At 71.7% G+C, this 88,394-nt stretch carries 75 protein-coding genes and 4 pseudogenes; 45 read left to right on the top strand and 34 right to left on the bottom strand.

What is annotated here, in order from left to right; all coding sequences use genetic code 11:
- Positions 1-891: phosphoribosyltransferase domain-containing protein (locus AB0I06_RS31820; protein ID WP_363122313.1), on the bottom strand; the 891-nt coding region annotated here is incomplete at its 3' end.
- Between the two features lie 31 nt (positions 892-922).
- Positions 923-2,089, bottom strand: coding sequence for an HpcH/HpaI aldolase/citrate lyase family protein (locus AB0I06_RS31815; RefSeq protein WP_363122312.1), 1,167 nt, complete (start codon positions 2,087-2,089; stop codon positions 923-925).
- A gap of 228 nt (positions 2,090-2,317) precedes the next feature.
- Here AB0I06_RS31815 and AB0I06_RS31810 point away from each other — a divergent pair, with 228 nt between their 5' ends.
- Positions 2,318-3,235, top strand: a complete 918-nt coding sequence (locus tag AB0I06_RS31810) for a TerD family protein (protein WP_363122311.1) — start codon at positions 2,318-2,320, stop codon at positions 3,233-3,235.
- Positions 3,236-3,272: 37 nt separating this feature from the next.
- Here the strand turns inward: AB0I06_RS31810 and AB0I06_RS31805 are convergent, their stop codons facing one another.
- The 6 genes from AB0I06_RS31805 to AB0I06_RS31780 form a co-directional block, all read right to left on the bottom strand.
- Positions 3,273-4,007, bottom strand: a complete 735-nt coding sequence (locus tag AB0I06_RS31805; RefSeq protein WP_363122310.1) for a Tellurium resistance — start codon at positions 4,005-4,007, stop codon at positions 3,273-3,275.
- Between the two features lie 132 nt (positions 4,008-4,139).
- Positions 4,140-5,285, bottom strand: a complete 1,146-nt coding sequence (locus AB0I06_RS31800; protein WP_363122309.1) for a DUF475 domain-containing protein — start codon at positions 5,283-5,285, stop codon at positions 4,140-4,142.
- Positions 5,286-5,410: 125 nt separating this feature from the next.
- Positions 5,411-5,986, bottom strand: a complete 576-nt coding sequence (locus AB0I06_RS31795; RefSeq protein ID WP_363122308.1) for a TerD family protein — start codon at positions 5,984-5,986, stop codon at positions 5,411-5,413.
- Between the two features lie 134 nt (positions 5,987-6,120).
- A complete protein-coding gene (locus AB0I06_RS31790; RefSeq protein WP_363122307.1) occupies positions 6,121-6,696 on the bottom strand; it encodes a calcium homeostasis/redox stress adaptation protein in 576 nt (191 codons plus the stop codon).
- A gap of 147 nt (positions 6,697-6,843) precedes the next feature.
- Positions 6,844-7,302: a peroxiredoxin gene (locus AB0I06_RS31785; protein WP_363122306.1), complete on the bottom strand. Its 459-nt coding sequence runs from the start codon at positions 7,300-7,302 to the stop codon at positions 6,844-6,846.
- A 103-nt stretch (positions 7,303-7,405) separates the two neighbouring features.
- Positions 7,406-7,843 carry a DUF3052 domain-containing protein gene (locus AB0I06_RS31780; protein ID WP_363122305.1) on the bottom strand — a complete coding sequence of 146 codons (438 nt, stop codon included), beginning with the start codon at positions 7,841-7,843 and terminating at the stop codon, positions 7,406-7,408.
- A gap of 429 nt (positions 7,844-8,272) precedes the next feature.
- Here AB0I06_RS31780 and aceE point away from each other — a divergent pair, with 429 nt between their 5' ends.
- Positions 8,273-11,020: a pyruvate dehydrogenase (acetyl-transferring), homodimeric type gene (aceE, locus tag AB0I06_RS31775; protein ID WP_363122304.1), complete on the top strand. Its 2,748-nt coding sequence runs from the start codon at positions 8,273-8,275 to the stop codon at positions 11,018-11,020.
- An 83-nt stretch (positions 11,021-11,103) separates the two neighbouring features.
- Positions 11,104-11,838, top strand: a complete 735-nt coding sequence (locus AB0I06_RS31770) for a potassium channel family protein (RefSeq protein WP_363122303.1) — start codon at positions 11,104-11,106, stop codon at positions 11,836-11,838.
- A gap of 54 nt (positions 11,839-11,892) precedes the next feature.
- Here the strand turns inward: AB0I06_RS31770 and AB0I06_RS31765 are convergent, their stop codons facing one another.
- Both AB0I06_RS31765 and AB0I06_RS31760 read right to left on the bottom strand, forming a co-directional pair.
- Positions 11,893-12,207 (bottom strand): small hydrophobic protein, encoded by a 315-nt coding sequence (locus AB0I06_RS31765; protein ID WP_363122302.1) that lies wholly within the window; start codon positions 12,205-12,207, stop codon positions 11,893-11,895.
- A 236-nt stretch (positions 12,208-12,443) separates the two neighbouring features.
- Positions 12,444-14,069 (bottom strand): MFS transporter, encoded by a 1,626-nt coding sequence (locus tag AB0I06_RS31760; protein ID WP_363122300.1) that lies wholly within the window; start codon positions 14,067-14,069, stop codon positions 12,444-12,446.
- A 108-nt stretch (positions 14,070-14,177) separates the two neighbouring features.
- Between AB0I06_RS31760 and AB0I06_RS31755 the strand changes: the two genes are divergently transcribed.
- From AB0I06_RS31755 to AB0I06_RS31745, 3 genes are all read left to right on the top strand, one after another.
- Positions 14,178-14,822, top strand: coding sequence for a TetR family transcriptional regulator (locus AB0I06_RS31755; RefSeq protein ID WP_363122299.1), 645 nt, complete (start codon positions 14,178-14,180; stop codon positions 14,820-14,822).
- 73 nt (positions 14,823-14,895) lie between these two features.
- Positions 14,896-16,104, top strand: coding sequence for an alpha/beta hydrolase (locus tag AB0I06_RS31750; protein WP_363122298.1), 1,209 nt, complete (start codon positions 14,896-14,898; stop codon positions 16,102-16,104).
- Positions 16,105-16,170: 66 nt separating this feature from the next.
- Positions 16,171-17,022 (top strand): DUF4429 domain-containing protein, encoded by an 852-nt coding sequence (locus tag AB0I06_RS31745; protein WP_363122319.1) that lies wholly within the window; start codon positions 16,171-16,173, stop codon positions 17,020-17,022.
- 78 nt (positions 17,023-17,100) lie between these two features.
- On the opposite strand, the gene AB0I06_RS31740 is transcribed toward AB0I06_RS31745, so the two are convergent.
- Positions 17,101-18,117, bottom strand: coding sequence for an aldo/keto reductase (locus tag AB0I06_RS31740; protein WP_363122297.1), 1,017 nt, complete (start codon positions 18,115-18,117; stop codon positions 17,101-17,103).
- On the bottom strand, positions 18,114-18,581 hold the full coding sequence (locus AB0I06_RS31735; RefSeq protein WP_363122296.1) for a MerR family transcriptional regulator: 468 nt from the start codon (positions 18,579-18,581) through the stop codon (positions 18,114-18,116). The genes AB0I06_RS31740 and AB0I06_RS31735 overlap by 4 nt, the downstream gene beginning before the upstream one ends.
- Before the next feature lie 155 nt (positions 18,582-18,736).
- Between AB0I06_RS31735 and AB0I06_RS31730 the strand changes: the two are divergent.
- Positions 18,737-18,841, top strand: a pseudogene (locus AB0I06_RS31730) (GNAT family N-acetyltransferase); the annotation flags it as partial.
- An 18-nt stretch (positions 18,842-18,859) separates the two neighbouring features.
- Complete coding sequence (locus tag AB0I06_RS31725) at positions 18,860-19,675, top strand: serine hydrolase domain-containing protein (protein WP_363122295.1); 816 nt, start codon at positions 18,860-18,862, stop codon at positions 19,673-19,675.
- Here the strand turns inward: AB0I06_RS31725 and AB0I06_RS31720 are convergent.
- Positions 19,672-20,328 carry a pirin family protein gene (locus AB0I06_RS31720; RefSeq protein ID WP_363122318.1) on the bottom strand — a complete coding sequence of 219 codons (657 nt, stop codon included), beginning with the start codon at positions 20,326-20,328 and terminating at the stop codon, positions 19,672-19,674. The two genes, AB0I06_RS31725 and AB0I06_RS31720, sit on opposite strands and share 4 nt — an antisense overlap.
- A 62-nt stretch (positions 20,329-20,390) precedes the next feature.
- Here AB0I06_RS31720 and fasR point away from each other — a divergent pair, with 62 nt between their 5' ends.
- The 5 genes from fasR (at position 20,391) to fabF (ending at position 25,302) form a co-directional block, all read left to right on the top strand.
- Positions 20,391-21,596 carry a fatty acid biosynthesis transcriptional regulator FasR gene (gene fasR, locus AB0I06_RS31715; protein WP_363122294.1) on the top strand — a complete coding sequence of 402 codons (1,206 nt, stop codon included), beginning with the start codon at positions 20,391-20,393 and terminating at the stop codon, positions 21,594-21,596.
- 89 nt (positions 21,597-21,685) lie between these two features.
- On the top strand, positions 21,686-22,597 hold the full coding sequence (locus AB0I06_RS31710) for an ACP S-malonyltransferase (protein ID WP_363122293.1): 912 nt from the start codon (positions 21,686-21,688) through the stop codon (positions 22,595-22,597).
- A 15-nt stretch (positions 22,598-22,612) separates the two neighbouring features.
- Positions 22,613-23,614 (top strand): ketoacyl-ACP synthase III, encoded by a 1,002-nt coding sequence (locus AB0I06_RS31705; protein WP_363122292.1) that lies wholly within the window; start codon positions 22,613-22,615, stop codon positions 23,612-23,614.
- 81 nt (positions 23,615-23,695) lie between these two features.
- On the top strand, positions 23,696-23,944 hold the full coding sequence (locus AB0I06_RS31700) for an acyl carrier protein (protein ID WP_003989952.1): 249 nt from the start codon (positions 23,696-23,698) through the stop codon (positions 23,942-23,944).
- Positions 23,945-24,030: 86 nt separating this feature from the next.
- A complete protein-coding gene (fabF, locus tag AB0I06_RS31695; RefSeq protein ID WP_363122291.1) occupies positions 24,031-25,302 on the top strand; it encodes a beta-ketoacyl-ACP synthase II in 1,272 nt (423 codons plus the stop codon).
- A gap of 140 nt (positions 25,303-25,442) precedes the next feature.
- Here fabF and AB0I06_RS31690 read toward each other — a convergent pair whose 3' ends face one another.
- The gene (locus tag AB0I06_RS31690) at positions 25,443-25,937 is read right to left on the bottom strand and encodes a DUF3145 domain-containing protein (RefSeq protein ID WP_363122290.1); all 495 of its coding nucleotides are present in this window, start codon (positions 25,935-25,937) and stop codon (positions 25,443-25,445) included.
- Between the two features lie 258 nt (positions 25,938-26,195).
- Here AB0I06_RS31690 and AB0I06_RS31685 point away from each other — a divergent pair, with 258 nt between their 5' ends.
- A complete protein-coding gene (locus AB0I06_RS31685) occupies positions 26,196-27,083 on the top strand; it encodes an SGNH/GDSL hydrolase family protein (RefSeq protein ID WP_363122289.1) in 888 nt (295 codons plus the stop codon).
- 27 nt (positions 27,084-27,110) lie between these two features.
- Positions 27,111-28,082, top strand: coding sequence for an aldose epimerase family protein (locus AB0I06_RS31680; RefSeq protein WP_363122288.1), 972 nt, complete (start codon positions 27,111-27,113; stop codon positions 28,080-28,082).
- An 81-nt stretch (positions 28,083-28,163) separates the two neighbouring features.
- Here the strand turns inward: AB0I06_RS31680 and AB0I06_RS31675 are convergent, their stop codons facing one another.
- The gene (locus AB0I06_RS31675) at positions 28,164-30,596 is read right to left on the bottom strand and encodes a glycoside hydrolase family 3 C-terminal domain-containing protein (RefSeq protein WP_363122317.1); all 2,433 of its coding nucleotides are present in this window, start codon (positions 30,594-30,596) and stop codon (positions 28,164-28,166) included.
- Between the two features lie 270 nt (positions 30,597-30,866).
- Here AB0I06_RS31675 and AB0I06_RS31670 point away from each other — a divergent pair, with 270 nt between their 5' ends.
- The gene (locus tag AB0I06_RS31670) at positions 30,867-32,099 is read left to right on the top strand and encodes a pyroglutamyl peptidase (protein WP_363122287.1); all 1,233 of its coding nucleotides are present in this window, start codon (positions 30,867-30,869) and stop codon (positions 32,097-32,099) included.
- On the opposite strand, the gene AB0I06_RS31665 is transcribed toward AB0I06_RS31670, so the two are convergent.
- Positions 32,050-32,877, bottom strand: coding sequence for an EI24 domain-containing protein (locus tag AB0I06_RS31665; protein ID WP_363122286.1), 828 nt, complete (start codon positions 32,875-32,877; stop codon positions 32,050-32,052). The two genes, AB0I06_RS31670 and AB0I06_RS31665, sit on opposite strands and share 50 nt — an antisense overlap.
- Positions 32,878-33,074: 197 nt before the next feature.
- Between AB0I06_RS31665 and AB0I06_RS31660 the strand changes: the two genes are divergently transcribed.
- Both AB0I06_RS31660 and AB0I06_RS31655 read left to right on the top strand, forming a co-directional pair.
- Complete coding sequence (locus tag AB0I06_RS31660) at positions 33,075-35,648, top strand: M14 family zinc carboxypeptidase (protein WP_363122285.1); 2,574 nt, start codon at positions 33,075-33,077, stop codon at positions 35,646-35,648.
- Positions 35,645-36,790 carry a serine hydrolase domain-containing protein gene (locus tag AB0I06_RS31655; protein WP_363122284.1) on the top strand — a complete coding sequence of 382 codons (1,146 nt, stop codon included), beginning with the start codon at positions 35,645-35,647 and terminating at the stop codon, positions 36,788-36,790. The genes AB0I06_RS31660 and AB0I06_RS31655 overlap by 4 nt, the downstream gene beginning before the upstream one ends.
- A 68-nt stretch (positions 36,791-36,858) precedes the next feature.
- On the opposite strand, the gene AB0I06_RS31650 is transcribed toward AB0I06_RS31655, so the two are convergent.
- Positions 36,859-37,278 (bottom strand): organic hydroperoxide resistance protein, encoded by a 420-nt coding sequence (locus AB0I06_RS31650; protein ID WP_363122283.1) that lies wholly within the window; start codon positions 37,276-37,278, stop codon positions 36,859-36,861.
- 95 nt (positions 37,279-37,373) lie between these two features.
- Positions 37,374-38,396 carry an NADP-dependent oxidoreductase gene (locus AB0I06_RS31645; protein WP_363122282.1) on the bottom strand — a complete coding sequence of 341 codons (1,023 nt, stop codon included), beginning with the start codon at positions 38,394-38,396 and terminating at the stop codon, positions 37,374-37,376.
- A 100-nt stretch (positions 38,397-38,496) separates the two neighbouring features.
- Here AB0I06_RS31645 and AB0I06_RS31640 point away from each other — a divergent pair, with 100 nt between their 5' ends.
- A complete protein-coding gene (locus AB0I06_RS31640) occupies positions 38,497-38,946 on the top strand; it encodes a MarR family transcriptional regulator (RefSeq protein WP_363122281.1) in 450 nt (149 codons plus the stop codon).
- A 715-nt stretch (positions 38,947-39,661) separates the two neighbouring features.
- On the opposite strand, the gene AB0I06_RS31635 is transcribed toward AB0I06_RS31640, so the two are convergent.
- Complete coding sequence (locus tag AB0I06_RS31635) at positions 39,662-40,564, bottom strand: hypothetical protein (protein ID WP_363122280.1); 903 nt, start codon at positions 40,562-40,564, stop codon at positions 39,662-39,664.
- Between the two features lie 269 nt (positions 40,565-40,833).
- Here AB0I06_RS31635 and AB0I06_RS31630 point away from each other — a divergent pair, with 269 nt between their 5' ends.
- The 8 genes from AB0I06_RS31630 (at position 40,834) to AB0I06_RS31595 (ending at position 51,371) form a co-directional block, all read left to right on the top strand.
- The gene (locus tag AB0I06_RS31630) at positions 40,834-41,997 is read left to right on the top strand and encodes a mandelate racemase/muconate lactonizing enzyme family protein (RefSeq protein WP_190049340.1); all 1,164 of its coding nucleotides are present in this window, start codon (positions 40,834-40,836) and stop codon (positions 41,995-41,997) included.
- Positions 41,994-42,998 carry an alcohol dehydrogenase catalytic domain-containing protein gene (locus AB0I06_RS31625; RefSeq protein ID WP_363122279.1) on the top strand — a complete coding sequence of 335 codons (1,005 nt, stop codon included), beginning with the start codon at positions 41,994-41,996 and terminating at the stop codon, positions 42,996-42,998. The genes AB0I06_RS31630 and AB0I06_RS31625 overlap by 4 nt, the downstream gene beginning before the upstream one ends.
- 127 nt (positions 42,999-43,125) lie before the next feature.
- On the top strand, positions 43,126-44,094 hold the full coding sequence (locus tag AB0I06_RS31620) for a hypothetical protein (RefSeq protein WP_363122278.1): 969 nt from the start codon (positions 43,126-43,128) through the stop codon (positions 44,092-44,094).
- Between the two features lie 141 nt (positions 44,095-44,235).
- Positions 44,236-45,348: a multiple monosaccharide ABC transporter substrate-binding protein gene (gene chvE / locus AB0I06_RS31615; protein WP_363122277.1), complete on the top strand. Its 1,113-nt coding sequence runs from the start codon at positions 44,236-44,238 to the stop codon at positions 45,346-45,348.
- A gap of 43 nt (positions 45,349-45,391) precedes the next feature.
- A complete protein-coding gene (gene mmsA / locus AB0I06_RS31610) occupies positions 45,392-46,942 on the top strand; it encodes a multiple monosaccharide ABC transporter ATP-binding protein (protein ID WP_363122276.1) in 1,551 nt (516 codons plus the stop codon).
- On the top strand, positions 46,939-48,183 hold the full coding sequence (mmsB, locus tag AB0I06_RS31605) for a multiple monosaccharide ABC transporter permease (protein ID WP_363122275.1): 1,245 nt from the start codon (positions 46,939-46,941) through the stop codon (positions 48,181-48,183). Before mmsA ends, mmsB begins: the two co-directional genes overlap by 4 nt.
- 56 nt (positions 48,184-48,239) lie before the next feature.
- Complete coding sequence (locus AB0I06_RS31600; protein WP_363122274.1) at positions 48,240-49,388, top strand: aldose epimerase family protein; 1,149 nt, start codon at positions 48,240-48,242, stop codon at positions 49,386-49,388.
- A gap of 171 nt (positions 49,389-49,559) precedes the next feature.
- On the top strand, positions 49,560-51,371 hold the full coding sequence (locus AB0I06_RS31595; protein WP_363122273.1) for a histidinol-phosphate transaminase: 1,812 nt from the start codon (positions 49,560-49,562) through the stop codon (positions 51,369-51,371).
- A 22-nt stretch (positions 51,372-51,393) separates the two neighbouring features.
- On the opposite strand, the pseudogene AB0I06_RS31590 reads toward AB0I06_RS31595, so the two are convergent.
- From AB0I06_RS31590 to AB0I06_RS31575, 4 genes and pseudogenes are all read right to left on the bottom strand, one after another.
- Positions 51,394-52,363: pseudogene (locus AB0I06_RS31590) on the bottom strand (RICIN domain-containing protein); the annotation flags it as partial.
- A gap of 52 nt (positions 52,364-52,415) precedes the next feature.
- Entirely contained in the window at positions 52,416-53,402 is a 987-nt protein-coding gene (locus AB0I06_RS31585; protein WP_363122272.1) for an arabinan endo-1,5-alpha-L-arabinosidase, read from the bottom strand.
- A 145-nt stretch (positions 53,403-53,547) separates the two neighbouring features.
- A pseudogene (locus tag AB0I06_RS31580) lies at positions 53,548-53,616 on the bottom strand (PPOX class F420-dependent oxidoreductase); the annotation flags it as partial.
- Between the two features lie 20 nt (positions 53,617-53,636).
- On the bottom strand, positions 53,637-54,188 hold the full coding sequence (locus tag AB0I06_RS31575; RefSeq protein WP_363122316.1) for a YciI family protein: 552 nt from the start codon (positions 54,186-54,188) through the stop codon (positions 53,637-53,639).
- Positions 54,189-54,253: 65 nt separating this feature from the next.
- On the opposite strand from AB0I06_RS31575, the gene AB0I06_RS31570 reads away from it, so the two are divergent.
- Both AB0I06_RS31570 and AB0I06_RS31565 read left to right on the top strand, forming a co-directional pair.
- A complete protein-coding gene (locus AB0I06_RS31570) occupies positions 54,254-55,030 on the top strand; it encodes an alpha/beta hydrolase (protein ID WP_363122315.1) in 777 nt (258 codons plus the stop codon).
- A gap of 34 nt (positions 55,031-55,064) precedes the next feature.
- Complete coding sequence (locus AB0I06_RS31565; RefSeq protein ID WP_363122271.1) at positions 55,065-55,496, top strand: hypothetical protein; 432 nt, start codon at positions 55,065-55,067, stop codon at positions 55,494-55,496.
- A 21-nt stretch (positions 55,497-55,517) separates the two neighbouring features.
- Here the strand turns inward: AB0I06_RS31565 and AB0I06_RS31560 are convergent, their stop codons facing one another.
- Together AB0I06_RS31560 and AB0I06_RS31555 are read right to left on the bottom strand one after the other, a co-directional pair.
- On the bottom strand, positions 55,518-56,171 hold the full coding sequence (locus tag AB0I06_RS31560; protein ID WP_363122270.1) for a DUF4360 domain-containing protein: 654 nt from the start codon (positions 56,169-56,171) through the stop codon (positions 55,518-55,520).
- Between the two features lie 304 nt (positions 56,172-56,475).
- Positions 56,476-56,934, bottom strand: coding sequence for an Rrf2 family transcriptional regulator (locus tag AB0I06_RS31555; RefSeq protein ID WP_363122269.1), 459 nt, complete (start codon positions 56,932-56,934; stop codon positions 56,476-56,478).
- Positions 56,935-57,029: 95 nt separating this feature from the next.
- On the opposite strand from AB0I06_RS31555, the gene AB0I06_RS31550 reads away from it, so the two are divergent.
- A complete protein-coding gene (locus AB0I06_RS31550) occupies positions 57,030-60,002 on the top strand; it encodes a beta-galactosidase (protein WP_363122267.1) in 2,973 nt (990 codons plus the stop codon).
- 90 nt (positions 60,003-60,092) lie between these two features.
- Positions 60,093-61,193: a hypothetical protein gene (locus AB0I06_RS31545; protein ID WP_363122266.1), complete on the top strand. Its 1,101-nt coding sequence runs from the start codon at positions 60,093-60,095 to the stop codon at positions 61,191-61,193.
- A gap of 11 nt (positions 61,194-61,204) precedes the next feature.
- Here AB0I06_RS31545 and AB0I06_RS31540 read toward each other — a convergent pair whose 3' ends face one another.
- The 4 genes and pseudogenes from AB0I06_RS31540 to AB0I06_RS31525 form a co-directional block, all read right to left on the bottom strand.
- Positions 61,205-62,719, bottom strand: a complete 1,515-nt coding sequence (locus AB0I06_RS31540) for an alpha-N-arabinofuranosidase (protein WP_363122265.1) — start codon at positions 62,717-62,719, stop codon at positions 61,205-61,207.
- A gap of 80 nt (positions 62,720-62,799) precedes the next feature.
- Positions 62,800-63,632, bottom strand: a pseudogene (locus AB0I06_RS31535) (carbohydrate ABC transporter permease).
- Positions 63,629-64,567: a sugar ABC transporter permease gene (locus AB0I06_RS31530; protein ID WP_363122264.1), complete on the bottom strand. Its 939-nt coding sequence runs from the start codon at positions 64,565-64,567 to the stop codon at positions 63,629-63,631. The pseudogene AB0I06_RS31535 and the gene AB0I06_RS31530 overlap by 4 nt, the downstream one beginning before the upstream one ends.
- The gene (locus AB0I06_RS31525) at positions 64,564-65,922 is read right to left on the bottom strand and encodes an extracellular solute-binding protein (protein WP_363122263.1); all 1,359 of its coding nucleotides are present in this window, start codon (positions 65,920-65,922) and stop codon (positions 64,564-64,566) included. Before AB0I06_RS31525 ends, AB0I06_RS31530 begins: the two co-directional genes overlap by 4 nt.
- Positions 65,923-66,173: 251 nt before the next feature.
- On the opposite strand from AB0I06_RS31525, the gene AB0I06_RS31520 reads away from it, so the two are divergent.
- The 3 genes from AB0I06_RS31520 (at position 66,174) to AB0I06_RS31510 (ending at position 69,669) form a co-directional block, all read left to right on the top strand.
- Positions 66,174-66,785, top strand: a complete 612-nt coding sequence (locus tag AB0I06_RS31520) for a toxin-antitoxin system, toxin component family protein (protein ID WP_363122262.1) — start codon at positions 66,174-66,176, stop codon at positions 66,783-66,785.
- Positions 66,782-68,011, top strand: a complete 1,230-nt coding sequence (locus tag AB0I06_RS31515) for an MAB_1171c family putative transporter (RefSeq protein ID WP_363122261.1) — start codon at positions 66,782-66,784, stop codon at positions 68,009-68,011. Before AB0I06_RS31520 ends, AB0I06_RS31515 begins: the two co-directional genes overlap by 4 nt.
- Before the next feature lie 257 nt (positions 68,012-68,268).
- Positions 68,269-69,669, top strand: a complete 1,401-nt coding sequence (locus AB0I06_RS31510; RefSeq protein WP_363122260.1) for an FAD-dependent monooxygenase — start codon at positions 68,269-68,271, stop codon at positions 69,667-69,669.
- Positions 69,670-69,788: 119 nt separating this feature from the next.
- Here AB0I06_RS31510 and AB0I06_RS31505 read toward each other — a convergent pair whose 3' ends face one another.
- Together AB0I06_RS31505 and AB0I06_RS31500 are read right to left on the bottom strand one after the other, a co-directional pair.
- Positions 69,789-70,637, bottom strand: coding sequence for an SMP-30/gluconolactonase/LRE family protein (locus AB0I06_RS31505; protein WP_363122259.1), 849 nt, complete (start codon positions 70,635-70,637; stop codon positions 69,789-69,791).
- The gene (locus AB0I06_RS31500; protein WP_363122258.1) at positions 70,634-71,407 is read right to left on the bottom strand and encodes an IclR family transcriptional regulator; all 774 of its coding nucleotides are present in this window, start codon (positions 71,405-71,407) and stop codon (positions 70,634-70,636) included. The genes AB0I06_RS31505 and AB0I06_RS31500 overlap by 4 nt, the downstream gene beginning before the upstream one ends.
- A gap of 225 nt (positions 71,408-71,632) precedes the next feature.
- Between AB0I06_RS31500 and AB0I06_RS31495 the strand changes: the two genes are divergently transcribed.
- On the top strand, positions 71,633-73,669 hold the full coding sequence (locus AB0I06_RS31495) for a TerD family protein (protein WP_363122314.1): 2,037 nt from the start codon (positions 71,633-71,635) through the stop codon (positions 73,667-73,669).
- Between the two features lie 40 nt (positions 73,670-73,709).
- Here the strand turns inward: AB0I06_RS31495 and AB0I06_RS31490 are convergent, their stop codons facing one another.
- Positions 73,710-74,954: a helix-turn-helix domain-containing protein gene (locus AB0I06_RS31490; protein ID WP_363122257.1), complete on the bottom strand. Its 1,245-nt coding sequence runs from the start codon at positions 74,952-74,954 to the stop codon at positions 73,710-73,712.
- A 2-nt stretch (positions 74,955-74,956) separates the two neighbouring features.
- Positions 74,957-75,109 (bottom strand): hypothetical protein, encoded by a 153-nt coding sequence (locus AB0I06_RS31485; protein ID WP_363122256.1) that lies wholly within the window; start codon positions 75,107-75,109, stop codon positions 74,957-74,959.
- Positions 75,110-75,323: 214 nt separating this feature from the next.
- Here AB0I06_RS31485 and AB0I06_RS31480 point away from each other — a divergent pair, with 214 nt between their 5' ends.
- The 10 genes from AB0I06_RS31480 to AB0I06_RS31435 all read left to right on the top strand — a co-directional run bounded on the left by AB0I06_RS31480 (position 75,324) and on the right by AB0I06_RS31435 (position 87,243).
- Positions 75,324-76,319 carry a DUF3068 domain-containing protein gene (locus AB0I06_RS31480; protein WP_363122255.1) on the top strand — a complete coding sequence of 332 codons (996 nt, stop codon included), beginning with the start codon at positions 75,324-75,326 and terminating at the stop codon, positions 76,317-76,319.
- 219 nt (positions 76,320-76,538) lie between these two features.
- Positions 76,539-77,726: a glycosyltransferase family 4 protein gene (locus tag AB0I06_RS31475; RefSeq protein ID WP_363122254.1), complete on the top strand. Its 1,188-nt coding sequence runs from the start codon at positions 76,539-76,541 to the stop codon at positions 77,724-77,726.
- On the top strand, positions 77,723-78,502 hold the full coding sequence (locus tag AB0I06_RS31470) for a class I SAM-dependent methyltransferase (RefSeq protein ID WP_363122253.1): 780 nt from the start codon (positions 77,723-77,725) through the stop codon (positions 78,500-78,502). Before AB0I06_RS31475 ends, AB0I06_RS31470 begins: the two co-directional genes overlap by 4 nt.
- The gene (locus tag AB0I06_RS31465; RefSeq protein WP_363122252.1) at positions 78,499-82,671 is read left to right on the top strand and encodes a DUF3367 domain-containing protein; all 4,173 of its coding nucleotides are present in this window, start codon (positions 78,499-78,501) and stop codon (positions 82,669-82,671) included. Before AB0I06_RS31470 ends, AB0I06_RS31465 begins: the two co-directional genes overlap by 4 nt.
- Positions 82,668-83,915 (top strand): condensation protein, encoded by a 1,248-nt coding sequence (locus AB0I06_RS31460; protein WP_363122251.1) that lies wholly within the window; start codon positions 82,668-82,670, stop codon positions 83,913-83,915. Before AB0I06_RS31465 ends, AB0I06_RS31460 begins: the two co-directional genes overlap by 4 nt.
- On the top strand, positions 83,912-84,658 hold the full coding sequence (locus tag AB0I06_RS31455; protein ID WP_363122250.1) for a methyltransferase domain-containing protein: 747 nt from the start codon (positions 83,912-83,914) through the stop codon (positions 84,656-84,658). Before AB0I06_RS31460 ends, AB0I06_RS31455 begins: the two co-directional genes overlap by 4 nt.
- Before the next feature lie 3 nt (positions 84,659-84,661).
- Positions 84,662-85,579 carry a hypothetical protein gene (locus tag AB0I06_RS31450; RefSeq protein WP_363122249.1) on the top strand — a complete coding sequence of 306 codons (918 nt, stop codon included), beginning with the start codon at positions 84,662-84,664 and terminating at the stop codon, positions 85,577-85,579.
- Positions 85,576-85,797, top strand: coding sequence for a Trm112 family protein (locus AB0I06_RS31445; RefSeq protein WP_363122248.1), 222 nt, complete (start codon positions 85,576-85,578; stop codon positions 85,795-85,797). The genes AB0I06_RS31450 and AB0I06_RS31445 overlap by 4 nt, the downstream gene beginning before the upstream one ends.
- The gene (locus AB0I06_RS31440) at positions 85,794-86,621 is read left to right on the top strand and encodes an FkbM family methyltransferase (protein ID WP_363122247.1); all 828 of its coding nucleotides are present in this window, start codon (positions 85,794-85,796) and stop codon (positions 86,619-86,621) included. Before AB0I06_RS31445 ends, AB0I06_RS31440 begins: the two co-directional genes overlap by 4 nt.
- A complete protein-coding gene (locus tag AB0I06_RS31435) occupies positions 86,587-87,243 on the top strand; it encodes a hypothetical protein (protein WP_363122246.1) in 657 nt (218 codons plus the stop codon). Before AB0I06_RS31440 ends, AB0I06_RS31435 begins: the two co-directional genes overlap by 35 nt.
- A 38-nt stretch (positions 87,244-87,281) precedes the next feature.
- On the opposite strand, the gene AB0I06_RS31430 is transcribed toward AB0I06_RS31435, so the two are convergent.
- Complete coding sequence (locus AB0I06_RS31430; protein ID WP_363122245.1) at positions 87,282-88,160, bottom strand: hypothetical protein; 879 nt, start codon at positions 88,158-88,160, stop codon at positions 87,282-87,284.
- Positions 88,161-88,394 lie beyond the last annotated feature (234 nt).

Here is an 88,394-nt window from a genome sequence, read left to right as displayed (position 1 = left end):
CGGGACAGCGCCGAACGCCGACCGCACGTGGGACAGCGCGTGGTCGACCGCTGCGTTCGGACGGGCAGGGGGAGGCGAGCGCAGCGCTGAAAGGGGCGCGGGGAACTGCGCGAGCGACCACGACGGCGCCGCACTCTCCGACTCGTACCGCCCCACCAGCTCCTGCCCCTTCTCCAGCACCCCCTCCGGCAGCCGCACACGCCCCGAAGCCGCCGCCACGAGATCCACCCGCGCACCGATCTCCCGCGCGAACGCCTCCAGCCGCCCCGCGTCCGCGGGTGAGCGCATGTCGACCAGCGCCACCACGACGTACCTCCGCCGCGGATACCGCCCATGAAGATCGCGCACGGTGTTCAGCACCGTGTTCCCCGTGGAGAACTCGTCGTCGACCAGGACCAGCGGCCCGTCGCCGGCCAGCAGCGCGGGGTCCTCCGGCAGCAGCAGGTGGGAGGTCGCGTGGGAGTGGGACTCCTCGAAACCGCCGGCCGGGGTGAGACCGGCGACCGGTCGGCGGGTGGAGTGCAGGCAGGGGGCGAGGCCCAGCCCGTCGGCGACACAGTGGCCGAGGCCCGTCGCGGTCTCCGCGTAGCCGAGGACGACGGCCCTGCGGGCCTCGTCGTCGCCCAGCAGCTGCCGCACCCGGCGGCCGAGCTCCCAGCCGTGGCCGTACACGACGGACGGCGACTGCGGCACGTGCTTGCCCAGGACGTTCGACACGAGCAGGTGGGCCCGCTTGGGGTTGCGGCGCAGCGCCAGCCCCAGCAGGCCGGTCAGCCGGTCGTCGCCGACGAGCTCGACACCGAGCCGCTCGGCGACCCAGTCGCCGGACCAGACGCCGTCGCCCGCGTCGCGCACCTCGGGGTGCGTCCCCTCGTTCACTGCCTTCTCCATGAACCCTTCGAATCCTCGGAAGCCGTACGGTTCAGCCTGGCAGACCGGCGGCCAGCAGTTCGACGAAGCCGATGTCCTGGTTCGCCACGCCGAAGACCTCGGCGCGCAGCAGGGTCCGCTCGGCCCAGGCCCGGTGCGGTTTCACCTCGTTCATCTTGTTCGTGTAGGCCGACCTCAGCACGCCCCCGCCGCCGCGCTCGGGGCGCAGGATGTCCTCGGCGTCCGAGAACTCCTCGTGGCTGACGACCGACAGGGCGTGCACCGGCAGGACGTGCGAGGGATGGATGCAGGTCTTGCCCAGCAGGCCGTTGGCCTGGTCCAGGGTGATCTCCCGCAGCAGGCCGTCCATGGCGTGCTCGATCAGCTTCTCGCGCAGCTCCGCGGCCTGCACCTCCAGGAAGGGGCTCTGCCGCAGCAGGGGCTTGAACATGCGCGCCTGGACCCGGAAGTACTCCCACACCGGCCCGGTCACGGTGAAGCCGGTCCCGTCGGCACGGCCCAGCATGTTCACCACGTCGGCGATGACGGAGGCGACGATCTGCACGTCGTAGGCCGTCATGTCGGGGCCCCTGCGCAGTCCGTAGGAGGAGCAGAAGTCCGTGACGCCCAGGCGCAGGGCGAGGACGCGGTCGCGGTACTTGTCGACCGCCCGGAAGATGCCCTCCAGGGTCTCCACGCGCGACTCCCGGTAGAGCAGCTCCGGGGACTCCAGCACGGGCATGGCGAAAAGACGACGGCCGCTTTCGGCCTCGGCGGTGGCCACGGCCTCGAGGAAGGGGATGCCGCGTTCCTCGGTGAACTTGGGCAGGACGAATCCGGACAGCAGCCGGACGGCGGGGCCGAGGCGGCGAACGAGGTCGGGTATCTGCTCGGGGGTGCGGACCCGGATGAAGAGCAGCGGCGGATCGGCGTCCGGGAGGCCGTGCAGGGCCGTGAACTGCCGGACGAGGTTCTCCTCGCCCGGGCCGACGTCCGCGTCGTCGATGGAGTCCTCCAGGCACAGCACCATCGAGACCACGCCCCGCCCGGCCTGCTTGAGGACGTCGTCGGCCAGGCGCGGCCGGGTGGCCGGGCTGTAGAGCGTGGCGCCCAGGGCCGCGGAGAGCAGGCGGGCCGGCGAATCGGGGGTGAACGTGCACGGCTCGCGGTAGAAGAGACGCTTCCGCACCTCAGGGGCGATATGCCCGAAATGACGCATGGAGCTCCCCCGTGGTGGTGGTACGGCCTGCGAATCGATGAAAGCTGGCCGGTAATAGTACGTAGAAGTCCATGTCGGAGGTTCCCGTCAGGCATGAATATCAGGTAACGCGGGCAAGCACAGCCAGGCCCGGCCATGACGACGGTAGTCCTCGACGGCCGTCGGCGCCGCTCGTGACCGTGGCCCCCCGCGTTGTCGTGAGCAGGACCGAGCAGGCAGGATGACCGCATGACGCACGCGATGCTGAAGGGGTCGAACGTCCCGCTGGAAGCCACCACGGTGCGCGCCGTGCTGCGCTGGACACCCGGCCAGGGGGTTCCGGACGTCGACGCCTCCGCGCTGCTCCTGGGCCCCGGCGGCCGTGTGCGCTCCGACGAGGACTTCGTCTTCTACAACCAGCCCCGGCACCCGGCCGGGAAGGTGTGGCGGCTCGGCAAGAAGCGGGACGCCGAGGGCCTGACCGACACGATCCAGACCGACCTCACCGGTGTCGAGCCGGAAGTCAGCCGAATTCTGCTGGTCGCATCGGCGGACGGCGTGACGTTCGACCGCGTACAGGCGCTGCGCATCGCGCTGTACGACGCGGCGGGCAGTGACAGCGAGGCGCTGGCGTATTTCGACGTGAAGCCGGAGACGGGCCAGGAGACGGCCCTGATCTGCGGGGAGCTGTACCGGCGCGGGGAGGGCTGGAAGTTCCGGGCGCTGGGCGAGGGCTACTCGAACGGATTGAAGGGGCTCGCGACCGACTTCGGCATCTCGGTGGACGAGTCGGAGGCGGCCGAGGAGGGCGAGGAGGCGGCGACCATGACGGTGCCCGCGCCCGCCACCACCAACACGCCCGCGCAGCAGACGACCGCCGGTCCCGGGCAGCAGCCCCCCGAGGTCTCGGGGCCGCTGCCCCCGGAGCAGCCGGCCGGGGTGCCCTCGCAGCCCGCCTACGGGTATCCGCAGCAGCCGCCGGCGACGCCGCCCGCCTATGGCTATCCACAGCCCACGGGCCGGCCCGTCGCCGGTTATCCGCAGGCACCGGCCACCGCGGGTGCCGCCGGGGCGCAGCTGGGCTACGGCTACCCGCCGCCGGTCACGACGGCCCAGGACCCGGACTTCCAGCTCCCTCCGCAGGGCCCGCAGTTCGCCGGACGGTAGACGGACGGCGGCCCCGGCCCGCGCCGGGGCTCCGGGGTCAGCGGTCGACCTTGGTCTTGTAGCCCCGCCCCCACTGAAGTCCCCATCCGTAGAGCCGGTCGAGTTCGGCCTGGAAGCCGTAGACGAACTTCGCCTCGCGGCGGACGACGATCTCGTTCTTCACCTTCTCGATCATGACGACGGCGCAGGAGCGGGCCTGCGGCTGGCGTTCGTCGAGGTGGATCTCGACGCGGGGGCCGTTGCTCGGGTAGAGCGTGACGATGGCGTGGGCGCGGTCGAAGGCCGGTGTCTGGTCGTAGATGTAGACGAAGACCAGCAGCCGCTTGATGCTGTCGCGGTGGTCGAGGTTGATGTACATCGTCTCGCCGGACGCGGAGCCGAAGCGGTCGTCGCCGCTGAGCTTGACGTACGGCGGGGCGTTGACGTCGCCGAAGTAGCCGCCGAGGGGCTGGACGACGCCCTTGCTGCCGTCCTGGAGCTCATAGAGGCAGCCGAGGTCGAGGTCGACGTTGACCATGCTCTGGCTGTGCCCGACGACCTCGGGGGGCTTGAGCGCCCGCAAGGGGTGGCGCAGCAGGCTCTCGCGCTGGGAGCCGCCGAAGTCGGAGGTGCGCATCCGCCAGCTGAGGTTGACGCGCAGATGGCCGGTGGCCGCGCCCTGCTTGGTGAGTGATATCTGTGACCGCCGCTTGGTCAGTTCGATCGCGTTGGTCGACGCGTCGCCCGAGTCGAACTGCGCGTCACCGCGCCGGAGTCCGTCGAACAGGCCCATTCCGCCCCCCACGTTCCCTTGGGGGCCGCGGGTCGATCGCCGTACCCGCGGCCCTTGACGACCGACGGGGCGGCCACCGAGGAGTCGCCTCGGTGGCCGCCCCGTCGAGAGCGTTCCTCACCCGGAGGGGTGTCACACCCCGGACGAGACCTCAGTCTTCTCGTCCGAGCCGGCTTTTCCCTCGGCCGCCGCGAGCGCCTTGTTGCGGCGGACGGAGGACCAGAAGGAGGCGGCGATGAGGACGACGCCGATGAGGCCGGTGACGATCTCGTTGATCTGGTACTGGATGGTGACCAGCAGGATCATGGCGAGCGCGCCGATGGCGTAGTGCGCGCCGTGCTCCAGGTAGACGTAGTCGTCGAGGGTGCCCTGGCGGACCAGGTAGACCGTCAGCGACCGGACGTACATGGCGCCGATGCCGAGACCGAGCGCCATCAGGACGATGTCGTTGGTGATGGCGAAGGCGCCGATCACGCCGTCGAAGGAGAACGACGCGTCCAGGACCTCGAGGTAGAGGAACATGAAGAAGGCGGCCTTGCCGGCCAGCTGGACCGCCGAGCGGGGCTTGCCGCTGCGCTCGGCCTCTTCCTCCGCCTCGTGCTCGCGCTCCTCCTCCTCTTCGAGCTTGTCCTCGAAGTAGCCGGAGAGTCCGCCGACGATCATGTAGGTGATCAGACCGGCGATGCCGGCGAGCAGGACCGTCTCCGCCTTGTCGACGTGGGCGCCGCCGTGCTGGTGGGCGTGGGTGGCGACGGTCATCGCCGAGATCAGCAGGACGATCAGCGCGATGCAGACCGACAGCATGTCGACCTTGCCGAGCTTGGCCAGCGGGCGCTCCAGCCAGCCGAGCCACTTGATGTCCCGGTCCTCGAAGATGAAGTCCAGGAAGATCATCAGCAGGAACATGCCACCGAAGGCGGCGATCGACGGGTGGGCGTCGGTCACCAGCTGCTGGTAGCGGTCCTTGTCGTTCAGGGCGAGTTCGACGGCCTTGATCGGACCCAGCTGGGCGCTGATCGCGACGATCACGACGGGGAAGACCAGCCGCATGCCGAAGACGGCGATCAGAATGCCGACCGTGAGGAAGATCTTCTGCCAGAAGGCATTCATCTTCTTCAGGATTCCGGCGTTGACCACCGCGTTGTCGAAGGACAGCGAGATCTCGAGGACGGAGAGGATCGCGACGATGCCGAGCGCGGTCCACCCGCCGAACAAGACCGCCGCGACCAGGCCGAGCGCGGTGACCGCGAACGACCACCCGAAGGTTTTCAGAACCACTGGCTACCCAATCGTGTGTGTACGGGGCTCCCCCGCGCCGTACCCGGCTTTACGAACTTTTGAAGCCGAAGTCTAGTCGGGCCCCCTGCGCACCCCACTGGCCCCTGGATTTTGCTCATAACGCGTTATGAGACGTTGACCCCGAAGTCCAGCGCGATGCCCCGCAGCCCCGACGCGTACCCCTGTCCCACGGCTCTGAACTTCCACTCGCCCTGATAGCGGTAGAGCTCCCCGAAGATCATCGCGGTCTCGGTGGAGGCGTCCTCGCTCAGGTCGTAGCGGGCGAGTTCCTGGCCGTCGGCCTGGTTCACCACCCGAATGAAGGCGTTGCTGACCTGGCCGAACGTCTGGCCGCGCTCGTCGGCCATGTGGATGGAGACGGGGAACACGATCTTGTCGCACTGCGGCGGGACCTTGGCGAGGTCGATCAGGAGCGACTCGTCGTCGCCGTCGCCCTCACCGGTGAGGTTGTCGCCGGTGTGCTCGACCGAGCCGTCCGGGCTCTTGAGCTGGTTGTAGAAGACGAACCACTCGTCCCCGAGCACGCGGCCACCGCCGCACATCAGGGCGCTGGCGTCGAGGTCGAAGGGCGCTCCGGTGGTGGAGCGCGCGTCCCAGCCGAGCCCGACCATCACCTGAGTGAGGTTGGGTGCGGCCTTGGACAGGGAGACGTTGCCCCCCTTGGCGAGCGTGACGCCCATGATGCTGTCCCTCCCCTTGGGCCACAGGCCCGGTGGTGTCACTGAGGTGGTCCTGCGCGTCCGGCGCCGCACGTAAACCGTGCGGCGCCGGACGAAAAGTCCTCGGGGTCCTGTCGTCAGGGCCCGTCGGACGGTCAGACGTTCACGCCGAAGTCCTGCGCGATGCCGCGCAGGCCCGAGGCGTAGCCCTGCCCGATGGCACGGAACTTCCACTCCGCGCCGTGCCGGTAGAGCTCGCCGAAGACCATGGCGGTCTCGGTGGAGGCGTCCTCGCTCAGGTCGTAGCGGGCGATCTCGGCCTCGCCGGCCTGGTTCACGACGCGGATGAACGCGTTGCGCACCTGGCCGAAGGACTGCTGGCGGGTCTCGGCGTCGTAGATGGAGACCGGGAAGACGATCTTCTCGACGTCGGCCGGGACGGCGGCGAGGTTGACCTTGATCTGCTCGTCGTCGCCCTCGCCCTCACCGGTGATGTTGTCACCGGTGTGCTCGACGGAGCCCTCGGGGCTCTTGAGGTTGTTGAAGAAGATGAAGTGCTGGTCGCTGGCGACCTTGCCGGAGCTGTTCAGCAGCAGCGCGCTGGCGTCCAGGTCGAAGTCCGTGCCGGTCGTGGTGCGGACGTCCCACCCCAGACCGACGATGACCGCGGTCAGGCCCGGCGCCTCCTTGCTCAGCGATACGTTGCCGCCCTTGCTGAGGCTGACTCCCACGAGTCCTCCATTGGTGTCCAGGGGCGGGATGCCCCGTTGTGCTCGGATGTCGGATCAACGAGTCGATCCTAGTGACGGGTTCCCACCCCTCGCAGGCCCTGAAGCCGACAATTCAGCGGGTGTCGAGCACAGGCCGCCCGACCGGCGTCACAGGGAGTCGAGCGCCTTCACGTAGTCGTTCAGGTCGCGCGCGTCCGGCAGGCCGTTGACGACGGTCCATCGCACGACGCCCTCCTTGTCGATGACGAAGGTGCCGCGCACGGCGCAGCCCTTGTCCTCGTCGAAGACGCCGTAGGCCCGCGAGACGTTGCCGTGCGGCCAGAAGTCCGACAGCAGCGGGTACTCCAGGCCCTCCTGCTCGCCGAAGACGCGCAGGGTGTGGATGGAGTCGTTGGAGACGGCGAGCAGCTCGGTGTCGCGGTCGGAGAACTGCGGCAGGTTGTCGCGCAGCGCGCACAGCTCACCGGTGCACACGCCGGTGAAGGCGAAGGGGTAGAAGAGCAGCACGACGTTCTTGCGGCCCCGGAAGTCGGACAGCCGCACGGCCCGGCCGTGGTTGTCCTTGAGCTCGAAGTCGGGGGCCTTCTCGCCGACCTGGATCGCCATCGCGTGGGTGTCCCTTCTCGGTCTTCTCGGGTGGGGCCACCCTACGCAGGCACCGGGGCAGGCCGAAGGGCGGGCCGGCGACGCCGGCCCGCCCGCCGTACGGCTACCGCTTGGACTTGGCGGCCTTGGGTGTGGCCAGCCGGCTGCCGCTCCAGTCCTTGCCGACGCTGACGCTCTTGGAGGCCGTCAGTCCGGCGGTCGTGGCGGCTTCCGAGATGTCACTCGGCTCCACGTAGCCCGAACGGCCGGTCTTGGGGGTGAGGAGCAGGATGGCACCGCCCTCTTCGATGTACGTGGTGGCATCGACCAGCGCATCCGTCAGGTCGCCGTCGTCGTCACGGAACCACAGCACAACGGCGTCGGCCACGTCGTCGTAGTCCTCGTCCACCAGGTCGCTCTCGACGATGCCCTCGATGGCCTTGCGGAGCTCCTGGTCCACGTCGTCGTCGTAGCCGATCTCCTGGACCACCTGCCCGGGCTGGAACCCCAGCCTGGCGGCAGGGTTCGTCCGCTCCTCCGCGTGGTCCGCGGTCGCGCTCACGGGTTGCCTCCTGATCTTGTTTTGGGAATAACTCAGCCACGCGCGTGCGCGAAGCATTGGCCGTAGTCCACACGGGCGGGACGGATCGCGCAAGTACCCGGCCGTTCGGACCGCCGAAACGGTGACGATCCTGGCTGTGTCACCGCAACTTCAGGCACACCATCATGGCCCGAGGTGACGCACACCACACCTTTCTGCCCCGTTTGGGCGTTTGGGAATCGTCTGTGGGTACGAGACTCGAAGGTATTCGCCCCATACGTCACGGACTCGGGACAGAGTCGATCTTACGCTCGGGTTACCGCTCGGTAGAGATGACGATTCACGGCCCCGAGGTGGACCATGGGGAACGGCGCAGCCCCCAGCGACGACGCCCAGCGACGACAGCGAAACAGCGGCCTTCGCACGGCCCTCTGACAGGTAAGGAACAGCGTGGCTTCCGCATCCGATCGCAACCCGATCATCATTGGCGGCCTTCCGAGTCAGGTTCCTGACTTCGATCCCGAAGAGACACAGGAGTGGCTCGACTCCCTCGACGCCGCCGTCGACGAGCGCGGCCGGGAGCGCGCCCGTTACCTGATGCTGCGGCTGATCGAGCGGGCCCGCGAGAAGCGCGTGGCCGTGCCGGAGATGCGCAGCACGGACTACGTCAACACCATCCCCACCAAGAGCGAGCCGTTCTTCCCGGGCAACGAGGAGATCGAGCGCAGGATCCTCAACGCCACGCGCTGGAACGCGGCCGTGATGGTCTCCCGGGCCCAGCGCCCGGGCATCGGCGTCGGCGGCCACATCGCCACGTTCGCCTCCTCCGCCTCCCTCTACGACGTCGGCTTCAACCACTTCTTCCGCGGCAAGGACGAGGGCGACGGCGGCGACCAGGTCTTCTTCCAGGGCCACGCCTCCCCCGGTATCTACGCCCGCGCCTTCCTGCTGGACCGGCTCAGCGAGCAGCACCTGGACGGCTTCCGCCAGGAGAAGTCCAAGGCGCCCTACGCGCTGTCGTCGTACCCGCACCCGCGGTCCATGCCGGACTTCTGGGAGTTCCCGACGGTCTCGATGGGCCTCGGCCCGATCGGCGCGATCTACCAGGCGCGCATGAACCGCTACATGGAGGCGCGCGGGATCGCCGACACCTCCAAGTCGCAGGTCTGGGCCTTCCTCGGCGACGGCGAGATGGACGAGCCGGAGTCGCTGGGCCAGCTGTCCATCGCCGCCCGTGAGGGCCTGGACAACCTCACCTTCGTCGTCAACTGCAACCTCCAGCGCCTCGACGGCCCGGTGCGCGGCAACGGCAAGATCATCCAGGAGCTGGAGTCGATCTTCCGCGGTGCCGGCTGGAACGTGATCAAGCTGGTCTGGGACCGCAGCTGGGACCCGCTGCTCGCCCAGGACCGCGACGGCGTGCTGGTCAACCGGATGAACACCACGCCCGACGGGCAGTTCCAGACGTACGCCACGGAGACCGGCGCGTACATCCGCGACCACTTCTTCGGTGACGACCACCGGCTGCGCGCGATGGTCGAGGGCATGACCGACGACCAGATCCTGCACCTGGGGCGCGGCGGTCACGACCACCGCAAGATCTTCGCGGCGTACAAGGCGGCCGTGGAGCACAAGGGCCAGCCGACGGTGATCCTCGCCAAGACGATCAAGGGCTGGACGCTGGGCCCCAACTTCGAGGGCCGCAACGCCACGCACCAGATGAAGAAGCTGACGGTCGACGACCTCAAGCGCTTCCGCGACCGTCTGCACCTGCCGATCCCGGACAAGGAGCTGGAGTCCGGCGTGCCGCCGTACTACCACCCGGGCCGGGACTCGGAGGAGATCCAGTACATGCACGACCGCCGCAAGTCGCTCGGCGGTTACGTGCCCACGCGCGTGGTCCGCTCCAAGCCGCTGCCGCTGCCCGAGGACAAGACGTACGCGACGGTGAAGAAGGGCTCGGGCCAGCAGTCCATCGCGACCACGATGGCGTTTGTCCGGCTGCTCAAGGACCTCATGCGGGACAAGGAGATCGGCAAGCGGTTCGTGCTGATCGCGCCGGACGAGTACCGCACCTTCGGCATGGACTCGTTCTTCCCGAGTGCGAAGATCTACAACCCGCTCGGCCAGCAGTACGAGTCGGTCGACCGTGAGCTGCTGCTCGCCTACAAGGAGGCGCCCAACGGCCAGATGCTGCACGACGGCATCTCGGAGGCCGGCTGCACGGCGTCGCTGATCGCCGCGGGCTCGGCCTACGCGACGCACGGCGAGCCGCTCGTCCCGGTCTACGTCTTCTACTCGATGTTCGGTTTCCAGCGCACCGGCGACCAGTTCTGGCAGATGGCCGACCAGCTGGCGCGCGGTTTCGTCCTGGGTGCGACCGCCGGCCGTACGACCCTGACCGGTGAGGGTCTCCAGCACGCGGACGGCCACTCGCAGCTGCTGGCCTCGACGAACCCGGGCTGCGTCGCCTACGACCCGGCGTTCGGCTTCGAGATCGCGCACATCGTGCAGGACGGCCTGCGCCGGATGTACGGCTCCTCCGAGGAGCACCCGCACGGCGAGGACGTCTTCTACTACCTGACCGTCTACAACGAGCCGATCCAGCACCCGGCCGAGCCCGCGAGCGTGGACGTGGACGGCATCCTCAAGGGCCTGTACCGGTTCAGCGAGGGCACCTCCGGCTCGATCCCGGCGCAGATCCTGGCCTCCGGTGTGGCGGTGCCCTGGGCGGTCGAGGCGCAGAGGCTCCTGGCCGAGGAGTGGAACGTCAAGGCCGACGTCTGGTCGGCGACCTCCTGGAACGAGCTGCGACGCGACGCCGTGGACTGCGAGGAGCACAACCTGCTGCACCCCGAGGAGGAGCAGCGGGTGCCCTACGTGACGCGCAAGCTGGCGGACGCGCAGGGCCCGGTCGTGGCGGTGTCGGACTGGATGCGCTCGGTCCCGGACCAGATCGCGCGGTGGGTGCCGCAGACGTACCAGTCGCTCGGCGCGGACGGGTTCGGCTTCGCCGACACCCGGGGCGCGGCCCGCCGCTTTTTCCACATCGACGCCCAGTCGATCGTGGTGGCGGTGCTGACCGAGCTGGCCCGTGAGGGCAAGGTGGACCGCTCGGTGCTCAAGCAGGCCATCGACCGGTACCAGCTGCTCGACGTGTCGGCGGCGGACCCGGGGGCCGCGGGCGGCGACGCGTAACACGTCAAGCCCTGTCAAGGGGTGGTGCGCCTCACGGACACACCGTGGGCACACCACCCCTTCACGTTTCCTACGATGCGCCCATGCAGCAGCAGCCGGCCCAGCTCCGCTGGGAACATCGCACCCAGCGGCCCCTCTTCGGCCTGGCCGTCGCCTTCGCCGTCGCCTACGCCGTGCCGATCGTCCGGCCGGACGCGGGCCCGGACATCGTCCGGGTGTGCACGGCCGTCGAGTGGGTGGTGTGGGGGGCCTTCGCCCTCGACTACGGCGTACGGCTGGCGCTCGCGCCGCACCGGGGGGCCTTCGTGCGGACGCACTGGCTCGACCTGGGCGCGGTGCTGCTGCCGATGCTCCAGCCGATGCGGCTGCTGCGGCTGGTGTCCACGCTGTTGCTCGTCGGGCAGCGGGCGCGGATGGCCTCGCAGATACGGCTGACGACGTATGTCGTGGGTGCCGTGGTCGGGTTGCTGATGTTCGGGTCGCTGGCCGTGCTGTCGGTCGAACGGGACTCCCCCGACGGGAACATCAGGACGCTGGGCGACGCGGTGTGGTGGTCCTTCACGACGATGACGACCGTGGGGTACGGGGACCACGCGCCGACCACCGGACTGGGACGGATGCTGGCGGTCGGGCTGATGCTGTCCGGGATCGCGCTGCTCGGTGTGGTGACGGCGAACATCGCCGCCTGGTTCATCGCGCGGTTCGAGAAGGACGACGTCGAGGAGCGGCGCCAGACCGAGGCGATACGGGAGCTGACGGAGGAAGTGCGGGCCTTGCGCGGGGAGTTGGCGCAGCTCAAGGGAGACCTGGTGGAGTGACGAGAGGGCCCCCGGCCGAGCGGCCGGGGGCCCTTCTCACACTTCTCATCCGGGTCAGAACAGACCCGTACCCATACCCGGTGTGGCCGCTCCGGACAGCCAGATGACGGCCAGGAGCGTGTCGATGGCGCCCAGGACCAGGGCGATCACGGCCGCGGTGGGGCGGGAGCCCGACCACGCGCGGCCCATGGCGAGCCAGCCGCAGACCATCGCGACGGGACCGAGGACGATCCCCAGCACGAAGAAGCCTGCAACGGCGCAGATGACTCCGATGAGTCCGAGCGTCGCGCGATCCGTCCCGGTCCGTGACCACGTCCGGCCACGTGAGCGGGGGTGCCTGCGCGTACCGTGTCCGAAGCTCGCCATCATCAACTCCCGTAAACCCTCGGTCGGTTGGGGTTCGGTTCGGGTATGACATGGCGAGTACCCCGTCAGTGGGGTTCAATCCCCGCTGCCTGCGCGCTGCCCCCCTCCGGCAGCGCGCCGCAGCGTCCGCCCTCCATGCCCTGCGGAGGACTTGACCCACTGTGACCTGCGGCGGGTGCCGGAGGGGAGGGTTCGACGGTGTTGTTCACCCTGATAGGCGAACGGGCCGTCAGGGAGCGTCAGATGTGCGCCGCGCCTGCGCCGGCCTCCGCGTTCTCACCGCGCTTGGTGAGGAACGCGACCAGTACGGCCACCACCGCGACCCCGGCCGCGACGAGCGAGGCCGCGCTCATGCCCGAGATGAACGTGTCGTGCGCGACGCCCGTGATCTTGGCGGCGATCGCGTCCGGCGTGCCCGGCGCCACCGGCGGGACGCCGACCTGGACCGCCTCGGAGGCCTGGTGCTCCTGCTCCGGGGTGAGCGGCGGCAGGCCCGCCTTCGCCCAGTTGCCGGCCAGGTCGCTGTTGACCTTGGAGGCCATGACGGCACCCAGCACGGCCGTGCCGAGGCTGCCGCCGATCTGCATGGCGGCCTGCTGGAGACCGCCCGCGACGCCCGACAGCTCCATCGGCGCGTTGCCGACGATGACCTCGGTCGCACCGACCATGACCGGCGCCAGACCGAGGCCCAGCAGGGCGAACCAGAGCGACATGATGGCGCTGCCGGTGTCCGTCTCCAGCGTGGACATCCCGTACATGGCGATCGCGGTGAGCGCCATGCCGCCCGCGAGCGGGACACGGGGGCCGAGCTTGGTGATCAGTACGCCGGCCAGCGGCGAGCCGACGATCATCATGCCGGTGAGCGGCAGCAGGTGCAGACCCGCGTCGATCGGGCTCATGCCGTGCACGTTCTGGAGGTAGAACGTCACGAAGAACAGGCCGCCCATGAACGCGATGGCCATCAGGACCATCAGCACGACACCGGCGGACAGCGCCACGGAGCGGAACAGCGCGAGCGGGATCAGCGGCTCCCTCACCTTCGTCTCCCAGAAGGCGAAGAGCGCGAAGCACAGCACCGAGGCGCCGAGGAAGCCGAGCGTCTTCGGGTCGCCCCAGCCCCACTCGGACGGCGGGGCCTTGATGAGCGCCCACACCAGGCAGAACACGGCCGTCGACAACAGGGCGATGCCCAGGAGGTCGAAGGAGCGCGGGGCGTTCTCCGCCCGGTGGTCGAGCAGGATCAGCACGCCGAGGACGACGGCGAGGACACCGACCGGCACGTTGATGAAGAACACCGACTGCCAGTTGACGTGCTCGACGAGCACACCGCCGAGGATCGGGCCGCCCGCGGTGGACGCGCCGATGACCATGCCCCATATGCCGATGGCCATGTTCAGCTTCTCGGCCGGGAAGGTGGCGCGCAGCAGGCCGAGCGCGGCCGGCATCAGCAGCGCGCCGAACAGGCCCTGAAGGACGCGGAAGACGACGACGAACGCGATGCTGTCGGACAGGCCGATCGCGCCCGAGGCGGCGGCGAAGCCGACGACGCCGATGAGGAAGGTCTGCCGGTGACCGAAGCGGTCGCCGAGCTTGCCCGCGGTGATCAGGGAGACCGCGAGGGCGAGGAAGTAACCGTTGGTGATCCACTGGACCTCGGCGAACGTGGCGCCGAGGTCCTTCTGTATGGCCGGGTTGGCAATGGCCACGATGGTGCCGTCGAGGGCCACCATCATGACCCCCACAGCGACGGTGATGAGGGTGAGCCAGGGGTGCCCGCGCAGCCCCTTGGCCGGCGCCGCCCCCGACGGCGACGCCGGTTCCTTGCCCCCCGACCCCGTCGTGTCGATGGTGGTCTGACTAGTCATGCCGCGAGGCTAATGACAGCCACTGACAATTGACAAACCAATTCACTAGTCGGTCACTGACACGCCATCCCCGTATAGCCTGAACTGGGCAAACACTTCAGACGAGACGTGAGGCACCTCTTGAACCTGCGCGAACGCAAGAAGCGGCGCACCCGGGACGCCCTGCTGCGGGCCGCGCTGGAACTCTTCGCCACGCGCGGGTACGAGGAGACGACCGTCGACGACATCGCCGCCGCCGTGGACGTCTCGCAGCGCACCTTCTTCCGCTACTTCGCCGGGAAGGAGGAGACGGCGTTCTTCGTGCCGCGCCTCGCGGAGACGCTGGTCGTCGAGGCGCTGCGCAGGCGCCCGCCGGCCGAGGCGCCGCTGGAGGCGCTGCGCCGGGCCGTGCTGGAGAGCTGGGACGCGATCAACGAGGCCGTCGAGGAGCTCGTCCCGATCGACCTCCACATGCGGGTCTACCGGGTGATCGAGTCGACGCCCGCGCTGCTCGCCGCCCATCTGCGGCGCTCGGCGGAACTGGAGGAGCAGCTCGCGGGCATCATCGCCGAGCGCGAGGGGCTCGACGTGGACGCGGACCCCCGGCCCAGGATCGTGGTGGCGCTCTTCGGCGGGGTGATTCGTGTCACCGAGCGCCTGTGGTCCGCGGGGGACGACCTCAGCCTCGACGGCATGCGCGAACTCACCACGACGTACCTGGATCAGGTGGGTCCCGCACTGGCGGGGAACTGGCGTGCGGAGCCGTCCCCCTGACCTTGTCACCGAAACGTGATCCCGGTCACTTGGTTAACGCGAGACCCTCTCGTTCTCCTAGTGTGTCCTTTCAGTGACTTCCTTCGACACCTCCCCGCAACTGAACGTCTGGCGCGCACTGCTCGCTCTGGCCGTCGTGTTCGTGATGCTGGCGACCACCGGCTGGACGGCCCTGCGCAACCAGCGGGGCGCCACGCCGCTCCAAGCCTCGCTCTCCGCCTGGGAGCACGGCCGGATCGGCGGGCACCGGCTGCCGGACCCGCAGTCCGGGCCGGCCGCGATGACCCGCTTCTTCACCTCGCTGACCGAGCAGGACCGTTCGGCCCTGATCCGCAAGTACTCGCTCGCGGTGGGCAACATGAACGGCGCGCCGGTCGAGCTGCGCTACCGCGCCAACCACCTCGCGCTCGCGAAGGCGCTCAAGGTCGAGCGCGCCCGCATGCACGACAAGCGCCTCACCCCGGCCGGGCAGCACGAGGCGGGCCGCCGGATGCACCGCTTCGAGGACCTCATGGAGAAGGGCCGCCACATCCTGGCCTTCGACCCGGAGGGCTCGGGCCGGGTGGCGGAGGTCTTCGGCGACTTGCGCCGGGCGGAGCGGGTCTCGGTCGTCGTCCCCGGCGTCGACACCGACCTGCTCACCTTCCAGCGCACCCAGCGGAAGTACTCGGCGCCCGTCGGCATGGCCAGGTCCCTGTACGCGGCCGAGCGGACGGTCAGCCCCTCGACGCGTACGGCCGTCATCGCCTGGGCCGACTACACCGCGCCCAGCGGGATCGGCATCGACTCGGCCACCGCGATGCGCGCCGAGGAGGGCGCCGTGCGGCTGAACGCGCTCGTACGGGCGCTGCCGGGCCGCGCGCGGGTCTCGTTGTTCTGCCACAGCTACGGCTCCGTGGTGTGCGGGGTCGCGGCGCACGCGCTGCCGGACCGGGTGTCCGACATCGCGGTGGCCGGCAGCCCGGGCATGCGCGTCGAGAAGGCCGCCCAACTGGACACCACCGCCCGGGTGTGGGCGATGCGGGACGCCGACGACTGGATCCAGGACGTGCCCTACCTGGAGGTCGGCGGTCTGGGCCACGGGGCCGACCCGGTGTCCTCCGGGTTCGGGGCGCGGGTGCTGTCCGCCGCGGGCGCGAAGGGTCACGCGGGCTACTTCGTGCCGGGCACGGCAAGCCTGTTCAATTTCGCAGAGATCGGCGTCGGCGCATACCGCTCGGTGCACTGCGCGCACGAAGAGGGCGTCTGCCGTACCGGTTTGTCCGGTGCGGCTGCGGCCTGACGCGCGTAGAGGCGCAGGAATTGCGGTCTGCTCGGGAGGGGGACGGAGGAGCGCGTGCCGCATACGATGAGCCGCATGGGTGACGTACTGGCCGGATTTCATGCCGCCTGGGAGTTCGAGTCCGACTCCGTGCTCATCCGCTACGAACGGGGGATTCGAACACCCAAGCTCTTCCAGGCCCTCGGGGAACGCCGCGTGCCCCTGGAGGCGATCGCCGCAGTGACGCTGACGCGCGGGAAACGCGGCACGGCCGTGCTGCGCCTCGAGCCGCGCCCCGGGGCCGACCCGTTGATGGAGGCGGCCGCCGGGCAGCTGAAGGAGAGCGGCGACCCCTACCGGCTGGTGCTGCCCGCCGACCGGGAGGTCCTCGCGGAGTACTACGCCGACGAGCTGCGGAGCCTGCTGACGCGGTCCGGGCCGTCCGAGCGGTTCCTCGTGCCGCCCCCCGAGGGGCCGTTGTCGTTCAAGGCGTACGACGGCAAGGCGTCCTTCGACGGGCGGACCGTGAACTTCCGGTGGTTCTGGACCGGGGCGTCGTCGGCGAAGTGGAAGTCCGGCGACCAGAGCTTCTCCGTCGGGGAGCTGAACGGGGTGGAGTGGCGGTCACCGGAGGTGTTCGAAGGGCATCTGCGGCTCTTGCGGCGGGACGCGGAGGCGCCCGGGGTGCAGGCCGACCAGGACCCCGCGGCGGTGGTGTTCGGGCTGGGGTACGGGCCGGTGCACGAGTCGCTGCCGTTCGCCGCGGCGGTGCTGGCCGCGGTGCGGACATCCGGTCCGGTGGCCGCCGTTCCCGCGCCGCGGCGTGATCCCGCGGACATCGCCGAGCGGATCCGGCATCTCGGGGAGCTGCACCAGGCCGGGCTGGTGACGGACGAGGAGTTCTCGGTCAAGAAGGCCGAGTTGCTGGCGGAGCTCTAGCGTCGGCGGGGTGCTGCGCGCCGGCGAGTGCGGGTCGAGTGTGGCCGGTCGCGCAGTTCCCCGCGCCCCTACAGGCCTCTACTCACGGCCCGCCGACGTGAACGCCATGTCCGCGTAGCGGGTGCCCGCCACCTGGGCCGCGATGCCGTCCAGCAGGTCCAGCTGCTCGTCGGTCAGGACGATCCTGGTCGCCGCCGTGTTCTCCTCCACCCTGGCCGGCTTGCGGGTGCCGGGGATCGGGATGACCGGGAGGCCGTGGATCGTCGCCTGCTGCTGCACCCAGGCCAGGGCGATCTGACCGACGGTCGCGTCATGGGCCTCGGCGACCGAGCGGATCAGCTCCAGCAGGGTCGCGTTCGCCATCGCGTTGTCGCCCGTGAAGCGGGGCTGCTGGCGGCGGAAGTCGCCCTCGCTCAGGTCCTGGTGGGCGTCGGTGAAGGAGCCGGTGAGGAAGCCCCGGCCCAGGGGCGAGTACGCGACGAGTGCCACGCCCAGCTCACGGGTCGCGGGGACGACGTGCGTCTCGATGTCGCGGCTGAACAGCGACCACTCCGACTGCACGGCGGCGATGGGGTGGACGGCGTGGGCGGCGCGCAGTTCACCGGCCGTCACCTCGCTCAGACCGAGGTGCTTGACCTTGCCCTCGCGGACCAGCTCGGCCATGGTGCCGACGCTCTCCTCGATCGGCACGTTCACATCGCGCCGGTGCATGTAGTAGAGGTCGATGGCGTCGACGTCCAGGCGCTTCAGGCTCGCCTCGACGGCCTGGCGGATGTAGGGCGGGTCGTTGCGCACGATCCGGCGCGTGGGGTCGTCCGGGGGGATCGAGAGGGCGAACTTGGTCGCGATGACGACCTCGTCGCGGTGGGCCTTGAAGAACGGCGACAGGAACCGCTCGTTCTCACCGGCGCCGTACGCGTCGGCCGTGTCGTAGAGGGTGACGCCGAGTTCGAGCGCCCGCTCCAGGGTGGCGCGGGACGCGTCCGCGTCCGCCGGGCCGTAGCCGAAGCTCATGCCCATGCAGCCCAGGCCCTGGACACCCACCTCCGGCCCCAGGTCGCCGAGCTTCGCCGTCGTGATCCTGCCGTCCGTCATCGGGACCTCTCCGACGCCAGGGCACGCCCGGCGTCCGCGTAGAAACTGATCTTCCGGTCGAGCACGGCGAGTGTGCCCCGGAGTTCGTCGATCCTGGCCAGGACGTCCTCGCGGGTCGTCTTCAGCAGTTCGAAGCGCTCGACATAGGTGTGGTCGCCCTCGCGCACCAGTTCCGCGTACCGGACCATGTCCGCGACCGGCATGCCCGTCAGGCGGAGCTTGCCGACGAGGTCGAGCCAGTCGAGGTCGCGGTTGGTGTACCGGCGCTGGCCGGTGTGGGACCGGTCGATGTGCGGCATCAGACCGATGCGCTCGTACCAGCGCAGGGTGTGTGCCGTCAGGCCCGTGAAGGCGACGACCTCGCTGATCGTGTAGTGGTCGTCGCCGTCCGGGCGCCGGTTCTGGTGTTGCGTCGGGCCGGCGCAGGTGTCGGTCCTGGTCGCCGTGGTCTCCATCACCGTCATGGCTCCCACGCTAGAACCTTGGAGTGCACTCCAAGCAAGCGCCGACGGTAAGAAATCGGCAGGACGACAGGGCGAACCGGGCGATGCCGAAGGGGACTCGTGGCGTTCGTCGTCGACCGCCCCGAGCGGGAGGGGCCCCTGGCGTCCCTGGCCGGTTCCGCGAGCGCGGCGCCCGGCGCGTGCAGCCGACCGCCTCGCCCCTGTACGTCTCCCTGGGGTTCCGGCCCGAGCCCGACCCCTTGCTGGAGTTCACGCTCTGAGCGCATAGGCTCGACGGCATGTCGCTGAAGAGCCTCGCGCTGATCGAGAACTGGCCGGTTCCCACCGCTGCGGCGGGAGTCGTACGAGCGGACGGCACGGCCTTGGGCACCCACGGCCCGGCCGGGCAGCGCTTCCCGCTCGCGTCGGTGACCAAGCCGCTCGCGGCCTACGCGGTGCTCGTCGCGTACGAGGAGGGGGCCGTCGAGTTCGACGAGCCCGCGGGTCCCCCCGGTTCGACCGTCCGGCACCTGCTCGCGCACACCTCGGGCCTCGCCTTCGACGAGCACAGGGTCACGGCGCCGCCCGGGGAGCGCCGGCTGTACTCCAACGCCGGCTTCGAGCAGCTGGGCGACCATGTCGAGAAGGTCACCGACATCCCGTTCGGGGAGTACCTGCGGCAGGCCGTGCTGGAGCCGCTCGGCATGACCTCGACGACGCTGGAGGGCTCTCCGGCCAAGGACGGGGTGTCGACGGTGGAGGACCTGCTGCGGTTCGCCGCCGAGGTGCAGGCGCCGCGGCTGCTGGACCCGCGTACGGTCGCCGAGGCCATGAGCGTGCACTTCCCGGGCACCAAGGGCGTCCTGCCGGGGTACGGCCACCAGAACCCCAACGACTGGGGGCTCGGGTTCGAGATCCGCGACTCCAAGTCGCCGCACTGGACGGGCTCCTCGTCCTCGCCCCGCACGTTCGGGCACTTCGGGCAGTCCGGTACGTTCCTGTGGATCGACCCGGACGCGGGCGCGGCCTGTGTCGCGCTGACGGACCGGGCGTTCGGGCCGTGGGCGAGCGAGGTGTGGCCGGCCTTCACGGACGCGGTACTGGCCGAGATCTAGGCCGCGTTCATCTCCCAGACCAGCAGCTCCGCCTCCGTCACACCCTCGGCCTCCAGGCCCTTGGCGCCGGTGATCCGGGCCGCGTCGCCCGGGTGCAGTTCCGCGCCGTCGAGGCGGACGTCGCCGCGGACGACGTGCACGTACGTGGACGCCCCGTCCGGCACCGCCGTCCGCTCCCCGGGCCCCAGACGCCGCACGTGCAGCATCGCGCCGGCCTCCGGGAGCGCGTAGGGCGTGGAGTCGGCGATGCCGCGGACGACCTCGTAGAACGGGTCGCCGCCGGGCTCGAGCGGGGCCAGCCACATCTGGACGAAGGTCAGAGGCCCGGGGCCGTCGTTGCGCTCCACATGACGCACCCCGGCCGCCGAGCTGAGCCGCTGCACGTCGCCGTGCCGGACGACCGACTCGCGCCCGGTGGAGTCCCGGTGGGTCAGCTCGCCCTCCACCACCCACGTCACGATCTCGGTGTGGCTGTGCGGGTGTTCGTCGAACCCGGCGCCGGGCGCGAGCCGCTCCTCGTTGCACGCGAGCACCGCGCCGAAGCGGAGGTTGTCCGGGTCGTAGTGCGGCCCGAAGGAGAAGGCGTGCCACGACTCGATTCCGGCCGAGGGGTCGCCGCCCCGGTAGCGCTCACCCGCGCGCCGAATGTCCATCACGCGGTCCACCGTAGACCCGGCAGCCCACCTTCCCGTCCGGATAAGGCAGTCTTGTCCACGTGCCCGAACCCGAAACCGCCAAGAACGACGCCGCAGCCCACCCCGTCCATCCGCACTCCGCGACGCTGAAGCGGCTGGAGAAGTCGTCCGGATCGCTCGCCGCGCAGGCCATCGCGCGGATGGACGAGACGCTGCCCTGGTACCGGGCCATGCCCCCGGAGAACCGTTCCTGGATCGGTCTGGTCGCACAGGCGGGCATCGCCGCGTTCACCGAGTGGTTCCGGCGTCCGGACGCCCCGCAGGCCATCTCCACCGACGTGTTCGGCACCGCGCCGCGCGAACTGACCCGGGCGATCACCCTGCGCCAGACCGTGGAGATGGTGCGCACCACCATCGAGGTCATGGAGAGCGCGATCGACGAGGTCGCGGCCCCCGGTGACGAGCGGGTGCTGCGCGAGGCGCTGCTCGTCTACGCCCGGGAGATCGCCTTCGCCACGGCCCAGGTGTACGCGCAGGCCGCCGAGGCGCGCGGCGCGTGGGACGCCCGGCTGGAGTCCCTGGTCGTGAACGCCGTGCTCAGCGGCGAGGCCGACGAGGGCGCCGTGTCCCGGGCCGCCGCCCTGGGGTGGAACTCCCCCGAGCACGTGTGCGTGGTGCTCGGCACCGCGCCCGACGGCGACTCCGAACTGACCGTGGAGGCGATCCGGCGGGCCGCCCGGCACGCCAAGCTCCAGGTGCTCACCGGGGTGCTCGGCGACCGGCTGGTCGTCATCGCGGGCGGCAGCGACAACCCGCTGGCCGTCGCCAAGTCGCTGATCGGCCCGTTCGCCGCCGGGCCGGTCGTGGCCGGCCCGGTGGTGCCGGACCTGCTGGCCGCGACCCGGTCCGCGCAGGCCGCGGCGGCCGGGCTGAAGGCGTGTTCCGCCTGGCAGGACGCCCCGCGCCCGGTCCTGGCGGACGATCTGCTGCCCGAGCGGGCGATGGCCGGGGACCGCTCGGCCCGTGAGCAACTGGTGGAGGAGATCTACAGACCGCTGGAGGAGGCCGGGGCCGCGCTCCTGGAGACCCTCAGCGTCTATCTCGAACAGGCGAGCAGTCTGGAGGGCGCCGCCCGGATGCTGTTCGTCCATCCCAACACCGTCCGCTACCGGCTTCGACGTGTGACTGACGTCACCGGTTGGTCACCCTCCGATGTACGCTCTGCGTTCACGCTGCGAATCGCGCTGATCCTGGGGCGTCTGGTCGATGGAGATCTCCAGCCCTAAGGTTTTGTCGAGGCTCGACAAAACCCCCTCGTGTTCTTCGTCCCTGTCCCCACGGGCGGCCGTGCCCGTACCCAAGAGAGAGTGTGAGAGTGCTCGTACTCGTCGCTCCCGGCCAGGGCGCTCAGGCGCCCGGCTTCCTGACCCCCTGGCTCGAACTGCCCGGTGCCGCCGACCGCCTCGGTGCCTGGTCGGACGCCATCGGCCTGGACCTCGCCCACTACGGGACGCAGGCCGACGCCGACGCCATCCGGGACACCGCCGTGGCGCAGCCGCTGCTCGTCGCGGCCGGCCTGCTGTCCGCGGCGGCACTCGGTGACGTCACGCCCGGCGCGGTCGCCGGCCACAGTGTCGGTGAGATCACCGCGGCCGCCTACGCGGGCGTCCTCGACGACACCGCCGCGCTGACCCTCGTGCGCAAGCGCGGCCTGGCCATGGCCGAGGCCGCCGCGATCACCGAGACCGGCATGTCGGCGCTGCTCGGCGGAGACCCCGAGGTGAGCGTCGCGCACCTGGAGAAGCTCGGCCTGACCCCGGCCAACGTGAACGGCGCCGGGCAGATCGTGGCCGCGGGCACCATGGAACAGCTCGCCGCGCTGAACGAGGACATGCCCGAGGGCGTGCGCAAGGTCGTCGCCCTGAAGGTCGCGGGCGCGTTCCACACGCACCACATGGCTCCGGCCGTCGACAAGCTGGCCGAGGCCGCCAAGGAGCTCGTCCCGGCCGACCCCGAGGTCGCCTACGTCTCCAACAAGGACGGCGCGACGGTGACCACCGGCGCCGAGGTGCTGGAGCGGCTCGTCGGGCAGGTCGCCAACCCGGTCCGCTGGGACCTGTGCATGGAGACCTTCAAGGAACTCGGCGTCACGGCCCTGATCGAGGCCTGCCCCGGCGGCACGCTGACCGGTCTGGCCAAGCGCGCCCTGCCGGGTGTGAAGACCCTGGCGCTCAAGACCCCCGCCGACCTGGACGCTGCTCGCGAGCTCATCGCCGAGCACGCCTGACAAGGAGCCCGGAGCATGGCGAAGCTGAAGCCCAGCAAGGGCGCCCCGTACGCGCGCATCCTCGGCGTGGGCGGGTACCGGCCGACCCGGGTCGTGCCGAACGAGGTGATCCTGGAGACGATCGACTCCTCCGACGAGTGGATCCGCTCGCGCTCCGGTATCGAGACGCGGCACTGGGCCTCCGACGAGGAGACCGTCGCCCAGATGTCGATCGAGGCGTCGGGCAAGGCCATCGCGGACGCCGGGATCTCCGTCGAGCAGATCGGCGGCGTGATCGTCTCGACGGTCTCGCACTTCAAGCAGACCCCGGCCGTCGCCACCGAGATCGCCGACAAGCTCGGCACGAACAAGGCCGCCGCCTTCGACATCTCGGCGGGCTGCGCGGGCTTCGGCTACGGCCTGACCCTCGCCAAGGGCATGATCGTCGAGGGCTCGGCGCAGTACGTCCTGGTGATCGGCGTCGAGCGGCTGAGCGACCTGACGGACCTGGAGGACCGCGCGACGGCCTTCCTGTTCGGTGACGGCGCCGGCGCGGTCGTGGTCGGTCCGTCGCAGGAGCCCGCGATCGGCCCCACCGTGTGGGGTTCCGAGGGCGACAAGTCCGAGACCATCAAGCAGACCGTGCCGTGGACGGACTACCGCGACGGGACGGTCGCGAAGTTCCCCGCGATCACCCAGGAAGGCCAGGCGGTGTTCCGCTGGGCCGTGTTCGAGATGGCGAAGGTCGCCCAGCAGGCGCTGGACGCGGCCGGGATCACCGTGGACGACCTGGACGTCTTCATCCCGCACCAGGCCAACGTGCGGATCATCGACTCGATGGTGAAGACCCTGAAACTGCCGGAGCACGTCACGGTCGCGCGTGACATCCGCACCACCGGCAACACCTCGGCCGCCTCGATCCCGCTCGCGATGGAGCGGCTCCTGGCGACCGGCGAGGCGAAGAGCGGCGACACCGCGCTCGTCATCGGCTTCGGGGCGGGTCTCGTCTACGCCGCGACTGTCGTTACCCTCCCCTAGGCACTCCGTGCCGGATCATGCGGTCCGGGACGGTGCGTACCACCCGCCACACCCTCTGGATATCTACGAAGGAGCGCCAACATGGCCGCCACTCAGGAAGAGATCGTCGCCGGTCTCGCCGAGATCGTGAACGAGATCGCCGGCATCCCGGTTGAGGACGTCCAGCTGGACAAGTCCTTCACCGACGACCTGGACGTCGACTCCCTGTCCATGGTCGAGGTCGTCGTCGCCGCCGAAGAGCGCTTCGACGTCAAGATCCCCGACGAGGACGTCAAGAACCTCAAGACCGTCGGCGACGCGACCGACTACATCCTCAAGCACCAGGGCTGATCGACCGATCACGCCCCTGGGCTGACTGCCCCGCCACCCGGCGGTGGCGCCGCTTAATCCTCGGATCCGTTGGAGAAAGAATTCCCGTGAGCTCGACCAATCGCACCGTGGTCGTCACCGGTATCGGCGCAACCACACCGCTGGGTGGCGACGCAGCCTCTACCTGGGAGGGCCTGGTCGCCGGCAAGTCCGGCGTCAAGCCCCTGGAGCAGGAGTGGGCGGCCGAACAGGCCGTCAAGATCGCGGCCCCGGTGGCCGTGGAACCGACCGAGGTCATCCCCCGGCCGCAGGCCCGCCGGCTGGACCGCTCGGCGCAGTTCGCGCTGGTCGCGGCCCAGGAGGCCTGGAAGGACGCCGGTTTCGAGGCGAAGGCCGGCGAAGACCCGAACATCGACCCCGACCGGCTCGGCGCGGTCATCGCCTCCGGCATCGGCGGCGTGACGACCCTGCTCGACCAGTACGACGTGCTGAAGGAGAAGGGCGTTCGCCGCGTCTCCCCGCACACCGTGCCCATGCTGATGCCCAACGGCCCGTCGGCCAACGTGGGCCTGGCCGTGGGCGCCCGGGCGGGCGTGCACACGCCGGTCTCCGCCTGCGCCTCGGGCGCCGAGGCCATCGGCTACGCCATCGAGATGATCCGCACCGGCCGTGCCGACGTCGTCGTCGCGGGCGGCACGGAGGCGGCGATCCACCCGCTGCCCATCGCCGCGTTCGGCAACATGATGGCGATGTCCAAGAACAACGACGACCCGCAGGGCGCGTCGCGTCCCTACGACACCGCCCGTGACGGTTTCGTCCTCGGTGAGGGCGCCGGTGTCATCGTCCTGGAATCCGCCGAGCACGCCGCCAGGCGCGGCGCCCGGGTGTACGCCGAGGCGGTCGGGCAGGGCATCTCCGCCGACGCGCACGACATCGTGCAGCCGGAGCCGGAGGGACGGGGCATCTCGCACGCCCTGCAGAACCTGCTGGACCGCACCGACCTGGACCCGGCGGAGATCGTGCACGTCAACGCGCACGCCACGTCCACGCCGGCCGGTGACATCGCCGAGCTGAAGGCGCTGCGGAAGGTGTTCGGCGACCACGCCGACCACTTCGCGGTGTCCGCGACGAAGTCGATGACCGGACATCTGCTGGGCGGTGCCGGTGGTGTGGAGACGGTGGCGACCGTGCTCGCGCTGTACCACCGGGTGGCTCCGCCGACGATCAACGTGGAGAACCTCGACCCCGAGGCCGAGGCGAACGCCGATGTCGTCCGGGGCGAGGCCAGGAAGCTGCCGGTCGAGGGCCGCATCGCCGCGCTGAACGACTCGTTCGGGTTCGGTGGGCACAACGTGGTGCTGGCGTTCCGGACGGTTTGATCCTGAGCGTCGAGTGGCCCGAACTCCTTGGGTGGAGTTCGGGCCATTCGCCGTTTTCCGTGACGTCGGATGCCGTGCGCGGGCTCGTGGGGTTGTTCGCGCAGTTCCCCGCGCCCCTGGAGGCGCGTCCCTGAGGGCGTCTACACCACCTGGTGGAGCCAGCGGACCGGGGCGCCCTCGCCTGCGTAGCGGAAGGGTTCCAGTTCGTCGTCCCAGGGCTTGCCCAGGAGTTTGCTGAGCTCGGCCTCCAGGTCGGTCTCACCGCGCTGCGAGCGCTGGAGGGCCGCTCTGAGGCGGTCCTCGGGGATGAGGATGTCGCCGTGGATGCCGGTGACGGCGTGGTAGATGCCGAGGTCGGGGGTGCAGCTGTACCGCTCGCCCTCGGCGGAGGGGCAGGGTTCGGCGGTGACCTCGAAGCGGAGCAGGTGCCAGCCGCGCAGTGCGGAGGCGAGTTTGGACGCCGTGCCGGCCTGGCCCTGCCAGGAGAACTCCGAGCGCCAGGTGCCCGGTGCGGCGGGCTGGCGGATCCAGTCCAGGCTGACGCGTGTGCCGAGCACCCCGGCGACGGCCCACTCGACGTGCGGGCACAGCGCGCGCGGCGCGGAGTGCACGTACAGAACTCCACGTGTCGTCACCGGAACCTCCGGGCAGAGCGGGACATGGTGCAAACGGGCGGAACGGCTGTGACCGGGGGGTCACGTTGATGGCGAGGCTACCGTGCGGGGGCGCAAGGAGTGTGACGTACGGTCGGTCCAGGTGCCGGGAAACGCCCGCCATTCACCCAGGGGGACGCTTGTGCGGGTGTGAGCCGTTGCACCTGATCGGCCGGGAACCCTCGTGCGTTGTCATGGGGTGGGGAGACGGACACGGCGTGGCGAGGGGATGGACCAGGGATGCGGAAGCGAAGCCGTACCGCGCGGGGCGTTCTGGCCGTGGTCGCGGCGGCCGTGCTGGGTATCACCGGGTGTGATGCCGTGGGGGGTGATTCCGCCGCCCCGTCCGCATCCGCGAAGCCGTCGCCCACGCCCACGCCCCTGTGGGACCGCAGCCCTCGTTCGGTGGCCGCCGTCGGTGACTCCATCACCCGGGCGTTCGACGCCTGTGACGTGCTGTCGGACTGCCCTGAGGCGTCCTGGGCGACCGGGTCGAGCCGCGAGGTCGACTCGCTCGCCGTACGGCTGCTGGGCAGGACGGGGGCCGCTCAGCGCAGTTGGAACTACGCCGTGACCGGGGCGCGCATGGCGGATCTGCCCGGGCAGATGGCGCGGGCGGTGCGGCGGAAACCGCAGTTGGTGGCGGTGATGGTCGGGGCGAACGACGCCTGCCGGTCCACGCCCGCGGCGATGACCCCGGTCTCCGCCTTCCGGGCCGACTTCGAGGATGCGCTGCGCGGTCTGCGCAAGGCCCTGCCCAGGACGCAGGTGTTCGTGGCGAGTGTGCCGAACCTGAAGCGCCTGTGGTCCGAGGGCCGGGGCAGCCCGATGGGCAAGCAGGTGTGGAAGCTGGGCATCTGCCCGTCGATGCTGGGCGACCCGGATGCCCTGGACCCGGCGGCGGCCCTGCGGCGGGACACGGTGCACAAGAGGGTGGAGGACTACAACAAGGTCCTGGAGGAGGTCTGCGCCGAGGACGAGCGGTGCCGCTACGACGGGGGCGCGGTGTACGACTACCGCTTCGGCACGGCCCAGTTGAGCCGCTGGGACTACTTCCACCCCAGCGTGGACGGACAGGCCCGGCTGGCGGAGATCGCGTACCGCACGGTCACCGCGAGGAGGCCATGACCCGGGCTCTGTCCTAGAGTTCCGCACATGAACGAACTCTTCGGGACACTTTCCGACGGCACCCCGGTGCACCGCTGGACCCTGGAGCGGTCGGGCGTGCGGGTACGGGTCCTGTCGTACGGCGGGATCGTGCAGTCCGTGGAGGTGCCGGACCGGGAGGGCCGGGCCGGGGACGTGGTGCTGGGGTTCCCGGACCTCGGCGGGTATCTCGCCCACCCGGAGCCCTATCTCGGTGCCCTGGTCGGGCGGTACGCCAACCGGATCGCCGGTGGCCGCTTCACCCTGGACGGGCGGACGTACGCCCTGGAGCCGAACAACGGGCCGAACGCGCTGCACGGCGGGGTGCGGGGCTTCGACAAGCGGGGCTGGCAGGCGGAGCCGGTCGCGCACGGGGTGCGGCTGACGCGGGTCAGCCCGCACGGCGAGGAGGGGTTCCCCGGCCGGCTGGAGGTCTCGGCGACGTACACGCTCGACGCGAGCGGGGCGCTGCGGATCGCCTACGAGGCGGTGACGGACGCGCCGACCGTGGTGAATCTGACCAACCACAGCTACTTCAACCTGGCCGGCTCCGGCGACGCGGGCGGCCATGAGCTGCGCCTGGCCGCCTCCCGGTACACGCCGGTCGACGCGGACTTCATCCCGGCCGGTGACCCGCAGGACGTGACCGGCACGCGCTTCGACTTCCGCGAGGCCCGCAAGACCGGCTCCGGCTACGACCACAACTTCGTGCTGGACAAGGGGGTGACGGACGCTCCGGTGGAGGTCGCCGAACTGCACGACCCGGCGTCGGGGCGGGTGCTGACGGTGGCGACCACCGAGCCCGGCCTCCAGCTGTACACCGCCGACCACCTGAGCGGCCCCTTCGCGCCCGGCGAGGGCATCGCGCTGGAGACCCAGCACTTCCCCGACTCGCCGAACCGGCCGGACTTCCCGACGACCGTGCTGCGGCCGGGCGCGGTGTACCGCTCGGAGACGGTGTACGGCTTCGGCGCCCGCTGAGGGGGCCCGTGACAGACCACGAGCCCCGGTCCGGAGGTCAGGTCCCGGACCGGGGCTGCCTGGCGGGGAACGTGTCCCGGATCAGACGTTAACCGTCGCGGTGATCCTGCGGTCCGTGATCGAGCGTCCGACCTGGATCTCGTACGAACCCTTCACAAACGACCACGAGGCGGTCGTCTCGTCCCAGATCTCGAAGGCGCGGCGCGGCAGTTCGACGACGGTCTCGGCGCTGTCGCCCGGTGCGGCTTCGACGGTCGCGAAGCCGGCCAGCCAGCGGGCCGGGCGCGTGGGGTCGGCGTCGCCCGGGGCCAGGTAGAGCTGGACGACCTCGCGGCCGGGGCGGTCGCCGGTGTTGCGCAGGCGGACCGTCGCGGTGGTCGTCCCGGCGCTTTCCTCCACCTCGACGGAGTCGTAGGTCCAGTCGGTGTAGCCGAGGCCGTGGCCGAAGGGGTAGGCGGGGCTGCGGCCGTGCTTCTCCCAGGCGCGGTAGCCGATGAAGACGCCCTCGTCGTAGGGGAGTTCGCCGTTCTCCGGGACGACCCGGGTGACCGGGGCGTCGGCGAGGGCGCCCCAGGTGGTGGGCAGCCGCCCGCCGGGTTCATGGGCTCCGGTGAGGACGTCCGCGAGGGCCGCGCCGCCTTCCTGGCCGGGGAACCAGGACAGGAGCACGGCGGCGACCTCGTCGCGCCACGGCAGCTCCACCGGGGAGCCGGAGTTGACGACCACGACGGTGCGGGGGTTGGCGGCGGCGACGGCACGGACCAGGTCGTCCTGGCGGCCGGGCAGCCGCAGGTCGGTTCGGTCGAAGCCCTCGGACTCGACGCGGTCGGTGGTGGCGACCACGACGACGGCGGTGTCGGCGGCCCGGGCGGCCTCGGCGGCCTCGGCGATCAGCTCGTCGGCGTCGCGCTGCGGGTCCTGGTGGGCGAGGGTGAAGCCGATGCCCCGCAAGGGGTTGCCGTCCGGCGGCGGGACCGTATGGGTGAGGGAGACCTCGACCGGTTCGCCCGCGGTCAGTTCGGGCCGGGCGTGGGGCACCGGAGCGCCGGCGAAGGCCGCGAAGGGGTCGCCGTCCCCGGAGGGGCGCTGGACGCCGTCGAAGTACGTGGTGCCGCCGACGGTGAGCTTGAAGGGGCCGAGCCCCTTGAAGCCGATGGTGTGCGTGCCGCTCTCGCGCGGGGTGAAGGTGCCGGTCAGTTCGACGGTGTGCAGGGCGTCGTCGGTGACGCCGTCGGGGAGGTCGGCGCCCGTCCACTGGATGTGGCCGCTGGGGGCGGAGCGGGTGCCGATGACCTGCCCGGTGGCGTCCCGGCACACGGCGCGCAGCTCGAATCCCCGGTCGGCGACGGGGAGTTCGGTGTTGGGGTCGGCGCCGAGGGCGTAGCTGAGGGTGCCCTCGGGGAGGGCGGCGGTGAGGCCTTCGAGCGGGGAGACGACCCGGGCGGGGAAGACGGTGGCGGAGCCGCCGCCGAGGACGCGGGCGTCGCGGGCGGCGGCGCCGATCAGCGCGACCCGGCCGGGCCTCAGCGGCAGCACGCCGTCGTCGTTGCGGACCAGGACGAAGGAGCGGCGGGCGATCTCGCGGGCGAGTGCCTCGCCGTCCACGGGGGCGGGCGGGTCGGTGACGGCCGGTTCGGCGCCCTCCAGTACGCCGACCCGGGCGGCGAGGCGCAGCACGCGGCGGACGGCGTCGTCGACCAGTGCCTCGTCGGCCTCGCCGGCGCGGACGGCCCGGGCGAGGGCCTCGCCGTAGACGGTGCCGGGGCCTGGCATGGCGATGTCGAGGCCGCCGGTGAGGGCGCCGGTGGTGGAGCGGGCGGCGGTCCAGTCGGAGACGTTGACGCCGTCGAAGCCCCACTCGCCGCGCAGGACCTCGTTGACCAGGTGGTGGTGCTCGGTCATGGTCGGGCCGTTGACGGAGTTGTAGGCGGTCATGATGCCCCAGGGGCGGGCGTTCTCGACGATCGCCTCGAAGGGGGCCAGGTACAGCTCGCGCAGCGCGCGCCGACCGACGAGGTTGTTCACGGTGAGGCGGTCGGTCTCGGCGTCGTTGGCGACGAAGTGCTTGACGGTGGTGCCGACGCCGCCGGACTGGACGCCGCGGACGTACTCGGTGCCGATCCGCCCGGTGAGGTAGGGGTCCTCGCTGTAGGCCTCGAAGTGACGGCCGCCGAGCGGGGAGCGGTGCAGGTTGACCGTGGGGGCGAGCAGCAGGTGGACGCCCTTGCGGCGGGCCTCCTGGGCCAGCAGCACCCCGGCCCGGTGGGCGAGCGCGGGGTCCCAGGTGGCGGCCAGCGCCGTCGGGGAGGGCAGGGCGACGGACGGGTCGTCGGCGCTCCAGCGCACTCCCCGGACGCCGACCGGGCCGTCCGACATGACCAGTGAGGCCAGGCCGGCCTCCTCGATCGCGGGCAGGCTCCACACGTCCTGCCCGGCCAGGAGCCGGGTCTTGGCGTCCAGGTCGAGTGCGCCCAGGGCGGCCTCGACGGCGACCTCACGGGCCGCGTCCTGCATCGCCTGTATCGTCTCCGCCACGTCGGCCTCCTCGTCGAAGTCGATGTCTGTGTCGTCATCCTGCCTCGGCGGCATGCGAAGAACTCGTGACCGCGACCAGTAATGGAGATCGCCTCGGCGTTCCGGGACTTCCCGACGCTGTTCGGCGAGGGCGACGGCTGACCCGGGGACCGTCACCCGCCTGTCACCCATGGCGTGGACCCCACCCGTCACGCGATACTGCGCCCGTCCGGCACCGACCCCCCACCGCGACGGAAGGCCTGAACACCCTTGAACCGCATACGCGTTCGCCTCGGCGTCCTCGGGCTCGCCCTGCTGACCGGTCTCACCACCCCCACGACCGCGAGCGCCTCCCGGGCGGCGCCCGCCCCGACCGTGGAGGAGCAGCGGCTCGACCGGGCCGCCCCGCAGGAGATCCTGCGCCGCTCCGGATTCGACACCGCGGCCCCGCGGTTGGCCCGGGCCCTCGACTCGGCCCGCTCCTACCGGGAGGCCCGCCGGGTGGTGGCCCGGGAGGGCTCGTCGCTGTGGCGGCACGCAGTCGACCGGGCGCAGGGGCGCGGTCCGTCCGGCGGGGACCTTGGCCGGGACGACGACCGTCCGCTGTACTGGGCGCGGCTCGGCATGACGCGTGAAGTGCGCACCTGGGAGCCCGCCTTCGGTCTGACGGACGGGCAGCGGGCCGGGCTGCTGGACGCACTGGAGCGCGGCTCGCGCGGCCAGGACGCCATCCGGTATCCGCACGGCAAGGGCCTGAAGCGGATCCTGCTCACCGGTTTCGACCCGTTCACCCTGGACCGGGACATCCGTATCTCCAACCCGTCAGGCGCCACCGCGCTGGCCCTGGACGGCACGGTGATCGAGACGGCGGACGGACCGGCCCGGATCGAGACGGCCGTGTTCCCGGTGCGCTGGCGGGACTTCACCGACGGGACTGTGGAGCGGACCCTGCGGCCGCACCTGCCGAAGGCCGACCTGTTCACCACGGTGAGCCAGGGCCGGGTGGGGCGGTTCGACATCGAGCGGACCAACGGGGCCTGGCGGGGCGGCTTCGGGGACAACGAGAACGTCGGCCGCACCGAGACGGTGCCGGTGAGCGACCCGGCCTCACAGCCGCAGTGGACGGCGACCACGCTGCCGTACGCGGCGATCACCGCAGCGCCGACCGGCCGTTTCCCGGTGTACGACAACACGGGTGTCACCGAGATCCCGGCCGGCGGCACCGAGCCCGTCGTACGCCCGGACGGGCCGACGCCCGGTTCGACCGCCCGTGCGGGCGGGGGCGGCGACTACCTGTCCAACGAGATCGCCTACCGGGCGACGCTGCTGCGGGACCGGCTGGGGCTGCACGGCACGCTGCCGGGCGGGCATGTGCACACACCGGTGCTCCAGTTCGGCGCGGGGAACACCACCGAGGTCACCGACCCGGAGTTCGTGCGGAACCGGCTGGACATCATCGCCCAGGTGAGGGCGATCCTGAGGGTGGCCGCGGAAGCGTCGTAGCGGCCCGGTCGCCCTTCTCGCCGCCCTCCTGGATGTCCTCGCCGAGCAGATCGCGCGCCATGAGTGTGGCGCCCGCGACCGCGCCCGGCATCAGGAACACCGCGACGACCGGCACCAGGAAGGCCACGGCGAGCGGGGTGCCGAAGCCCCAGACGAGGGTCTTGCGGGAGCGCAACAGGGTGAGGCGGGTGCGCAGTTCGACGCCGCGGCGCTGGAGTGCGACGGCGGTCAGTTCCTCCGTGAGGAAGAACCCGGTGACGAAGAACCCGAGCACCGGGACGACCGTCTGCCCGACCACCGGGATGAAGCCGCACCCGAACAGCAGCACACCCCACAGGGCGGCCCGCACCACGATGCGGAGGCTGTCGCGGGCGGAGATCCACAACTCGCGCCAGAGCGGCAGCTCCGACTCGGGGGCGTGCCCGTCCGGGGACACGTCCCGGTCGACTCGTTCGGAGAGGTTCTCGTAGAAGGGCTGCCCGATCAGCAGGGTCACCGCGGTGAACGTCACGACGGCCAGGAGCAGGGCGAGGGCGAACAGCACGACGGTCAGGAAGCCGCGGAAGAGCCCGGGCCACGGGCCGGACCAGTCGTCCGCGAAGGGCGTCGCCCAGCGCACGGCGTCCTCGCCCCACAGGGACAGCGCGACCAGCGCCGCCGCGTACAGCACGAGGGTGATCAGGCCCGGGAGCAGCCCGAAGCCGTAGCTCCTGCCGTGCCGGGCCACCCATCGCTGGCCCTTGAGGAGGTACCGGAAACCCGTCCCTAGATCGCGCATGGGGAAACCCTATCCGGGCCCCTGTCGCGCTCATGACGCGCTCCGGTCACACCGCTGTCACGGGTCCCCGGGCCGGGCGAGACGCGTCCGTCGGAGCCGTCCGGGTCACCGGTGACACCAACGCACCCTTGTTGCCGTTGAGTCGAACCGGTACACCTCGCCGTACCGATCTCAGCAAGCCCCAGGAGGAGGTACGCGTGCGCACCACGAGAACCGTTCCTGCGAGACCCGCGCTGATCGTCACCCTCGCCCTCGCCGCGGCGACGGCACCGCTGCTCGCCCCCGGCACCGCCGGCGCGGACCCGAAGCCCGTCACCCGCGAGGGCGGCGGCGCGCAGGACCGGGCGGCACGCGCTCCCGAGAGCGCGGCCCGGCGGGCCCTGGCCGCGCCGCAGGAGACCCCCGGCGCGACGGCCGACCGTGGTTACCCCCGCCGCCGGACCCTCTCCCCCGACCCGGTGGACCCCTCCGACACGTCCCTGAAGCTGGGCCTCACGCCGTACCACGCGATCGCGCCGAGGCTGAACGCCCTCCAGCGCCTCGGCGACCGGGTGAGCGTGGAGGTGACCGGCCGCTCGGCCGGCGGCCACCGCCTCTACCTCGTCACCGTCACCGCCCCGGAGACCACCCGGCAGGCCCGGGCCCAGGAGCGGATGCGCGAGCTGATCGCAAACGCGCCCGCCGCGGCGGCGAAGTCCCCCGGGATCAAGCGCGATTACAAGACTCCCGTCTTCGTCAACAGCAACATCCACGGCAACGAGTGGGAGGGCACGGACGCCTCCCTGAAGGTCATCGAGCAGCTCGCGACGGCCACGGACGCCAAGACCCGGGACCTCCTCGCGCACAGCCGCCTGTACTTCAACATCACGGCCAACCCGGACGGCCGGATCGCCGGAACCCGCGCCAACGCGGGCGGCTTCGACCTGAACCGGGACTTCGTCACCGCCTCCCAGCCCGAGACCCGCGCGATGCGGCGGATCCAGCTCGGCAAGCAGCCGGCCGTCCTGCTCGACCTGCACGGCTACGTCAACGGCACCCTGATCGAGCCGACCACTCCCCCGCACGGCGAGAACTACGAGTACGACCTCTTCCTGAAGAACACCTACGCCAACGCCCTCGGCATGGAGTCCGCGGTGAACGCCCTCGGCTACACGCCCGCGAAGGACGGCGTGGAACCGGCGCAGATCCCCTTCCGCGACCAGCAGGAGGGCTGGGACGACTGGCCGCCGATCTTCACCCCGCAGTACGCGGCCTTCCACGGCACCGTGGCGGCCCACACGGTGGAGATCCCGCTGGCGGTGAACAACGAGGAGTACGACGACCTGCCCGTGCCGGAGCTGCGGCGCCGTTCGGCGGTCAACACGGCCGTGGCCCGCGCGGCGATCCGCGCGACCCTGGACCACGTCCGCGCGCACCGCGGCACCCTGATCGCCGACCAGATCGAGGTCTTCCGCCGTGGCGCGGCGGGCGCCCCGCAGGTGCCGGTGTCGCCGAAGACGGTCCCCGGCGTCCCGGGGATCGGCCCCGAGGACGTCTACACGACCACGTTCCCGCGCGCCTACGTCATCCCGCCGGGCGACGCCCGCACCCAGCGCTCGGCTCCGGCCGCCGCGCGCCTGGTCGACCACCTCCTGGCCAACGGCGTGCGGGTCACCCGTGCCACGCGCCCCTTCCGGCTCGCCGGACGGTCCCACCCCGAGGGCTCGTACGTCGTCGACATGCACCAGCCCAGGCGCGGCATGGCCAACGCGCTGCTGGCCGACAGCCGGGACATCAGCGGCAAGGTGTCGGTGATGTACGACATCTCCGGATGGAGCCTGGGCCGTCTGTGGGGCGCCACGGTCGAGCGGGTGCCGTCGGGCAGCCTGCGGGGGGCTCCCCTGCGCGCGATCGGCGAGGCCGCACCCGTCGCCCACGTGCCGGCGCGCGGAAACCTCCGGCTGCGGCTGACCGATCCGCGCGAGGTCGCCGCCCTCAACTCCCTGCTCCGGCAGGGAGTTCCGGTCCGGCGGGCGGGAGACGGCAGCGTGATCGTCGCGGCGTCGGCCCGCCGCGAGGCGCTCGGCGCCGCCCGCGCCCACGACGTGTCCTTCACGGCGACACGGCACACCGGGACGGCACCGCTGCACCGCCTGCGTGTCGCCGCGGCCGTCACGCCGGGTGAGCTGTTCGCGCTGCGGGAGATGGGCTTCGAGGTCACCGCGGTCTCGACGGCCGTCCTGAACGCGGGCTTCGACTGGTCGGGCACGGACGTGCTGTTCGTGTCCGCCGGGCTGGACCGCTCCGCCCTGACGGCCCCCGCCCGCCAGGCCCTGGACGCCTTCCTCGACGGACACGGCCTGGTCGGCCGGGGCGCGACCGGAGCGGCCCTGAACGCGGCGGCGGGCCGGCTGGACGTCAAGGCGGTGGAGGGCAACGGGGACGCGAACGGCGTGGTGCGGGTGACGAACTCGGGGCCGCTCACGCGTGGTGCGCCCGCGCACGGTTTCGTCTACGCCCCGCTCTGGTTCACCGGTCCCGGCCCCGGCGTCCGCGTCGAGCAGTCGTACGCGACCGGGAATCCCCTGGTCTCCGGGCACTGGCGGCCGCTGCGCGACGGCACCGGCGGTCCGGCCGGAGCGGCCGGGCAGGCTTCGGTCGTCAGCGGAGGTCAGACGGTCCTGTTCGGCACCGAACCACTCTTCCGGGACCACCCCAAGGGAGAATTCCCGCACGTGGCGAGGGCATTGTTCACAGTGGCACACAGCGGTTCAGTTGAGGAGAGCGGATGACGCAGGAGATCCACGGCACCGTGGCGGACGGCTTCGAAGCGGTGCGCGAGGAGTTCGCCGCCTTCGTCGCCGCTGAACGAGCCGACTACGAGGGGCAGCTGTGCGCCTACGTCCACGGCAGGAAGGTCGTCGACCTGTGGGCGGGGACCGGCGCGGACGCCCTGTACGGCGTGTTCTCGTCCACCAAGGGCGCCGCCTATCTGGTCGTGGCCCTGCTCGTCCAGGACGGCACGCTCGAACTGGACCGCAAAGTGACGTACTACTGGCCGGAGTTCGCGGCCGAGGGCAAGGGCGCCCTGACGGTGCGGGACCTGCTGGCGCACCGGGCGGGCGTGGTCGGCACGGACAGCGGCTTCGCCCTCGCGGAGCTGGCCGACGACCGCCAGCTCGCCGAACGCCTGGCCGACCAGCGGCCGTTCTGGCGTCCGGGCACCGCCTTCGGCTATCACGCGCTGGTCGCCGGGGCCCTGGCCGGTGAGGTCGTCCGCCGCGCGACCGGGCGCACGCTCCAGGAGGTCTACCAGGAGCGCATCAGGAGCCCGTACGGGCTGGACTTCCACCTGGGCCTGCCCGCTCCCGAGGAACCGCGCTTCCGCGGCACCCAGCCGATGGCCCCGACCCCGAAGCAGCAGGCCCTCCTCGACGCCACGTCGTCGGGCCCCCACTCGCTCGCCTCGATCGCGTTCAACGGCAACGCGGCGGAGCCGACGGACCTCGTCGGGCTGCCGAACATGCCGCTGATCCGGGCGAAGGGCCCGGCGTCGGTGGGCGGGGTGGCGTCCGCGCGCGGGCTGGCGGGGATGTACGCGGCGGCGATCAGCGGGGTGGGCGAGCAGGCGCCGCTGCTGAAGCCGGACACGGTGGCGGAGTTCGGCCAGTTCCACTCCGCCGGGTACGACCTGGTGGCCCGCACCCACAAGTCGTTCGGGCTGGGCTTCCAGATGACCGCTGACACGTGGCACCCGTTCCTCGGGGCCGGGACGATCGGGCACAGCGGCGCGGGCGGCTCGCAGGCCTTCGCGGATCCGTGGAGCGGCCTCGCCTACGGCTACACGCGCCGCCGGTTCGCCTTCCCCGGCGGGGCGGCCCCGGAGAACGACCGTCTGGCGCGGGCGGTCCACACGGCGGCGCTGGCGCGCTGAGCCCGGGCACGGACGGAGGCCGCACCCCACGTCCAAGGGTGCGGCCTCCGCGTGTGCAACGACTGTCCTCAGACCAGCGTCACGGTGATGTCGCCGCGGGTCGCCTTCGAGTACGGGCACACCTCGTGCGCCTTCTCGATCAGCGAGCGGGCGGTGCCCCGGTCCACCTTCGGGATGTCGGCCGCTATCTCGACGATGATCCCGAAGCCGTCCCCGTTCTTGCCGAGACCGACCTTCGCGGTCACGGTCGAACCGGTGAGGTCGGCACCCTCCTGACGGGCGACGACGCCGAGCGCCCCTTGGAAGCAGGCGCTGTAACCGGCGGCGAACAACTGCTCCGGGTTGGTGCCGGCGCCGCTCCCGCCCAGTTCCTTCGGCGGGTTGACGACGACGTCGAGCGTGCCGTCGTCGGTGGCGACCCGGCCGTCGCGCCCGTTCTCGGCGGTGGCGACGGCGGTGTACAGGACGTCGGACTGCTGGATCGGCATGCGGTTGTGTCCTCAGGTCGTCCGCCGCGGCTCGCGCCCGGGCCGGGACGGATTCGGAAACAAGTTACCGCATGTCGGAATCCTGAGGGAAGGCGTCAGAGCTTGACGATCATCTTCCCGGTGTTGTCGCCGCGCAGCACGCCCAGGAATGCCTCGAGGTTGTTCTCGATGCCCTCGACGACGGTCTCCCGGTACTTCAGCTCGCCGGAGGCGACCCAGGGGGCGACCTCCTGCACGAACTGCGGCTGGAGGTCGTAGTGGTCCCCGACCAGGAAGCCCTCGATGCGGCCGCGGGTGGCGATCAGCCGGGCGAGGTTCTTCGGGCCCGGGGCGGGCTCGGTGTTGTTGTACACGGAGATCATGCCGCAGACGGCGATCCGGCCACCCTCGTTGAGGGAGCCGATGGCCGCCTCCAGGTGGTCACCGCCGACGTTGTCGAAGTAGACGTCGATCCCGTCCGGGGCGGCGTCGCGCAGCTGCCGGGCGACGGGCCCGTCCTTGTAGTTGAAGGCGGCGTCGAAGCCGTACTCCTCCACGAGGAGCTTCACCTTCTCGTCCGAACCGGCGGAGCCGATGACACGCGAGGCGCCCTTCATCTTGGCGATCTGGCCGACCTGGCCGCCCACGGCGCCGGCGGCACCGGAGACGAAGACGGTGTCGCCCTCCTTGAAGGCGGCGGTCCGCAGCAGGCCCGCGTAGGCGGTGAGGCCGGTCATGCCCAGCACACCGAGGTACGCCGACAGCGGCGCGGCCTGCGCGTCCACCTTCACGGCGTTCTTCGCGTCGACGACCGCGTACTCGCGCCACCCGAAGAAGTGCAGGACATGGTCCCCGACGGACAGGCCCTCGGCGTTCGAGGCCACGACCTCGCCGACGGCGCCGCCCTGCATGACCTTGCCGATCTCGAACGGGGCGACGTAGGACTTCGCGTCGCTCATACGGCCGCGCATGTAGGGGTCCACGGAGAGGTACTTGTTCCGGACGAGGACCTGGCCCTCACCCGGCTGCGGGACCTCCACCTCGACGAAGGCGAAGTCCTCCGGCTTCGGCCATCCGACGGGACGGCTCGCCAGGTGCCACTCGCGGCTGACGGCGGGAAGGGTGGGGGTGTCGGTCATGGCGCCTTACCTCACTGACTCGATGCGAATGTTTCAGTACCTGAAACAACCATGCTCCTGAAACTTTCAGGTTGTCAAATAACCGAGTACCCTGGAGGGCATGGCCTCCACGGTTCCGACGCCCCAAGACGTGACGAAGCGCCCTGATCCGCTGACCCTCGAGGTGGTCGAGCTGATCGGGGAGGTGGTGGCGCGGTTCCACGAGGACTACGAGTCGGCGGCCGCGGAACACGCCCTGACCGGCGCACAGGCACGGCTGCTCAGCCTGCTGTGCCTGGAACCGCTGCCCATGCGCAGGCTGGCCCAGCAGCTGAAGTGCGAGCCGTCCAATGTGACGGGCATCGTGGACCGGCTGGAGGCGCGGGGACTGGTCGAGCGGCGGCCGGCTCCCGCGGACCGCAGGGTGAAGGTGGCGGCGGCCACGGAGGAGGGCCGGCGGGTGGCCCGCAGCCTGCGCGAGTCCCTGCGGTTCGCCCGGGAGCCCCTGGCCGGGCTCTCCGAGGGGGAGCGGGTGGCACTGCGCGATGCGCTGCGGCGGATGCTGGGCTGAGCCCTGCGCCGGCCCTTGACGTCCTCGCCCCCGGTCCGGGTGAACGCCGACGGTCGCCGGCAGACCGGGACCGGCCCGGATCTGCCACGGTCAGCGCGACACGGACGGCTTCGGAGCCCACCCGTCGCCCCCTCCGATGAAGCACGGCCCGGGGCCGGACGCCGGGCCCGGCCGGGACGTGCTCAGGGCTGCGGTGGTCCGCCCGACGCGTACGGGCTTTCGAGCCGACCTGTCGCCTCCTCCGGCGAATCACGGCCCGGCGCCGGAGGCCGGACGGCCCAGACCTGCTGCCGTCAGCGACTGGACGGATTTCGAGCCGCCCGTCGCCCCATTCGGTGAAGCACGGCCCGGGACCGTGCGGTCAGGACGCACGGCTCGGGCCCTACGCCGGGCCCGGCCGGGGACCGGCTCAGATCTGCGCGGCCAGCGCCACACGGACGGGTCTCGCACGGCCCGTCGCCCCAGTCGATGAAGCACGGCCCGGGGCCGGCTCAGGTCTGCCGAGGTCAGCGCGACCCGGGCGGGTTTCGAGCCGCCCGTCGCCCCCTCCGACGCAGCACGGCTCGGGGCCGGACGCCCGGGTCCGGTGCGTGCTCCGGGCGCGGTGGACGGCGTGCCGGTGCGGTGACAGCGCGGTCGGGTCGGCCGCACGAGTCCCTGCGCCTGCCGTCCGGTCGAGCCCCGTGAGGAAGTCAGGGCTCGGCGACGGGAGGGCTTACGTGCACCACCACAGGAACCGGTCGCACGTCTGGGACGGGGTCGGTTCCGGGTCGGGTGCGGGGGTCGTCGGGTCCGAGGTCGGTGTCGGGTCCGAGGCCGGTGGGGCTGCGGTGGGGGCGGTGGTCGGGGGGCCGGTGGGATCGCCCGCCGCGGCCGACCGGGGGTCCTCGCTCGGCCCGTCGCCCTTCGGGGACTCCGATGCCCCGTCCTTGGGGGACGCCGAGGTCGAGGGCGAGTCGGAAGCCTCCGGGGAGGGAGAGTCCGACGCCCTGCCAGCTCCCCTCCCGCCGCCCGGAGAACGGCCCGGCTCCCCCGCTTCGACCGACGCCTCCCCGTCCGCGGACTCGCCTCCGGCCGCGGCCGGCCTGGGCGTCGACCGGGGGGCGTCCATCCCGAGTTCCGCGAGGCTCAGACCGCCCGCGGCCAGCACGAAACCGGCCGCCACGAACAGGGTCCTGCGGCGTCGGCGGCGGTGCGCCGCGGCCTTGCGGTCCCGTCGGCTCGATCCGCCCGGGCCCTCGGCGGCCGGGCCGGGCCCGCGTCCACGCCGCCGGGCGCCGCGCCCCGTGGGCTCGCCGTCGTCGTCATCGCCGCGCGGTTCGTCGTCTCCGTCGCCGGGGATGTCGCCATGGACGTCGTCGTACGCGTCGCCGTATCCGTCATCGTCGTCGCCGTAGCCGCCGTCGTATCCGTCGCCGGAGGCGTTCGGCGCGTCCGGGGCTCTTGGCCCGTCGGAAGCCGAGGTCCGCTCCGGCGCGGTGCTCGCGTACCCGGACACCGGGGCGCCGTAGCCGCCGTATCCCGGCTCGTGCCGGCGCAGTTCTTCGGCCGGTGTGCCGCACCCCGGGCAGGCGAGGGCGCCGTTGAGGTGCCGTCGGCACGGGTCGCAGTAGTCCATGACGCGGGAAGATTAAGTTCCGCGCGGGTCCCGTTCCTAGATCCACCTGTGAAGGTTCTGTAGGGACACGGCTCCCGAGCGGTTTCGAAACTGTCGAAACCGTTATGCGCGCGACCCATTGACACCCCTGCCGCCCGATCCTTACTGTCACGCCAGCATTTCGAACGCGTGACGAAATCTCGAACAGACCGAGGCGCCGGAACACGAGCGGGATGCTGACACAAGACACTGACGCAAAAGAGCCGACGAAGCTGCGAGGGACAACCGCCGTGCGCATCACCGGAATCAGCACACACGTGGTCGGGACGCCGTGGCGCAACCTGACGTACGTCCAGGTGCACACCGACGAGGGCATCACCGGAGTCGGCGAGACCCGGATGCTGGGACACACCGACGCCCTTCTCGGTTACCTGAAGGAGGCCCAGGCCAATCACATCCTCGGCTCGGACCCCTTCGCCGTCGAGGACCTCGTCAAGCGCATGAAGTACGGCGACTACGGCCGTGCGGGCGAGATCGTGATGTCCGGCATCGCCGTGATCGAGATGGCGTGCTGGGACATCAAGGGCAAGGCCCTGGGCGTCCCCGTCTGGCAGCTGCTGGGCGGCAAGGTCACCGACAAGGTCAAGGCGTACGCCAACGGCTGGTACACCACCGAGCGGACCCCGGAGGCGTACCACAAGGCCGCCCAGGGGGTCATGGAGCGCGGCTACCGGGCGCTGAAGATCGACCCCTTCGGCACCGGGCACTTCGAGCTGGACCACAAGGAGACGCTGTACGCCGTCTCCCTGATCGAGGCCGTCCGCGACGCCATCGGCCCTGAGGCCGAGCTGATGCTGGAGATGCACGGCCGCTTCTCCCCCGCCACGGCCGTGCGCCTGGCCAAGGAGCTGGCGCCGTTCAAGCCGGCGTGGCTGGAGGAGCCGGTCCCGCCGGAGAACCTCAAGGCGCTGGAGAAGGTCGCCGCCAAGGTCGACATGCCGGTCGCCACCGGTGAGCGCATCCACGACCGGATCGAGTTCCGCGAGCTGTTCGACAGCCAGGCCGTCGACATCATCCAGCCGGACGTCGGCCACATCGGCGGCATCTGGGAGACCCGCAAGCTCGCGGCGACCGCCGAGACGCACTACATGCTGGTGGCTCCGCACAACGTGGGCGGCTCGGTCCTGACCGCCGCATCCCTCCAGGTCGGCTTCACCTCCCCGAACTTCAAGATCCTCGAGCACTTCAACGACTTCGCCGACGCGGAGATCAAGAAGGTCGTCAAGGGCGCCCCGCAGGTCAACCCGGAGGACGGCTGCTTCCACCTCTCCGACGCCCCGGGCCTCGGAGTGGAGCTGGACGTCGACGCCGCTGCCGAGTTCCCGCAGCAGCAGGCCCGGTTCGACCTCTGGGCGGAGGGCTGGGAACAGCGCAAGCCGAAGGGCTCGCAGTGAGCACCGCGGTCGTCGTCGACGCCCCGGGCGAGCACCGGCTCGTCCCGCACGAGCCCCGGCCGCCCGAGCCGGGCGAGGCCCTCGTGCGGGTCCACGCCTCGGGCATCTGCGGCAGCGACCGCGAGGTCTACCAGGGCAACCGCCCCGAGGGCTATGTGCGCTATCCGCTGACCCCGGGCCACGAGTGGTCCGGGACCGTGGAGGCCGTGGGCGCCGGTGTCCCGGCCTCGCTCGTGGGCCGCAAGGTCGTCGGTGAGGGCTTTCGAAACTGTCAGGTCTGCGACCGCTGCCACGCGGGCGACACGACCCTGTGCACGGCCGGGTACGAGGAGACCGGGTTCACCCAGCCGGGCGCGATGGCGGCCACGCTGACCCTCCCGGCCCGGCTCCTGCACGTCCTCCCGGACGACTGCGACCTCACGGCCGCGGCCCTGCTGGAGCCGGCCGCGTGCATCGCGGCCGCCGCGCTGAAGGGCAACGCACAGCCCGGCGAGCGCGTCGCCGTGGTCGGCACCGGAACCCTCGGCATGTTCGCCGTGCAGTTCCTGAAGGCGAACTCGCCGGCCGAGCTGCTGGTCGTCGGCACCCGCCGGGACCGGGAGGCGCTGTCGCGCCAGTACGGGGCGACGGACTTCCGGACCAAGGACGAGGAACTGCCGGACGACATCGACGTGGTGATCGAGACGGCCGGTTCGGCGGACGCCGCCCGGATCTCCGCCGGTCTGCTCAGGCGCGGCGGGCGGCTGGTCCTGACCGGCATCCCCGCACCGGGCGCCGAGGGCCTCGACCCGACCGACCTCGTCGTGAAGCAACTGGAGGTGCACACCGTCTTCGGTGCGCCGCCGGACGCCTGGGCGCACACGGTGCGGGTGTTCGCCGCCGGTCTGCTCGACCCGTTGCCGCTGGTGACGCACGAGCTGCCGCTCACCGAGTTCTCGCAGGCCATCGAGCTGGTCGGGGCCGGCGACCCGAAGGTGGGCAAGGTCCTGCTCCGCCCCTAGACGTACGCCGGTACGGGGGCAACCTGACGGCTCCCGTACCGGCGTACACCCAGCTTTGCCGTACCCCTTGCCCTGGCGCCCCAGAGCCGCGAACATCGTCCGACATATCGAACCGAAGGACATTCCTGTGACCGACGCTTCCGCCCCGGCAGCCCGCAGGCCCGGTGAGCAGGCGCTCACCGCCCTGGGTCTGAGCGCGCCCGCCCCCGACCCCGCCGACGCCTCCCCGCACTCCTTCCCCGGCGGCGGCCGCTGGCGCACCGAGATCCCCTCCTGCGAGGGTCCCGAGGCGCTCGCGGTGGTGCTGAAGGAGGCCTCGCGGCTGGACGTGCCGATCCACCGGATCAGCCAGGGCAGCGGCGTGTGGATGCTGACCGACGCCGAGATCACCGAGATGGTCGAGTCCACCGGTGAACGCGACATCGAGCTCTGCCTGTTCACCGGCCCGCGCGGCACCTGGGACATCGGCGGGTCCACGCGCACCGACTCGCGGGGGGCCGGACTGCGCGCCCGCGGCCACGACGCCGTCGCCGGCTGCGTGGAAGACGCCGTCCGCGCAACGGAGTTGGGCGTCAAGTGCCTGCTCGTCGCCGACGAGGGCGTGCTGTGGACGCTGCACCGGGCCCGGGCCGCCGGGATCATCCCGGCCGACACGACGCTGAAGGTCTCCGCGCTCATCGGCCCCGTCAACCCGGCCGCGTACGCGGTGTACGAGCGCCTCGGCGCCGACTCGGTCAACGTGCCCAGCGACCTGACGCTGGATCATCTCACCGAGATACGGCGGGTTTCGGCTGCTCCGATGGACATGTACATCGAGGCGCCCGACGACCTCGGCGGCTATGTCCGGATGTACGAGGTGGCCGAACTCATCAGACGCGGGGCCCCGTTGTACCTGAAGTTCGGCCTGTCCAAGGCCCCCGGGATCTACCCGTACGGGCACCACATGCGGGAGTTGACGCTGGCCACCGCCAAGGAGCGGGTGCGCCGCGGCCGGCTCGCCCTGGACCTGCTGGCCCGCCACGGCGCGGACGGCGACATGGCGCCGCTCGGGTCCCGGATGCCCGGCGATCTGCAACGGTTCGAAATCTCGGCATAACGTTCCGGAAACTCGGCTTCACAAAAGAAGACACAGCCGACCACAATCCGACACATCTCTTCTCGGTCTTTCCGGCACGACCACCCGGAGCGACTTCGCGCCTCCCAGACCGAGCCCTGCCACAGATCAAGGATGACGATCATGCGTAACCGCAGAGCCGCCCTCACCGCCATAGCCGGAGCCGCGTCCCTCGCCCTCACCCTGTCCGCCTGCGGTCAGAGCAGCGAGGGTGGCGGCAAGGAGGCCGAAGGGGACACCAAGGGCGCCACCATCGGCATCGCGATGCCGACCAAGTCCTCCGAGCGCTGGATCGCCGACGGCAAGAACGTCGTCGCGGACCTGGAGTCCAAGGGCTACAAGACCAAGCTGGTCTACGGCGAGGACGACCCGGACCAGCAGGTCTCGCAGGTCGAGAACCTGATCACGCAGGGTGTCAAGGCGCTGATCATCGCCGCGATCGACAACAAGTCGATGAACAACGTGCTCCAGCAGGCCAAGGACGCGAACATCCCGGTCATCTCCTACGACCGCCTGATCCTCGGCACGCAGAACGTCGACTACTACGCCTCGTTCGACAACGAGAAGGTCGGCGAGCTCCAGGGCAACTACATCGTCGAGAAGCTCGGCCTGAAGGACGGCAGCAAGAAGGGCCCGTTCAACATCGAGCTCTTCGCCGGCTCGAACGACGACAACAACACGCGCTACTTCTTCGGCGGCGCGATGAAGGTCCTCCAGCCGTACATCGACAAGAAGCAGCTCGTCGTCCGCTCCGGCCAGACCAAGCTCAACCAGGTCACCACCCTGCGCTGGGACGGCGGCACCGCCCAGAAGCGCATGGACGACATCCTGACCTCGGCCTACAAGAGCGAGCGGGTCGACGCGGTCCTGTCGCCCTACGACGGCATCTCCATCGGCATCCTCTCGGCGCTGAAGTCCGACGACTACGGCTCCAAGAGCAAGCCGCTGCCGGTCGTCACGGGCCAGGACGCCGAGGTCGCCTCGGTGAAGTCGATCATCGCCGGCCAGCAGTCGATGACCGTCTACAAGGACACCCGCGAGCTCGCCAAGGTGTCCTCGAACATGGTCGACGCGCTGCTGAACAAGAAGAAGCCCGAGGTCAACGACACCAAGACCTACGACAACGGCGCGAAGGTCGTCCCGGCCTACCTGCTGGAGCCGGTCGCGGTGGACAAGTCGAACTACCAGAAGGAGGTCGTCGACTCCGGCTACATCAAGGAGAGCGACCTCAAGTAGTCCCCCGCCACCGACCGACGACCACTGATTGGAAGGCACGACCATGGCGGGACCCGTCCTGGAAATGCGCTCGATCGTCAAGACCTTTCCCGGCGTCAAGGCGCTGTCGAACGTCACGCTGACCGTTCGTCAGGGCGAGGTCCACGCCATCTGCGGGGAGAACGGCGCCGGCAAGTCGACCTTGATGAAGGTCCTCTCCGGCGTCCACCCGCACGGCACGTACGAGGGCGACATCCTCTTCGAGGGAGAGGTCTGCCAGTTCAAGGACATCCGGGCCAGCGAAGAGCGCGGCATCGTGATCATCCACCAGGAGCTGGCCCTGGTGCCCTACCTCTCCCTCGCGGAGAACATCTTCCTCGGCAACGAGCACGCCACCCGGGGGATCATCAGCTGGACCGAGACGCTGCGGCACGCCACCGAACTGCTGCGCCGGGTCGGTCTGGCCGATCACCCCGACACCCGCGTCGCCGACATCGGCGTGGGCAAGCAGCAGCTCGTGGAGATCGCCAAGGCCCTGTCCAAGAAGGTGAAGCTGCTCATCCTGGATGAGCCGACCGCCGCGCTGAACGACGAGGACAGCGGCAAACTCCTGGACCTGATCCTGGAGTTGAAGAAGCAGGGCATCACCTCGATCATCATCTCCCACAAGCTCAACGAGATCCGCAAGGTCGCCGACTCGGTGACGATCCTGCGCGACGGCCAGACCATCGAGACCCTCGATGTGAAGGCCCCGGAGACGACCGAGGACCGGATCATCAGCGGCATGGTGGGCCGCGACCTGGAGAACCGCTTCCCGGAGCGGTCGCCGCACGAGCCCGAGGAGGGCGCGGCGCCGGCCCTGGAGATCCGGGGCTGGACCGTGCACCACCCGATCGACCAGCAGCGCAAGGTGTGCGACGACGTGTCGCTGCACGTGCGGCGCGGGGAGATCGTCGGGATCGCCGGTCTGATGGGCGCCGGGCGCACCGAACTCGCGATGAGCGTGTTCGGCCGCACCTACGGCCGGTACGCGGCCGGCACGGTCCTCAAGGACGGCGAGGAGATCCGTACCAAGACCGTCCCCGAGGCGGTCAAGCACGGCATCGCCTACGTCACCGAGGACCGCAAGCACTACGGCCTCAACCTCATCGACACCATCAACCGGAACATCTCGCTGAGCGCCCTGGGCAAGGTCTCCAAGCGCGGTGTGGTCGACGAGCACGAGGAGCGGCAGGTCGCCGAGGGCTTCCGCAAGTCCATGAACATCAAGGCGCCGACGGTGTTCGAGCCGGTGGGCAAGCTGTCCGGCGGCAACCAGCAGAAGGTCGTCCTCAGCAAGTGGATCTTCTCGGGTCCGGACGTGCTGATCCTGGACGAGCCGACGCGCGGCATCGACGTCGGTGCCAAGTACGAGATCTACACGGTCATCGACCAGTTGGCGGCCCAGGGCAAGGCGGTCGTCTTCATCTCCTCCGAGCTGCCCGAGCTGCTCGGCATGTGCGACCGCATCTACACGATGGCCGCGGGGCGGCTGACGGGTGAGTTCTCGCGGGCCGAGGCCTCCCAGGAATCGCTGATGCGTCAGATGACGAAGGACAAAGAGGTAACCCGATGAGCACGGACGTGACCGCCAAGAGCCCGGCCCCCGCGCCGCCGGGCAAGAGCGGAGGGGCCGCGGCCGACGGCCTGTTGCAGCTGGTGATGGACGGCATGCGCCGCAACATGCGCCAGTACGGCATGCTGATCGCGCTGGGCCTGATCGTGGTCCTGTTCGCCGTCTGGACCGACGGCGACCTGCTGCTGCCGCGCAACGTCTCCAACCTGGTGCTGCAGAACAGCTACATCCTGATCCTCGCGATCGGCATGATGCTGGTCATCATCGCCGGCCACATCGACCTGTCGGTCGGCTCACTGACCGCCTTCGTCGGCTCGATGGCCGCCGTGTTCATGGTCAAACAGGACCTTCCGTGGCCGCTCGCGGTGGTGCTGTGCCTGGCCGTGGGCGCGGTCGCCGGCGCCGTCCAGGGGTTCTTCATCGCGTACGGCGGCATACCGTCGTTCATCGTGACCCTGGCGGGCATGCTGATCTTCCGCGGTCTGACGGAGATCTTCCTGGAGGGCCAGACCCTCGGCCCGTTCCCGGACGGACTGCAGAAGGTCGCCAACGGCTTCCTGCCCGAGGTCGGCCCGAACACGAACTACCACAACCTCACCCTGCTGCTGGGCTTCGCGATGATCGCCTTCGTGATCTTCCAGGAGCTCCGTGACCGCAAGCGGCAGCAGGAGTTCAACCTGGAGGTCCCGCCCACCAAGCTGTTCCTGCTGAAGCTGGTCGCGATCGGCGCCGCGGTGCTGACCCTGACCATGCTGCTGGCCAGCTACAAGGGCGCCCCGATCGTCCTGCTGATCCTCGGTGTGCTGCTCGTCGGCTTCGGCTACGTCATGCGCAACGCGATCATCGGCCGCCACATCTACGCCATCGGCGGCAACCTCCCGGCGGCCAAGCTGTCGGGTGTGAAGGACAAGAAGGTCACCTTCCTTGTCTTCCTGAACATGGGCATGCTCGCGGCCCTGGCGGGTCTGGTCTTCGCCGCCCGCTTCAACGCGGCCTCTCCCAAGGCCGGCCTCAACTTCGAGCTGGAGGCGATCGCGGCCTCGTTCATCGGCGGTGCGTCGATGAGCGGCGGTGTCGGCACCGTCCTCGGCGCGATCATCGGTGGCCTGGTCCTGGGTGTGCTGAACAACGGTATGAACCTCGTCGGCATCGGCACCGACTGGCAGCAGGTCATCAAGGGCCTGGTGCTGCTCGCGGCGGTCGGGTTCGACGTGTGGAACAAGCGCAAGGTCGGTTCATAAGTCAGATCGGGGCCCCGCCGGCAGGCGGGGCCCTCTCCTTATCGGGAGCCGCACACATGGAACTGAACAGACGCACGGTCATCGCCGGAGCAGCGGCGGCGGGCATAGCCGCCACCACGCTCGGCGGCACGGCGCACGCCACGGGAGGCAGGAAGCCGGTGAAGACGCTCTTCGGCAAGCTGGCCGACGGCACCAAGGTCTACAGCTGGTCGCTGGAGAACGGCGGCACCCGCCTGAAGGTCCTGTCCTGGGGCGGTGTCGTCCAGTCCCTTGAGATCCCCGACCGTCGCGGCCGGTACGCCAACGTCTCCGCGGGCTTCGACAACCTCGAGGACTACGTCGCCAAGACCCCGTACTTCGGCGCCCTGATCGGCCGGTACGGCAACCGCATCGGCAAGGGCAAGTTCACCCTCGACGGCAAGAACTACCAGCTGTCCGTGAACGACGGCGAGCAGAGCCTGCACGGCGGCGCGCAGGGCTTCGACAAGCGCGTATGGGACGTCGAGCCGTTCGTGAAGGGCTCCGACGTCGGCCTGCACCTGTACTACACGAGCGTCGACGGCGAGATGGGCTACCCGGGCACGCTCAAGACGAAGGTGACGTACACGCTCACCCGGCACGGTGACTGGCGCATCGACTACGAGGCCACCACGGACAAGGCCACCGTCGTCAACCTCACCAGCCACGTCTACTGGAACCTGGCCGGCGAGGGCAGCGGCACGATCGAGGACCACGAGCTGCACATCGCGGCCTCCCGCTACACGCCCACCGACGCGGGTCTGATCCCCACCGGCGAGCTGGCCAAGGTCGCGGGCACGCCCTTCGACTTCCGCAAGGCCAAGCCGATCGGCCGGGACATCCGCACCTCGCACCCGCAGCTGGTGACCGCCAAGGGCTTCGACCACAACTGGGTCCTCGACAAGGGCATCACCGCCCGGCCCGAGCACGTGGCGACCCTGCGCGACCCGGCCTCCGGCCGCAGCCTGAAGATCGCCACGAACGAGCCGGGCCTGCAGTTCTACTCCGGCAACTTCCTCGACGGCACGCTGACCGGCCCGTCCGGCCGCACCTACCGGCAGGGCGACGCGTTGTGCCTGGAGACGCAGCACTTCCCGGACTCGCCGAACAAGCCGAAGTTCCCGTCGACGGTGCTGCGGCCCGGGCAGACGTACCGGACGACGACGATCCACACCTTCGGCTGCTGAGACCACTGACAGGTCTTCACACAACGGGCACGAGATCCGACCGTTTTCCCGACGGTTGAACAGTGCCCGTGTGGCCTCCGTATGAAAGGGCGGCCCGCGCTCCCCCGCGCGGGCCGCCCTTGAACGTCGGGTCCGGCCGTCCCCAACGGGCCCGCCTCACACGGAGGTTCCATGGCCGACAACGTCACGTCGCTGTTCCGCAGTACCGCGGCACACAGCCCGTCGATGGCGGCCCTGACACGTGAGGGCGGCGAGGGCGCCGGCCCCGTGGACTTCTGCATCCCCTGCAACCCGTACTTCCCGACCCCGGCCATGTTCGAGGACATGGCGGGCCGGCTGCGCGACATCATCACCTACTACCCGAGCAGCGCCGACACGATCACGGCCGAGCTGTGCAGCCTGCTCCAGCTGCCCCCGCAGTGCGTGGCCATGGGCAACGGTTCGACCGAGCTCATCACCTGGATCGACCACCTGCTGGTGCGCGAGTCCCTCGCCGTCCCCGTCCCCACCTTCGGCCGCTGGACCGACCAGCCCATGGAGACCGGCAAGCGGGTCGACATGTTCCCACTCCAGGAGTCCAGCGGCTTCGCCCTCGACCTCGCCCAGTACGCCGAGTTCATCCGGGCCCGCGGCACCCGGGTCGCGGTGATCTGCAACCCGAACAACCCTGACGGCGGCTTCCTGCACAAGCACTCCGTCGTGCAGTTCATGGACGCCCTGGCCGACCTCGACCTGATCGTCATCGACGAGTCGTTCCTGGAGTTCGCGGACGCCGAGGCCGAGCCGTCCGTCGTCCAGGAGGCGATGCTGCGGCCCAACGTCGTCGTGCTGCGCAGCCTCGGCAAGAACTTCGGCCTGCACGGGATCCGCTTCGGTTACCTCGTGGCCAACCCGGCGCTCGCGGGCCGGGTCCGCTCGATGCTCCCCAAGTGGAACCTCAACTCCTTCGCCGAACACGTGGTGTTCATGCTCAAGGAGCACGGCGCCGAGTACGCGCAGAGCCTTCAGCAGGTGCGCCGCGACCGCCTCGACATGGCCGGCCAGCTCTCGTCCCTGCCCGGGCTGACGGTCTACCCGTCGCAGGGCAACTTCCTCTTCGTGCGCCTCCCCGTGGGCGCCGAGGGCACCGTGGTCCGGGACCGGATGCTCACCGAGCACCGGATCCTGGTCCGCGAGTGCGGCAACAAGATCGGTTCGTCCAGCCGCTTCCTGCGTCTCGTGGTGCGCCCCCAGGTGGACGTGCGTCGCCTGGTGTCCGGCCTGGAACAGGTGCTCTACGGGACGTCCAGGAGGGGAGCCGCCGTACCCGAGCTGGGCAACGGGACCAGCTACAGCTCGGGTACGGCGGCCGTGGACCGTCTGGTGAGCGAGACCAACGGGGCGGGTGTGCGGGGGCTCGCGGCGCAGGCCGTGGGGATGGCCGCGGCTGCGGCCGCCGCCGGGGGGCCGGGGCTCGCCGCGGCTCCGGCTGCCGCGAGCACCGGGGCGGGCGGGCCGGGGCTCGCTCCCGCCCCGAGCACCGGCATCGGCATGCCGCTCCCCGCCGCCGCGTCCGCCGTGCCGGCGGGTGCGGTCGGCGGGATGCCGATGCCGGCCGCGGCGCGGATGCCGCAGCCCCAGATGCCCCAGCCCCAGATGCCCCAGCCCCAGATGCCGCAGTCCCAGCCTCAGCCGCAGATGCCTCAGCCCGCCCCGCAGCCGATGGCCGCCCCGGCACCGCCCCTGGCGCCCGCCGCCCAAGCCCCGGCGCCGGTCCCTGCTCCGGCGCCGGTCCCCACCCCGGCGCCGGTCCCGCCCGCCGTGCCCGCGCCGGCACCGATGGCCGCCCCGTTCACCGGGCCCACGCCGCCCGGTGTCCCGGCCCGCGGTGGCCTGACGGCCGCGCAGGTGCGGGGGACGAACGGACTGACGCCGGCGCCGGCCACGGGGTGGCCCGCCGCGCAGAACTGGCCCAACGCGGCGGGGATGGGGCAGGCCGGATAGCGCCTTCTCGCCGTGGCGTGGGCTACACCGCCGTCAGTTTCCACTGCTGGCAGGTGTTGGCGAGCCATGTCCACTGGCGTACGTCGGCGCTGTCCGCCGTGGAGCAGCCGGCCACGTCGGCCACCTTGCCCGTGGCCTGGTTGGTGATGCGGACGAAACCACCGTCCGTGGCCACGAACCGGAAGCGCTGGCAGGTGTTGCTCAGCCAGGACCACTGGCGCAGGTCGGCACCGTCGGCCGTCGAACAGTCGGCGGTGTCCAGAACCTTGCCGGTGGCGACGTTCACCAGGCGGTGGGTGTCGTCGCCGAGGTCCTCCAGGCGCCAGCGCTGGTTGGTGCCTCCGTTGCAGCCGTACTGCTGGACATTGGCGCCGTCGGCCGCGGAACTCCCCGCCACCTCCAGGCACTTGCCGCTGTTGCGGTTGGTGACGGTGTAGGTCGTCGAGGCGGTGGCCGGTTCACCGGAGGGCCCGGGGAGGGAGGCCCCCAGCCGCACCGGTGTGCCGAGGTTCGGCGTGCCGTCGGAGTTCCAGGTGAACTTCTGCGCCCGGGTCGTCCGGCCGTTGTCGCAGCCGTCGGAGGCGCTGTCGTTGGCGTGGTAGACGATCCAGTTCTCGCGGCCGTCGGGCGAGGTGAAGAAGCCGTTGTGGCCTGGCCCGTACACCCCGTTCGCGTCACTGCGCTGGAAGACGGGTGTGGCCTTCTTGGTCCAGGAGGCGGCGGACAGCGGGTCGGAGCCGGTCAGCTCCAGTTGCCCGAGCTTGTAGGGACACGTTCTGCCCGGCGACGTAGTACAGGTACCAGCGGCCGTTCAGGAAGTGCAGCTCCGGCGCCCAGATGTTGCAGCAGCGGGAGGCGGCGTCGCCCTTCCGCACCTGGACGCCGGGGGCGGTGGAGAGCCCGGCGAGGGTGGTGGACTTGCGGATGGTGATGACGTCGGTCCAACTGGTCGTCACCAGGTAGTAGTTGCCGTCATGGTATGAGATCCAGGGGTGCTGGCGGCCCTGCTGCTCGCGCTGAGCGTCGGCCAGCCCTCCGCGAGGGTCAGTAGGCGACGGGCCATCCGCTGCTCCAGTTCAAGAGGTTGAGGCCGAGCTTGGGTGTGCCGTTCGCGGCGCCGTCGTAGTAGTGGTAGACGATCAGGTCGCCGTCGCCGTCCTTCAGGATCGACTGCCCGCCCGGGCCGATGACGCTGCCGTGCGACTCCAGGACGGGCGTGCCGCCGTTCTTCATGAGGTCGACGCCGTTCTTGTCGCGGTAGGGCCCGGTGACGCTGGAGGCGCGGCCGACCTTGACCTTGTACGTGGAGCCCGTGCCGTTGCAGCAGGTGTCGTACGAGGCGAACAGGTAGTAGTAGTTGCCCCGCTTGACGATGAAGGGCGCCTCGACGGCCTTGGTCCCGGTGGGGCGGGAGGCGAGCGAGTACCGCGTGCTGTTTCCGGGCAGCTGCTTCCCGGTGGACGGGTTGATCCGGATCATTTTGATGCCGGTCCACCAACTGCCGAAGGACAGCCACCATGTGCCGTCGTCGTCCACGAAGAGGTTCGGGTCGATGGCGTTGAAGTCGCTGGCGGAGTTCGAGGTGTAGACCGTGCCCTGGTCGGTCCAGCTGCCCGGCTGGCCGGTGCTGGAGGTGGCCAGGCCGATGGCGGACGTGTTCGAGCCGAACTTCGAGACGGAGTAGTACATCAGGTACTTGCCGCCGTGGTACGAGATGTCCGGCGCCCAGGCCTCCGGGACGGAGGAGTAGTTCCGCCACCAGCTCGGCCTGCTGCCGAAGGCGTCGCCGCCGTTGCGGAAGGCGGTGCGGTCGCCGGAGGTCTTGCTCGCGATGCCGCCGCCGGTGGCGTACAGCAGGTACTGCCCGGACGAGGTGCGGATCATCGAGGGGTCGTGGGTGACGACGTCACCGGTGACGCGGCCCGGGTTGGGGTACGCCGACGCCGTGCTCGGGATCAGGGCGAGCAGCGCTGCGGCGGGGAGGGCGAGCAGGGTGGTGCGCCTGCGGAGCGTACGGGGACTGCGGCTCATGCGGGTCCTTCCCTTGCGGTGGGGGGCAAAGCGGCTCGAAATATCGAACAGCGATCGCAAGTTCGGACGGACCGTAGAATCGAACCCCTTGCGCGTCAATGGTCCGCGCAGCAACAGCTACGCGGACCATGTCGTGCCGGCAGCCCTACCCCTCGATGTCGAGCGCGGTCCCGTACAGCCGGTCCACCTTCAGCCGGATGACGACGCGCCGCTCGTCGCTCCTCGGCGCGCTCCTCACCGTCGCCCGCCGAACTCCCAGTCATGCACCTCGACCGCCGCGTACCGCCCCGAGGTGAGCACGGCCCGCGCCGCCTGCGCATCCGCAGCCCGCACCAGCGCGGCCGTACCCAGCCACACGGCACCGTCGTCCGACAGCAGCGGTCCGTACGCGATCAGTTCGTCCCGCGAGGCACCCGGCAGATCGAGGTCCACACCGTCCCCCGAGCCGAATCCGAGCACGAGGTACCGCCTCCCGTCCGTCCGCCCACCGGGAAACTCCCACATGGTCCGCCCCAGCAGATTCCGCCACCGCCGCAGCAGCACGTCCCGGTACACCCCGGCCTGGTAGTTGGGCTCGTCGAAGGCGAACGCGCGGGCGGCGGCCTGGTCCGGCAGGTCGACGATGTGAACGCTGCCGGACGGTGTCTCCCCGTCCGCGGCGAAGGTCGGGCCGCGGGCGATCAGCTCCGTCTCGTAGCGGTCCATATAGCGCCAGTGCGCTTCGCCCAGCTCCTCACGCAGCGGCAGGGAGCCGGGCCGGTCGCGGTGATAGCAGAAAAACTCCACCGGCTCATCCAACACCGGTGGTTACTCTCGTGTCTCCCATCGCCGTGACCGCAGGAGAGCAGACCGTGCGCAGCGCCGCCGTAACACCCGAGGGCGATCGAATCCGCTGGGTCGAACTGCCGGGGCAGGAGCCGCCGCGCGTGTACGTGCACGGCCTCGGTGCCACCTCCCCCGCCTACTTCACGGAAGTCGCCGTCGATCCGCGCCTGGCCGGACGCCGTTCCCTGCTGATCGACCTGCTGGGCCACGGACTCAGCGACCGCCCGGCGCACTTCGACTACACGCTGGAATCGCACGCCGACGCACTCGCCGACGCCCTGACGGCCGCGGGCGTCTCGGCCGCCGAAGTGATCGCCCACAGCATGGGCGGGTCGGTGGCCGTCGTCCTGGCGTCCCGCCACCCCCACCTGGTCTCCGGCCTGGTCCTGATCGACGCCAACCTCGACCCGGTCCCGCGTACGCCCGGCTCCTCGGGCAGCAGCGGCATAGCCGCCTGCTCCGAGGCGGAGTTCGTGACGGGCGGCGGCTGGGAGGAGGTCCGCGACCGGGTCGGCCCGCACTGGTGGTCCACGATGCGCCTGGCCGGCCGGGAGGCCCTGTACCGCAGCGCGTTCCACCTCACCCGCGGCACGACCCCCACCCTGCGCGAACTGCTGCTGGACCTGAAGATCCCCCGCACCTTCCTGTTCCCCGAGTCCGACGGCCCGCTCCCGGGCGCCGACGCCCTCACCGAGGCAGGGGTGTCCGTCGTCGCGCTCCCCGACTGCGGCCACAACATCATGCTGGACAACCCGGAGGCCTTCACGGCGGCCACGGCCGCGGCTCTCGCGCCCCACGACTGACCGGCCCTCACCGAGGAACGAGGACACCTCCGCCATGCGGTACGCACGCTTCGCCAAAGGCGCCGTCACGGTCGCCGTCGCCACCGCGGCCTGCCACTCCCTCATGTACGCCGGCTTCGCCGGGGCACGCGACAGCGCGGCCGCGAGCGGGGACGACACGTGGGCCGGCGCCTTCGAGTTCCTGCTGACCACGGCCGCTTCCTGGGCGCTCATGCCGCTGCTGCTGTGGGCCGGCATGCTGGTGACGCGGGAGAGCGGCAACACCGCGCTCGTGCTCGTCGGCGGGTCGGTCTGGGTGCTGCTCTCCGGATACTTCACCGACGACATCGACCGCGCCGGCGGGCACATACCGCTACCGGCCCTCGCCGCATACGTCCTTCTCGGTACGGCGGTGGCCGGCGCCGGCCCCCGGCCGGACGACGCGCAGGATCCCGAAGGGCGGTCCCCCGGACCACAAGGCCGGTGAGGCCGCCCCCCGTTCACACCGTCACGACTTCTTCGGGCACTCCTTCCACGCCAGGTGGTACACCGTGCTGATGTCCCCGTCCGTGGAGTCCATCGTCATGAAGCTGACCTTGTCGGCCGACTGGGTGCCGGCGTTGACCCGGAGTTCGGTGTTGATGTTGAAGTTGCGCTGCACTCCGCAGGGCGCGTAGACCAGCTGGGCCCAGTCCGTCTCGTCGGTGGCCTGCCAGTTGTCGTTGAGGGGGCCGCTGAAGGGGTGGTTCTTGTACACCGTGCTGGGCGAGCCCTGGAAGTAGTACGAGGCCCGCTGCGAGGCGCTCGCGCCGCGCTGGAGGGAGGCGAAGCCGCGGTAGTCCGCGCTCGCGATGGCGTAGGTGAAGCCGCCGGGGACGTGGACGACGAGGCTGAGCTGGCAGTTCCGGCGGAACGCGGTCGGGTCGGAGTTCCCGCCGGCCTGGGCGAGGTAGTCGCTGTAGGTCACCGTGAACGCCGTGTTGTCCTCGGAGACGGCGACCGCCGCCGTGCCCTGCGGGCAGCCGGAGCCGTTCACCGTGGCGACCTTGATGACGATCTTGTCCGGGGGCGGGTCGTCGAACCCGGAGGACGGGGATGTTGCGGGAAGTGCGCTGGTGAGCAGCGCGGCGATCGCGCCGCTCAGGAGCAGGCCACCGGCCATGGTTCTCCCATCCGTTCGTGGGGGGTGGATCAATGCGTGATCTACGGACATGGACATGTCAAAGTGACGGTCCATACGCGCCCGGCCTGTGACCATTCCATGAAGGAGATGTGAAGGGCGGGAGCGGTCGCATCGTACGCAGGGCGGCAGGGGTCGGCCAGGTCGCTCTCCGGCCATTCACACTGGCGGGAATTCACTGGGGTACCGGCAGGCACATAAGGTGCGTTGCACCAGCGCGTCAGACCGAGAACACCCCGGGGACGGAATGAGGATCACGCACAGCGCCGCCCACGGCCGCCGCCCCTCAGGGGTTCTCCCAGGCCGCCGGTTCCGCCGCCAGCCGCTCCACCGGCTCCGGCAGCGCCCCGGCCGCGAGATCGGCGACCGTCACGCCCTCCAGGATCCTGCGCACGTTGGCCCGCAGGGCGATCCACAGCGGCAGCAGCGGCTCGGCCGTGCCGGTGTAGGCGAGGCCGGTGGGCCGCTCGCCGCGCACCGAGACGATCGGTCCGTCCACGGCCCGGATCACGTCCGCGACCGTGATCTCGGTGGCCTCGCGGGCCAGCCGGTAGCCGCCGCCCCCGCCGCGCCGGCTGTCCACCACACCGCCCCGCCGCAGATCGCCGAGGATCCCCTCCAGGAACTTGTGGGGGATGTCCTGCGCGAGGGCGACGGCCTCCGCCTTGACCGGTCCCTCCCCCTGCCGGACGGCCAGCTCCACGACCGCTCGTACCGCGTAGTCCGCACGTGCCGAGATCCTCATAGGACCATTGTCGCCGTGACCCTGTAGACATTGAGCACACGCACCACCCGCAGCACCCGCATCACGCATCGCAAGGCACAACAGGAGGCGCTCCCTTGGAGCTCAGCAGGCGTACCTTCCACGCTCTGGCCGGCACGGCGGCGCTCGGCTTCGCGCTGACCGGCAGCGGGTCGCCGACCTCCGCCAACCCGTCGCGCACCGCGCCCACCGGCCCACCGCCCCCGGTGCCGAGCGCGGACGGCCGAGCGCACGAGATCGGCTTCGACCACTACTCGCTGCTGGTCGACGGCCGCCGCCTGGTGCTGTGGTCGGGCGAGATGCACCCCTTCCGGCTGCCCAGCCCGTCGCTGTGGCGGGACGTGCTGGAGAAGATGCGCGCCCACGGCTACAACGCCGTCAGCGCCTACGTCGCCTGGAATTACCACTCCCCCGCGCCCGGCCGCTACGACTTCACCGGGGTGCGCGACCTCGACCTGTTCCTGCGCACGGCCGCGGAGACGGGGCTGTACGTGATCCTGCGGCCCGGGCCGTACATCAACGCGGAGGTCGACGCCGGAGGCTTCCCCGGCTGGCTCACCGCGACCGAGGGACGGGCCCGGACCTCCGACCCGACGTACCTGCGCCATGTCGACGAGTGGCTGACCGCCGTCAACGCCGTCGTCGCCAAGCGCCTGTTCACACGCGGCACGGGCACCGTCCTGCTCTACCAGATCGAGAACGAGTACGACGCGCACGTGGACGACCCCTCCGGGCGCGCCTACATGTCGTACCTGTACGAGAAGGTCCGCGCCGACGGCATCGACGTGCCCCTGTTCCACAACGACAAGGGGCGAGGCGGCCACTGGACGCCGGGCTCGTTCGGCACCGGCGGCGAGAAGGGGCGCTGGCTGTACGGGTTCGACGGGTACCCGGAGCCGGACGAGACGCCGCCCGACTGGGGGCTCTTCGGCAGCGGCGGCCCGAAGGGCGGGGCGACGGCCAGTCCGCGCACGCCCGCCTTCGTGCCCGAGTTCGGCGGCGGCTGGTTCGACCCGTGGGGCGGGTCCTGGTTCGACGGCAAGGGGTACGCCGAGGCCCGCCGCACCCGGGACGCGGCGTACGAGCGGCGCTTCCACCTCACCAACCTCGCCAACGGCATCACGCTGCACAACGTCTACATGACGTACGGCGGCACCTCCTGGGGCTGGCTGCCCGCCCCGGCCGTCTACACCTCCTACGACTACGGCGCCGCGTTCGACGAGGCCCGCAACGCCACCCCGAAGCTCGCCCCGATGCACCAGACCGGGCAGTTGCTGCGGTTCGTGCCCGACCTCGCCAAGCTGGACCGGGCGAAGACGGTGCGGGCCACCGACGAGCGGATCAAGGTCTACCACCTGCGCAACCCCGACACCGGCGCCCACTTCTACGTCCTGCGCAACGACACCGGCGAAGCGGTCTCCTCGACGCTGCCGGACGCCGGGATCGAGGTGCCCGTCACCGTCCCGGCCCGGGACGCCAAGCTGATCGCCGCCGGGCTGAGGCTCGGGAAGCGGACGCTGGTGCACTCCACGGTGCAGCCCATGGTGAGCCTGACCGCCGGGCGGCAGGACATCGCCGTGTTCGCGGGCCGCCGGGGCGAGATGGCGCAGGTCGTCCTGGAGTGCGCGGACGAGCCGACACCCATGCGGCTGGACGCGGAACCGGCCTGGGCGTACAACCTGGGCAAGCTGAACATCACCGCTCCGCTCGGCGCCGGCGGCCTGAGCCGGGTGCGGGTCGAGGGCGACGGCGTGGACACGCCCATGCTGGTGCTGTTCGCCGACGACGCCACCGCCCTGCGTCTGTGGCCCCACGAGACCCCCTCCGGCCCGCTCCTGGTCTACGGCCCCGCCCTGCTGCGCTCGGCCGAGCTGCGGGGTTCCACCGTCCACCTCACGGGCGACACCATCGGGCAGACGGGCCTGGAGGTGTGGGGCCCGCGCGGCATCACCCACGTCACCTGGAACGGACGCCCGGTCCCCACACGGATCAGCGCCTCCGGCAGCCTGCTGGCTCTGCGGCCGCTGCCCGGCGTGACCCGGCCGTCCCTGCCCGCCCTGGACGGCTGGCGGCGGCGGGCCGGGAACCCGGAGTCCGAGCCGGACTTCGACGACTCGGACTGGACCACGGCCGACAAGGAGACGACCTTCAGCACCACGCCCGTGCCCGAGGGGCAGCCCGTGCTGTTCGCCGACGACTACGGCTTCCACTACGGCGACGTCTGGTACCGGGGCCAGTGGACGGGCACGAGCGGCGTCGACTCCGTGTCCCTCGCCTACAGCACGGGCACCCAGGGCCTGCTGATGGCCTGGCTGGACGGCGAGCCGCTCGGCACGCACCGGATGCCGGTGCCGGACAAGGACCGGGCACGGCAGGGGACGTGGACCGCGAAGGCCCGCTTCGACCTGCCGGAGAAGCTGCGGGAGAGGTTGCGCGAGGAGAAGCCGGAGCGGCGGCACGTGCTGTCCGTGCTCGTGCGGCGGATGCAGCACGACATGGACGGCGAGGCACGCGACACGCACAAGGCCGCGCGGGGTCTGACCGCCGTCACCTTCGAGGGCGCCTCCCCCGAGGTCACCTGGCGCATCCAGGGCGCCGACACGCCCGACCCGGTGCGCGGGCCGATGAACACCGGCGGGCTGCACGGGGAACGCGAGGGCTGGCACCTGCCCGAGTACGACGACGGGGACTGGAAGGAAGCCGAGCTGCCCCGGTCCGTCCGGCACCAGGGCGTCACCTGGTACCGGACGGACTTCCGGCTGGACGTCGACCCGGGCGTCGACGCCTCGGTCGGACTCGTCCTCGACGACGACCCGGCCCGGGCCTACCGCGTCCAGATCTTCCTCAACGGCTGGAACATGGGCCAGTACATCAACGACGTGGGGCCGCAGCACACCTTCGTGCTGCCCAACGGGATCCTGCGCACACGGGGTGCCAACACACTGGCGCTCGCGGTGCTGTCCGACGGGACCACACCCGCCGGGCCGGGCGACGTGCGGCTGACACTGCTGGGGGCAGCGGCCGGAGGGGTGCCCGTCACGCCGGTGTGACCGGATCGAGCCGTACCCCTGCCGTGCCTTGTCCGGGACGCTGGTTCACCATCTGGGCCCTTCAGGGCCTCCGGCAGGGAGGGGAACCTCGTGCGAAGACGGCGTTTCATCAGCGGATTGGGCGCAGTGGCCGGGGCCGGGCTCGTCCCGGCGCGGGGCGGGACGGCCTGGGCGGTTCCCCGCCCGGTCGGTGAGGCTCGCGCGTGGCAGGCCGTCACGGCCCCCGAGGCCGCCCCCGCGGCGCAGTTGCGCGGCGTGGCGGCCTCGGGCCCCGGCCTCGCCTGGGCCGTGGGCGAGGAGGGCCGCGACGGCGGCGTACGGGGGACGGCCCTGGCCCTCGTGTGGGACGGCACGGCCTGGCAGCGCACGAGCCCCGGCTTCAGCGGGTACCTGGGCTCCGTCGCCGCCGGGGCCGACGGATCCGCCTGGGCCGTCGGCTCCGACACCTCCGGCACGGCCCGGCTCCTCGCCTGGGACGGACCGACCTGGCGGGAGACCGACTACCCCGGGCGCGGGACGGCCGGGACCAGCCTGGCCGCCGTCACGACCGGTCCCCGGGGCCACGTCTGGGTCTCCGGCCGCAACGGCGACGGCTCGGTGCTGCTGCACGGCCACCGGGGCACGTGGACCTGGCTGGAGGCGCCCCCGGCGACGACCACCACCCCGCCCTACGGCATCCACCGCGCGCCCTGCGGCGACATCTGGGTCTACGGCGGCGAGCTCGTCGCCCGCTGGGACGGAGATGCCTGGACCGTGCTGCCGTCACCCGGCGGCATCCGCGCCGGCTTCACGGGGCTGCTCCCGGTGGCCCGCGACGACATCTGGCTGACGGGTTACGACTACGGCGTCGGCGGCCCGCCCGGCAAGCCTCCGGGCGTCCGGCTGCTGCACGGGGACGGCGGCTCCTGGGAGTCCGTCGAGGCCCCGTTCGGCGTCGGCATGCTGTCCGGCATCGTGGGCGACGCGCGGGGTCGGCCCGACCGGATCGCCGGGTGGGACTTCTGGGACCAGACCCGGGCCCACTACCTGCGCTGGGACGGCACGGCCTGGGTGAGCGAGCGGGGGCCGGTGGCCACGACCCCCGTCGTCATGAACGCCCTGGCGAAGGTGCCGGGTTCGGACGGCTACTGGGCGGTGGGGACGACCTCGTCCTCGCCGTCCTCGACCGCCCTGCCCCGCATCGAGCGCTGACCGGGGGCCGGTCACGCCAGCCGGATCACGTTCCAGGACAGCGGCTCCAGGGCGGTGCTCAGCGTGCCGTCCCGCAGGGCCGTGCCGTCGACGGTGTGCGGGGCGACCCGCTCGGGGTCGTCGAGGGTGTTGCGGGCGTCGGGGTCGGCGTCAGCGAGCGCGCTGTGCTCGACGACCCGCGTCAGGTCGAGGCCGCTCAGGGCGACTTCGAGGGGCAGCGCTTCGGTGCGGCTGCGGTTGACGGCGAAGACGGTGACGGTGCCGTCCTGGGCGCGCACGGCGGTGGCGTGCAGCAGGTCGGTCTCGCCGTACTTCTCGGTGTGGTGCTTCGGGGAGTCCACGCGGACGTCCAGGACCTGGCCGCGGCCGTACCGGGACGCCTGCGCGAACGGGAAGAAGGTGGTCTGCCGCCAGGCCGGGCCGCCGGGCTCGGTCATGATCGGCGCGATGACGTTGACGAGCTGGGCCAGGCAGGCGACCGTGACGCGGTCGGCGTGCCGGAGCAGGGCGATGAGCAGCGAGCCGAAGACGACCGCGTCCATGACGCTGTAGTTGTCCTCCAGCAGGCGCGGGGCCTCGGGCCAGTCGTGCTGCTCGAAGGTCTTGGCGTGGGCCTCCCACTCGGGCAGGTACCAGACGTTCCACTCGTCGAAGGAGAGGTTGATCTTCTTCTTCGACTTCAGCCGGGCGCCCACGTGGTCGGCGGTCGCGACGACGTTGTCGATGAACGACTCCATGTCGACGGCCGAGGCGAGGAAGGAGTCGAGGTCGCCGTCCTCCGGCCAGTAGTAGGCGTGCAGGGAGATGTAGTCGACGAGGTCGTACGTCTCCTCCAGGACCGTCGCCTCCCACGCGGCGAAGGTCGGCATGGACTGGCTGGAGGAGCCGCAGGCGACGAGTTCGACGCCGGGGTCCTGCTGGCGCATGGCCCGGGCCGTCTCGGCGGCGAGGCGGCCGTACTCCTCGGCCGTCTTGTGGCCGGTCTGCCAGGGGCCGTCCATCTCGTTGCCCAGGCACCACAGCCGGATGCCGAAGGGGTCCTTGTCGCCGTGCGAGACGCGCAGGTCGGACAGGGCGGTGCCCTCGGTGTGGTTGGCGTACTCCTGGAGTTCGAGCGCCTCGGCGACGCCGCGCGTGCCGAGGTTGACGGCCATCATCGGCTCGGCCTGGGGGCCGATCTTGCGCAGGAAGTCGATGTATTCGGAGAGGCCGAAGCGGTTGGACTCCGTCGAGTGCCAGGCGAGGTCGAGGCGGCGGGGGCGGTCCTCGGCGGGGCCGACGGAGTCCTCCCACTTGTAGCCGGAGACGAAGTTGCCGCCGGGGTAGCGGACGGCGGTGACGCCGAGTTCGCGGACGAGGTCCAGGACGTCCTGGCGCAGGCCCTTGTCGTCGGCGGTGGGGTGGCCGGGCTCGAAGACGCCGGTGTAGACGCAGCGGCCGAGGTGTTCGACGAAGCTGCCGAAGAGGCGAGGGTTGACCTCGCCGACCGTGAAAGCGGGGTCGAGGGTGAAGCGGGCCTTGTGCATGCTTGCCTTTCGAGATTCAGTTTCGTCTGCCGTTGCGGGGGCTTGTCGCGCAGTTCCCCGCGCCCCTGGAAAGAAGGGCGTTACTGCCCTGCCAGGCCCGTGTGGGCCACGCCCGCCACGATCTGGCGCTGGAAGAACACGACACGATGATCAGGGGCAGGCCCGCCATCAGGCCTCCGGCCATGAGCTGGGCCCATTGGATGCCGTAGGAGTTCATGACGGTCGCGATGCCGTTCGGCATGGTCATCAGGTCGGGGTTGTTGGTCACCATGTAGGGCCAGAGGAAGTTGTTCCACGAGGCGATGAAGGTGAAGATGCCGACCGCGGCCAGGGAGGGGCGGGACAGCGGCAGGACGACGGTGAAGAAGACCCGCCAGCGGCCCGCGCCGTCGATGAACGCGGCCTCCTCCAGCTCCCGCGGGATGCCCTGGAAGAACTTGTAGAGGATGTACACCATCGCGGCGGGCGCGCACTGCGGCAGGATCATGCCCCAGTAGGTGTCGACCATGCCCATCTGCTGGACCGTGGTGAACAGCGGCACGCCGAGGACGGCGGGCGAGATCATCAGGCCCGCCATGACCACGCCCATCAGCACGGACTTGCCGCGGAACTCGGTGCGGGCGAAGCCGTAGCCGGCGAGGGCGCTCACCATCAGCACGACGGACGTCACGCAGACCGAGACGACCAGGGAGTTCACGAACCAGTCGGTGATGTTGCCGGATGCGAACAGGGCCTGCCAGGCCTGGCCGGTCCAGTCCCGCGGGAGCCAGTGCGAGGGCACCTCGACGGCCTCGGTCTCCGACTTCAGCGAGGTGAACAGGCCCCAGGCGAAGGGGGCGAGGAAGACGACCGAGACGGCCGTGCCGAGGAGGGTGAGCACGATCTGGCCGGGCGTCCACGCTCGGGTGGTCATCGGGTGGCCTCCTCACGGTTGCGCAGCAGCCACATCCGGGCGAGGGCGACGGCCGCGATGATCACGAAGAAGATGACGGAGATCGCGGAGGCGTATCCCACGCGGTAGCTGGTGAAGCCCTCTTCGAGGGTGAACTGGACGAAGGTGCGCGTCGATTCCTCGGGCCCGGGGGTGAAGTCCATCATCACCACGGCCTGGTCGAAGACCTGGAGCGAGGCGAGGAGCTGGAGGGCGACGACGAGGCCGGTGATGTTGCGCAGCATCGGCAGGGTGATGTGGACCATGCGGTGCCAGGCGTTCGCGCCGTCCAGCTCGGCGGCCTCGTAGAGGTGGCCGGGGATGCCCTGGAGGGCGGTGAGGTAGAGCAGGAAGCTGAACCCGACGGTCCACCACAGGGTCGTGATGACGATGGCGAGCATCGCGTAGGACGTGTCCGTCAGCCAGGGCGTCTCGACCCCGAAGACGTGGTTGATCATGCCGGTGCCGGGGTTGAACAGCCACTGCCAGAGGTTGCCCGCGACGGTCGACGGCAGCAGGAACGGGGCGAAGAAGCACAGCCGCCACAGCCACTTGCCGCGTTCGATGTGGTGGGCGAGCATCGCGAGGAGAAAGGCGAGGACGGTGATGCAGGGCACGACCAGGAGCGTGAAGTACGCGCTGTGGCCGAGGGAGTCCCACATCAGCGGGTCCTGGAGGGCCTCGCGGTAGTTGGCCAGGCCGACGAAGCTCGCGCCCTCGCCCGTGATGTTGGCGTCCGTGAGGCTGAGGTAGACGCCTCGCAGCAGCGGCCAGATGACGAACAGGGCGAAGAGCAGCAGGAACGGGGCGACGAACCAGCCGCCGTGCTGGAAGCCCTGCCCGCGGCGCGAGGTGGCTTCGGCGGTGGCGGTTCTGGGGCGTGCGGGTGCCGCGAGGGTCTGGGCGCTGGTCGTCATGCGGCCGCACCTCCTTGTGCGGCGGTCTTGCCGTCCATGGGGTTCTTCATGGCGAGCAGCTGGGTGAGGGCGCCCTTCATCCGGCGGGCGGCGGTTTCGGGCTCGGTGGAGCCCATCGTCGAGGCGGCGACGATCGGGCCGACGCGCTGGGCGAGGATGCCGGTGGAGCCGGCGAACCACACCTTCGGCTCGGTGGCCTGGTGGTTCATGGCGGAGGCGTACTCGTTCTGCGGGTCGAGCGCACGGTAGGCGGCCGTGGACAGGGTGGGCGTGTGCGCGGGGATGTGGCCGCCGGCCGCCCACTGCCGGGCGTGCGTGACGACGTAGGCGGCGAGCCGGTGGGCGGCCTCGTTGACGGCACCACCGCGGTCGGACCGGTGCGGCAGGACGAAGGCGTGCGACTCGGCGTGGGTGGCCTGCTTGCCGAAGACGGGCGGCAGGGGCGTCGCCCCGTAGTCGAGCTTGGCTCCGGAGTAGACCGGGACCGACCAGTTGCCCTCCCAGACGAAGGGGGAGCCGTTGATGAACTGCTCGGCGCCCGCGGGGCCCGCGAAACCCGGGTCGGCGTAACCGTCGGTGATGTGCCGGCGCAGGAACCGAAGGACCTGGACGGCCTTGTCGGTGTCGAAGGTGACCTCGGTGTTCGCGGCGTCGAACCATGTGCCGCCGAGCTGGGTGTAGAAGGCGACGAAGAACCACCACTGGAAGTTCTGGTCGTTGCTCCACAGGCCGATGGTCTGAAGTCCCTTCCTGGTGGCCCCTTTGGCCTCCTTGAGGACGTCGAACCACTCGTCGGCGGAGGTGACGGGCACGATCCTGCCGTCGTCGCCGAGCAGCCCCGCCTTCTTCAGCACGTCCTTGCGGTAGAAGCAGAGCTGGACGTGGATGTCGAGGGGGAGGGCGTAGAGCTTGCCGTCGACCACGGCGCGCTTCCACAGGGCCGGGCTGAAGTCCTTCTCGTGGACGCCGTATTCGGCGAGCAGGCCGACGTCCCAGGGGTCGAGGAGGCGGCCGGGTGCGAAGCCGGTGACGCGGCCGAGGTGCATGACGCCGAGGTCGGGGGCGCGATTGCCCGCCGCCGCCATGGCGAGTTTGGTGTAGAAGGGGTTGCCCCACTGGAGGGTGGAGTCCTTGACGGCGATGTCCGGGGTGGCCTTACGGAAGGCGTCCAGCATCGCGATCATGTTGGAGCCGTCGCCGCCGCTGAAGAGGTTCCAGTACCGTACGCGCGTGTCGGCGCCGGCGGCGAGCGCGTCGGCTCCGGTGCCGAGCGCGGCGAAGCCGAAGCTGCCGGCGGTGAGGAGCCCGCCGAGCCCGCCGAGAAGCTGCCTGCGGTTCAGGCCAGGTCGTCCCATGCCCTGCCCTTACGATCGATGTCCACGGTCCGTTCGGTATTTCGAAAGCTGCTCGCTACTGCGAACGGGACCGTAAGTTCGCAGCGCCCGCACGTCAATGGTCCGGTCACACATTGGACGCGACTCCGGGGGCACGAACGGTCGCCCTCCGCCGCACATCGGACGCCGGATCGCATGACGCGCACACTTTCGGGCGCGTAGTCTCGGACGGGCCGCCGAAGCCGCCGGCCCGGTGGTGAGAAGGGGGAGCGATGGACATCGCGGGCGCGCGAACGATGGCCGCCCGAGTCAGCGCCGCGCTCGGGCGTTCGCGCCGTGGCGCGGCCATGCGCGGTCTGGCCGCCGACCTCACCGCCGCGGTCCGCGCGAGACCCCAGGCGCCCGCCGACGTACGGTCGTTGTGCCGGGCGCTGTGCGAGGAGATGAGCGCACGGCGCGACGGGCGGCCCGTGGAGCTGCGTTTCGAGCGCTTCCCGGACGAGATCGAAGTGACCGGCCTGTGGGTGGAGTTCCAGGACTTCGACCTCGTCATCGTCGAGGAACGGGCCGAGGCCGTGCAGCAGTTGGTCATCCTCGGGCATGAGCTGTGGCATCTGCACGCGGGGCACGGGCATCACCACGGGGCGGGTGCGGCGGCGGCCCACGCGTTCGCCGACCGGCCGGGGTGGGACGACATCGCGCTGGCGATGGCCGCCCGCAACGGCTCCCGGGAGCGCGACGAGGCCGACGCCGACGCCTTCGGGCACCGGCTGGCGGCCGGATGCCGGGCGCTGCTGCCGGGCGGGCGCGGACCCGACGTACCCCTCGAACCCGTGCAGCGGTCGCTGTACTACCGGGGGCCGCGAGGAGGTGCGGCACCGTGAGCACGGTGGCGCTGACCCCCGTCGAGTTCGTCAACCAGTTCTATCCGAACTTCTGGTGGATCCCCGCGGGGGTCCTGGCCGCCGCCCTGGCCATCAAGCTGCCGAGCATCATCCGGCTCTGGCGGGACCCGATGCTGCGCGCGGTCGGCGGGCTGCTGCTGCTCGCCTGCGCGGTGTTCGTCTTCGTGGCGCCCTCGACGATCGCCCGGGTCAACCGCCTCACCGGGGTGGCGAACTTCTCCGGACCCTGGGTCTACTCGCTGCTCACCGCGTTCTGCGCCTTCTGTCTGCTGCTGATCATCGCCTGGCGCAACGGCCTGTCCGACCGCTCGGCGCGCACCCGGCGGGCGATGCGCGGGGTGGTGGCGGTCTACTCGGGTGTCATCGTCGCGATGTGGGTGCTGTTCGCGCTCGCGGACGTGCCGGAGGAGCGGCTGCGGGATCTCGACACGTACTACGCGAACACTCCGTACATGCGCGAAGTGATCGTGCTCTACCTGCTCGCGCACACCGCGGCCGCGCTGGTCACCAACGGGCTGATCTGGAACTGGGTCCGCACGGACGGGCTGGACTCGCTGCTGCGCTGGGGGCTGAAGTTCCTCGGCGTCGGCTACGCGGCGCAGTTGCTCTTCGACGCCGCCAAGATCAGTGCCGTGGTGGCCCGTTGGTCCGGGCGGAACGTGGACTGGCTGAGCACGGCCGTCGCCCCGCCGCTCGCCTGCCTGTCCGCCGTGCTCATCGCGGTCGGCTTCATCCTCCCGCACGCCGGGCAGTACCTGCACGGCCGCTGGCACGTCCGGCTCGCCCACCGTGAACTGCGGCCGCTGTACCTGCTGATGCGGACCGTCAACGGCGAGGGGGTGCCGTTCCTGCTGCGCGCCACGCCGGAGCTGCGGCTGGTCCGCCGGGAGACGTTCATCCGCGACGTGCTGCTGCCGCTCGCCCGGCACATCGACGAGGACCGGCGGGAACGGTTCCACGACGCCGCCCTCGCGCTCGGCCACCCGCCCGACCGGGCGAAGGTGCTCGCCGCCACCGTGGCGATTCTGGACGCGGCCGAGGCGCGGAACCGGTCAGGGGAGGACGACGGCACCGGCGCCCGCGACACCACGGAGCTGCTGCGCGAGATCGGCGCCGTGTCCCGGGCCCTGCGCCGCACGGAGGACCTCCGCGCGATCCGCGCCCTGGCGCGTGACCACCTGGAGGGCAGGTCGCTCGCCGGCTGACCCCTCCCGGGCCGTTGCGGCGGCCGTGCGTCGCGTGCCCGGCCGGAGGCACGGGCGGGGCCCACACACCAGGGCCCCCGCACGCGGGGGCCGCGCGTACGGTGCGTGAAGGTACGGTGAGAGCCGTCCGGGACGAGGCCCGCACGGCTCGAAAGCCGGTGCCGGCGGACGGTGTTGTGCGCTGCACGGCCGTGGCCGGACGCCGGGGAAATGCCCGCAGGGCGAAGGAGCCGTCATGGCTGAGTGCGAGGAGTCGCATGTCGCGTAGAGCTGTCGTCATCGGTGCGGGGCTGGCCGGCATGCTGGCCGCGGCGGCCCTGTCCGCCGTCGCGGACGAGGTGGTCGTGCTCGACCGCGACGATCTGCCCGAGGGACCGGAGCACCGCAAGGGCCTGCCGCAGGGACGTCACGCGCATCTGCTCATGGCCGGCGGACTGGCCCCCATGGAGGACCTGGTGCCGGGCGTGAGCATGCGCAAGCACCTGCTCGCCGCCGGTGCGCACGAGATAGCGCTCGGCTCGGGCATGGTCGCCCTCACGCCCGAGGGCTGGTTCCGGCGCTGGCGCCACCCCGGGCCGCGGATGCTGACCTGCACCCGGGCCCTGCTCGACTGGGCGGTGCGGGGTGCCGTGCTGGACAGCACGGGCGTGGTGATCCGCAAGGCCCGGGTGCTGGAGCTGACCGGGTCGCGGCAGCGGGTGACCGGGGTCCGCCTGTCGACCGCGGCCGGGGAGGAGCGGCTCGCCGCCGACTTCGTCGTGGACGCGAGCGGCCGCGGCTCGCGGATCGTGACCTGGCTGGCGGGGCTGGGCGTCCACGACGTGCGCGAGAAGACGGTGGACGCCGGTCTGGTCAACGCCACCCGTCTCTACCGCACCCCCGAGGGCGCCGGGAGCTTCCCGCTGACCATGGTGCAGGCCGATCCGTACCAGGGGCGGCCCGGCCGCAGCGGCATGGTGCTGCCGATCGAGGGCGACCGCTGGATGGTCAGCCTCGCCGGCACCCGGGGCGGTGGCGAACCGCCGTCCGACCCGGACGCGTTCCTGCGGTACACCCTGGACCTGCCCGACCCCATCGTGGGCCGGCTGATCTCCGGCGCGCAGCCGCTCACCGAGGTCCACGTCAGCCGCAGCACCAGCAACCACCGGCGGTACCTGGAGAAGGTGCGTTCCTGGCCCGAGCGCCTCGTCGTCCTCGGTGACGCGCTGGCCACGTTCAACCCCGCCTACGGGCAGGGCATGTCGGTGGCCGCGCTGGGCGCCCGGGAACTCGGCCGCGAGCTGCGGCGGTCCCGCCTCGACGCGCCCGGGCTCGCCCGGCGTGTGCAGCGGCGGGCGGCGCGGCCGGTCCAGGCCGCGTGGACGATGGCGGTGAGCCAGGACGTCTGGTACCCCGGGACGCGCGGGGGCTCCCCCGGGGTCGCCGACCGTCTGGTCACGGCCTACACCCGCCGCATGATCCGCACGGCGACCGGCTCCTACACGGCGGCGTCGGCGCTCTGGGACGTGATGAGCATGACGACGGGACCGACCCGGCTGCTGCGGCCCTCGACCGTGCTGGCGACGCTGAGCGGGCCACCGCTGCCGGCGGCGGTGGGGGCGCCGCTGACGGAGGAGGAGCGGGCGGTGCTGCGGCGGCTGGACCGGACGGGGGGCTGAGGCCGGGCGGTACCGGTCCGGTGGACCGGACGAGGGCTGAGGCCGGGCGGTACCGGTCCGGTGGACCGGACGAGGGCTGAGGACGGGAGGTACCGGTCCGGCCCGTGCCCAGCCCTTCGTCAGCCGGCGAACGCGGGCTGGGCCACTCCCTTGCCCGCCCCGGGCACCACGAACAACGACCCAGCCAGCGCGGGCGGCTCGGTCAGGCCCACGCGGGCGGTGGTGATGTACAGGTCGCTCAGACCGGCCCCGCCGAACGCGCAGGCCGTCACCAGCGGCACCGGCAGCCCGATCACCCGGTCCAGCTCACCGTCGGGGGTGTACCGCCGCACCGCCGAGCCCTGCCACAGGGCCACCCAGACGCAGCCCTCGGCGTCCACGGTCAGCCCGTCCGGGAAGCCCGCGCCGTCCTCGATCACGGCGAGGGTCCGCCGCCCGGAGATCCGGCCGTCCGCGTGGTCGAAGACGTCGATCCGCCGGGTCGGGGAGTCGATGTAGTACATCAGCCGCCCGTCGGGGCTCCACCCCGTGCCGTTGCTGACGGCCACGTCGTCGAGCACGACCTCGGCCGTGCCGTCACCGGTGACGCGGGACAGCGTGCCGCCGCCCGGCGCCTCGTCGTAGCGCATCGTGCCCGCCCAGAGCGTGCCGTCGGGCGCGACGGCGGCGTCGTTGGCGCGGCGGCCGGGGACCGGCTCGTGGTGCAGCCAGCCGAAGCCGCCGCCCGGGTCGAGCAGGCCGATGCCGTCGCGCAGGTTCAGCACGAGCCCGCCGCCGGCGCGCGGCTTGACGGCGCCGATGTGCTGTTCCGTGCGGCGGACGGTGCGCCGCCCGGTGGCCGGGTCGTAGGTGTGCAGACGGCAGCCGAGGATGTCGATCCACAGCAGCCGGCCGGCCGCCGCGTCCCAGGTGGGCCCCTCGCCGAGCTCGGCCTCGGCCCGCACCGCGACCTCGTACGGCGTCGTCATGCCACGCTCCGGTGCCCGAGGTGCTCGGACAGCTCGGCGGCGCCCTTGGCGGCGAGCTGCTCCAGCTCGGCGCGGCGCTCCTCGCTCCAGCGGATCATGGGCACGGAGATCGACAGGGCGGCGACGACCTGCCCGGTGCGGTCGCGCACCGGCGCGGCCACGCAGGACACGTCCGGGTTGGACTCGCGGTTCTCCACGGCGAGGCCCCGCTCACGGATCTCGGCCAGGGCCTCGCGCAGAGCGCCCGGGTCGGTGATGCTGTTGGGGGTCATGCCGATCAGCTCGGCGTCGTCCGGGATGCGGGCGGCGAGCTCCGGCTCGGGAAGGGAGGCCAGCAGCATCTTGCCGACGGAGGTGCAGTGGGCGGGCAGCCTGCGCCCGGCCGCCGACACCATCCGCACGGCGTGCGTGGAGTCGACCTTGGCGATGTAGATGACGTCCGTGTCCTCCAGGATCGCCACGTGCACGGTCTCGTCGCAGGTCTCGGCGACGGTCCGGGCGACCTGCTGTCCCTCGGCCGCGAGGTCGAGCTGCTCGGCGTAGCGGGCGCCGAGCTGGTACGGGCGCACACCGAGCCGGTAGCGTCCGGGCTGGCCGGGCATCGGGACGATGTACTTCCGGGCGGCGAGCGTCGTCACCAGTTCGTGCACGGTGGTGCGCGGCAGCTGGAGCTTGCGCACGATGTCGGGGGCGGAAAGCGTCCCGTCCCCGTCGAGAAAGAGCTCGAGAATGTCGAGAGCCCGGGTCACGGCTGGTACAAGGCGTCCCACGACCGGCCCCCTCCCTATTACGTCTCAGGCGCCTGTGTTCGAGATTTCAACAGGCGATCGGCATGACGAACACAGGCTAGCCATAGAGGTATGCCCGGGCAATGGGCGGGGGCCCCGCGACCGGAAACCCACGAGCGGCCCCCCTGCGCGTGGTGTGCACATTAAAGTGCCCGATGTGCGACACGTCACAGGTGTCGCGGGGTGGGGGGAAATGCTGTGCGTGACATGACCATGGGCGCGAACGTGTCCTTGACGGACCTGAGCGAGAACGTCGGCTCCGCGATCGTCAGTCTGGGCTGGTCCAGCCCGACCGGGGAGGGCGACGCCGACGTGTCCGTCCTGCTGCTGGACGGACGCGGCAAGGTCCGCAGCGACGCCGACTTCTACTTCTACAACAACCCGGTGGCGGCCGACGGCAGCGTGCAGCTGCTGGGCAAGGAGCCGACCGGGGACGGCAGCGAGGACCGGATCAGTTTCGACCTGACCGCCGTCCCGGCCGAGGTGGAGCGGATCGTGGTGGCCGCGAGCCGTTACGAGGGGGCACGCTTCGGTGAACTGGACGACCTGAAGGTGACGCTGGCCGACGCGGGCGGCGAGAGCCTCCTCCGGTTCGTCATCGAGGACGCCGGCCAGGTGAGCGCGATCATCTTCGGGGAGCTGTACCGGCGGGGCGAGGAGTGGAAGTTCCGGGCCGTCGGTCAGGGATACGAGAGCGGCCTGGCGGGGCTGGCCACCGACTTCGGCGTCGACATCGAGGACGACGAGGCGGAGCCCGGGACGGAGCCGGCACAGGAGCCCGCCCTCGGCGCCCCGGACGCCCCGGACGCCCCCGGCGCTCCGGACGCCCCGGCGCAGGCGACGCTCCAGGCGGTACCGGCACCGCGCCCGCCGGCCGAGGAGGAGGCCGGGCCGAGGAAGCGGGCCGCCCGGCCCCGGACCGCGAAGAAGAAGGTCACACCGCCCAGGCCGCCGGTGAGGAGCCTGGCCGAGAACGAGTCCTGGAGGCAGGCCCGGCTGTTTCCGGTGTCGGCGCTGAAGAACGACCGGGACCGGGAGACGCGGGCCACGTCGGTGCTGCTGTCGGTGATGGCCCAGGTGCCCCGCTTCGGCAGACGCCTCACCGCCCCCTTCGGCGCGCCGTCCGGCCGTATGGAGACGTTCACCGAGGTCTCCCTGCCGCACGGGGACACGCCCCGGCGCCCGGACGGGGTGATCCGTGTGGAGCGTGCCGGCAAGCTGTGGACAGCGCTCGTCGAGACCAAGACCAACGGCAATCCCCTGAAGTCCGACCAGGTGCAGGCCTACATGGACATCGCGGCCCGGCGTGGCTACGAGGCCGTGATCACCCTGTCGAACGACGTCGCGCTGGAGGGCAGCCCCCTGGTCGACGTGAAGATCGACCGGCGGCGCAAGCACCAGGTGGCGCTGTGGCACCTGTCCTGGGCGGAAGTGGCCCACCAGGCCCAGATGCTGATCCGGCACGAGGGCGTCGGCAACGCGGCGCGCACCTGGCTGCTCCAGGACCTGCTGCACTACCTCCAGCACGACAACTCCGGCTGCCACGGCTTCCAGAACATGGGCGCGGCGTGGGTGCCCGTACGCAACGGCATCAACGACGAGACGCTCTGCCAGGGCGACCCGCGCGCGCTGGAGGTCGTGGAGAGCTGGGAGCGGCTCATCCGGCAGGTGTGCCTGCGGCTCGGGGGTGAGCTCGGGCAGAAGGTGCTGCCCGCCCAGCGCACCCGGCGCGGCACCGATCCCGGGGCCCGCCGCGCCCGGCTGGCCGACCAGCTGTGCCAGGAAGGCCGGCTCCAGGCGGAATTGCGTGTCGAGGGGGCGCCCGGCCTGCTCACCATCGGCGCCGACCTGCGGACCGCCAGGCTGCGCACGTCGGTGGAGATCCCGGCGCCCGAGCAGGGTTACCCCCTGACCTGGGCCAAGCGCCTGGTCCGGCGTCTCGCCGAGGCACCGGCCGACCTGCACGTCGAGACCCTGGTCGAGGGTGGGGCGGGTGGCCCGCGCGGCACGCTGGAGCGGCTGCGCCCCGAACCGGCCGACCTCCTCCCGAAGGACGGTTCCACCCGTATCACCGGATTCCGCCTGTCCCTCTTCAAGAGCATGGGGAGCGGCCGCGGCAGTGCCGAGTCCGGTTTCATCCGCAGCGTCGACGACGCCGTGCTCCGCTTCCACACCTCGGTGGTGGCCCACCTGGACGCTCCGGCCTCCGGCCGGGCGGCGGCCAAGGAGCGGGCAGCGGTGTGAGGCGGGGCGGCAGTGTTCGCCGGCGGGCGTGCCGCCCGGCTCACCGCCGCCCCCGTGTCCCTCCCAGCTCCCCGCGCAGCCGCTGCGCCCGCAGGACCAGTTCCAGTTCGAAGCGGCGGTCGGGGTCGTCGATCTCGTCGCCCCACAGTTCACGGATCTGGCGCAGGCGGTAGCGGACCGTCTGGGGGTGGACGCCGAGGCGGGCGGCCACCTCCGGGGCGCCGCCGCGGGTTTCCAGCCAGGCCAGGAGGGTTTCGGCGAGGCGGCGGCCATGGGTGGGGCCGCAGTGGGTCAGGGGGGCCAGGCACCTCAGGGCCAGGTCGTCGATGAGTTCCTCGGGCTGGAGGAGGACCAGGGCCTCGGTGTGTTCGGTGCAGTAGAGGACCTCGCCGGCGGGCAGGAGACCGCGCTCCATCAGGCGGACCGCCGCCTCCGCCCAGCGCAGGGACTTCGCGGCGTCGGTGAGCGCGACCGGCGGGCCGATCGCGCCGGACCAGCCGGTCAGGGCCCGGTGCATGAGCTCGGAGCGGCCCGCCGCGTCCGGCTCGGGCACCACCATGCGGGGTTGCTCGTACTCCATGTCGAGCAGGACGCCCTGGCCGACGGCGGGGGCCATGGCCTCGCGGGCCGGGCGGAGCAGGACACCGACCGCGACCTTCGCCGGTAAGGGCCAGCCGATGCGGGCGGCGCGCTCGGTCAGGGCCTCGGCGGGGTCGCCGCGGTGGTGCTCGGTCAGGAGCAGCTCCATGAGGCGGCGTTGCAGGCGCAGGCGTTCGCCGGCCTGGCGGGCCGCGGCCTCGGCGTAGCCGCGTACCGACTGGTCGACCAGGCCGTCGAGGTACTCGTAGCCCGCGTCGACGAGTTCGTACATGGCCGGGGGCGGGATCTCCACGCGCTGGCCGATGTCGGCGAAGCGGCGCCAGGCCAGGCGTACGCCCATGCGGTAGATGGCCTGGAGGGAGTCGAGCGAGCGGCCGTCTCTGCCCTCGCCCCGGCCGAAGTCCTGGAAGACGCCGGGCGGGACGGTCGGGCGGCCCTCCGAGTGCTCCAGGTGCTGCACGAACACCTCGATGGCACGGCGGATGCCGACCAGGGCCATCGGCTCGCCGGAGTCGTCGAGGACCACGGGCAGGTGCGGGTACTCCCGCTGAATCTCGCGGAGGATCTCCTCGGCGAGCTCGGGCGCCTCGGCCATGGCGATCGCGGCGAACCGGCGCACCTGGAAGCGCGGTACGTCGTGCCAGGCCGAGCGCGTCGTGAGGGCGGCGGTGCGGGCGGCCGTCACGGTCAGCCCCCCTGACCGTCTTGCTCGTAGGTGATCAGGGGGGTGTTGGGCTGGTCCGGGGTGGCTTCGAGCAGCGCGACCACGCCCAGCGCGGCGCCCACGGCGAGGGCGGCGGCGAGCGCGACGGTCAGCGCGGCGGCGAGCAGTCTGGACATCGCAGGGTCAGCCTCTCTGTCCGGATGCGTCCGGAGATGGTCCGGAGGTTGCCCCACCCCGGCACCCCGTCCCTGCCTGTCGCGCCCAGTCTCGACAAGCATTGACACCCCGTCAAGAGCGGCCTACGGTTCCCGGCCCAACCGCACGCGCCGTTTCCCCCGCCGTGCCGGCCCTGTCGTACGTCGAGCCGCCCCAAGCCACTGGAGTGCCCGGATGCGCCGTACAACCTCCCCCTTTTCCCTGGTCCTGCTGGGTCTCGGCACGTTCCTGCTGGTGCTGGCGCCCCTGCTCGCCTGGTACGTGGAGCCGCGTGCCGCGGTGAACCCGATCGACATCGACACCACCGCCGTCTACACCGGCCGGGGCAGCGTCTTCGACACTGACCGGATCGAGACGGTGCCCGACCGGAAGATCACCGTGACCCAGCGGGTGCGGGGCGACGTCGAGGACAGCGAACGCAGTGGCAACGCCGTCTGGGACGTGACGACCACGGTCGACACCGACAAGTCGCTGCCGGCCGCCGACCCGCACGACGCGCTGGACTTCGTGCCGCACCGCTGGGTGATGGACCGCCGGACCACGCGGCCGGTGCACTGCTGCGGGGAGAAGCCGTACATCGAGGGCGAGGCGTATCTGAAGTTCCCCTTCGACGTGCGGAAACGCTCCTACCAGTGGTGGGACAACACCCTCGGCGACACGGTCGTGCTGCGCTACCGGGGCACCGCGAAGATCCAGGGCTACACCGGCTACAAGTTCACCGGCTCGGTGCCGCCGACCCGGACCGGCACGCGCATGGTGCCCGGCAGCCTCGTCGACCAGCCGGAGCGGCCGCAGGTGCTGGCCGAGGAGTGGTACGCCAACCACGGTTTCGAGCTGGTCGTGGACCAGGCGACGGGGCGTGTGATCTACGCGCAGACCGGCCCGCGGCGCACCCTGCGGGCGCCGGGCGGGACGAAGGACGCGGCGGTGCTGCTGGACAGCCGGAAGGTCTCGTTCACGACCGCGACCCAGAAGGAGGCCGTGCGGCAGGCGAAACGGGACAGCGGCCAACTGCGCATGGTGGGCACGACGTTGCCGATCGGGGCCGCGGTGGGCGGTCTCCTGCTCGCGGCGGCGGGGGGTGTTCTCCTCGTGCGCGGGCGGAAGGAGCCGGAGAACCCCGTTCCGTCCGATACATCCGGTACGCCCCAGCCCACTCTCACGATGTGATGTGACGTCAGGTCCAACAAAGCCCGAAATTGTCACGCCGGTGAGTAGCCGTGGCGAACGTCCGGGCGAAAACTGTCCAACCCCACCCGAGCACTCCCCGTCCACACTCCCCTCCCAGGAAGAGTTCAGGCTCCCCGCGGGCCACCCCACTGCGACGAACCCGTCCCCCCACGTCTTCCCCACGCCGAGTTCCGCACCCCGAGACGAGTTGGAGCACCCATGCCCCAGCACGTGCCGTCCCCTCCCCCACTCTCGACCGCGCTCGAGCGGGGGCACCCCCACCGCGCCGCGTCCCCCAGCGCGTCGCAGCACCTTCCGGCGCTCCCCCCACCTCCGCGCCGGATCGTCTTCCTCGCCCACCGCGATCTGGACAACCCCTCCGCCGGCGGCTCCGAGCTGCTGGTCGACAGGCTCGCCGACGGCCTGACCCGCCTGGGCCACCAGGTGACCCTGCTGTGCGGGGGCCCGGCCTCCTCGCGTGACTACCGGGTCGTGTCGGCGGGCGGCCCCTACGGCCACTACGTGCGCGCCCGGTCCGCCTTCGCCCGCCGGGTGGGCGAGTGCGATCTGCTGGTGGAGGTGTGCAACGGCATGCCGTACCTGGCGCCGCTGTGGCACCGGGGGCCGACGCTGACCCTGGTCAACCACGTCCACACGGACCTGTGGAAGATGCGTTTCGGCGGGCCGCTGGCACCGGCGGCGCGGATCGGCCGAAGACTCGAACACTGGGCGCTGACCGGGGCGCGGCAGCGGAACCTGCTCGTCGCCGTGTCCTCCTCGACCGCCCAGGCGCTGCGCGCGATCGGGGTCGAACGGGACCGGATCAGAGTCGTGCACAACGGGGTCGAGGAGCCGGGCCCGAGGGCCGACCGCTCCGCCGAGCCGCTGTTCGTCGCCGTCGGGCGGCTGGTCGAGTACAAGCGGATCGATCTGCTGCTGCGGCTGTGGGAGCGGGTCCGCCCCGTCACCGGCGGCCGGCTGGTGATCGTCGGTGACGGGCCCGAGCGCGAACGGCTCGAACGGCTCGCCGGTCCCGGCGTGGAGTTCACCGGGTACGTCACGGAGGCCGAGAAGCACCGGCTGCTGTGCGCCGCCTGGCTGTTGCTGCACCCTTCCGCCGTGGAGGGCTGGGGTCTGGTCGTGACGGAGGCCGCGGCCCGGGAGACACCGAGTGTGGCCTTCGACGTGCCGGGTCTCAAGGACTCGGTGGTGGACGGTGAGACCGGCGTCCTCGCCCGAGGCGAGTCCTCGTTCGCCGCGGCGTGGTGCACGCTGGCCCTGTCCGGGCGGCAGCGCGAGCTGATGGGCAAGGCGGCCCGGGAACGGGCGGCGCGGTTCCGGTGGGACCGTACGGTCCGGCAGTTCAGGGCGGTCGCCGCTGAGGCGGTGAAGGGCTGGGCCCCGTGACACCGTCCCTGCGCAGCCGCCCCCGGGACGGCACGTCCGTCCGCCCGGCCTGGAAGGACCCGTCGCTGCGGCGCTCGGTCGCCCTCTTCCGTGCCTTCCTCCACGAGCAGGACGATCCCGGGGCCTGCTACGCGCTGCTGGCCCGGGACGCCGTCGATCAGGTCGAGTCCTGCGACGGGCCCGTCGCAGGGCGTACCGTCCTCGATGTCGGCGGCGGCGGCGGGTACTTCACCCGGGAGTTCCGGCGGCGCGGGGCGCACGCGTTCCTCTTCGAGCCCGACCCGGCCGAACTCGGCGGGAACCCGCCCGACGCGGCCGTCGTCGCCGACGGATACCTGCTGCCCCTGCGCGACGGGGTCGCGGACGTCACCTTCTCCTCCAACGTGCTGGAGCACGTGGCTGACCCCGAGACGTTCCTCAGCGAGCTGGCCCGGGTGACGCGGCCCGGCGGACTGATCTACGTGTCGTTCACCAACTGGCTGTCCCCGTGGGGCGGGCACGAGTGGGCCCCGTGGCACTGGTTCGGCGCCGAGCGTGCCCGGGCCCGCCACCAGCGGCGGACCGGAAAGCCCGCCAAGCACACCCTCGGCGAGAACCTCTTCGCCGTGCACATCGGCCCCACCCTGCGGCAGGTGCGCGCCCGGGACGACGTCACGGTCGTCTCGGCGCGCTCCCGCTACTGGCCGTTCCTCGCGGAGACCGTCGTCAAGGTGCCCGGCATCCGTGAGTTCGCCACCTGGAACCTCCTCCTCATTCTGCGGCGGTGTCCCCCATGACGACCACGGTCCAGGCTCCTCCCCCGGCAGCCGTCCCCACCGCGACCACCCCGGGCCCGCCCGACGGTCCGCGGTCGCGGCGCTGGCTGCTGGGGTTCTGGGCCGTGGTGTTCGTGCTGTTCCTGGCGGTGCGGCCGGGGCGGCAGACCTTCGACACCAAGCTCGGCGTCACGGTCGACCCGGGGCAGTTCCTCGCGGACCTCGGCCAGTTGTGGCACGACCGGGCCGGGTTCGGCGGGATCCAGGACCAGTACGTCGGCTATCTGTGGCCGATGCTGCCGTTCTACTGGGTGTGCGACCTGGTGCGGCTGCCGGTGTGGCTGGCGGAGCGGCTGTGGCTGTCGCTGATCGTGTCCGTCGCCTTCTGGGGGGCGCTGCGGCTGGCCGAGCGGCTGCGGGTGGGCAGCGGGGCGTCCCGGCTGCTCGGTGCGGTGGCGTACGCGCTGTGGCCGGTGTTCACGACGGTCATCGGGTCGACGTCGGCCGCGGCGCTGCCCGGCGCGTTCCTGCCGTGGGTGCTGCTGCCGCTGACGAACGAGCGGTACACCGCCCGGGTCGCGGCCCTGCGGTCGGCACTGCTCGTGCCGTTCATGGGCGGGGTGAACGCCTCGGCGACCCTCGCCTCCCTGCTGCCGGCCGGGCTGTATCTGCTGTCCCGGCCGTCCGGGCCCCGGCAGCGCAAGCTGATCGCCTGGTGGGCTCCCGCCGTGATCGTGGTGACGGCCTGGTGGTGGGTGCCGCTGCTGCTGCTCGGTGTGTACGGCGAGAACTTCCTCCCCTACATAGAGACCGCGCGGACCACCACGGACACCATGTCGGCGACCGAGGCGCTGCGCGGCGCCGGGAACTGGGTCGCCTATCTGCACCTCGGTGACGCCTGGCTGCCGGCCGGCTGGAGCGTGGCCTCCTCCGTCGTCGTGATCGTGTGCTCGGCGCTCGCGGCCGGACTCGGACTCGCCGGCCTCGCCCGGCGGGACGTGCCCGAGCGGCGGTGGCTGGTGCTGACGGTGCTCGTGACGGCGCTGGTGCTGCTCGCCGGGTACGGCGGGGCGTTCGGGGCGCCGTTCCACGGGGTCGTGCAGGGCTGGCTGGACGGGTGGCTGTCGCCGTTCCGCAACATCTACAAGTTCCAGACGGGCCTGGCGCTGGCGCTCACCTTGGGCCTGGCGCATCTGGTGGGGGTGGCCGCCGAGCCGCGCGGGGCCCGGCGGGTGCGCGGCCGGCGCTTCGCCCCGCTGGTCGCCGCGGTGCTGATCCTGCCCGGCCTGCTGTGGCCGTACCTCAACGGCTCGATCCTCAACCCGGGTTCGTTCCGGAAGCTCCCCGCCTACTGGCAGGCCACGGCCGACTGGCTGGAGAAGTACTCCCCCGACTCGCGTGCCCTGGTCGTCCCGGCGACCGCGCACGGCGTCTACACCTGGGGCTCGCCCATCGACCAGCCGCTCGACGTGCTCGCCGAGTCGCGCTGGGCGCAGCGCGACTACGTGCCGTTCGGCACGCCCGGCAACCGGCGCGCCATGGACGCCGTCGAGCAGGCCCTGATGTCCGGCGCTCACGTGCCGGGACTGGCCGACTACTTGAGCCGGGCCGGGCTGTACTACGTCGTCGTACGCAACGACCTCGACCCCGACCAGATCGGCTACGTGCCCACCACGACCGTCAAGCGCACCCTCGAACAGTCGGGGTACGAGCGGGTGACGGGCCTCGGGCCGGTGATGACCGGCGGCCGGATCGCGCGGGACGCGCCGCTCCAGGTGGAGGGTCTTTACCCGCGGCAGCGGGCCGTGGAGATCTACCGGCCGACGGGGGACGACGTGATCCGGCCCGGGCAGGCCGGTCTCGCCCCGGTCGCCGACACGGCCGTGGTGTCCGGCGGGCCGGAGGCGCTGCTGCCGCTGGCGGAGCGGCTGCGGGGCCGGGCCACCGTCCTGACCGGCGACAACCACCCCGGGCTCGGCACCCCGGCCGTGCAGGTGGTGGGTGACGGGCTGCGGCGGGCCGACACCCGCTTCGGGCTGGTCAGCTCCGGCACCTCGTACACGTACACGCGCGACGAGCGCAACGCGCCGGACGCCTTGCAGGACCCGGGGGAGAAGCCGCGCCAGATCCTGCCCACCGAGGGCACCGGTCACCAGACGGTGGCCGAACTGCGCGGCGCCCGTTCGGTGTCGGCGTCCTCGTACGGCAACTGGCTGTTCCACCTCCCGCAGTACGACCCGGTGAACGCCTTCGACGGCAACCCGGACACCGCGTGGGCGGAGGGCGCGCCGGACACCCCGGACGGGCAGTGGCTGCGCATCGGCTTCACCGGCTCCTTCGCCATGCCGTCCTCCTTCGAGGTCACGCCGCTGCCGCAGGAGAGCGTGCGGGCGGCCGCCACGAAGGTGCGGGTGGAGACCGAGAAGGGCTCGCGGACCAGTTTCCTCCGGCCGAACGGCACGACCCAGCGCGTCAAGGCGCCCGCGGGGGCGACGGACTGGATGAAGCTGACGATCGTGGACTCCGTGGCGCGCCGGGCCGGTCTGACCGGCGCGGGCTTCTCCGAGATCGACCTGCCGGACGTGCGGGTGACGCGGCTGCTGCGGCTCCCGGCGGACGCGCAGGACGCCGCCTCGGCCGCGACCGTCGTCTCCCTGCACCGCGCCTCCGACCCGACCGGCCTGTCCGCGACCGGCACCGAGGCCGGCCTGCACCGCCGCTTCACGACCCCGGCCGCCGGGACGTACGAGGTGAAGGCGAGCGCGGTGCCGCTGCCGGGCGCGGAACTCGACGAGCTGCTCTACGAGGTCGCGCCCGAACAGCAGGCCCGGATCGTCGCCACCGCCGACTCCACGGCGGGCCTGGGCGCGGGCCTCGCGGCACGCAACCTCACCGACGGCGACCTGACCACGGCGTGGATCGCGGGCGACCGGCCGACGATCCACCTGCGCTGGCAGGGCAAGCAGCCGGTCGGCGAACTGGTCCTGGCCCCCGCGGGGGGCCTGTCCGCCCGGGCCTCCGAGGTGCACATCAGCTCCCCGGACGGCGCGGCCATCGCCGCCGTCGACGACAACGGCTGGGTCCGCTTCCCGCCGATCACCACCGACCGGCTCGACATCACGGTCACCGACACGGCCCCGCTGACCCTGCACAACCCGGTCGCCGACGAGGACCTGCGCCTGCCGGTGGGCCTCACGGAGGCCTACCTGCCCTCCCTCGACCAGTACCGCACCCCGCAGCCGGACGGCACCCGGACGTTCTCCCTGCCGTGCGGAAAGGGGCCGGACGTGGCGCTGGACGGTGAGCTGTACCGGACGAGCGCCAAGGGCACCGTGCGGGACCTGGTGGAGCGGCGGGGTGTGCGGGTGACGCTCTGCCAGGAGGACCGGGACGACACCGAGGTACGGCTCCCCGCGGGCGACCACCGGCTGGAGGCCGGGGACGCCGGCCCGCTCGCGCTGACGGAGGTGACCCTGACCCGGGGCACGGTCCCCGAGACCGCGGCGGCCGGACGGGACCTGCGGATCCGGGACTGGCTGGGCGACCGGCGCGCGGCGACGGTCGGCTCCGGCGCGGCCTCCTACCTGACGACCTACGAGAACTTCAACGACGGCTGGCGGGCCACGCTGAACGGCAAGGAGCTGACCCCGGTACGGCTGGACGGCTGGCAGCAGGGCTGGCGGGTCCCGGCCGGGGCGGGTGGCGAGGTCGAGCTGTCCTACGAGCCGGCCACGACGTACGACGCCGCCCTGATCGGCAGCGGCGCCGGCATCGCGGTCCTGCTGGGCCTGGCGCTGTGGCGGCGCCGCGCCCCCAACCCGGACGCGGCCCAGCCCGCCCCGCCGCTGCCCGGCCTGTGGCTCGGCACGGTGGCGCTGACGCTGGCCGGCGTGGTGATCGCGGGCTGGTTCGCGCTGCTGGTCCCGGCGCTGGCGCTGCTGGCCGCGCGACGGCACGCCCTGCTGGTGCCGATCGCCTTCGCCGCCCTGGCCGGTGCGGGCATCGCCGCCGCGTCCGGGGCGGGGGAACCCGTGGGCGCGGGTGAGGGCGCGTTCGGGCACCTGGCCCAACTGCTCGCACTCATCGGCCTGTTCGCGGGGCTGGTGAGCCTGCGCGAGGAGCCGCCGCCGTCCGGCGCGGCGACGCGACGGCTGCCGGGGAAGGACAACGGGGAGGGCAAGCCCGCATGACGGCACCCGCACGCATTCCGTTCCCGGTGGTGGACGAGGTGTCCCGCCACTGCCTCCAGGAGGCGGAACCGGAGACGGTCCACATCGAGGTGCACCTGCCGGGCCCCCTCGACCGGGCGCGGCTGCGCAAGGCGTTCCTCGAGGCGCTGCACCGGCATCCGCGCATCCTGATGCGGGAGGCGCGGGGGCCTTGGTACCGGCGGCGGTACGAGTGGGAGCTGACGCCGGAGCCCGATGTGGAGGTGGTGACCTTCGCCCCGCCGGGTCCGCGGGCCCTGCGGGACGCCAGGACCCGGGCCCTCACCGACGCACCGCCGTTGTCGGTGTCCCCGCCGATACGGCTGGAGGTGGTGGACTCCGTCCTCCTGCTCACCATCAACCACACGGCCCTCGACGGCCCGGCCTGCCTGCGCGTGCTGGCCACGGCCGCCGAGCTGTACGGGGGCCGGGACAACGCCCCGGCGGCGCCCCCGGTCCGCCCCGCCGAACCACCGCGGGACGTCCCCGACACCCCGGCCGGTTGGGCACCCCCGGCGCGGGTGGCGCACGGCACCCCCGAGCCCTCCCCCGGCAACGGCCTGCTCGTCGCCGAACTCCCCCTCCCGCACCGCCCCAAGGGCTCCCCGTACACCGTCAACGACCAGCTCATGGTCACCACGGCCCTGACCATCGCCCACTGGAACCGGGAACACGGCGCCCGGCCACGCCCCCTGCGCATCACGATGCCGGTGGACGACCGCCCCCGCGACGCGACGATGCCCATCGGCAACGGCACCCGCCTGGTGGAAGTCCCCTTCGCGCCGCGGGAACTGGACGTCACCGACATGCCGGCCCTGCTGCGCCGCACCGCGGAGCGCACCCGGGCCCTGAAGGCCCTGCCCCGCCCCCAGCTCGGGCACGGCGCGGCCCTCCTGACCGCGCCCTGGGCGCCGGTCACCGCCCGGGCCGCCCTCACCCGGGCCCTGCGCCGGGCCGCCGCGCCCTGGACGTCGACGACCCTGCTCAGCAACATCGGCCGCATCCCCTATCCGCTGGACTTCGGTGCGGAGGCGGGCCGGGCGCACGCGGTCTGGTTCTCGGCGCCGGCCCGGATGCCGCGCGGCCTGACCGTGACCACCGCCTCCACGGCCGGCCGTCTCCACCTGGCCCTGCGCTGGTCGAAGGCCCTGCTCGGCCATGGCGACGGCGCCCATCTGCGCGACCTCTTCGAGCACTACCTGCACACCACGGAGGTGACCCCGTGACGACGCCGGCCACCACCGGACGCCCACCCCGGGACCTGCGCGACTTCTACGAGAACCCGGCCGTCCCGGTCGCCTCCGGCACCCCGCGCAGCCTCCGCCAGGCCCGGATGCTGGCCCGCGCCCTGAGCGGCCCGGCCGGCGCGAGCCCGCGGACGATCCTCGACATCGGCTGCGGGGACGGCACCGCCGCCGCCACCGCCGCCCCGCTCCTGCCCGGCCACCGGATCGTCGGCGTCGACTGGTCCCAGGACGCCCTGCGCCGCGCCCGCACCCGCATCCCCTACGCGGTGCGCGGCGAACTCACCGGAGGCGGCCTGCCGTTCGCCACCGGGTCGGCCGACGCCGTGCTGTTCAGCGAGGTCATCGAGCACCTCGTGGACCCGGACGCGGCCCTCGACGAGATCCGGCGCGTGCTGCGGCCCGGCGGCCATCTGATGCTGTCCACACCGAACCTGGCCGCCTGGTACAACCGCGGACTGCTGCTGGCCGGGGTGCAGCCGGTGTTCTCGGAGGTCAGCCTGCGCGGCATCCACGGCCGTCCGGGCCGGGAGGTCGTGGGGCACCTGCGGCTCTACACCGCCCGCGCCCTGCGGGAGTTCGTCGCCGCGTCCGGGTTCACGGTGGAACGCCTCGAAGGCGCGCCCTTCCACGGCGTGCCGCGCCCGCTGCGGCCGCTGGACCGGCTGGCCTGCGCCCGGCCGCAGCTCGCCTCGATCCTGCTGCTGCACGCCAGGAGGACGTGACCCATGTGGTGGGGCGTGGCCGCGGCGCTGCTGGCGAACACCCTGTACAGCCTGGGCTTCGTACTGGAGAAACGGGCGCTCGGCTCCCTGCCCGAGGTGACGATCCGCCGGCCGGCCCGGCTGCTGCGCCTCGTCCTCGGCAGCCCCTTGTGGATCGGCGGGTCCCTCGCCCTGGCCGCCGGTTTCGCCGCGCAGCTCGTCGTCTACCGCACTCTGCCGATCGCCGCCGCGCAGGGCATCTTCGTCTCCGGCCTGGTGCTGCTGGTGCTGCTGTCGGCGCGGCTGCTCGGCGAGGAGACCTCCGGCCGGGAGCGGTACGCGCTGGGCGCGATCCTGCTGGCCCTGCTGATGGTGGTGCTGTCGCTGCGGCAGGGCGGGGACACGGTCGGCCAGGACGCGCCCTACCCGCTGATCCTGCTGGTGTGCGTGCCCTCGCTGGCGGCCGGGGTGTGGCTGTACGCCTCCGCCGAGAGGCGCTCCCGCAACCGGCACCGGCGCCCGACGACCGGCGTGGAGTACGGCGTGGCGGTGGGCCTGCTGTACGGCGTCAGCTCACTGGCCATCAAGGGCGTCTCCGGCCGTCTGACGACCGGCGGGATCGGCGGCGCCGCGCTGGACCTGCTGAGCTCCCCCTATCCGTATCTGCTGCTGTTCACCGGCGTGTTCGGGCTGGTGATGTCGCAGGCGGCGCTCCAGCGCTGCCGGGCCTCGCTGATCGTGCCGGTGTGCACGACCGTGACCAGTCTGTTCACGGCGGTGCTCGGCACGCTGTCCTTCGGCGAGGCCCTGCCGGACGAGCCGCTGCGGCTGGGGCTGCGGGTGGCGGGCACGGCCCTGGCGGTGGCCGTCCTGCTGACCATGCCGAAGCACGACACCACTCCCCGACCCTCCCCACCCGCCAAGGAGCTGGCATCCCCATGAAGCCCGACGACCCGCTGCTGAAGATCCTGGCGTGCCCGATCGACAAGGGCCCGCTGCATCTGCTGGCCGACGAGGCCGGACAGGAGGAGGCGCTGTACAACCCGCGCCTGCGCCGCCGTTACCCGATCACCGACGGCATTCCGCAGCTGCTGCCGTCCTCGGGCGAGCAGGTGCCGGACGACCGGCACGAGGAGATCCTCAGGAGGATGGCGCCGTGACCAGCCTGGCAGCCCGCCTCGCCCCCGTCCTGCCCGCCCGGCTGGTGGCCGCGACGGCCCGGGCGCTCTACCCCCGCTTCGAACCGGAGCTGGCCCGTCTCGCCGAGCTGTGCCCGCCCCGCTGCGGTACGGCGGTGGACGTCGGCGGCTGGTACGGGCCCTGGACGCACCGCCTCGCGGGCCTCGCCGAGCAGGTCGTGACGATCGAGCCGGTGCCCCATCTGGCCCGGCTGCTGACCGCCGCCGCGCCGGGGAACGTCCGCGTGATCCGGGCGGCGGCCTCGGACCGCCCGGGCATCGCCCGCCTGTGGCTGCCGCCGGACGACTCCGGCGACCGGGGCGTGTCCTCGCTGGTGCGGCGCGACATCCACGGCCGGGCGCTGGACGTCCCCTGCGTCACGCTGGACGAACTGGGCCTGCGCGACATCGGCTTCATCAAGATCGACGTGGACGGCAACGAACCCGCGGTGCTGCGCGGGGCCACGGGCCTGCTGGCCCGCGACCGGCCGGCGCTGTTCGTGGAGCTGGAGTCCCGCATCCAGCCCATCGCGCCGGTGGTGACGTACCTGGCCCTGCTGGGCTACGACGGCTGGGTGCTGCCCGGCGACACCTGGGTGCCGCTGTCCGGATTCCCCCTGGAGAGCCACCAGGCGGACGCCTCCTACGTCGTCTCCCACGGTCTGCTCCGCCGGGTGCTGCCCTCCCCCGCCCTCAGGGGCCCGCGCTACGTCAACTCCGTGCTGTTCCTGCCCGACGGCCGCCGCCCGGGCATGCCCCGGGTGGGCGACGATGGGACGCATGCCCTCCGCGAAGCGCCCCGCTAGCCCCTTCACCCCGCTCGACTTCCAGCTGGTGCTGCTGCGCCGCATGGCCGATCACAACCCGGGCCTGGTGGAGGACGCCCGCCATGAGCTGGGCGTGTCGATCGCGGACATGCGCGAGGCCAACCGGCGCTGGCAGTCGATGGTCCGCTCCCCGCGCTCCCGCGCACCCCTTTCCCTCCCCCAAGTTCTCGGCTCCGCTCGAACAGGGGGGACCCCCATCCGCCAGGTGCTGGGCGAGCCGGAGTCCCGCACGCCGCGCCGGATCGGCGACCTGGACTGCGAGGCCTGGCTGTGGCCGGTGCCGCTCTGGCCGTCCTTGCGCTTCGAGGTGCTGACCGCCCCGAACCGCGCGGTGTGGAACGAGTGGCTGGTCCGCGCGCCGGGCGCGAAGGGCCCTGAGCTGCGCACGCTGGACGACCTGACCCCCTGGTCCTGCACGGTCGACGAGGCGGCCCGTGCCTTCGCCCCGGCCCGCCCCCTGGAGGGCACGGCCCCGACCCGGTGGGGCCTGGCGTTCACCGCGCCGGACGGGCGGGGGGTGCGGCGGGAGGCCGTCGCGGAGTTCACCTGGGGGCTGGTGCAGCGGGTGTCGGTCACCGGCGCCCAGGGCCGGGACGCGTGAGGTCGTGCCCCGACGGCGGCGGTCCCCGCCCGGCGCGATCAGCCGGCGGCGGCCAGGACCGCCCGTACGACGCGCGGCACGGAGTCCGGGTGCAGATCGAGGAACAGGTTCGGCTCGATCAGCTCCAGCTCCATTACGCACGGCTCCCCGTCCGGGCCGGTGGCGAGGTCCACGCGGGCGTACAGCAGCCCGGCGTCGACGGGCACGGCGGCCAGGGCCCGCTCGGCCACGGCCAGTTCGGCGGCGGTCGGCTCCCAGCGGCGCAGGTCGGGGTGGGCGACCTTGTCGGCGTCGTACGGCGTGCCCGGCGCGAGGACGGCGCCCTTGACGCTGGCGTGCAGCAGGCGCCCGCCGAAGTACTGAAGGGCCCGCTCGCCGTACGTGTCGATGCCGCTCAGGTAGGGCTGCACCATGACGGTGAACCCCTCGGCGTGCATCCGCTGGACCTGCCGCAGGGCGGCGTCGCGCTCCCCGGCGGGGTAGCGGGCGGCGTACCGGGCGCCGGCCCCGGAGGCGGGCTTCACGACGTACTCGCGGTGGGCGGGCAGCTCGACGGGGTCCCCGGGTGCGGCGTACCGGGTCGGCACGGTGGGCACTCCGGCCGCGGCCAGCTGCCCGAGGTAGCGCTTGTCGGCGTTCCACCGCACGACAGCGGCCGGATTGGCCAGCCGTGTCGCCTTCCCGCACCGCTCGGCCCACGCCGTGAACTCCTCGGCGCGCCAGCTGTAGTCCCAGGTCGAGCGGATGAGGGCGAGATCGAACCCGGCCCAGTCGGCCGCGGGGTCGTCCCAGTGCACGGCCACGGCGTCGGCCCCGGCCTGCCGCAGCGCCTCCACCAGCACCGGCAGGTCCCGGTCCTTGTGCTCCTCGCCGCGCGGGTCATAGGTCACGACGGCGATACGCGGGCTGCCGGCCACGACGACTCCCTCCTCGTACGGGCGATCGACTCGATGTCCGTACGCAGGCTAACAACCACACGCGAACCGCAGCGGTCCCACCCTGAGCGTCCCGGACCTGGACCGCGGGCGTTTCTTTCGGCGGTCGATGGTGTACGGAGGGATCGTGGCGGGTGGTCCTCCCCGGCCGGGGAGCCGTCTCAGGGGGGTGGCTCGTGCGCCCCTTCACAAGCTCGGATGGGGTGTGTGTTATCC

Origin of the sequence: Streptomyces sp. NPDC050674, from assembly GCF_040654575.1 — a bacterium.
Taxonomy (GTDB): Bacteria; Actinomycetota; Actinomycetes; order Streptomycetales; family Streptomycetaceae; genus Streptomyces.
Note: the sequence above shows the minus strand (reverse complement) of the source record. Positions and strands in the feature narration are given on the sequence as shown.

Bases quoted from the DNA above. Each gene is read 5' to 3' on its own strand.
- AB0I06_RS31640 (WP_363122281.1), top strand. From the start codon at position 38,497: ATGGCCTCCACGGTTCCGACGCCCCAAGACGTGACGAAGCGCCCTGAT.
- AB0I06_RS31725 (WP_363122295.1), top strand. From the start codon at position 18,860: ATGTCGCTGAAGAGCCTCGCGCTGATCGAGAACTGGCCGGTTCCCACC.
- AB0I06_RS31585 (WP_363122272.1), bottom strand. From the start codon at position 53,402: ATGAGCCGCAGTCCCCGTACGCTCCGCAGGCGCACCACCCTGCTCGCC.
- AB0I06_RS31530 (WP_363122264.1), bottom strand. From the start codon at position 64,567: ATGACGACCAGCGCCCAGACCCTCGCGGCACCCGCACGCCCCAGAACC.
- chvE (WP_363122277.1), top strand. From the start codon at position 44,236: ATGCGTAACCGCAGAGCCGCCCTCACCGCCATAGCCGGAGCCGCGTCC.
- AB0I06_RS31485 (WP_363122256.1), bottom strand. From the start codon at position 75,109: ATGTCCAGACTGCTCGCCGCCGCGCTGACCGTCGCGCTCGCCGCCGCC.
- AB0I06_RS31460 (WP_363122251.1), top strand. From the start codon at position 82,668: ATGACGGCACCCGCACGCATTCCGTTCCCGGTGGTGGACGAGGTGTCC.
- AB0I06_RS31720 (WP_363122318.1), bottom strand. From the start codon at position 20,328: ATGGACATTCGGCGCGCGGGTGAGCGCTACCGGGGCGGCGACCCCTCG.
- AB0I06_RS31645 (WP_363122282.1), bottom strand. From the start codon at position 38,396: ATGACCGACACCCCCACCCTTCCCGCCGTCAGCCGCGAGTGGCACCTG.
- AB0I06_RS31555 (WP_363122269.1), bottom strand. From the start codon at position 56,934: ATGAGGATCTCGGCACGTGCGGACTACGCGGTACGAGCGGTCGTGGAG.
- AB0I06_RS31815 (WP_363122312.1), bottom strand. From the start codon at position 2,089: ATGCGTCATTTCGGGCATATCGCCCCTGAGGTGCGGAAGCGTCTCTTC.
- AB0I06_RS31450 (WP_363122249.1), top strand. From the start codon at position 84,662: ATGTGGTGGGGCGTGGCCGCGGCGCTGCTGGCGAACACCCTGTACAGC.
- AB0I06_RS31445 (WP_363122248.1), top strand. From the start codon at position 85,576: ATGAAGCCCGACGACCCGCTGCTGAAGATCCTGGCGTGCCCGATCGAC.
- AB0I06_RS31745 (WP_363122319.1), top strand. From the start codon at position 16,171: ATGAGCCGCATGGGTGACGTACTGGCCGGATTTCATGCCGCCTGGGAG.
- AB0I06_RS31770 (WP_363122303.1), top strand. From the start codon at position 11,104: ATGCAGCAGCAGCCGGCCCAGCTCCGCTGGGAACATCGCACCCAGCGG.
- AB0I06_RS31785 (WP_363122306.1), bottom strand. From the start codon at position 7,302: ATGGCGATCCAGGTCGGCGAGAAGGCCCCCGACTTCGAGCTCAAGGAC.
- mmsB (WP_363122275.1), top strand. From the start codon at position 46,939: ATGAGCACGGACGTGACCGCCAAGAGCCCGGCCCCCGCGCCGCCGGGC.
- AB0I06_RS31520 (WP_363122262.1), top strand. From the start codon at position 66,174: ATGGACATCGCGGGCGCGCGAACGATGGCCGCCCGAGTCAGCGCCGCG.
- AB0I06_RS31805 (WP_363122310.1), bottom strand. From the start codon at position 4,007: ATGGGCCTGTTCGACGGACTCCGGCGCGGTGACGCGCAGTTCGACTCG.
- AB0I06_RS31525 (WP_363122263.1), bottom strand. From the start codon at position 65,922: ATGGGACGACCTGGCCTGAACCGCAGGCAGCTTCTCGGCGGGCTCGGC.
- AB0I06_RS31680 (WP_363122288.1), top strand. From the start codon at position 27,111: ATGAACGAACTCTTCGGGACACTTTCCGACGGCACCCCGGTGCACCGC.
- AB0I06_RS31540 (WP_363122265.1), bottom strand. From the start codon at position 62,719: ATGCACAAGGCCCGCTTCACCCTCGACCCCGCTTTCACGGTCGGCGAG.
- AB0I06_RS31465 (WP_363122252.1), top strand. From the start codon at position 78,499: ATGACGACCACGGTCCAGGCTCCTCCCCCGGCAGCCGTCCCCACCGCG.
- mmsA (WP_363122276.1), top strand. From the start codon at position 45,392: ATGGCGGGACCCGTCCTGGAAATGCGCTCGATCGTCAAGACCTTTCCC.
- AB0I06_RS31505 (WP_363122259.1), bottom strand. From the start codon at position 70,637: ATGACGACGCCGTACGAGGTCGCGGTGCGGGCCGAGGCCGAGCTCGGC.
- AB0I06_RS31795 (WP_363122308.1), bottom strand. From the start codon at position 5,986: ATGGGCGTCACGCTCGCCAAGGGGGGCAACGTCTCCCTGTCCAAGGCC.
- AB0I06_RS31655 (WP_363122284.1), top strand. From the start codon at position 35,645: ATGACGCAGGAGATCCACGGCACCGTGGCGGACGGCTTCGAAGCGGTG.
- AB0I06_RS31700 (WP_003989952.1), top strand. From the start codon at position 23,696: ATGGCCGCCACTCAGGAAGAGATCGTCGCCGGTCTCGCCGAGATCGTG.
- AB0I06_RS31685 (WP_363122289.1), top strand. From the start codon at position 26,196: ATGCGGAAGCGAAGCCGTACCGCGCGGGGCGTTCTGGCCGTGGTCGCG.
- AB0I06_RS31705 (WP_363122292.1), top strand. From the start codon at position 22,613: ATGGCGAAGCTGAAGCCCAGCAAGGGCGCCCCGTACGCGCGCATCCTC.
- AB0I06_RS31480 (WP_363122255.1), top strand. From the start codon at position 75,324: ATGCGCCGTACAACCTCCCCCTTTTCCCTGGTCCTGCTGGGTCTCGGC.
- AB0I06_RS31495 (WP_363122314.1), top strand. From the start codon at position 71,633: ATGACCATGGGCGCGAACGTGTCCTTGACGGACCTGAGCGAGAACGTC.
- AB0I06_RS31675 (WP_363122317.1), bottom strand. From the start codon at position 30,596: ATGCAGGACGCGGCCCGTGAGGTCGCCGTCGAGGCCGCCCTGGGCGCA.
- AB0I06_RS31635 (WP_363122280.1), bottom strand. From the start codon at position 40,564: ATGGACTACTGCGACCCGTGCCGACGGCACCTCAACGGCGCCCTCGCC.
- AB0I06_RS31560 (WP_363122270.1), bottom strand. From the start codon at position 56,171: ATGGCCGGTGGCCTGCTCCTGAGCGGCGCGATCGCCGCGCTGCTCACC.
- AB0I06_RS31665 (WP_363122286.1), bottom strand. From the start codon at position 32,877: ATGCGCGATCTAGGGACGGGTTTCCGGTACCTCCTCAAGGGCCAGCGA.
- AB0I06_RS31510 (WP_363122260.1), top strand. From the start codon at position 68,269: ATGTCGCGTAGAGCTGTCGTCATCGGTGCGGGGCTGGCCGGCATGCTG.
- AB0I06_RS31765 (WP_363122302.1), bottom strand. From the start codon at position 12,207: ATGATGGCGAGCTTCGGACACGGTACGCGCAGGCACCCCCGCTCACGT.
- AB0I06_RS31565 (WP_363122271.1), top strand. From the start codon at position 55,065: ATGCGGTACGCACGCTTCGCCAAAGGCGCCGTCACGGTCGCCGTCGCC.
- AB0I06_RS31760 (WP_363122300.1), bottom strand. From the start codon at position 14,069: ATGACTAGTCAGACCACCATCGACACGACGGGGTCGGGGGGCAAGGAA.
- AB0I06_RS31595 (WP_363122273.1), top strand. From the start codon at position 49,560: ATGGCCGACAACGTCACGTCGCTGTTCCGCAGTACCGCGGCACACAGC.
- AB0I06_RS31810 (WP_363122311.1), top strand. From the start codon at position 2,318: ATGACGCACGCGATGCTGAAGGGGTCGAACGTCCCGCTGGAAGCCACC.
- AB0I06_RS31735 (WP_363122296.1), bottom strand. From the start codon at position 18,581: ATGACGGTGATGGAGACCACGGCGACCAGGACCGACACCTGCGCCGGC.
- AB0I06_RS31650 (WP_363122283.1), bottom strand. From the start codon at position 37,278: ATGCCGATCCAGCAGTCCGACGTCCTGTACACCGCCGTCGCCACCGCC.
- AB0I06_RS31435 (WP_363122246.1), top strand. From the start codon at position 86,587: ATGGGACGCATGCCCTCCGCGAAGCGCCCCGCTAGCCCCTTCACCCCG.
- AB0I06_RS31740 (WP_363122297.1), bottom strand. From the start codon at position 18,117: ATGACGGACGGCAGGATCACGACGGCGAAGCTCGGCGACCTGGGGCCG.
- AB0I06_RS31475 (WP_363122254.1), top strand. From the start codon at position 76,539: ATGCCCCAGCACGTGCCGTCCCCTCCCCCACTCTCGACCGCGCTCGAG.
- AB0I06_RS31600 (WP_363122274.1), top strand. From the start codon at position 48,240: ATGGAACTGAACAGACGCACGGTCATCGCCGGAGCAGCGGCGGCGGGC.